Consider the following 112,536-nt stretch of genomic DNA (forward strand, 5'->3'; position numbering starts at 1 on the left):
ATGGTGGAGTGGATGAAGGCCTACCGCGCGCCGGAAGTGATCGGCATCGGCATCGACTACCGCGAAAACGACCGTCCGCCCGAACTGTTCATCGAAGCCTATCGCGCCGCGCGCGCCGCCGGCTTCAAGTGCACGGCGCATGCGGGCGAATTCGGCATGCCGTGGATGAATGTGGCGACGGCGATAGACGAATTGCAGGTGGACCGGGTCGACCATGGCTACACGATCGTCGACAACCCGGAGCTGGCGCAGCGCTGCGTGGAACGGGGCCTGGTGTTTACGGTGGTGCCCACCAATTCGTATTATCTGCGCACACTGGCGCCCGAGCGCTGGGCGCTCGATCACCCGATCCGCGCCATGGCCAAGCTGGGCCTGAAACTGCATCCGAACACGGACGATCCGACCCTGCACCACGTGACGCCGACGGGCGCCTGGATGATGATGCGCGAATTCGGCTTCGGTCTCGACGACATGCGGGGCTTCATGTTGAATGGCCTGGACGCGGCCTGGATAGACGAGTCCACGCGGCGCGACTGGCGCGCGGAATTTGCGCGCGAATTCGACGCGTTGCGGGCAAGAGTCGTCGGGTAAATCAGGCCGATGCCGGTGGCGGGGCCAGCAGCGACGGAAACGCCCGCTGCGGGCAGCTTTGGCGCTCGCACACCTTGCAGCCCGTGCCGATCGGCGTGGCGCTGGAAGGGTCGTGCAAATCGAGTCCCTTCGAATAGATCAGCCGGTGCGCCTGCGAGATGTCGCAGCCCAGCGCCACGGCAAACGTCTTGCCGGGCGCCCGGAATCCCGGCGAGGCCGTGCTGACCTGGCGCGCGATCCATAAGTAGGTGCAGCCGTCGGGCATGCTGGCCACTTGCGTGAGCACCTGGCCCGGATGGCTGAAGGCGTCGTACACGATCCACAACGGACACGTGCCGCCCACCCGTGAAAAGTGAAAGTCCGTGGCCGACTGGCGCTTCGAGACATTGCCCGCGCGGTCGACGCGCACGAAGAAAAACGGCAGCCCCGCCGCCTCGGGGCGCTGCATGGTGCTCAAACGGTGGCACACGGCCTCGAAGCCCACGCCGAACTGGTGCGCCAGGCGCTCGATGTCGTAGGCGCGCGTTTCCGCCGCCTGTAAAAAACGCTGGTACGGCATCAAGAGGGCGCCGGCGAAATAATTGGAAAACGCCAGGCGCGCGCCCGTCTGCGCGGCCGCGCCCGAGAGTCCCGCCGCCAGCACGAGCGCGTCGATCAGGTCGCTGTGTTCGAGCAGGCTGATTTGCGCCGCCATCTGGAAGGCGCGCTGGCCACCTGTCAGGGTGTCGGGCAGAAACAGGATATGTTGTTGCGCATCGTAGCGGTGCTTGCGCACCATGCCCGCGTCGCCATCGGACAGCCGCACCTGGATGCCGTGGCGCTCCAGCAGCCGGCCTTGCAGCGCGTCGAGCGTGCGCAGGGAGGGATCGAGTTCGCCCGCCACCCGTTCGGCCGCCCGGTCCAGCTCATCGATGTAGTTTTGCCGCCGGTTCAGGTATTCGCGCACTTCCTCGTCCGTGGAGGGGGCCGCCGAGCTGGCGCCGCGGCTGCCGTCGTCGAGGCGCGCGGCCAGCGTATCGGCCCGTTCCGCCATCACGCGGTAGCGCCGCTGCAGGAGCAAAATCGAGCGCGCCAGTTCCGGCATGTTTTCCACCAGCATTTTCAATTCCGCCATCGAGGTGGGCGGCGCGTCGGGCAATTCGCCGAACACGTCGCGCACGTCCGCCACCAGGCTGGCGCTGTCGTGTTCGGAAAAGATTTGCGGGTCAACGCCCAGCACCGTGCCGATGCGTAACAGAATCGGCACCGTCAGCGGGCGCTGGTTGCGCTCCATCTGGTTCAGGTAGCTGGGCGAGATGCCCAGGGCCTTGGCCAATGCCACCTGCGTCATGCGCCGTTCCTCGCGCAGCCGCTGCAGGCGCACGCCCATGAAAACCTTTGCCATCGCGTTTCCTCTTCCCCGTTTGTGGAATCTGCAAATTTACAATCTTTGCAGATTAACAGATTCGTCTTTGCATTATCTCGCATTTTCACGCCTTGTTTGCAGGCTGGATTGTGCGAATAATGCAAACAGACCTATACCAACCAGGAGACTCCGAGTGACCACGCAAAACACAATTCCGACCGTTCCCCTCTTGATCAACGGCGAATGGGTTGAATCCCGCACCACCGTCTGGCGCGACGTCGTCAACCCCGCCACGCAGGAAGTCCTGGCCAAGGTACCGTTCGCTACGCCCGATGAAGTCAACGCGGCCATCGCCTCGGCCCAGCGCGCCTTCAAAACCTGGCGCAAGACGCCGATCGGCGCCCGCGCGCGCATTTTCCTGAAATTGCAGCAGCTGATCCGCGAAAACATGGCCGATCTGGCCGCCACCCTGACGATGGAACAGGGCAAGACTTTGCTGGACGCGGAAGGCGACGTCTTCCGCGGCCTGGAGGTGGTGGAACATGCGGCCAATATCGGCACCCTGCAGATGGGCGAATACGCGCAAAACGTGGCCGGCGGCGTCGATACCTACAGCGTGATGCAGCCGCTGGGCGTGTGCGCCGGCATTACCCCGTTCAATTTCCCCGCCATGATCCCCCTGTGGATGTTCCCGATGGCGATTGCCTGCGGCAATACCTTCGTGTTGAAACCATCGGAGCAAGACCCGCTCGTGACGGAAAAACTCGTGCGCCTGGCCTTGCAGGCGGGCATCCCGGCTGGCGTGTTGAACGTCATCCACGGCGGCGAAGACGTGGTCAACGCCCTGTGCGACCATCCGGACATCAAGGCGATCTCGTTTGTCGGCTCCAGCAAGGTGGGCACGCATGTGTACCAGCGCGCCAGCCTGAACGGCAAGCGCGCGCAATGCATGATGGGCGCCAAGAACCACGCCGTCGTCTTGCCGGACGCCAATAAAGAACAGACCCTGAACCAGTTGCTGGGCGCCGGTTTCGGCGCGGCCGGCCAGCGCTGCATGGCGGCGTCCGTCGCCGTGCTGGTGGGCGAGGCGCGCGAGTGGCTGCCGGAACTGGCCGCCAAGGCGCAAACCCTGACGGTGGGCGCGGGCAAGGATAATCCGGATCTGGGCCCCGTGATCTCGTGCGCGGCGAAAGAGCGCGTGCATAGCCTCGTCGCCAAAGGCATCGAGCAGGGCGCCGTGCTGACGCTCGATGGCCGCGACGTGAAGGTCGATGGCTATCCGAACGGCAACTTCGTCGGCCCGACGATCTTGTCCGGCGTAAAACCCGGCATGGTCGTGTATGACCAGGAAATCTTTGGTCCCGTCCTGATCGTCGTGGAAGTCGATACCCTGGACGAAGCCATTGAACTGGTGAATGCGAATCCGAACGGCAATGGCACGGCCCTGTTCACGCAGAGCGGCGCGGCCGCGCGCTATTTCCAGGAAGAAATCGACGTGGGCCAGGTCGGCATCAACGTGCCGATTCCCGTGCCCGTTCCCCTGTTCAGCTTTACTGGCTCGCGCGGCTCCAAGCTGGGCGACCTGGGTCCGTTCGGCAAGCAGGTCGTGCTGTTCTACACGCAGACGCAGACGATTACCCAGCGCTGGTTCACGGATGCGGCCTCGGTGGGCAAGGTCAACACCACCATCAGCCTCAAGTAAGGAGCTGCCATGGACTTTGAATTGAGCGACGAGCAGCGTGAGTTCCAGCAGGCGGCGCGTGCGTTTGCCGAAGGCGAACTGACGCCGCACGCGGCGCATTGGGATGCGGAATCGATCTTCCCCGTGGACACCATCGCCAAGGCGGGCGAGATGGGCTTTTGCGGCCTGTACACGCCGCAGCGCTGGGGCGGCCTGGGCCTGTCGCGCCAGGATGCGGCCATCGTGTTTGAAGAGCTGGCCGGCGGCTGCACCTCGACCACGGCCTATATCACGATCCATAACATGGCCACCTGGATGCTGTCGCGCTGGGGACAGGAAGCCCTGTGCGACGAGTGGGTGCCAGCGCTGGCGGCCGGCCGGAAGCTGGCCAGCTATTGCCTGACGGAACCGCAATCAGGTTCCGACGCGGCGTCCTTGCGCACCAAGGCAGTAAAAGAGGGCGATTTTTACGTGCTCGACGGTACGAAAGCGTTCATCTCGGGCGCGGGGCAGACGGATATGCTGATCGTCATGGCACGCACGGGCGGTGAGGGTGCGGCCGGTATTTCCGCCTTTGCCGTGCCGGCGAATTTGCCCGGTATCGTGTATGGCAAGAAAGAAGAAAAGATGGGCTGGAACAGCCAGCCCACGCGCATCATCAGCTTCGACCAGGTGAAAGTGCCTGTCGGTAACTTGCTGGGTGCGGAAGGCGAAGGTTTTGCCATTGCCATGAAGGGCATCGATGGCGGGCGCATCAATATCGCCGTGTGCTCGGTGGGCACGGCGCAGGCGGCCCTCACGCGCGCGCAAACGTATATGAAGGAGCGCACGCAGTTCGGCCGCGAACTGGCGCAGTTCCAGGCCCTGCAATTCAAACTGGCCGACATGCTGACGGAGCTGGTGGCGGCGCGCCAGATGGTGCGCCTGGCGGCCTGGAAACTGGACCAGGAAAGCCCGGACGCCACGGCGTATTGCGCCATGGCAAAGCGTTTCGCCACGGACGTGGGTTTCAATGTGGCCAACGATGCGCTGCAATTGCATGGCGGCTACGGCTACATCCGCGAGTACCCGCTCGAGCGCCACGTGCGCGACACGCGGGTGCACCAGATCCTGGAAGGGACGAATGAAATCATGCGCCTGATCGTCGCGCGAGCGATTTTGAAAGACGGCGCCACGGAGACCTTACGATGAGCAAAGTGTATACAAATTTACTGCTGGAACGCCGTGGCCATACGGCCCTGGTGACCCTCGACAACCCGCCCGCCCACACGTGGACCCTGGCCAGCCTGAACGCCCTGAAGGAACTGGTGGCCGACCTGAATGCGGACGCCGACGTGTACGCTCTCGTGATCACGGGCGGCGGCGCCAAGTTCTTCTCGGCCGGCGCCGACCTGAACGTATTTGCCGACGGTAACAAGGACACGGCATTCGCCATGGCCGCCGCGTTTGGCGAGGCGTTCGAGGCATTGTCCGCGTTTCGCGGCGTCAGCATCGCCGCCATCAACGGCTACGCCATGGGCGGCGGGCTCGAATGCGCGCTCGCGTGCGATATCCGCATTGCCGAGGAACACGCGCAGATGGCCTTGCCGGAAGCCTCGGTCGGCCTGTTGCCATGCGCGGGCGGCACGCAGCACTTGCCGTGGCTGGTGGGCGAAGGCTGGGCCAAGCGCATGATTTTGTGCGGCGAGAGAGTCGATGCGGCCAAGGCCCTGGCCATCGGCCTCGTCGAGGAAGTTGTTCCAACCGGCAAGGCTGCCGCCACGGCGTTGACCCTGGCTGCCAAAGTGGCGCGCCAGAGCCCGAGCAGCGTGACGGCATGCAAGACCCTGATCCAGGGCGCGCGCAGCCATCCGCTGGTCAACTCCTTGCCCGACGAGCGCACCCTGTTCCTCGGCTTGTTCGATACGCAAGACCAGAAAGAGGGCGTGCAGGCGTTCCTGGAAAAACGTCCGGCGGAGTGGAAGAATGGTTGAGACTTTGCTTGAAACCGTGAAAATCGAGGAGCGCGACTGTCCCGGCGGCATGAAGCTGGGCGTCATCACCCTCGATGCGCCCAAATCCCTGCACGCGCTGACCCTGGACATGATACGCGCCATTGACGGCGCTCTCGTGCGCTGGGCCGCTGACGACGCCGTCGCCTGCGTGGTGCTGCAGTCGTCGACCGACAAGGCCTTTTGCGCGGGCGGCGACGTGCGCAGCCTGCGTTCGGCCGTGGTGGAACAGCCCGGTGTCGTGCCGAACCCGCAGGCGCTGGCCTTCTTTGCCGAGGAATACCGGCTCGACCACCGCATCCATACGTATGCGAAACCGCTGCTGGTGTGGGGCGGCGGCATCGTCATGGGCGGCGGCCTGGGCCTGATGGCCGGTGCCAGCCACCGCGTCGTGACGGAAAGCACGCGTATCGCCATGCCGGAAATCACGATTGGCCTGTTCCCCGACGTGGGCGGCAGCTGGTTTCTGGGCCGCATGCCGGGGCGCAGCGGTCTGTTCCTGGGTTTGACGGGCGCGCCCTTGAACGGGGCCGACGCCCTGTTCGCGGGCCTGGGCGACTATTTCCTGCGCCAGGAAGAGCGAAACATGGTGCTCGACGCGCTGACGCTGGCGCAATGGCAAGCCAGTCCGCAAGCGAACAGCGAGCAGCTGGACCGCCTGCTGCGCGGCTTCTCGGCGCCATCCTCCATGCTGCCCGTGTCCGAAGTGCGCGCTAACTTCGACGCCATCGCCGCGCTGACGCAAGCGCCCACCTTGCCCGAAGTGGTGGCTGCCATCGCCGCGTATGACGGCGATTCGGTCTGGTTGCAAAAGGCGGCCCACTCGCTGGACAAGGGCGCGCCCACTTCGGCCGCGCTGGTGTGGGCCATGCGCGAGCGCACGCGCCATCTGAGCCTGGCGCAAGTGTTCCAGCTGGAACTCATTGTCGCCGTGCAATGTTGCGCCCATGCAGACTTCAGCGAAGGCGTGCGTGCCTTGCTGATCGACAAGGACAACGCGCCGCAGTGGCAGCCGGCCAGCCTGGCCGAGGTCAGCGAGACGTATCTCAATGAATATTTCACGGCGCCATGGGATAGCCATCCTTTGCGCGACCTGCATTAAAAGAACAACAGGAGACACATATGCAACATATCGCTTTTATCGGCCTGGGCAACATGGGCGCGCCAATGGCCCGCAACCTGGTGGCCGCCGGTTTCCACGTGTCCGTGTTCGACCTGGCGCCGGCGGCTGTGGCGTCGCTGGTCGAGGCGGGCGCCACGGCGGCCGCATCCGCCAGCGCGGCCGTGCAGACGGCGGACGCCGTCATCACCATGCTGCCAGCCAACAAGCACGTGCAGGAACTGTACCTGGCGGCAGGCGGCGTGCTCGATTCGGCCAAGCCCGGTGCCCTGTTCATCGACTGCAGCACCATCGCCGCCGACGTGGCGCGGCAAGTGGCGCAGGCGGCCAGCGAGCGGGGCTTTGCCATGATCGATGCGCCCGTCTCGGGCGGCACGGCGGGCGCGGCGGCCGGCACGCTGACCTTCATCGTCGGCGGCAGCGAGGCTGCCTTGCAGCAGGCGCGTCCCCTGCTGGAAAAGATGGGCAAGAACATCTTCCATGCGGGCGAGGCGGGTGCGGGCCAGGTGGCGAAGATTTGCAACAACATGCTGCTGGGCATACTGATGGCGGGGACGGCCGAGGCGCTGAACCTGGGAGTGGCGCATGGCCTCGATCCGAAAGTCTTGTCCGACATCATGGGCAAGAGTTCGGGGCGCAACTGGACCCTGGAAGTGTACAACCCGTGGCCCGGCGTCATGGACGGCACGCCCGCGTCGCGCAATTACACGGGCGGCTTCGGCACGGCGCTGATGCTGAAGGACCTGGGTCTGGCGCAGCAGTCGGCCCTGTCGGCGAACGCGCCCACGCCCCTGGGCGGGCTGGTGCGCCAGCTGTACCAGATGCATGCGCAAGCCGGCTATGCGCAGCAGGATTTCTCCAGCATCGTGCAGATGCTGCAGCCGGGCTTGGATAAACCCGCCTGAGGAATTTTGGACAAAAAAAAGCCCGCTGGTGAAAGCGGGCTAAATCCAATTCTTGGAAGAGTTGGAGGAGACAGATGCATTATGCTGCATCGCCACATATAACTCCAATTTATCTTTCGAATATCAAATATAGATTTTCGTGATATCTCTTCCTGGCAGCCGCGTCGCGGCTGCCAGCGCCACAGTCTTAGCCTGGATTGCAGGCGATCTGCACGGTGGTCACGTTTGCTTCACCCATCACACCGACGCCCGTGTTGGGTGCCACGGTGCATTTCAAGCCGGTAGGCTGGGTAAAGACGCTGATGCCATACTTGTCGCCATCGGCAACAGGCGATGCCAGAGTGAAGGTCGTGCTGCCTTTGGCCACCGTGGTTTGCGCATTGCCGTTGATCAGGACCAGGCCGTCGGCTGTCAGGCCAGTCACCGTGCCGCCTACCGTGTACGCGTTTCGCGCACAGGAAACCGATGCCTGGATACTGACGTAGTGACCGGCCGAGCCGGTTCCGCCACTGACGGTGCAAGTCATGTGGGCTGGCTGGGTCTGTACGGTGATGTTGTAGTCGGTACCATAGTCGATGCGCTTGCCAAAGGTAAACGAGGTCTGGCCGGCTTTGATCGGGAGCGGATCGCCGCCATTGACCAGGACCAGGCCTTCGGTGTTCAAGTTGCTGACGGTGCCACTGACATCATACGAGGCCTTGCCGCCGCAAGCAGCCAATCCCAGGGTCAACAGCAGCGCGGCGATAGGGCGCAGGCAGGATAACTTCATGTATTTCTCCAATCCAATATAGTGGTGACGAATCGCGTGGCTTACTGCGCCGTGCAGTTCAGTGCGGCGCCGGTCGTGGCGGCTGAGCCCATGGTGCCGACGACATCGCGGCCGTTGGCGCTGGCAGAACCCACGAAACTGCACGTCTGGCCCGTTGGATACGTCGCGATGGAAATATTGTAGGCAATGCCGTCATTGACATTCGGGAACGTATAGCTGGTGCTGCCTTTCAGCGGGCTGGTGGTGATATTGCCGATGGCCAGGGTCAAACCGTCGGCGGTCAGGCCCGTGATCGTGCCGCTCAGCGGGTAGGTATTGGTCACGCAAATCACCTGGGCCGTGGTCACGGTATAGCTCGATGCCTTGCCGGCGCCATTGGTAATCGTGCACACGGCGCCTTTTGGCTGTTGCGCGATGGTGATATCGTAGCGGTCATCGGTGCTGACCAGCTTGGTGAAAACAAAGGAAGTCTGGCCTGAGGTGACAGGCAGGCGTTCGCCGTCATTCAGCAGAATCAGGCCATCTTTTGCCAGATTGACGACTTGGCCGCTCAGATACAGATTGCCGCCGCTGCCGCCGCAGGCCGCCAATGTGACGGCGCAAGCCGCCGCCAGCATCGAGCGCAGGTACAAATTTTTCATACATTCTCCAAAACGAATTAGGTTGGGTAGCGCAACGCGGACGCTGGCGCCGCATTGGAATGGCGCCTATTTTAGTCTATCTGGCAAGCCGGATGATCTTGCCTTGTATCACCCTGTAACAATTTTTCGCCGGGAAGCGCCGGCCCGGCCCCATTTCATGGGGGCGCCGCCATGCCGGCGGCGGCGATCGGTGCGACAATAGCTGCGGGCTGCGCACCGTGACGCGGCATCTATATAGTGAGTTCCATGTATCTTGCCCCTGTAAAACCTGCCGTGCCGCCCAAGGCCATCCTCTTCGACCTCGACGATACCTTGTGGCCCATCGCCCCCGTGATTGCCGCCGCCGAAACCCTGCTGCACGACTGGCTGGCCACGCATGCGCCCAAGGTGGCGCAGCAGTTTTCCATCGAGCTGTTGCGCCAGCACCGTCTGGCCATGCTCAATGAACAACCGCATTTCCATGGCAATTTGATCGAGCTGCGCCGCGCGGGCTTGCTGACCGCCTTCGAGGCCGCCGGCGAAGATCCCGCCCTGGTCGACGGCGCCATCGCGCAGTTCCTGGCGGCGCGCCATCGCGTGCAGCCGTATGACGATGTCTTGCCCGGCCTGGCCTGGATGGGGCAGCGCATGCTGGTCGGCTCGATCTCGAATGGCAATGCGGACCTTGAAATTATCGGCCTGGCGCAGCATTTTAAAGTGTCGATTGCCGCCAGCGATTTCGGCGTCGCCAAGCCCGACGCCAGCATCTTCCTGGCCGCTTGCGCCGCGCTGGGCGTGGCGCCGCATGAGGCCGTGTATGTCGGCGACGATCTGTATTTCGACGTCACGGGGGCGCAAGGGGCGGGCATGCGTGCCGTGTGGATGAACCGCAAGGGCAGCGATGCCCATTTGGCCGCCGGCGTGCAGCCCGACGCCATCTGCGCCAACTTTGATGAATTGCTGCTGTGGCTGCAGGAGCAACTGGAAGATTGATCGCCGTCGGACGGGCGAACGTGCATAATAGGCGCTGTTGATGCACGTTCGGCCGCTTTCGTTGCCGCTTGCTTAACAATATGCTTGTTTAAAGAATATTTGCTTACCTAAGACACCATGCAACTCGATACACGTGCCCAAACACTGCTGAAAGCCCTGGTCGAGCGATATATCGCCGACGGCCTGCCGGTCGGTTCGCGCGCCTTGTCGAAAATTTCCGGCCTCGACCTGTCGCCGGCCACGATCCGCAACATCATGGCCGACCTGGAAGAGCTCGGTTATGTGTCCAGTCCGCATACCTCGGCCGGACGCATCCCCACGCCGCGCGGCTACCGCATCTTTGTCGACACCTTGCTGACCGTCCGGCACCTGGACGAGCACATGGTGGAGTCGCGCATGCGCCTGCAGACGCCGCAGCCGCAAAAAACCATCGCCAACGCGGCGCAGATGCTGTCGTCGCTGTCGCAGTTCGCCGGCGTCGTGCTCAGCCCGCGCCGCGAATCCGTATTCCAGCAAATCGAATTCCTGCGCCTGTCCGAAAAACGCATCCTGCTCGTTATCGTGGCTCCCGGCGGCGATGTGCAGAACCGTTTATTGCTGACGGAGGCCGACTATACGCCGGCGCAACTGGTGCAATCGGCCAATTACATCAACCAGAATTACGGCGGCCTGTCGTTCGACGCCGTGCGCGTGCGTCTGCAGGGTGAATTGCGCCAGTTGCGCGACGACATGGGCAGCCTGATGCAGGCGGCCGTGGAAGCGGGCAGCGAAGCGATGGCCGACCATAGCGACGACATGGTCATTTCCGGCGAGCGCAACTTGCTCAGCGTGAGCGATCTGTCATCGAATATGCATTCGCTGCGCCAGATGTTCGACATGTTCGAGCAAAAGACGGGCTTGATGCAGCTGCTCGACGTGTCGAGCAAGGCGACGGGCGTGCAGATTTTCATCGGCGGCGAATCGAACCTGGTGCCGATGGATGAGATGAGCGTGGTGACGGCGCCGTATGAAGTCAACGGCAAGATCGTGGGAACGTTGGGAGTGATTGGACCGACGCGCATGGCTTACGAGCGCGTTATCCCGATCGTCGACATCACGGCCAAGCTGCTGTCGAGCGCGCTCAGCCATCATTGATGCGGTTCAATGCTGCGCCGGCCGGCCCCTTGCGGGAACGGCCGGCGTGGGTCAGGCTGTTTTGTGCGGGCAAGCTGTCTTGGTGCAGTTGCCGTAGATGGCCAGGGCGTGTTCGGCGATCTTGAAGCCGCGCTCTTCGGCCACTTTTTGCTGGCGGATTTCGATTTCTTCGTCGAAGAATTCTTCGACCCGGCCACAGTCGAGGCACACCAGGTGGTCATGGTGGGAGCCTTCGTTGAGTTCGAAAATCGCCTTGCCGGTTTCAAAATGGTTGCGGTTAAGCAAGCCGGCTTGTTCGAATTGCGTGAGGACACGGTAGACAGTTGCCAAGCCGACATCCATATTGTCGGCCAGCAGAATCTTGTAGACGTCTTCCGCGGTCAGGTGGCGTACCGGGCTACTCTGGAAGATATCGAGTATCTTCAGCCGTGGCAGGGTGGCTTTCAGGCCGCTTGCCTTGAGATCACTAGGATTGTTACTCATGTTTGTTGCTCGTATGTGGGTCAGGTGCTTTATCATATAGCGTTTTGTCGGGGAGTGCCAAAATATGCTTTTTTTTGGCGGGCCGGTCACTCCTGGCGTTTTGTTCATCCAATTGAGGTCATTTATGCGCGTAACCCCGGCTGTATTGCCATCTCTCTGGCACCGTATTTCATTTCGAGCACCAGTCGTGGCAGGCATGGTCTGTGTCGCGCTGGCCGTGTCCGGCTGCGCCAACCGTGGCATTCTTGGCGAAAAGCCGGCAGCTGCTCAAAAAGAAGGCAAGGAACTGGTTCCCGAACAGGGCGCACAAACGACCACCATTACGCCGCTGCAAAAATTCATGTGGTTTTTCTCGCCCTACCGTCCTGACATTCAACAAGGCAACTTTGTCTCCGAAGAGATGCTGGCCCAGTTGAAAGTAGGCATGACGCGCGACCAGGTGCGTTTCGTCCTCGGCACTTCGCTGCTGACCGATATCTTCCATGCCGACCGCTGGGATTATCCATTCCGTCTGGCGCGGGGCAGTGGCGAAACCACCAGCAGCCGCGTGGTCGTGTACTTCGGCAAGGATGGCAAGGTTGAACGTTTCGAAGGCGGCAACTTGCCGACGGAGAAAGAATATATCGACCGCATCGCCGGCCCGTCGCCATTCGCCAAGGTCGCCAAGGCCGACGTGCCTGCCGCCGTCGTGCCATCGCCCGTGGCGCCGAGCGCCGTGCCCGTGCCGGCCGATGCCGCTCCTGCCATTCCTGTGAGCAAGCCTGACGTTGCACCAGCACCAGCAACGGCGCCTGCCGCCGAGCCAGCACCGACGCCTGCCGCCGAACCCACCAAATAAGTTGTTGTAAGAGAATAAAATGACTGAACTGAAAATTGCCATCGCTGGCGCCAGCGGCCGCATGGGCCATATCCTGATCGAAGCGGTCAGCAACGCGCCCGACGCCGTGCTGACCGGCGCCCTCGACCGCGCCGGCTCGCCGACCGTCGGCCAGGATGCCGCCGCCTTTCTCGGCAAGCCTGCCGGCGTGCTGATCGAGTCGGACCTTGCCACCGGCCTGGCCAATGCCGATTACCTGATCGACTTCACGCGCCCCGAAGGCACTTTGCAGCACCTGGCGTATTGCGCCGAGCATGGCATCAAGATGATCATCGGCACCACCGGTTTTGATGACGCGGGCAAGGCCGCCATTGCCGCCGCCGCCGAAAAGACGGCGATCATGTTCGCGCCGAACATGAGCGTGGGCGTGAATGTCACCATGAAGCTGCTGGAACTGGCCGCGAAAAGCCTGTCCGAAGGCTACGACATCGAAATCATCGAAGCGCATCACCGCTTCAAGGTCGATGCGCCGTCGGGCACGGCCCTGCAAATGGGTGAAGTGGTGGCCGGCGCCCTGGGCCGCGACCTGAAGGAATGCGCCGTGTACGGCCGCGAAGGTGTGACGGGCGAACGCGATCCGTCGACCATCGGCTTTGCCACCATCCGCGGCGGCGATATCGTCGGCGACCATACGGTGCTGTTTGCCGGCATCGGCGAGCGCATCGAGATCAGCCACAAATCGAGCAGCCGCGTCACCTACGCCCACGGCGCCCTGCGCGCCGCGCGTTTCCTGGCCGACAAGCCGACGGGCCTGTTCGACATGCAGGATGTGCTGTCGCTGAAGAACTGAGGAAGACTATGGCCACAGCCATCCTGAATGGAAAAGACATCACCGATGAAGCGAGCTTTCACGCGCAATGCGTGCAAGCCTTCGGTTTCCCCGCGTTCTACGGCAACAGCATGGATGCCTGGGTCGATTGCCTCAGCTACCTGCGCGACGATGAAAACATGACGCAGTTCCGTTTGAAACCGAACGAAGTGCTGGACATCGTGGTACAGGACGCTGACGCGATGAAGGCGCAAGTGCCTGATTTGCTGGAAGAAATCACGTTTTGCATCGCCGGCATCAATGAGCGCTATGACGATTACGGTGAAAAACCGGCATTGAAACTGGTACTCAAGTGAATGGAATGGAATGGTAGGTCGGATTAGGCCCTGCGGGCCGTAATCCGACAACATTGTTGGCTGTGCAGGTCGGACTGCGCGCAAGCGCCAATCCGACCTACGTCCAGACGACCAACATTTACACCACCTTGCGCTCACGCAAGCCGTCAATCTCCGCACCGTCCAACCCCAGCCACTGCTGCAATACCTCGTCCGTATGCTGCCCCAGCAAGGGCGGCGGCAAGCGGTATTGCACCGGCGAGCCGGACAGGCGCACGGGATTGGCCACCAGCGCCACCGTGCCCGCCGTCGGATGCGGCATCTCCACTTTCAAGCCACGCGCCACCACTTGCGGGTCGGCAAAGACCTGGTCGATGCGGTTGACGGGGCCGCACGGCACGGCTTGCGCCTCGAACGCGCTGATCCACTCTGCCGTCGTGCGCATGACCGTGGTCTGGCGCATCAACGGTATCAACACCGCCCGGTGCGCCACGCGCTGCGGGTTGGTGGCGAAGCGTTCGTCCTGCGCCCATTCCGGGTGGCCGGCGACGGCGCAAAAACGCGAAAACTGTCCATCGTTGCCGATCGCCAGAATCATGTCGCCATCGGCCGTGGGAAAGTCTTGATACGGAACAATGTTCGGATGCGCGTTGCCCATGCGCTGCGGCACCTTGCCCCCGCACAAGTAGTTGGCGGCCTGGTTGCCCAGCGCGGCCACTTGCACGTCGAGCAGGGCCAGGTCGATATGCTGGCCCAGGCCCGAGCGCTCGCGTTCGGCCAATGCGGCCTGCACGGCGATGGTGGCGTACAGGCCCGTCAGGATGTCCGTCTGCGCCACACCCACTTTTTGCGGTCCGGCGCCCGGCTGGCCATCGGGCACGCCCGTGATGCTCATCAAGCCGCCCATGCCCTGGATTAAGAAGTCATAGCCGGCGCGCGCCGCATACGGCCCATCCTGGCCGAAACCCGTGATGGAGCAGTAGACGAGGCGCGGGTTGAGCGCCAGCAAGCTCGCCGCATCGAGGCCGTATTGCTTCAAACCATCGAGCTTGAAATTTTCCAGCAGCACGTCCGATTCGGCGGCCAGCTTGCGCACCAGGGCTTGCCCTTCAGGGGCAGCCAGGTCGATGCACAAGGAGCGCTTGTTGCGGTTGGCGCACTGGAAGTAGGCAGCCTCGGCCGTATCGCGGCCGTCCGCGTCTTTCAGATACGGCGGACCCCAGGAGCGCGTGTCGTCGCCGCGTCCCGGCTGCTCGACCTTGACGACGTCGGCGCCGAGGTCGGCCAGCATTTGTCCGGCCCACGGGCCGGCCAGCACGCGCGACAGGTCGAGCACGCGCAAGCCGCTCAACGGCGCGGGCCGCAGGGTGGAAGCCAGGGCGTCCATCAGTTGCTGAAGGCGGCGATGCCGGTGATGGCGCGGCCGATGATCAGCGCGTGCACATCGTGCGTGCCTTCATAGGTGTTCACCACTTCCAGGTTGACCAGGTGGCGGATGACGCCGAATTCGTCGGAAATGCCGTTGCCGCCCATCATGTCGCGCGCCATGCGGGCGATGTCCAGTGCCTTGCCGCAGCTGTTGCGTTTCATGATGGACGTGATTTCTACGGCGGGCGAGCCCTCATCCTTCATGCGGCCCAGGCGCAAGCACCCTTGCAAGCCCATGGTGATTTCCGTCAGCATGTCGGCCAGTTTCTTTTGCACCAGCTGGTTCGCAGCCAATGGGCGGCCGAATTGCTGGCGGTCCATCGTGTACTGGCGCGCCTTCAGGTAGCAGTCTTCGGCCGCGCCCAGCGCGCCCCAGGCGATGCCGTAGCGGGCGCTGTTCAGGCAAGTAAATGGACCTTTCAGGCCGCGCACGTCGGGGAAGGCGTTTTCTTCCGGGCAAAATACTTCATCCATGACGATTTCGCCGGTGATGCTGGTACGCAAGCCCACCTTGCCGTGGATTTCCGGCGCCGACAGACCTTTCCAGCCTTTTTCCAGCACGAAGCCGCGGATCGCGCCTTCATCGTCCTTGGCCCAGACAACGAACACGTCGGCAATCGGGCTGTTGGTGATCCACATCTTGGCGCCGGAGATACTGTAGCCGCCCGGCACCTTGCGCGCGCGCGTGACCATGCTGCCCGGGTCGGAGCCGTGGTTCGGTTCCGTCAGGCCGAAGCAGCCGATGAATTCGCCCGTTGCCAGTTTCGGCAGGTATTTCTGCTTGGTTTCTTCGTTGCCGAAGGCATTGATCGGCACCATCACCAGCGATGATTGCACGCTCATCATCGAGCGGTAGCCCGAATCGACGCGCTCGACTTCGCGCGCGGCCAGGCCGTAGCAGACGTAGTTCAGGCCGGCGCCGCCGTATTCTTCGGGTATCGTCGTGCCCAGCAAGCCCAGCTCGCCCATTTCGCGGAAGATGGCGGCGTCCGTGCGGCCATGGCGGAACGATTCAAGCACGCGCGGCACCAGGCTGCCCTGGCAATAGTCGCGGGCCGCTTCCAGCACGGCGCGTTCGTCGCCCGTCAGTTGTTCTTCCAGCAGCAGGGGGGAATTCCAGTCGAATACGGTTTTGCTCATCACAGGCCTCGCAGGTGAGCGCCGGTGATCGGCGCAAGATTGAATATGGCTCATGGTAGGTTTTTGCCTAGCCTTGCGCAAACGATTTTTTTGCACCCAGACATGCGTGATGCGCATATCTTGCGGCATACTGGAGCCTTTCACCGGCCCGATACCCCCATGTCACGCAAAATTCCCATGCTGCAAGCGCTAAATTGTTTCGAAGCGGCCGCGCGCCACCAGAGCTACACGCATGCGGCGCGCGAACTGTCGCTGACGCAAAGCGCCGTGTCGCGGCAGATATCCTCCCTGGAAATCTTTCTCGGCGTGCAACTGTTCCAGCGCACGCGCCATGGCGTGCTGCTGACCAGCGCCGGTGCCGCATATGCGCGGCAGATTGCGGCCCGCCTCGATGGCCTGGAGCGCGACACGCTTGACACCATGGCGCGCCAGGGCGGCGGCGGGGCGCTGCAGCTCGCGTCCGTGCCCACGTTTGCCACGCGCTGGCTGATGCCGCGGCTGTCGTCGCTGGCCGGTTTGCACCCCGATATCGTCGTGCATATCGATGCCTATACAAAACCGTTCATGTTTGCCGATACGGAATACGATGGCGCCTTGTACGCGGGCACGCCCGAGCAGCTGGCGCGCTGGCCCGGCACGCGCGCCACCTTGCTCATGCACGAAGAAATCGTGCCCGTCGCCAGCCCGCGCCTGTTGGCGGCGCGCAGCGCCTGGCAGCCGCAGGATTTATTGGAACTGACCTTGTTGCAGCAAAGTACGCGCCCGGGCGCCTGGCGCCAGTGGTTTGACGCCATGCAGGTCGATGGGGAACTGGCGCGCTACGGCGCCCGCTATGAGTTGTTTTCCATGCTGGCCATGGCGGCCGTGCAGGGGCAGGGCGTGGTCTTGCTGCCCCGTATGCTGGTCGAAGCGGAACTGGCGCGCGGCGAGCTGCGCATCGCATGCGAGCGCCCACTGCGCGGCCAGCGCGCGTATTACCTGATCACGCCCGAGGCGGCACATGAAAAACTGGCCTTGCAGCAGTTCCGCGTATGGCTGCAAGACGAGGCGGCCTAGACGACCTTGGCCGTATCGAAGTGGGGATTGTCGATCAGGCCGATCTGGTTGCCGAAGGGGTCGAGCAATTCCACCGTGCGGATGCCGTCGCCCACGTCCGTGATCGGATGGTGCAGGCTGCCACCCAGCGCCACGATGCGTTCGACTTCCTGCTCGATGCCATCCACGCCCCAGTAAGTCACGCTGCCCTGCGTGCCAGGCTGGCCGTCCGGCAGCAGGCCCAGCTCGAAGCCGCCGATGGCAAAGCCGACATAGAACGGCTGGTCGAAATACGGTGCCGTGCCGAATACCTGGCTGTACCAGGCTTTGGCCTTGTCCAGGTCGGGGACGGGATAGGTGACGGTGCGTAAGCCCTTGATCATGTTCTGCTCCTGGTGAATGAAGAATAACGCCATCATGCCACCGGCGTGCGCGTGGCGATTGGAAAAATGGAAGGTGCTCACGCGCGCCGGCCCGTCAGCCACGCGTCGGGCGAGCTGCGGGCGAATTCCTGGAAGTCGTGGATCAGGTGCGACTGGTCGAAATAACCATATTGCAAGGCCACCTGCGCCCAGTCCTGCTGTCCCGCCACGCTTTGCATGGCCTGGCTGGCGGCGCGGAAACGGCAGATGCGGGCAAACAGCTTCGGGCTGATGCCCACTTGCTGGCGAAATTGCAGCGCCAGGTGCTGGCGCGACACGCCCAGCTGCTGCGCCAGGCCATCCACGCGCACCTGCCCCGATGCCGCCTCAATGGCCGCGATGGCATGTTCGGCCGCGCCGGCCTGGCGCCGTGGCGGCGCGGTGCGCAGGCGCAGCAGCAGATATTCTTGCAAAATAGAAACCCTTTGTGCATTGCTCAAGGGCTCGCACCATAGCGCGTCGCCCAGGCGCGCCGCCAGCTCGCGGCCCCACAGCTGCTGCAATCCCGTGCGGCCATCGCTCAGTTCGCACAAGGGCAGCTGGAAGAAGCTGGCCGCCGCGCCCGGCTTGAAGCGGGCCGCCACCGTCTGCACCAGGCCCTGGCTGACGACGGCAATCGGCGCCCTCATCATGCCGACGGCAAAGCTGGCGTCCTGCTGGTCCTGGCACAGAATATCGATGCAATTGTCGGGCAAGACCTGGTGCGTGAAGGGCGTGGCGCCCGTCTGCACGCGGCAGGTCCAGACGCAGTCCAGCCAGGGGCGCAGGGCGGGGAGGGGCGGATATTCCTGGTAGACGATCATGGCCAGCTTTGATGCAAAGAACAAGATTGCCCATATATTACACAGCATAATTGTGCGCTTGCCAAAATTTGCCGGCCCGGGCCGCCAGCGCGCCGCGCTATCGGGCGGCGACAACCAGTATAATGCTCGGTTCATATCCACTATTGGCCGCACATCATGCAAGATAAATATAGTCCCGCCGACGTCGAACAAGCCGCCCAATCGCACTGGAAGGCGATCGACGCCTATAAAGCCGTCGAACACGACCCGCGTTTCCCAAAAGGCAAGTATTTTGCCTGCTCGATGCTGCCTTACCCTTCGGGCAAGCTGCACATGGGTCACGTGCGCAACTATACGATCAATGACGTGATGTACCGCTACCTGCGCATGAACGGCTACAACGTGCTCATGCCGATGGGCTGGGATGCGTTCGGCATGCCGGCGGAAAACGCGGCCATGGCCAACAACGTGCCGCCTGCGCAATGGACGTATTCGAACATCGCCCACATGAAGCAGCAGATGGAATCGATGGGCCTGGCCATCGACTGGTCGCGCGAAATGACCGCCTGCAAGCCCGAATACTACAAATGGAACCAGTGGATGTTCCTCAAGATGCTGGAAAAAGGCATCATCTACAAGAAGACGGGTACCGTGAACTGGGACCCGATCGACCAGACCGTGCTGGCCAACGAACAAGTGGTCGACGGCAAGGGCTGGCGTTCCGGCGCGCTGATCGAAAAGCGCGAAATCCCCATGTACTACGCGCGTATCACCGATTACGCGGAAGAGCTGCTGGCCTATGTCGATGACAAGCTGCCGGGCTGGCCCGAGCGCGTGCGCATCATGCAGACCAACTGGATCGGCAAGTCGACGGGCGTGCGCTTCGCCTTCCCGCATGCGATCAAGGACGCGAACGGCGCCCTGATCGACGACGGCAAGCTGTACGTCTTTACTACCCGTCCGGACACCGTCATGGGCGTGACCTTCTGCGCCGTGGCCGCCGAACACCCGCTGGCCATCCACGCCGCGCAAACGAATCCTGCTCTGGCCGCGTTCAACGCCGAATGCAAGCTCGGTTCCGTGATCGAGGCAGACATGGCAACGATGGAAAAGAAGGGCATGCCGACCGGCCTGTTCGTCACCCATCCGCTGACGGGCGCGCAAGTGGAAGTCTGGGTCGGCAACTACGTGCTGATCACCTATGGCGACGGCGCCGTGATGGGCGTGCCGGCGCACGACGAACGCGATTTCGGATTTGCCAAGAAATACAATCTGCCGATCAAGCAAGTGATCGAAGTCAAGGGCCAGGAATTTTCGACGGACGCCTGGCAGGAATCGTATGGCAGCAAGGACGGCGTCTGCATCGCTTCCGGCAAATACGACGGCCTGCATTTTGCGTCCGCCGTCGATGCGGTGGCCGCCGACCTGGCGGAGCTGGGCCTGGGCGAAAAGAAAACCACGTTCCGCCTGCGCGACTGGGGCATTTCGCGCCAGCGCTACTGGGGCACGCCGATTCCGATGATCCATTGCGCCGACTGCGGCGTGGTGCCGGTGCCGGAAAAAGACCTGCCGGTGGTGCTGCCGGAAGACTGCGTGCCGGACGGCACGGGCAACCCGCTGAACAAATATGAAGCCTTCCTGCAGTGCGACTGCCCGCAGTGCGGCAAGCCGGCGCGCCGCGAGACGGACACCATGGATACCTTCGTCGATTCGTCGTGGTACTACATGCGCTATACCTCGCCAGGCTCGAACGACGCCATGGTCGACGCGCGCAACGATTACTGGATGCCGATGGACCAGTACATCGGCGGCATCGAACACGCCGTCATGCACTTGCTGTACGCGCGCTTCTGGACCAAGATCATGCGCGACTTCGGCCTGGTCAAGTTCGACGAGCCGTTCGTCAACCTGCTGACGCAAGGCATGGTGCTCAACGAAACGTACTTCCGCAAGGACGCCGCCGGCAAGACCACCTGGTTCAACCCGGACGACGTGCGCTTGTCGCTCGACGACAAGGGCCGTCCGCAGTCCGCCGTCCTGGTGGCCGACGGCCAGCCGGTGGAAATCGGCGGCACGGAAAAAATGTCGAAGTCGAAGAACAACGGCATCGACCCGCAAGCGCAGATCGAGCAGTACGGCGCCGACACGGCCCGACTGTTCACCATGTTCGCTTCGCCGCCGGAACAGACGCTGGAGTGGTCGGGCAGCGGTGTCGAAGGCGCGAACCGCTTCCTGCGCCGCGTGTGGAACTTCGGCTATGCCCAGTCGGCAACGATCCAGGCCGCACTGGCTGGCGGCGCCGCACCGGCCACGGGCGACGCGCAGAAAAACCTGCGCCGCGAATTGCACAAGCTGCTGCAGCAAGCCGATTACGACTTGAAGCGCATCCAGTACAACACCGTGGTGTCGGCCTGCATGAAGATGCTCAACACGCTGGAATCGGCCAAGCTGGACGATAGCGCGCAGTCGAAGGCGCTGATCGCCGAAGGCTTCTCGATCTTCCTGCGCCTGCTCAATCCCGTCGCGCCGCACATCACCCACGTCTTGTGGGAAGAGCTGGGCTATGCGGGCGTGCACGGCGATCTGCTGAACGTGGCCTGGCCGCAGGTCGACCCGCAAGCGCTGGAGCAGTCCGAGATCGAGATGATGATCCAGGTGAACGGCAAGCTGCGCGGCTCGATCACGGTGGCCAAGGATGCGGACAAGGCCAGCATCGAAGCGGCCGCGCTGGCGTGCGAAAGTGTGCAGAAGTACGTCGAGACCACGCCGAAGAAGATCATCGTCGTGCCAGGCAAGTTAATCAGCATCGTGGTGTAATCATGACGACTTCCTCTCAAGTATCGCTGTTGGGCCGCCGCGCCGTGCTGGCGTTGGGCCTGACCGTCCTGCTGTCGGCCTGCGGCTTTCACTTGCGCGGTTCGAACGGCAGTTTCATGCTGCCGTTCGCGACGATGTATATCGGCTTGCCCGAGTCGTCGCCGCTGGCGATCGGCCTGAAGCGCTATATCCGCGCCATTGGCAGCACGGAGGTGGTCAATACCAGGGATGGCGCCGACGCCGTCCTTGAAGTGATCTCCGATCCGGAGATGAATCGTACCAAGACCATTTTGTCCCTGAACACCAGCGGCCGCGTACAAGAGTATCAACTCGGCTATTCGATCAATTTCCGCGTGGTGGACAAGGCCGGCAACCAGTTGCTGGCGCCGACGACCATCAGCCTGGTGCGCCCCATCACCTTCGACGACAGGCAGGTACTGGCCAAGGAAACCGAGGAAGCGGCGCTGTACCGCGACATGCGCAACGACCTGGTGCAGCAGATCATGCGCCGCCTGGCCGCCATCAAGCCGGTGCTGCCGGCCATGTCGGTGGCGCCGGTGACGCCGGCCGCGCCGGCCGCCCCGCAGCAGTAACGGGGACGCCATGCAATTGCGGATAGATGCGCTCGATGGGCATGTGGCCAAGCCGCTGGCGCAGCTGTATGTGATCACCAGCGACGAACACTTGCTGGCGCTGGAAGCGGCCGACAAGATCCGCCGCGCGGCGCGCGCGCAGGGCTACTCCGAGCGCGACGTGCTGACGGTGGAGCGCAGCTTCAAGTGGAGTGAACTGCTGGCGGCGAACCAAGAGCTGTCGCTGTTCGGCGATAAAAAACTGATCGAACTGCGCATCCCCACGGGCAAGCCGGGCAAGGATGGCGGCGCGGCGCTGCAAAGCTACGCGAAAAACCTCAGTCCCGACAACCTGACCCTGATCACCTTGCCCAAGCTGGATTGGGCCACGCAAAAGGCGGCCTGGGTCGCCAGCCTGCAGCAGGCGGCCGTGTATATCGACATTCCGAATGTGGAACGGGCACAGTTGCCGGCGTGGATATCGCAGCGCCTGGGCGCGCAGGGGCAAAGCGCCGAGCGTGCCAGCATCGACTTCATCGCCGAACGGGTGGAAGGCAATTTGCTGGCGGCGCACCAGGAAATCCAGAAACTGGGCTTGCTGCACGCAGCGGGCAAGCTGACGTACGAACAAGTGCAGGACGCGGTGCTGAACGTGGCCCGCTACGATGTCTTCAAGCTGTCCGAAGCCATGCTGGCCGGCGACCCGGCGCGCCTGGTGCGCATGCTCGAAGGCTTGAAAGGCGAGGGCGAGGCGCTGCCGCTGGTCTTGTGGGCCGTCTCCGAGGAAATCCGCACGCTGTTAAAATTGAAGGCCGGCATGGCGCAAGGGCGTCCATTGGGCGCGCTGCTGAAGGAATACCGCATCTGGGGTCCGCGCGAGCGGATGATGGAACCGGCCCTGCGGCGCATTTCGCTGCCCGTGCTGGAAGCGGCGCTGCAGCAGGCGGCGCAGGTGGACAAGATGATCAAGGGTTTGCGCGCCAAGGGCTATGCAGGCGATGCCTGGGACGCCATGCTGCAACTGGGACTGAAGATCGCCCGAGGCTAGTTTTTTACTATATGGATACGAGCATGGACATCACAGAATATATGCAGGACGTGGGCACGCGCGCACGCGCCGCTTCGCGCGCCATGGCGCGTGCCGACAGCGCCACGCGCAACCGCGCCTTGACCCTGATCGCCGCCGCCATCGTGCGCGATGCCGATCTGCTGCGCGCGGCCAACCAGCGCGACCTCGATGCGGCGGCCGCCGCCGGCCTGGCGCCGGCCATGCTCGACCGCCTGACCCTGTCCGACGCCGCCATCGCCACCATGGTCGAAGGCTTGACGCAAATCGTGTCGCTGGCCGACCCGATCGGCGAAATCTCGAACATGAAATTCCGTCCGACGGGCATCCAGGTGGGCCAGATGCGCGTGCCGCTGGGCGTCATCGGCATCATCTATGAAGCGCGTCCGAACGTGACGGTGGACGCGGCCGGCCTGTGCATCAAGAGCGGCAACGCGACGATCTTGCGCGGCGGCTCGGAAGCGATTCACTGCAACCGCGCGCTGGCCAAGCTGGTGGCCGAGGGCTTGCTGGGTGCCGGCCTGCCTGCCGATGCCGTGCAAGTGATCGACACCACCGACCGCGCCGCCGTCGGCGCTTTGATCACCATGCCGCAGTACGTGGACGTCATCGTGCCGCGCGGCGGCAAGGGCCTGATCGCGCGCCTGATGGAAGAGGCCACCGTGCCGATGATCAAGCACCTCGACGGCATCTGCCACGTCTTCATCGACGCCAAGGCCGATATCCGGAAGGCGATCGATATCGGCTTCAACGCGAAGTGCCACCGCTACGGCACCTGCAACACCATGGAAACCCTGCTGGTGGCGCGCGCCATCGCACCGGCCGTGCTGCCGCAGCTGGCCGAACTGTACCTGACCAAACAGGTGGAACTGCGCGCCGATCCGGAAAGCCATGCGATCCTGGCCGCCGCCGCTTATCCGCACCTGGTAGCGGCCACCGAGGAAGACTGGTCCACCGAATACCTGGCCGCCATCCTGTCGGTGAAGGTGGTCGACGGCATCGACGAAGCGATGGACCACATCAACCGGTATTCGTCGAAGCACACGGAGTCCATCATCACGGAAGACTACAGCGATGCGCTGCGCTTCCTGCGCGAAGTCGATTCCGCCTCGGTGATGGTGAACGCCTCGACGCGTTTCGCCGACGGTTTCGAATATGGCCTTGGCGCCGAGATCGGCATCTCGAACGACAAGCTGCACGCGCGCGGTCCGGTGGGCCTGGAAGGCCTGACCTCGCTCAAGTACGTGGTTTTCGGCCACGGCGAAGTACGCAAATAGTCTCATTCGCGGGCGGCCCACAAGGCGGCCCGTGCTCTTGTTTCTCTCCACCTCCGACACTGGGAACCCCATGCTCTTTCTCTGGACCAAAGCCTTCCACATCATCTTCGTCATTTCCTGGTTCGCCGGCCTGTTTTATTTGCCGCGCATCTTCGTGAACCTGGCGATGGAGACGGAAACGGTGGCCACCGAGCGCCTGCTGCTGATGGCGCGCAAGTTGTACCGCTTCATGTCGCTGCTGGCGCTGCCGGCGATGGTGCTGGGGCTGGCGTTGATGTGGATGCTGTATGGCGGGAGCCAGGGCGGCATGAAGATGCCGGGCTGGATGCACGCCAAACTGACCTTCGTGGTGCTGCTGCTCGGCTATCACCACGCTTGCGGTTCCATCCTGCGCAAGTTCGAAAAAGGCCTCAACAAGCGCAGCCATACCTGGTTCCGCTGGTTTAATGAAGTGCCGGTGGTGATGCTGCTGGCCGTCGTCGTGCTGGTCGTGGTCAAGCCTTTCTAAGGGAGTCAAGATGAGTGCAAGCCAGAACAAGGTTGTTCAGTATTTCTTTGCTCCCCATTCGCCATGGACCTACCTGGGCCACGCGCGCCTGATGGCCATCGCCGCGAAGACGGGCGCACAGATCGACGTGCGTCCCTTTGACCTGGGCAAGGTCTTCAGCGTCTCGGGCGGCCTGCCGCTGGCCCAGCGCGCACCGCAGCGCCAGGCGTACCGCCTGGCCGAACTGGCGCGCTGGTCGGCCTTTTTGCAGGTGCCATTGACCCTGCAGCCGAAGTTCTTCCCCGTGTCGCCGGAAGCGTCGGCCAAGCTGATCATCGCCACGCGCCTGGCGCACGGCGTGGAAGCGTCGCTGAAACTGGCGCACGCCATCATGCGCGGCCTGTGGGCGGAGGAGCGCAACATCGGCGACGAGGAAACCCTGGTGCAGATCGCGTTTGACGCCGGTTTCGACGGCCGCCAGTTGCTGAAAACGTCGGAGACGGCCAGCGTGCAGGCGGAATATGACGCCAATACGGAAGCGGCCACGGCCGCCAGCGTGTTCGGCTCGCCGTGGTACATCGTCGATGGCGAAGGGTTCTGGGGCCAGGACCGCCTCGATTTTGTCGAGCGCGCGCTGGCGAAATAATTATGGAAAGATGTCAATGTAGGTCGGATTAGCGCTTTGCGCGTAATCCGACAAGCTCAGTCGGCAGCGGTGTTTGTCGGCTTACGCCCTGGCGGGCTAAGCCGACCTACGCCAACCTGCGCCGACCTGCGCAAGATATTGGATGTAGGTCGGATTGGCGCTGCGCGCGTAATCCGACAAGTTTTGAAATTTTTAGTTAATTGTTTTTCAACGGATAAAAGGTACACCATGGCTTCATATTTTTGCCCATGCCCGCGCGGCATGGAAGCGGCGCTGGCCGAAGAGCTGGGCGAGATCGCCCAGGATAGTGCGACCATGAAGGTGCACAACCAGGTGCCGGGCGGCGTCCACTGCTCCGGCGACCTGCTCGATTCCTACCGCATCAACCTGCATTCGCGCATCGCTTCGCGCGTGCTGATGCGCATGGCCCATTCCGGCTACAAGACGGAAAACGATATTTACGACCTGACCCTGGCGCAATCCTGGGAAGACTGGTTCGGCGTGCACCACACGATCCGCGTTGACGTCACGGCCGTGAAATCGCCGCTGCGCAGCCTGGAATTCACGACATTGAAAATCAAGGATGCGATCTGCGACCGCTTCCGCGACCAGTTCAACGAGCGTCCATCGGTCAACACCAAGACGCCGGACATGCGCATCGTCGGCTTCCTCGACGCGCATACCTTCACCGTCTATCTCGACACCTCGGGCGAAGCCTTGTTCAAGCGCGGCTGGCGCGAAGAGACGGGCGACGCGCCGCTGCGCGAAAACCTGGCCGCCGGCCTGCTGCGCGTGTCGGGCTGGAAGCCTGGCATGGTGCTGTTCGACCCGATGTGCGGTTCCGGCACCATCCTGGCCGAAGCGGCGCAGATGCTGCAAGGGATTCCGCCGGGCGCATCGCGCCAGTTCGCGTTTGAAAACTTCCACGACTTCGATCCGGCGCCGTGGAATGCCATGAAAAACGCCATCAAGGTCAATCCGCTGCCGGCCGAACCGACCATTTTCGGCAGCGATATCTCGGGCGACATGGTCGCCATGACGCGCCATAACCTGCGTTGCGCCGGCGTGCGCTTCGACGTGCCCCTGAAACAGATCGAGGCGCAGGAAGTCAAGCCGCCGAGCGACGTGCCGGGCATCATGCTGACCAACCCGCCGTACGGCGAGCGTATCGGCGTGCGCGGCGACAGCACCATCCCGGAAGATGAACTGTCGACGTCGTTCTATTCGGCCATGGGCACGACCCTGAAGCAGCGCTTCGCCGGCTGGACCGTGTTCCTGTTCACGGCCGACCTGGGCCTGCCCAAGCTGCTGCGTCTGAAGGAAGCGCGCAAGACGCCATTCTTCAACGGTGCGCTGGAATGTCGTTTGTTCCGCTTTGATATGGTCGCCGGTTACAACCGCCGCGAAGAAGCCAAGCCAAAAAATAACTGATCAAACCTGCTGCGCGTCGGGATAGGCGGCCTGTGATGCTTGCCGTACTCGTGTACGGCTGCGCTTCTCGGCCAGCTCTCCCTTCCGCTCGCGACGGTTTTATCAGCTATTTTGGCGTCTGTAGACGTCTGTAGACGTCTGTAGACGTCTGTAGTAACGCAGTACCTCGCGCGGACCGCAACCGGTCCGCGCGCCACTTTGGATCCGCCATGTTTCCCACCCCTCCGGCCGATGTGCCGCCCGACCCGGTCACGCCCGTTCCGCCTCCCACACCGAGCCACATGGCGCCGCTGAGCCGCGGTGCGCTGGCGATGATGCTGGCCGGGCTGTCGATGCTGGGTCCCCTGTCGATCGATACCTATCTGCCCGCGTTTGGCGCGATCCAGGGTTCGCTGCAGGCGTCGCCGCTGGAAGTGCAGCAGTCGCTGACGTTCTACATGCTGGCCTTTGCCGGCATGGTGCTGTGGCATGGCGCGATCTCGGATACCTTCGGCAGGCGCAACGTCATTCTCGTGTCGCTGCTGATGTTTGCCATCGGTTCGCTCGGCTGCGCTTCGGCGCACACGGTGCATTACCTGTGGTTCTTCCGCATCATGCAGGGCGTCTCGGCCGGCGCCGGCGTGGTGATCAGCCGTGCCATCATCCGCGACCTGTATGCCGATGCGGCGGCGGCGCGGCTGCTGTCGCTGGTGACGATGATCTTTTCCATCGCGCCGGCCGTGGCGCCGATTCTCGGCGGCTGGATCGTCATCTGGTTCGACTGGCGCTCGATCTTCCTGTTCCTCGCCTTCTACACGGTGGTGCTGCTGGCGTTCTGCTACTGGCGCCTGCCCGAAACCCTGCCGATGGAAAAGCGCCAGCCCTTCAATCCCCGCTTCCTGGCGTCGAGCTATGGCCAGATCCTGCGCTCGCCGCTGTTCCACATCAAGGCCGGCATCGTCGCCCTCAATTTCGCGGGCCTGTTCCTGTTCATCACGGCCGCGCCGGAAGTGCTGCCCAAGCAGCTGGGCCTGGGGCCATCGCAATTCGCCTGGCTGTTCATTCCCTGCGTGAGCGGCATCTTCATGGGCGCCGCGGCGGCCAACCGCATCGCCGGCAAGGTCACGTTTGCGCGCCAGATCGGCATCGGCTTTGCCTTCCTGCTGTGCGCCGCCAGCGTCAATGTCGTCTATCACCTGTTCCTGCCGCCCTCCTTGCCCTGGTCGGTGCTGCCCCTGTTCTTCTATACCTTCGGCATGTCGCTGGTGGGCCCGGGCGCGACCCTGCTGGCGCTCGACCTGTTCCCGCACATCCGCGGCACGGTGGCCTCGTGCCAGTCGTTTGCCAGCACCTTGCTGGGCGCCGTGGTGGCCGGCGTGATCTCGCCGCTGCTGTCCGGTTCCGTGCTGTGGCTGGCGTCGGGCCAGCTGGCGTTTACGGGCCTGGCGCTGGCGCTGTGGCTGATATCGCGGCGCTTCCGCCACCGTTTGCTGGGTTCCTTCAAGGCATAAGTTTCCATCGCAGAACGCTGGATTTATTTCAACTTAATTTTCTATATTGCAAGTAATATCCGGCGCTTATGATAAGATGACTGCTTTTCCCGGCATCCTCTCAGGCGACATTTTTTGGGTTACAGGAGTGGAGGATTCCTCTGAACGTGGCCGCGCTTCGCTGCTGAGCGCTCTTCCTTTTCAAACCGGCAATGCCTGATACGATGCATCAATCTGATCAAGATATTCGCAATCGCCTGCTGATTGCCCGCCTGCCGGCCATGCCGCAGATCCTCCTCAAACTGATCGCCCACCTGCAGGCCGACGATGCCGGCATGCCGGAGCTGGCCGCGCTGATCGCCAAGGATGCGGGCATGACCAGCAAGATCCTCGGCGTGGCCAGCAGCTCGGCCTACCATCGGCAGAGCAAGGTCGTCAGCCTGGAACAGTCGCTCGTGTCGCTGGGCACGGACATGATCAAGACCCTGGTCATCAGCGAATCCGTCTTCCAGACCTTCAACAGCTTTCCCCATTCCGGCAGCACGGATTTGCGCGCCTTCTGGAAAAGTTCGCTGTCGGCCGCCGTCATGGCGCGCGCGCTGGCCAAGGCCATGGCCTATCCGCACGTCGAGGAAGCATATCTGGCCGGCTTGCTGCACAACGTGGGCCGCCTGGCCCTGCTGGCCACGGCGCCGAAGGAATACGCGTTCAATTTCACGGCGCGCGACGATGCCGCCCTGTGCGCGGTGGAGCAGCGTACCTTGCAGATCACGCATGCCGAAGCGGGCGCCTGGCTGATCGAGCGCTGGCATCTCGATTCCTTTCTGGCCGACAGCGTGCTGTATCACCATGAACCGCTGGCGCGCCTGGAAGCGAGCCATCCCCTGATCCGCATCGTGCGCCTGGCGCACCTGCTGTGCTGCCATGCCGACGATGCGGAGTCGATCACGCAGGCGGCAAGCCTGTGCGCGCTGGACGTCGAGACACTGGACGAGCTGGCCGGCAGCGTCGCGCGCCAGGTGGAGCAGGCCGCGCAGCACCTGGGCATCGACCTGGCCGGCGCGGACGATATCGCCACGCCGCCCGCCTATGCGCCGCCCGCCGTCGATCCGGTGCAGCGGCGCCTGTCCGACGAAGTGCGCAATATGGTGCTGGTGTCCGAAGTGGGCCAGACCTTCGCCCGGCAGCAGGGCGAGAGCAGCCTGCTCGAAGCCATCACGCGCTCGGCGCGCATTCTGTTCGATTTCGACACCGCCGTCATCCTGCTGCAAAACCCCACCGGCCATGCGCTCGTCGGCGTGGCGGCGGGCGAACATCAGCAGCGCCTGGCCGGCTTCTCGATCCCGCTGGCCAAGGGCGGCCTCCTGGCCGCCTCGGCGCTGGAGTGCCAGCTGGCGTTCCTGAAACGCGACATGCCGGCGCTGGGCATCGTCGAGGAGCAGCTGTTCCGCATTCTCGGTACCGACAGCCTGGTCTGCGTGCCCTTGGCGTCGGGCCAGCGCAGCCTGGGCGTGCTCATTGGCGGCGTGGCGGCGTGGCAGATTCCCGCTTGCCAGAAGCGCGAGGGTTTTCTGCGCGCGTATGCCAACCAGGCCGCCACGGCGCTGGAAACGGCCATCAGCGCGCGCGGGCTGGCGCGGCGCCAGCTCGATCACGTGACCGAGGAATACCGCGCCGCGTCGCGCCGCGTCGTGCACGAAGTGAATAACCCGCTGTCCATCATCAAGAACTATCTGAGCGTGCTCGATCACAAGCTCGAGAAGCAGGAGCCGGTGTCGGGCGAAATGGCGATCCTGAACGAGGAAATCGATCGGGTCGGCCAGCTGATCGGCGGCCTGGCCGATCTGCAGCCGGCGGCTGCCAGCGGCGTGACCGATTGCGCGCGCGTGGTCGACGATGTGCTGCGCCTGTTCCGCGCCACCGACTTCCTGCCGCCGAAGATCGAGGTGGTCACGCGCATGCAGGACGCGCCATGCGAGGTGGAGGCCGATGCCGACATGCTCAAGCAAATTCTGCTCAATCTGCTGAAAAACGCCGTCGAAGCCCTGCCCGATGGCGGGCGCATCGAAGTGGCGAACCGTGGCCACGTGAACCGCGACCGCCGCCTGTATCTGGAACTGTGCGTCAGCGACAATGGCGCCGGCCTGGCGCCGGAAGTGCTGGCCAATCTGTTTTCCCCCGTGCGCAGCAGCAAGGCAGGCGCGCATCACGGCCTGGGCTTGTCCATCGTGCATGACCTGGTCACGCGCCTGCATGGCGTGATCGGCTGCCGCAGCAGCAAGTCCGGCACCTCGTTTGAAATTTTACTGCCCATTCCCTTGCCGGCAAGCGCTGCAGCCGCGCTGCCCTCGCCCGGCAATACCGCCATGTCTTCGTAACGTCCATGAACTCCTCCGCCATTCCGTTTGACCTGGAAAACAGCCCGCGCATTTTGCTGGTCGACGACGAGCCCCGCCTGCTCGCCTCTCTCCACGAATTGCTGAAGGACCGCGGCTACCAGCTGCACACGGCCACCTGCGGCAGCGAGGCGCTGGCGCAGTTGTCGAAACTGCGCTTCGACCTGATCCTGCTCGACTTGCGCCTGCCCGATATGAGCGGCCATGAAATCATGGACCACATCAACCGGCGCGGCATCGAGGGCGACGTGATCGTCATGAGCGGCGACGTCGGCATCGAGGCGGCCATCGGCGCCCTGAAGCGCGGCGCCTACGATTATCTGCGCAAGCCCTACAGCCGCGAGGAGCTGCTCAAGACGGTGGAGAACGCGCTGCAAAAGCGCAAACTGGCGCTGGAAAACGAGCGCATCGCGCTGCAGCTGGAAAACTCGGAAAAGATGTACCGCTATCTGGTCGACAGCTCGCCCGACATCATCTATACCTTGAACCACGAAGGCCGCATCACCTTCATCAACGACAGGGTGCACCAGTTGCTGGGCTTTAGCCGCGAAGAGCTGATCGGCAGCCATTACTCGATCCTCGTGCACGATGAAGACCAGGAGCGGGCGCGCTATGCTTTCAATGAGCGCCGCCTCGACGAGCGCGCCTCGCGCAATGTGGAACTGCGCCTGAAGTGCCATAGCGGCACTGGCAGCGACCGCACCTTCAACAACACCTTGATGACGATTCCGCTCAATTCGATCGGCATGCACGGCCACGATCAGGAAGCGAAAAAGCAGGAATACTTCGGCACCTACGGCGTGGCGCGCGACATCACCGACCGCAAGCGCGCCGAGGAAGTCATCTCCTACCAGGCCTATCACGACATCCTGACGGACCTGCCGAACCGCATGCTGTTCAAGGACCGCCTGGGGCTGGCCGTGATCCAGGCGCGGCGCAAGCTGACGGAGCTGGCCGTGATGTTCATCGACCTCGACCGCTTCAAGCTGGTCAACGATACCCTGGGCCACGTGAAGGGCGACGAATTGCTGCAGCAGGTGGCGCTGCGCCTGAAGGATTGTCTGCGCCGCGGCGATACGCTGGCGCGCCAGGGCGGCGATGAATTTACCATCGTGCTGCCGGAACTGCGCGACCGCCAGGATGCGCGCCTGATCGCCGACAAATTCCTCGAATGCCTGCACCAGCCGTTCGACCTCGATGGCAACCAGGTGCATATCTCGGCCTCGATCGGCATCGCCATCTACCCGGGCGACGGCGAGACCATCGACGAGCTGCTGCGCCATGCCGACATCGCCATGTACCAGGTCAAGGCGCTGGGCAAGAACGGCCACAGTTTTTATCATGAGTCCATGCTCGATGTGTCGCATCAGAAGATCGCGCTCGAGCAAAGCTTGCGCAAGGCGCTGGAGCTGAACCAGCTGGAGATGTATTACCAGCCGCAGGTGGACGTGATGACGGGCCGCATCGTCGGCGCCGAAGGCCTGATGCGCTGGAACCACCCGCAGCGGGGCTTGCTGACGGCCGGCGAATTCCTGCCATTCGCGGAGGAAAACGGCTTGATGCTGCCGATCTCGGACTGGATGCTGGGCGCGCTGTGCCGCGACCTGCTGCAATGGGATGCGGCTGGCGGCGAAGCTGTGCGCCTGTCGCTCAATTTGTCGCCGCAATATCTGGACCGGGGCGACTTTTTCGAGAAGATGCGCGGCGCGCTGACGCGCTACGGCATCGCGCCGGAGAAGATCGAAGTGGAGATCACGGAAAACATCTGCATCCGCAATCCGCAGTATGCGATCGAGCAGTTGAACACGCTGTGCCAGCTGGGCGTCTCGGTGGCCATCGACGATTTCGGCACCGGCTATTCCTCGTTGTCGTACCTGCACCGCTTCCCCATCCACACGATCAAGATCGACCAGTCGTTTGTGAAGGAAATCCACGACGAGCACGGACACTATCCCGTCATCCTGGCCATCATCTCGATCGCGCGCGGCCTGGGCCTGCACCTGATCGCCGAAGGCGTGGAGACGGAAGGGCAGGCGCGCTACCTGCAGGACAAGGGTTGCACCACGATGCAGGGCTATCTGTACCACCGGCCCATTTCGCTGGGCAGCTTCATCGGCGTGCTGCAGGAGCAGGACCGCCTGATCGCCGAAGCCGCGCCCGCGCCGTCCCGGACGCTGACCATCGAGGCTTGACCGTGTCGCTTGCCGATCCCCGCAACACGGCCGCTCATTGCACGGCTGCTCATTACACGGCTGATTACCTGCGCCTGAAAGGTTTGGCCGAGAAGGGCAATGCGAACGCCCAGCACAGCCTGGGCTTCATGTATTTCAATGGCCAGGGCATCGAACAAAGCTATGCGCAGGCGCTGCACTGGTATGGCCTGGCTGCCGCGCAGGGACTCGAGCACGCGCAATACAACCTGGGCGTGATGTGCCAGAAGGGGCAGGGCGTGCCGCAGGATTTTGCCCAGGCGGCGCACTGGTACCAGCAGGCGGCCGAGCAGGGCTACGCGGCGGCGCAGTACAACCTGGGCTGGCTGTACGCCAAGGGCCAGGGACTTGCGCAAGATAGCGGGCAAGCCATGCTGTGGTTCAGCCGCGCGGCCGAGCAGGGCGACGCGGGTGCGCAAAACAATCTGGGCATGATGTATGACAATGGCAAGGGCGTGCCGCAGGACTTCGTGCAAGCGATCGCCTGGTACCGCAAGGCGGCCGAACAGGGCTATGCGCGCGCGCAGTTCAACCTGGGCCTGCGCTACGACAATGGCCAGGGCGTGCGCCAGGATCGCCAGCAGGCGACGGCCTGGATGCGCAAGGCGGCCGAGCAAGGCTATGCGCCGGCCCAGTTCAACCTGGCGCTGCGCTATGAAAATGGCGACGTGCTGCCGCAGGACAGCCGGCAGGCGATCGCCTGGTACCGGCGCGCGGCCGAGCAGGGCCACGCCAGTTCGCAGTTCAATCTGGGCCTGATCTACGACAATGGCCAGGGCGTGCCCTGCGATAAACAGGCTGCGCTGGAGTGGTATGTCAAGGCGGCGGGACTGGGCCATGCGGCGGCCCAGCACAACCTGGGCCTGCACCATGAACATGGCGCCCACGATTACGCGCAGGCGCAAGCGTTCTACCGCCAGGCCGCCGAGCAGGGCTTCCCCGCCGCCCAGTATCAGCTGGGACTGTTGTACGAGCATGGACAGGGCATGCCCGCCGATGCGCAGGAAGCTATCTTCTGGTACCGCAAGGCGGCCGACCAGGGGCATGTGCGGGCGCAGTTCGACCTGGGCCTGCGTTACGAACATGGCCAGGGCGTGCCGCAGGATCTGTCGCTGGCGCTGGAGTGGTACCGCCGCGCGGCCGAGCAGGATTACGCGCCCGCGCAATACATGCAGGGCGTCTTGCACGACCGCGACGATGGCCCGGCCCCCGACAGCCAGCAGGCCTGCGCCTGTTACTGCCGCGCCGCCGCCCAAGGCCACAGCCTGGCCCAGTTCGCGCTGGGCCTGCGCCATGACAATGGCCAGGACGTGCCGCAGGATTATGCCGCCGCCTGGGACTGGTATGCGCTGGCTGCGCGCCAGGGCCATGCGCGGGCGCAGATGAATCTGGGCTTGATGGCGGCCACCGGCCAGGGCGGCCCGCTCGATTTGCAGCAGGCGTATATCTGGCTGTCGATGGCCGTGGCGGCTGGCGTGGCGGGCGCGGAAAAATCCTTGCGCCAGACGGCGGCGCGCATGCGCGAGACGGATCTGAACCAGGTGCGCCAGCGTCTGGCGGCGCTGGCCGACTGATTGAGGGGCACCTTCAACTGCATCGCGGCGACAGTGTCTGCCGTGCCGCGCTGCCCGCGCCGGTGTTCCTGTTGCGCATAAAAAATGCGGGCATCGCTGCGATTTTGCTATGCTGAGGCTTCAAGAACCATTGGCTTTCAAACAAAGGATGAATATGCGCCTGACCTCTTTCCCCGTTCGCCCCGCCGCCATGTTGTGCGCGCTGGCGCTGTGCTCGTCCACGGCAGGCGCCGCCAGCCCGCTGGCCGCTCTCAGCAATCAGGACGCCAGCAATGGCTTGAAAGCGGCGCTGGAAGCCGGCTCCGCTGCCGCCGTATCGAAACTGGGTGTCGAGAATGGCTTCCTGAACAACGACAAGGTCAAAATCAAGCTGCCCGGCATCCTCGAGCAAGCCAAGCCCCTGTTGAAAATGACGGGACGTGGACAGCAGCTGGACGACCTGGTGGTGTCGATGAACCGGGCCGCCGAGTCGGCCGTGCCGATGGCCAAGCCCTTGCTGCTCGATGCGGTCAAGTCAATGAGCGTGACGGATGCGAAAAACATCCTGTCCGGCGGCGACACGTCGGTGACGGATTTCTTCCGCCAGAAAACATCGGCGCCCCTGGCCGTCAAATTTCTGCCCATCGTGAAATCCGTCACCGACCGTTCCGGCCTGGCCAGCAAATACAACAGCACCATGAGCCAGATCGGCAAGACGGGCCTCGTGCCGCAGCAGCAATCGACGGTGGAGGGCTACGTCACGGACCGCGCCCTCGACGGCCTGTACCTGATGATCGCCGAAGAAGAAAAAGCCATCCGCAGCAACCCGCTCGAATATGGCAGCAAAATCATCGGCAAGGTCTTCGGCAGCCTGAAGTAAGCCCCGCCACCGCGAAGATTTGCTTGCCGCATTCCATTCGGCGTAAAATGCAGGCTTCGCGGGTGTAGCTCAATGGTAGAGCAGAAGCTTCCCAAGCTTACGACGAGGGTTCGATTCCCTTCACCCGCTCCATTTTTCGCTGGCGCCTGGCTTGATGCGGCGCGGCTACTTATTTCTCCATTCCCATGTCTTCTGATACCCCAGCAAACGGCCCGGCGCGGCCGATGATGTACGATCCGACCGAACACCGCATCCGCAGTTTTGTCACCCGCGCGGGACGGCTGTCTGTCGCGCAGGCGCGCGCGCTTGAGACCTTGGGGCCGCAGTTCCTGTTGCCATTCGCCAAGGAGTCCATGGACTTCGAGCAGGTGTTCGGCCGCAAGGCGCCCGTCATCCTGGAAATCGGTTTCGGCATGGGCGCGACGACGGCGCATATCGCCAAAGCCATGCCGGAGAAGGATTTCATCGGCGTCGAAGTGCATACGCCCGGTGTGGGCAGCCTGTTGAAGCTGATCGGCGAAGAGTCGCTGACGAATCTGCGCTTGCTGCAGCACGATGCCGTGGAAGTGCTCACGCACATGATTCCCGCCAATTCGCTGGCCGGCATCCATGTGTTTTTCCCTGATCCATGGCACAAGGCGCGCCACAACAAGCGTCGTTTGATCCAGTCGCCATTCGTCAAGCAATTGACCGACCGCCTGGCGCCGGGCGGCTATCTGCATTGCGCCACCGATTGGGAAGATTACGCGGTGCAAATGCTGGACGTGCTGGGCGCCGAACCGCAACTGCGCAATAGCGCCGATGCTTATGCGCCGCAACCGGCATATCGTCCGCTGACCAAGTTTGAAAACCGCGGTTTGAAGCTGGGCCATGGGGTGTGGGATCTGGTGTTCATCAAGAAATAAACGCATTATGGCGGCTTGCCCACCCCTGCCATTTGCATAAAAATGAAGCCTGCCGCAGCAATGCGGCGGGCTTTTTTATTACTTGCGCAGCCTTGTGCGGGCTTGGCAAAGCGGGGAAATTCCGCTAGTCTTATCTTTTTTGCATTGATTGATATTATGTCCAAGAAAATACTCGTGACCGGCGCATCCGGTTTCATCGGTTCGCATACCTGTATCGAATTGCTGGCTGCCGGTTTTGAGGTGGTCGCGGTGGATAATCTGTGCAATAGCGCGCGCGAGGCGATGGTACGCGTGGAGCGCATCTCCGGCAAAAGCGTGCCCTTCTACGAAGCGGATGTGCGCGACCGCACGGCCATGGCCGCCGTCTTGCGCGAGCACGCCATCGATGCGGTGATCCATTTCGCGGGCTTGAAAGCCGTGGGGGAATCCGTGGCCCAGCCGCTGATGTACATGGATAACAATGTGTCGGGCACCGTGGCGCTGCTGGAAGTGCTGGCGGCGGCGAACGTGAAGCGTTTTGTGTTCAGCTCGTCGGCCACCGTGTATGGCGATCCGGAAGCCTTGCCGATCGTGGAATCGTCGCGCCTGTCCGTGACCAATCCGTACGGCCGCTCGAAGCTGATGGTCGAGGAGATCCTGGCCGATCTCGTGCATGCCGATGCGCAGTGGCAAGTCGGTGTGTTGCGCTACTTTAATCCCGTCGGCGCGCATGCCAGCGGCTTGATCGGCGAAGATCCGGCCGGCATCCCGAACAATCTGATGCCCTTCATCGCCCAGGTGGCCGTGGGCCGCCGCGAGCGGCTGGCCGTCTTCGGCAACGACTACGACACGCCGGACGGCACGGGCGTGCGCGACTACATCCACGTGGTCGACCTGGCGCTGGGCCATGTGGCGGCGTTGAACCGCCTGTTCTCCACCGAGGGCGGCTTTACCGTCAACCTGGGCACGGGCCACGGCTACAGCGTGCTCGATACCGTGCGCGCCTTCGAGGCCGCCAGCGGCCGCAAGGTGCCATACGACATCGTGCCCCGGCGCCCCGGCGACATCGCCAGCTGCTACGCCTCGGCCGACAAGGCGAAGCAATTGCTGGGCTGGCAAGCGCAGAAAAACATCGACGACATGTGCCGCGACCACTGGCGCTGGCAGCACCAGAATCCGCAAGGCTACGCGGCGTAAAAAAGTCTGCCAGATACAAAAAATCCCGCTCACACGCAAGTGTGGCGGGATTTTTTTTAACAGCGCCAGTAACTCAATGGCACCTGAAAAATGTCTGGGGCTAGGCGCAAAGCCGAAGACAGTACGCTAGTACGGCGAGGCGAAGCAACAACGCCCCAGGCATTTTCGCAGGCAGCCATTTGGCGCCTGAAAAATGTCTGGGGCCAGGCGCAAAGCCGAAGACAGTACGCCAGTACGGCGAGGGGCAGGCAACAACGCCCCGGGCATTTTCTCAGGCAGCCATTATGGATACAGGCCGCGTACTTCGCGAGCCTGCAGCACGCGCGTGCACGCCAGGATGAAGGTGGCGGTACGCATCGACACTTTCTTCTCTTGCGACACTTGCCATACGGCGTCGAACGCTTCGCGCATGATGCGGGTCAGGCGGCTGTTGATTTCTTCTTCCGTCCAGAAGAAGCTCGAGAAGTTCTGCGCCCACTCGAAGTAGCTGACGGTCACGCCGCCGGCGTTGGCCAGCACGTCCGGCACGATCAGCACGCCGCGGTCGGTCAGGATGTCGTCCGCTGCAGGCAGGGTCGGGCCGTTGGCGCCTTCCAGGATGATCTTGGCGCGGATGACTTGTGCGCGTTCGGCCGTGATCTGCTGTTCCAGCGCGGCCGGAATCAGGATGTCGCAATCGATGCCCCAGAAATCTTCGCGCGGCACGAATGCCTCGGCGCCCGGGAAGCCTTCGACGCTGCCCACTTCGGCCACGTGTGCCAGCAATTGCGGGATGTTCAAGCCGCCGGAATGCACGACGGTGGTCTTGTGATCCTGTACCGCGACCACTTTCGAGCCGGCTTCAGCGAACATGCGTGCAGCGACGCCGCCCACGTTGCCGAAACCTTGCACGATGACTTTCGCGCCTTCGAGCGACATGCCGACCTTGGCGGCCGCATCGCAACCGACGACGAATACGCCGCGGCCCGTCGCATCGCGGCGGCCCAGGCTGCCGCCCAGCGAGATCGGTTTGCCCGTTACCACGCCGGTCGACATATTGCCGCCGATCATGGCGTAGCTGTCCATCATCCACGCCATGACTTGTTCATTCGTGTTGACGTCCGGCGCCGGGATATCCTTGTTCGGTCCGATGATCATGCTGATCTCGCTCGTGTAGCGGCGCGTCAGGCGTTGCAGTTCGTTGCGCGACAGGGTCTTCGGATCGACACGGATACCGCCCTTGGCGCCGCCGTATGGCACGTTGACCGCCGCGTTCTTGACCGTCATCCAGGCCGACAGCGCCATCACTTCCGACAGGGTCACGTCCTGGTGGAAGCGTACGCCGCCTTTACCCGGGCCGCGCGACAGATTGTGCTGCACGCGGTAGCCTTCGTAGTGGGCAATGGTGCCGTCATCGCGCTCGATAGGCACGTCGACCGTCAGGATGCGCTTTGGACGCTTCAGCGTTTCCACCCAGCGCGACAGGTTGCCCAGGTACGGCGTGACGCGGTCGATCTGCTCGAGGTAGACGCCCCATGGGCCCAGGTCTTCAGGATTGAGGTAGGAAGGAAGTGCGTGCTTGCTGGTCATGCTTGATAAGCTCCTGGACAAAACGGTGGTGTAATGCCGAAAAATCTACTGCGCGTCGTGCTTTGCGGCCGGCGATGCTCGCTGTACCTTCGTACAGCTGCGCTTCTCGGCCACAAATCACTGCCGCTCGCTACGATTTTTCCTGGCATTCAAAAATGCTGTGGTAGGCGCAATCAATTGAGTTGCGCGCAGCGGAACCGCATCGTAGGCGATAGCCTCATGCCCCGGCCAATGCTTTGTGCGCATCCGGTTATGCATTTATTGCATAGTTAGGAGGTCAGGATGGAATGGTGGTGACAGCCGCGCGCCGGCGTTTTTTTCCGCTGCGCGCGGCGCTTTCCTGCACCTGCACCAGGTATTGCCACAGGCTTTCGACGATCTGCTTGCCGGGGCGCAGGCTGGACGGGCGCTCGCGGTACAAGCGGATTTCCAGCTCGATTTCCCAGCCTGGCGCGCCGCCGTCGGCGCGTGCCAGGTGCTTGTATTTGACGTCGCGCATGACGGCCGATTCGGGCAGGAAGGCGATGCCGCGGCCTTCGAGCGCCATCATTTTCAAGCCTTCGGCCATGTCCGTTTCGTAGCAGGTTTCCAGGAACAGGGGCGCCTTGGCGTCGGCCAGCAGCAGTTCCACCATGCGGCCCAGGTAGGCGTTGTTGGTGTAGGAGAGGAAGGGCAGCGGCTCCCTGGCGCTGCCGGGCAGGACGAAGTCCGGCACCTTGTCCTGGCCGCAGCGCGCATATGCGCGCAGGGTTTCGCGGCCCATCACCAGCATGTCGTAGCGGCCCGGATCGAGCTGCACCGGCTGGCGCGGATGGTGATAGCACAGCAGCAGGTCGCAGCCGCCGTCGACCAGCTGCAGTACGGCGTCGTGCACGTTCAGGGCCATCAAACGGCTGTTGATCGGCGCAAAACCTTCTTCCAGCGCCGTCAGCCATTTCGGCATGAAGGTCAGCGACAGGGTGTGCGGAACGGCGAAGTCGACGCTCGTTTGCGTGGCCGCGCGCTTGCCGCGCAACAGGGCGCGCACGCCGTTGATCTGCCCCAGCATTTCCAGCGCCTGCTCGTAGAACACGGCGCCAGCGGGCGTCAGCCGCGTCGGGTACGAGGTGCGGTCGACCAGGTCGATGCCGAGCCAGTTTTCCAGCGACTGGATGCGCCGCGAAAAGGCCGGCTGGGTCACGTGGCGCAGGGCCGCGGAACGGCTGAAATTATGCGTTTCAGCGAGCGAGATGAAGTCTTCCAGCCATTTGGTTTCCATCGCGGCGGCGTTCTCTTGTCAAGGGCAGGGGCTAGGTGGAGTGGTCAGGGCGTCTCGGCCGATGCCGCCGGCCGGTACAGCGATGCCGGCAGGCCGAAGAAGGAGGGCGGACCCAGGGTCGTGCCATGGAGCGAGCCACCCGCGTTCAAGGCCTTGTTGATGGCCGACAGCAAGGAGCTGCGGTCGGCGAGATTTTTTATCAGGGCGCGCGGGCCGTTGTGGAAAGTATGCTGGGCGATATCCGCGGCGACGACAAAGATCGGCTCGCGGCGCAAGGGGAACTCCACCCATTCGCCGTCCTCGTCCTGGGCGCGGAAGGTGGCGGGCAAGGTCATGTTTTCGGCGCCGGGAAGGTGCGACACCAGCACCAGGCCGAAGGCTTCCGGCACCACGTCGGCCAGGCGACGCACCGTCAGGTCGTCGCCGACCAGGGTACGTACTTGCGCTTCCACCGCGTCTTCTGCGTCAGGCTGGGCGCCGAGGATTTTCACGGCCTGGTAAATCAGGTCGGGCGAGAGTGCTTCCATCAAATCATCTCCAGGATCATGGCGACGATTTCGTCGCCGTACGAGGCCAGTTTTTTCTCGCCCACGCCGCTCACGCCGCGCATCTGCTCGAGCGAGGTGGGCTTGGCCTTGGCGATTTCGCGCAGGGTGGCGTCGACGAAAATCACGTAGGCGGGCACGTTGTGGGTGCGCGCCGTTTCCACGCGCCACCAGCGCAGTTTGTCGAAGATCGCCTGCTCGCTGGTAGACAAGTCCGTCTCGACATAACCCTTCGCCACGCTGGTGCTGCGCTTGCTGGTTTTCACCGGTTTCTGGTACTGGCGCAGCTGCACCTTCTGGCCGCCCTTGAGCACGGGGCGCGAGGCGTCCGTCAGTTTCAGCGAGCTGTATTGTTCATGGTCGACCGAGACGAGGCCGAGCGCGATGGCCTGGCGCAAAATCGATTTCCATTCCGCTTCGCCCAGGTCCGAGCCGATGCCGAAGACCGACAGCGAATCGTGGTGCCAGGTCTTGATGCGTTCCGATTCCACGCCGCGCAGCACGTCGATCACGTGGCCGCCGGCGAAGCGCTGGTCGACGCGGTAGATGGCCGACAGCAGTTTTTGCACGGGCACCGTGCCGTCGAACGACACGGGCGGCACCAGGCAGGTGTCGCAATTGCCGCACGGCGAAGCCGGTTCGCCGAAGTATTCGAGCAATCGCATGCGGCGGCAGCTGAGCGTTTCGCACAGGCCCAGCATGGCGTCGAGCTTCACGCCCAGCACGCGCTTGAAGGTGTCGTCCGCTTCCGATTCGTCGATCATGCGCCGCTGCAGCACCACGTCCTGCAAGCCGTACGCCATCCAGGCGTTGGCGGCCATGCCGTCGCGGCCCGCGCGCCCCGTTTCCTGGTAATAGCCCTCGATGCTTTTCGGCAGATCCAGATGCGCGACGAAGCGCACGTCGGGCTTGTCGATGCCCATGCCGAAGGCGATGGTGGCGACCATGACGATGTTTTCCTCGCGCAGGAAGCGCGCCTGGTTGGCGCTGCGCTTGGCGTATTCCATGCCGGCGTGATAGGGCAGGGCGCGGATGCCGCTCTGGTTCAGAAATTCCGCCGTCTCTTCGACTTTTTTGCGCGACAGGCAGTAGACGATGCCGCAGTCGCCCGCGTGTTCCGTGTTGATGAAGTCGAGCAGCTGCTTGCGGCCATTCGCCTTTTCCACGATCTGGTAGCGAATGTTCGGACGGTCGAAGGACGAGACGAACTGGCGCGCGTCCTCGAGCTGCAGGCGCAGCGCGATTTCGGCGCGCGTCTGCGGGTCGGCCGTGGCCGTGAGCGCGATGCGCGGCACGTCCGGGAACTGCTCGTGCAGCACCGACAGCTTGATGTATTCGGGGCGGAAGTCGTGGCCCCACTGGGCCACGCAATGCGCCTCGTCGATGGCGAACAGGGCGATCTTCGAGGACTGGAACAGGTCCAGGCAGCGCTGCGTCATCAGGCGCTCGGGCGCTACGTAGACGACGTCGATGCCGCCCGTGCGCACCAGGCGCTCGATGCGGCTCGCTTCTTCGTAGGTCTGCGTGGAATTGAGGAAGGCGGCGCGCACGCCCACTTCCTCGAGCGCGTCGACCTGGTCCTGCATCAGGGCGATCAGCGGCGAGACGACGACACCGACGCCGTCGCGCAGCAGTGCGGGAATCTGATAGCACAGCGACTTGCCGCCGCCCGTGGGCATCAATACCAGCGCGTCGCCGCCATGGCTGACGTGGTCGACGATGTCGGCTTGCTGGCCGCGGAAGGCCGGGTAGCCGAAAACGGTTTGCAGCAGGTGCAGCGCGCGCTGGTTAAGATCTTGATTCATAGTGCCTTATTCTGCCCAAACAACCCAGCCGTAGTGGGCGCTGGCCAATACCAGCAAGCCGAACACAATGCGGTACCAGGCAAAAAACGTGAAGTCGTGCGAGCTGATATAGCGCAGCAGCCAGCGCACGCACAGGAAGGCGGAAATGAAGGCGGCCACGGTACCCAGGCCGAACAGGGGCACGTGGGCGACCGACAGGATGTCGCGCGCCTTGTACAGCGAGTAGAAGGTGGCCGCCAGCAGGGTGGGGATGGCCAGGAAGAACGAAAATTCGGTGGCGGCCTTGCGCGACAGTCCCAGCAGCATGCCGCCGATGATGGTCGAGCCGGAACGGCTGGTGCCGGGAATCAGCGCGAACGCCTGGGCGCAGCCGACCTTAAGAGCATCAAGCGGACTCATATCTTCGACCGTATGTATGCGTACCGCGACCGGATTGTTGCGCGCGCGGCGTTCCACCAGCAGGATGATGATGCCGCCAATAATGAAGGCGGTCGCGACCGCGACAGGATTGAACAGCAGCGCCTTGATATTTTTGCCGAATTTCAAACCCAGCACGGCCAAGGGAATAAAGGCGATTGCCAGGTTCAGCACGAACATGCGCGAGCTGCACTTGGTGGTCAGGCTGCCCAGTACCGAGGCGATGCGTGCACGGTATTCCCAGCACACGGCCAGAATGGCACCTGCCTGGATGGCGATTTCAAATACCCCCATGACTTCTTTCGAGACATCCTTGGTAAAGTCGAGCAGGCTGCCGGCCAGGATCAGATGTCCCGTGGACGAAATCGGCAAGAATTCGGTAAAACCTTCGACCAGCCCCATGATGATGGCTTTTAGCGCAAGAATGAGATCCATAGATGTATACAAGGGTGTAATTGACAGGATGGGGTGTGTGCGTGGCGCCCGCAATGTGCGCGGGGTCGAAGCTTACCATGCCGCAGGCCCGTCGAGCCGATTTGGGCGCTGTCGGGCGGCGCTTTTTTAGCATCGTCCGACAGGCAGAAGGAGGATCAGGAACGTTGTTTGGCCGGCGCCACCAGGCGCGCGCTGGCTGCCACCAGCAGCAGGGCGGCGCCCAGCATGGCGAAGGCGATATTCAGGCTGGTGGCGTGCGCCACGAAGCCGATCACGGCCGGACCAGCCAGGATGCCCGCATAGCCGATGGTGGTGATGGCCGCCACCGCCAGGCTGGCCGGCATGGCATGTTGCTGGCCCGCCGCCGTGAACAGGATGGGCACGATGTTCGCCGCGCCCAGGCCGATCAGCACGAAGCCTGCCATGGCCAGGCTGGCATGTGGCGCCACCACGGCGAGGAAGAAGCCTGCCGCCGCGCACAGACCGCCGAAAGTGAGCACCCGCTTGCCGCCAAAGCGTGTGACCACCTTGTCGCCCGTGAAGCGGCCCACCGTCATGGCGATGGCGAAGGCGGCGTAGCCGAGACCGCCCTTGGCTTCTTCCACGCCGCGCGTGGTGGTCAGGAACAGGGCGCTCCAGTCGAGAATCGCGCCTTCGGCCAGGAAGACGATAAAGCACAGCAGACCGATGAAAATGACGGCGCCATGCGGCATGACGAACAGCGGTGTCTTTTCGCCGGAGGCGGACGCCGTCGGCAGCAGATGGCCTTGCGCCGCGCCCAGCACGCCGCACAGCAGCAGCATCACCACCACGCAGGACCAGGCCGGCGTCAGTCCCAGCCACAACAGCAGGGCCATGCAGGCCGCGCCGGCAAAGCCGCCCACGCTGAACAGTGCATGAAAACCCGACATCATGGCGCCGCCGTTGGCTTTTTCGATGATCACGGCCTGGATATTGATGGCCACGTCAAATGTGCCCATGGCTGCGCCGAACACCAGCAGCACCAGGCCCAGTTGCAGCGGTGTGGCGGCCAGCGCCAGGCCGGGCAGGATGGCGGTCAGCAGCAGGCCGGCGCCGACGATGACCTTGCGGCAGCCGAAGCGGGCCGTGAGCATGCCCGTAAACGGCATCGCGCACAGCGAGCCGGCGCCCAGGCACAGCAGCAAGACGCCGAGCGTCGCTTCATCGAGGCCCAGGCGCGCCTTGGCATAGGGAACCAGCGGGGCCCAGGCGGCCATGCCGAGGCCGGCGGCGAAGAAGACCAGGCGCGTGGCGCGTTGTTGCAAGGTGCCGGTGAGATGCATGGGGGAGCTTTTCAAGAGTCGGGGTGGATAAGTCAGGCGTGGGCGCGCAACACTTGCACGCCCAGCCGTTCAAAGGCAGCCGCGTGCACGGCATCGGCATCGGCTTCGAGCACCAGGTGCTGCAGCAAGCCCGTGGCCAGTACGCCGAAAGGCGCGGCCGTGCCCAGCTTGTCGCTGGTGACGGCCACCACCACGGCCTTGCTGGCGCCGGCGATGCTGCGCTTGAACTCGGCTTCGTCGTAGTTGAACGCCGTCACGCCCGTGTCGGCATCGGCGCCGCAGGCACCGAGGAAGCACAGGTCGGGATGCATGCGCTCGACCGTGCGCAGCGCTTGCGGACCCAGGCTGGCGCCGGCGCGGCGGTCGACCCGGCCGCCAGCCATGATCAGCTCGATTTCCGGGCGTTCCATCAGCACCATGGCGATGGCGGGCGCATTCGTGATGACAGTGAGCGCCAACTGCGGCAAGGCGCTGGCGATGGCCAGGTTGGTCGAGCCCGCATCGAGAAACAGCACATGGCCCGTGCGCACGAGGGACACGGCGGCCTGCGCCAGGCGCGCCTTGCGCTCGGGCGCTTCCTGCTTGCGCTGCGTCAAGGTGCCGCCATCGGGCGCCAGCGGCAGGGCGCCGCCATACACGCGCTGGCACAGGCCGGCCGCCGCCATCTCGCGCAAGTCGCGCCGTATCGTGTCTTCGGACACGTCGAGCTGGCGCGCCAGGTCCAGCGCCAGCACACGGCCGTCGGCATGCAATTGTTGCTGGATCAGCGCGTGGCGTTGTTTGAGGAGCAGAGTGGCGGACATGGATTTTAATTAAAACGTGCAGGAATGCGCATAAATATACGCAAACGTGCAGACGCGGTCAATGCTTATCTGCGCGTCACGGCGGCCAACGGCTGGCTTACCGTGCAACCGCGGCGGCCTGCTTGCCTGCCTCTTCCAGCAGCCAGCCGCGAAAGGTCGCCAGGCGCGGCAGGCCTGCGGACTCCGGCCGGTAGACCACGTAGTAGGCCAGCGGCGAAAGAAAAGTCATCGCGCCGCACAGGCGTACCAGCCGCCCGGAGGCGATATCGTCATGCGCCATCACGCTGCGCGCCAGCGCCACGCCATGGCCCTCGGCCGCCGCCTGCAGCACCGCCGCCGAATTGTTGATCTTCATGCCGCGCGAGGCGGCGCTATCGCGCACGCCCGCCTTCTGCAGCCACGCTTCCCACGTTGGAAAATCGCCATGGCCATCCATCGACAGGTCGTGAATCAGCGTTTGCCGCGCCAGGTCGGCCGGCTGCCGCAATGGCGCATGCTGTTGCAGAAACGCGGGCGAACACACGGGATAGACTTCTTCATCCATCAATTTGTCGGCGCTCAGTCCCGGCCAGTTGCCGGTGCCGTAGCGCACGCCGATATCGATGCGTTGCGAGACGAAATCGACGGGCTTCAGACTGGTATCGAGCCGCACGTCGGTTTCCGGGCAGACCGATTGAAAGCGTTCAATCCGTGGCAACAGCCACTTGGCGGCGAAGGCGGGACTGACGGTCACCGTCAGCACCCCGTTGAGCGAACCTTCCTTGAGCCTTTCCAGACCCAGCAGCAAGCGGTCAAAGCCGGCGCGCAAATCCGGCAGCGCGCGCTCCGCGGCCTGCGTCGCCACCAGCCGCGTCTTGCCCGCCGTGTGCCGATGGAACAGCGGCGCGCCCAGCCAGTCTTCCAGGTTGCGCACCAACTGGCCCACGGCAGCGGGGCTGACGTTGAGTTCAGCGGCGGCGGCTGAAAAGCTCTGGTGGCGGGCGCTGGCTTCGAATGCCCGCAAGGCGTTCAGATGGATCGGTGTCTTCATGATTTTCTTCCATGGTGTCGCGTGATTATGCGTCTCTGCGTGGCTATTTTAGTCACTCCGCAGCCGTGCCACTAAAGATTTTCTTTCAATGACTGATATTTAATCTGGTTTGTTCCCGTTCCCCGCCAAGCGCAGAATGCATTGCATCGCGGCAGTACACAACTGCCCGGAAGTTTTTCTTCAACAGCGCCTGCCTGGACGGCGGGCATAGGAAAGGAATGAAAATGAGCAAGCAATTCGAAGGCAAGAAACTGCTGGTCGTGGGTGGCACCAGCGGCATGGGTCTGGCGACGGCACGCGTGGTGCTGGAGCAAGGCGGCAGCGCCGTGATCGTCGGCCACCGCGCAGAGAAAACCGAAGAGGCGCGCAAGGCATTGTCGGCGCTCGGCACGGTGTGGGCGGTGACCGCCGACCTGTCGAGCGACGCGGGCCTGGCCGCGCTGCTCAAAACGCTGGACGAACAGCATGCGGACATCGATCTGCTGGTCAACGCGGCCGGCGTGTTCTTCCCCAAACCGTTCCTCGAACACGGCGCCGCCGACTACGACCAGTATATGAATCTCAACAAGGCCTTGTTCTTCATCACGCAAAAGGTGGCCGCGCACCTGGTCGCCGGCGGACGCCCTGGGTCTATCGTCAACATCGGCTCGATGTGGGGCAAGCAGGCGATCGCCGCCACGCCATCGTCGGCGTATTCGATGGCCAAGGCCGGCCTGCACTCGCTGACCCAGCATCTGGCGATGGAACTGGCATCGAAGCAGATTCGCGTCAACGCCGTCTCGCCAGCCGTCGTGCAGACGCCGATCTACGAAGGTTTTATTCCGAAGGCGGAGGTCCATGAGGCGCTGCAGGGCTTCAACGGTTTCCACCCGATCGGCCGCGTGGGCACGCCGCTGGACGTGGCGGAAGTGGTGGCGTTTCTGCTGTCCGACAAGGCCGCCTGGGTGACCGGCGCGGTGTGGGACGTCGATGGCGGCGTGATGGCCGGCCGCAACTAAATACCTGGGGCAAGCCCGCCTTGCCCGCCTTTTCTTCACCTGATCATCAAGGAGCATCGCATGGCTTATCTGCAAATCACCCTCAAGATCGCCAACGCCAACCGCGCCGCGGCGGCTGGCGTCTATCAGCAGTACAAGGCGCCGTTCCTGGCCGGCATCGCGGGCGCGCAGTCGAAGCAATTGCTGATCCGCGAGGAAGACGTGCAAGTGCTGCATGGCTTCGACAGCGTGGGCAACGCCAATGCCTATCTGCAAAGCGCGCTGTTCAACAGCGACGTGGTGGTGGCGCTCACGCCGCTGCTGGACGCGGCGCCCGACGTGCGCATTTATACCGTGGCGTAAGCGGGCACCCGCCCGCTGCTACCTACTATTCCCTTTTTTGGAGCAAAAATCATGATGCAAGACTGGAACACCTACCGCGACTCCCTGCTGGAAAAAGTCGGCGATTACGCCGCGCAGAGCCCCGACGTGATGCGCGGCGTGATGGCCATCGACGGCGCCGCCGCCAAGACCGGCCACCTGGCGCCGAAGATCCACGAACTGATCGCGCTGGCGGTGGCCATCACCACGCGTTGCGACGGCTGCATCTCGGTGCACACGAGGAAAGCGGTGGAAGCCGGTGCGACCCTGGAAGAAATTTCCGAAGCGCTCGGCGTGGCGATCGCGCTCAATACGGGCGCCGCGCTGACGTATTCGGCGCGCGTGATGGAAGCCTACCAACAGCTGCCGAAGCAGTAAGCGCTGGCCGTTTTTTTCAACTTGGAAGTTTGTCATGCTGATCAATGCCGATTTTTCGCGCCCCGTCATCCTGGCGCCGCACCAGTACCGCTGGGTCGCGTCGCCGCAGGGCGGCGTCGAGCGCATCATGCTCGATCGCATCGGCGCCGAGCAAGCGCGCGCGACGAGCATCGTGCGCTATGCGCCCGAATCCTTCTTCCCGCCGCATCGGCATCCGCGCGGCGAGGAAATCCTGGTCCTCGACGGCACGTTTTCCGAAGACGGCGTGGATTATCCCGCCGGCTGGTATTTGCGCAATCCGCCCGGCTCCAGCCACCGGCCGTCGAGCGGCGCGGGGGCGGTGATCTTCGTCAAGTTGCAGCAGATGCAGCCGCGCGAACAGCGCCACGTCCGCATCGACACCCGCGACCCCGCCAACTGGCGCGAGCAGCGGGGGCGGGCCGTCTGTCCGCTGTTCGACGATGCTGTCGAGCAGGTCAGCCTGCAGCGGCTGATGCCGCATGAAGCCTTGCTGGCCGAGGCAGGCGGCAGCCAGGAACTGCTGGTGCTCGAGGGCGAGGTGCGCGCACGCCAGCATGCCTGCGCGCCGCGCAGCTGGATGCGCCTGCCTGCCGGCACCTTGCCCGCCATCGTTGCCGGTGCGCAGGGAGCCACCGTTTACCTGAAAGTCCGGCATGTGGCGGACACGACTTTGAAAGGATCAGCATGCAACACGCACGCATCATCATTATCGGCGCCGGCCTGAGCGGCCTGTACGCGGCCCACTTGCTGGAGCGGCTGGGCGTGGCCAATGTCGTCGTGCTCGAAGCGCGCGATTTCATCGGCGGGCGTATCGCCGGCATGCAGGCAGCTGGCGGCAGCGACCGCTTCGACCTGGGCCCGGCCTGGTTCTGGCCCGAGCAGCAGTGCGCGCTGCACCAGCTGGTCGACGGGCTGGGGCTGCAGCGCTTCGCCCAGTACGACCAGGGCGACATGCTGTACCAGCGCGCCGCAGGGGAGGCGCCGGTGCGCATGCGCACGTACGCGAGCGCGCCGCCATCGATGCGCCTGATTGGCGGCATGAATGCGCTGACCGATGCCTTGCACGGCACCTTGCGCAGCACGCGCGTCGTCACCGGACAACAGGTGCTGCGCCTGCGCCATGCGGCCGAGCACGTCGAAGTGGCGAGCGCGGATGCGGCGGGCGCCGTCACCGCGTGGCGCGCCGGCCACGTGCTGCTGGCATTGCCGCCGCGCCTGGCTGCCGCCGGTATCGCGTACGAGCCGGCCCTGCCTGCGGCGCTGGCGCGCGAGTGGACCGCCACCGCCACCTGGATGGCGCCCCATGCGAAGTACGTCGCCGTCTACGAGCGGCCGTTCTGGCGCGAACAGGGCTTGTCCGGTTCGGCGCGCAGCCAGAGCGGGCCGCTGGGCGAGATCCATGATGCCTCGATGCCGGGCGGCAGCGCTGCCCTGTTTGGTTTCCTGGCCATGCCGGCACGCACGCGCCAGCGCCTGGACGATGGGGTCTTGCTGGCGCATTGCCGGGCCCAGCTGGTACGGCTGTTCGGCCCGCAAGCGGCCGCGCCGCGCACCGATGCCATCAAGGACTGGTCGCAGGATGCGCTGACCGCCACCGCTGCCGACCTCGACGCCGGCGGCGAGCACGGTCACGCCCCGGCAGCGGCGCCTGCGGCCGGTCCCTGGCAGGGCCGCCTGACGGCCATCGCCAGCGAATGGTCGCCGCGCTTTCCCGGCTATCTGGCCGGCGCGGTCGAGGCGGCCGCTCTGGGCGTGCAAGCCTGGCAAGCGGCGCAGCAGCGCCCGGCGATTCCGTGACTTAACTCAACGAAGGAGAAATGAAGATGAAAGCCACTTACCGCGCCATGCAAGTGAGCCGCCCCGGCGTGCTGGAACTGGTCGAGCGCGCCACGCCGCTGCCTGGCGTGGGCGAAGTCTTGATCGCCGTCGAAGCCTGCGGCATCTGTGGCGCCGACAGCGCCGATATCGACGGCGCCGACCCGGCGCTGCAGCCGCCGCGCGTGCCCGGTCACGAGGTGGTCGGGCGCATCGTCGCGCTGGGCGAACACACGCCGGGCATCTGGCAAATCGGCCAGCGCGTCGGCGTCGGCCGTCTGGGCGGCCACTGCAACGCCTGCCCGCCCTGCCGCCAAGGCCGTTTCCAGTTATGTCAGGACCAGCCGTTCGTGGGCGCCAGCCGCGACGGCGGCTATGCCGAGATGATGCTGGCGCGCGTCACCGGCCTGGTATCGATTCCCGGGCAGCTCGATGCGGAAGAGGCGGCGCCCATCCTGTGCGCGGGCCTTGCCACCTTCAATGCGCTCAAGAAGAGCGGGGCGCAGGCGGGCGATACGGTCGCCATCCTGGGCATCGGCGGCCTGGGGCATATGGCCTTGCAGTATGCGCGCCGCATGGGCTTCAAGGTGGTGGCGATCGGGCGCGGCGGCGATATTGCGCAGGATGCGCTGGAGCTGGGCGCGCACGTGTATGTCGACAGCCTGGCCGAGGATGCGGCCGCCGTGCTGCAAGCGCATGGCGGGGCGCAGGCGGTCATCACCACCGTCTCCAGCGCGGCCGCCGTGACGGCGCTGATGGATGGCCTGGCGCCAGCCGGACGGCTGGTCGTGCTGGGCGCGGGCAAGGATCCGCTGCTCGTGTCTTCCGGTAAATTGGTGGTGGGCGAACGCGGCGTGCTCGGCTCGATCACCGGCACGCCGTATGACAATGAAAAGACGCTTGCTTTCAGCGTGCTGGCCGACGTGCGTCCGCGTATCGTAACCATGCCGCTGGAACGTGCGGCCGAAGCCTGTCAGCGCATGCAGTCCGGGGACGTCAAGTTCCGCATGGTGCTGACCATGTTGCCGAAGGCCTAGGCATTCTCTTCAAGTCTGCGGCGCCGTTGCCTGCTCCAGGTCGTCGAGCCAGCGTATCGCCTGTTCGCGGCTGGCGCCGCACATCTCTGCCGACGGCTGCAATCCTGCGCAGAACGCCGGCCGTTCCGGCTGTCCGAAAATGCGGCAGCGGCTATCGTCTCCCAGCTGCACGCAGCGGACGCCAGCGGGTTTCCCGTTCGGCATGCCCGGTATCGGACTGGTGATGGAGGGAGCGATGCAGCACGCTCCGCAGTGGTCGCGGCAGTTCATGGTTATTCTTTAGTGGACGACCAGCTTGCCATCCGGCTGCCAGGGAGCAGGCGCAGGACGGCTGGCGATGGCTGGAAAGGGATCAGGGGCCGACAGTATAGCAAGTCGGCGCGGCCTGCCGCTTCCCGCCGCTTGCCTAGCGCACGATGCTGACGCGCTTGCCCGACAAAGTGCGGCGGGCTGGATCGCCATGCACGGTGATGCGGCCGGAACCGCTGGCGCGGGCGTTGACTTCATTCTGGACGGTCACGTCGATGTCGCCGGAACCGTTGCTCGCCAGATAGGCAACGTCGTTGCGCAGGGCAGCCAGGTTGACGTCGCCCGAGCCGTTGACGTTGGCGTCGAGGCGCTGCACGGCGCCGCTGGCGCTGATGCTGCCCGAGCCGTTGACGGCCACGTTGACGCGTTCGCCGCGCACGCTGCCCAGCTGGATGTTGCCCGAGCCGTTTTGCACCGCATCCGTGTTGCCGCTGGCGAGGGCCGCCGCGTTGATGCTGCCGGAACCATTGTTGGCCACGTCGAAGCGTCCCACCGTGCCCGACAATTCGCTCTTCATCGAACCGCGCTGCTCCAGGCTGAAATCGTCGCCATTGAAACCGCTGGCCACCAGGCGGCCCGAGCCGGAAATGGTGATCTTCTTCAATTGCGGCGTCGTATAGATGACGTGGATACCATTGCTGCTGCGAATGTTCGTATCACTCCAGATGCGCAGGGTATTGCCGCTCACTTCGCTGTGGATGCGCGGCTGCAGATTGCTGTCCGCTTCGATCACCAGCGATGTGGCCGGCCCCACGCGCACGTCGATCTTGATATCGATGCGCTTCATGCTGTCGATGTCGAGCGTGTTGATGTTGCTGACCTGGCGCACGTCGCGGCTCACTTGTTCATTGCCCTGGATGGCATTGCCACCCGAATCGGCATGGCGCACTTCGCCATCGTTGGGGTGGATGACGATGGCGCAACCGCCGAGGGCAAGGGCACAGCACAGGGCCAGCAAGGTACGCATGATGTTTCCTTTATGATTGTTTTAATGTGGGAAAAAGCCGGCTGCCGCGCCGCGGCTGCCGTGCCGTCGATGACAAGGTAGCAAATCCGACACGCTTGCTCAGTGGAAATGCGATGAACTGCGCAAAACGGGGGCTGAAACGCATTCTGGTTCACCCACCGCCACAGGTCAGGCGCCAGAGGAGGTGTCGCCAACGCCGGCACGGAGCGTACAATACCCGTGTTCAGCATACGGGGCGGTGCCCCGCGTCGCCCGTGCTTGACCTTGCCCGTAGACAGGGCTACTATTAATGACTCAAAAGTAAGTTACTTGGAAAGACACATGCAAGCCCCGATTGATACCAAGCCCCGCTGGGAGCGGCGCAAGGATGCCCGCCCGCAGGAATTACTCGCTGCCGCCCTCGACCTGTTTGTCGAACGGGGCTTCGCATCGACGCGCCTGGAGGATGTGGCCAAGCGGGCGGGCGTGTCGAAAGGCACCCTGTACCTGTACTTTGAGAATAAACAAGAGCTGTTCAAGGCCGTCGTGCGCGACAATATCGTGCAGTCGATCGGCGAGGCGGAAGACAGCATGGCCGCTTCGGACAGTACCAGCGCCGAATTGTTGCGCAAGGTAATGATGCAGTGGTGGGAAGAGTTCGGCGCCACCAAACTGGCCGGTTTGACCAAGCTGATGCTGGCCGAAGCGAACAATTTCCCGGAACTGGCGCAGTTTTACAACGAAGAAGTCGTCGCGCGCGGCAATGGACTGATCGTCAGTCTGCTGGAACGGGGCATGCAGCGGGGCGAATTCCGCCAGATCGATCCCGTGCTGGTCAGCACCATCCTCAGCGCACCCGTCACCATGCTCATGATGTGGACGCACTCCTTCGTGCCGTGCGAGGTCAAGGATATCGATCCGCTCGCCTATATGGATGCCTTTATCGACATGAGCTTGCGCAGCCTGCAGGCGGAGGCGCCCGGGAAAAGCTGATGCACCGGGCCTGGCTACTACCGTTCAGTTACCCCTTTTCCAAGGTTCGCCCCCCCAAATCTGCAGATCGTCGCAAATTTCCTCCATTCCCCGCCTTTATGGTTAACATGTGCTTTCAGCCAGTTCAACGATAAAATGGCGGATTATTACTTCACTTACCGAGTCCAAAGATGAATATCGAACAAGCCCGCTTCAATATGATCGAACAGCAGATCCGTCCATGGGACGTACTGGATATCGACGTGCTGGAGCTGTTGAACGTGGTCAAGCGTGAAAATTTCGTGCCGGCCGCCTATAAAAACCTGGCCTTCGTCGATACGGAAATTCCACTGGGCGGCGGCGAATGTATGTTCACGCCAAAGCTGGAAGCGCGTATTTTGCAAGACGTAGCCGTCAAGAAGCATGAAAATGTGCTGGAAATCGGCACCGGCAGCGGTTACATGGCCGCGTTGCTGGCGCACAAGGCGCGTCATGTGACGAGCGTGGAAATCGTTCCCCAATTGAAAACCTTGGCCGAGCAGAACCTGGCCGCCAACGGCGTGACCAACGTGACCGTGGAACTGGGCGACGGCGCCCAGGGCTGGAGCAAGGGTGCACCCTACGACGTGATCGTCGTGTCCGGCGCCCTGGCCGTGCTGCCGGAAGCGCTGTTGCAACAAGTCAAAGTCGGCGGCCGCATCCTGGCGATCATCGGCGAAGCGCCGATCATGTCGGCGCACCTGATCACGCGCAGCTCGGACAAAGCCTATGACACGCGCAAGCTGTTTGAAACCAATGTCACGCCGCTGCAAGCCGTGGCTCCGTCGCATTTCCAGTTCTGAGGCGACCGATTCGATGGAGCATTTGAGTGCACCGCAGCTGGCCGCCTGGCTGGCTGACCCTTCCCGCCCGCGTCCGTTCTTGCTGGACGTGCGGGAACAGTGGGAGTTCGACCTGTGCCACCTCGACGGTGCCACCTTGATGCAGATGAACTCGATTCCCGCGCGCATCGATGACCTCGATGAAGACGCCGAAATCGTCTGCATTTGCCATCACGGCATGCGCAGCATGCAAGTGGCGGCCTTCCTGGAGAGCAATGGTTTTGGCAAGATCAGTAATTTGACGGGCGGCGTGCATGCCTGGGCGCTGCAAGTCGACAGCGCCATGCCGAAATACTAAGTGAATTCGCAGTAGATGCACTTCCAGGCATGTTTTCCTGCATGCCTGCGGAGGCCTGTACCCCGCTCCTGCCGGCGCGGCCGCCAGGCAGGCTGTAACCGATTTTTGATTCCATCAACTTTTGACGACTCCAACGGAGAAATGCAATGCGGAAACCCCTTATCGCCGTGCTGATGACCAGCGCCTTTGTCTCGATGACATGCTCGCTGCAAGCGCAGGCGGCCGATCTCATCCAGGTGTACCAGCAGGCGCTGGCCAATGACGCGCAGTACGCCAGCGCGCGCGCGGCCCTGTCTGCCGGGATGGAGCGGGTTCCGCAGGGGCTGGCAGGCTTGCTGCCGCAAATCTCCGCCTCGGGCAGCAATACGCGCGGCAATCAGGAACAGATTATCCAGAACAATGGCGGCAACAAGATCACTTCGCCGTCCGTCAACGTCCGCGCGAACAGCTACAACCTGACCCTGGCGCAGCCGCTGTTCCGCTGGGACCGTTGGGAAACCTACCAGCAAAGCAAGCTGGCGCAGGCGATTGCCGAAGCGCAATTTGCGCAAGTCCAGCAAGACTTGATCACGCGCGTGGCGCAAGCGTATTTCGACGTGCTCAGCGCGCAGGACAACCTGGGCGCCACGCAGGCGCAAAAAGTGGCCACGACGGAACAGCTGGCATCGGCCAAGCGCAACTTCGAAGTCGGCACGCAAACGATTACCGACACGCACGAAGCGCAAGCGGCCTACGACCTGGTCGTGGCGCAGGAATTTGCCGCCATCAATGACCTGGCCAACAAGCGCAGCGCCCTGCAAACCATCATCGGCGAAGCGCCGACGAGCCTGGCGCCGATGCGCGCGGGCGTGGTCATCAGCGCGCCGGAACCGGCCGCCATCGAGCCGTGGGTGAGCTCGGCGGAAGAGCAGAACTACAGCGTCGTCACGGCCCAGTTCAACGTGGAATCGGCCAAGCGTGACATCGGCCGCAACCGCGCCGGCCACTATCCGACCCTGGACCTGATCGCCAACACGGGCCATACCTACACTTCGGGTGGCGGGACCGGCAGCGGCAATAACAACAACGCCATCGGCGTGCAGTGGAGCATCCCCATCTTCAGCGGCTTTGCCGTGACGAGCAAGGTGCGCGAATCGATCGCGCTGGAAAACAAGGCCCGCAACGACCTGGAAACGGCACGCCGCACGGCATCGCAAGGCGCGCGCCAGGCATTCCTGGGCGTCAACAGCGGCCTGGCGCAAGTCAAGGCGCTGGAAGCGGCGGAAGTGTCGAGCAAGTCGGCGCTGGAGTCGAATCAGCTCGGCTATCAAGTGGGCGTGCGCATCAATATCGACGTCTTGAATGCGCAGAAACAATTGTTCTCGACGCAAAAAGACCTGTCGAAAGCCCGCTACGACACCATCATGAACGGCTTGCGCCTGAAGGCTGCCGCCGGCACCCTGAAGGAAACGGACTTGATGCCTGTCAACGCCTTGCTCGTCAAGTAAGCGCGCTCTGCTCTACATGAAAACCAGCCCCGGCAACGGCGCTGGTTTTTTTTCGCCTTGACGTGTGGTCACACGGCGCGGCTGTTGGCGAACTGGGTCAGCACGACACCGGCCACCACCAGGCCCGCGCCGGCCCAGTGCAGTGGAGAAATATGCTTGACGGCAAAACCCAGCAAGCCGTAGCGGTCGATGGCCAGCGCGGCCAGCATCTGCCCGCCGATGACGGCCGCCATGAAGGGGCCGGACCCCATGCGCGGCGCCAGCATCAGCGCGGCCGTAATATAAAACACGCCGGCCGCGCCACCGAGCCAGGACCAGCCCGGCCCGCGCACGGCGAGGTGCAAATCGGGCGCCGGCACGCGCCAGGCCAGCATCACGAGCGACGCGAGCACGGCGCTGACGGCCAGCGAGGCGAGCGTGGCCCACAGCGGGTGGCCCAGATTGCGGCCCAGCGCCGCATTCGCGCCCGCCTGGAAGGGGACGACGGCGCCGGCCAGCATGGCCAGCGGGGCAAACAAGGTGATCCATCCGTTCATGTGCGACTCCCTGCGTGTTGAGTTGATGCAGTCATCGTATTATGCTGTCATCATTAAATCCAATTCGTAGTTTGTCAGCTAACTATGCACCAAATGAATAATCTGCGCGCCGTCGATTTGAACTTGCTGGTGATCCTCGAAGCGCTGCTCAGCGAACGCCATCTGTCGCGCGCGGCGGAACGCTTGCACATGAGTCAGCCAGCCGTCAGCCATGCGCTGGCACGCCTGCGCCACTTGCTCGACGATCCGCTGCTGCTGCGCGGCAAGGGCGGCTTCCAGCCGACGGCGCGCGCCCTGGCGCTGGCGCGGCCGCTGGCCGAAGCTCTGCAGAGCGTGCGCTCGGTGCTCGGTGGCGCCGTCTTCGAAGCGGCCACGGCGCAGCGCGTGTTTCGCCTGGCCATGTCGGATTACGGCGCGGCGCTGATCTTGCCCGCTTTGCTGCGGCGTTTGTGCGTGGAAGCGCCCGGCATCGACGTGGCCGTCAGCTATGCCAGCCGTTCTGCCGTGGTGGCCGGCGTGCAGGATGGCGAGATCGATCTGGCGCTGGGCGTGTTCCCGCAACTGCCCGAACAGTTGCACAGGGAAACCTTATTCGAGGAAACGTTCATGTGCGCGCTCGATCCGGCCAGCCTGGCGTCGGGAGAGAGCTTGAGCTTGCAGACCTATCTGGCGCGCCCCCATGTGCTGGTGGCGTCCGGCGAAGGCGGCATGGCGGCCGAAGTCGATGCAGCGCTGGCGCAACTGGGCCAGGCACGCCGCATCGCCGTGCGCGTGCCGTACTGGACGGTCGCACCGGATGTCGTGATGGGGACGGATCTGATATTGACGGTGGCGCGGCGTGCCTTGCAGGGCATTGAGGCGCAGGGGCTGGCGCTGTACTCCGCGCCGTTTGCCATCGCACCGTTTGCGTTTGAAGCGATACGGCACCGCCGCACGGACGGCGATGCGGGGATCGCCTGGCTGCGTGCGGCCATTGCAACGGCGGCAGAGCCAGGCTGACGTCTTACAGGCCGGCGCCCTGGCCGTCGAACTTGCGCTCGATCAATTCGATCTTGTAGCCATCCGGATCGGTGATGAAGGCGATGACCGTGTTGCCTCCCTTGACGGGGCCCGGTTCGCGCGTGACGTTGCCGCCGTTCGCCCGCGCCGCGTCGCAAGCGGCGACGATATCGTCGGCCGAGATGGCGATGTGGCCGTACGCCGTGCCCAGCTCGTAGCTGGTGGTGCCATAGTTATACGTCAGTTCCAGTTCCGCGTGGTCGGGGTTCGAACCGTAGCCGACGAAGGCCAGCGTGTACTGGTATTCCGGGTTGTCGCTGGTGCGCAGCAATTTCATGCCCAGGACGTTCGTGTAAAAATCGATGGAGCGCTGCAGGTCGCCGACCCGTAACATGGTGTGCAAAATACGCATCGTAAATCCTTGAGGGTGATAGGGGAATGGCAGGATTTTATGCGTTTTACGGCTTTCTTGCCGAGACCGCCCTTGCCGTCCGCTGATTGGACAGCAGCGGGCGGTCTGCCGGAATTACTCCAGACGGGCGTCCAGCGTGATTTCCGTGGCCAGCAACTTCGATACGGGGCAACCGAGCTTGGCGCGCAGGGCCGCGTCCTGGAATGCTTCGTCGGTGGCGCCGGGAATGGTGGCCACCAGGGTCAGGTGCACGGCCGTGATGGCATAGCTGCCATCGATTTTTTCCAGGCTGACGTCGGCCGTGGTTTTCAGGGCCGTGGAGCGCAAGCCCGCCTCGCCCAGTTGGCCGGACAGGGCCATGGTGAAGCAGGCCGCGTGGGCCGCGCCGATCAGTTCTTCCGGATTGCTGCCGGGACCGTCCTCGAAGCGCGTGTTGAAACCATAGGCCACATTGTCGAGTGCGCCGCTTTGGGTGGAAATAAATCCTTTGCCATCCTTAAGGCCGCCACTCCAGACGGCTGATCCTGTTTTTTTCATGATGTACTCCTTGCGTGGTTCGAAGGTCCATCATGCGCGTGGCATCCTTGCCCTTCCGTTCGTTGTGCCACACAGGGGGCGCATGCGCGGCGCCAATGTGTTCACGGCGCCGGCGTGACGCGCCAGATGACATTGCCCACGTCGTCCGCCACCAGCAGCGCGCCTGCCTTGTCGACGGCCACGCCGACGGGGCGTCCTTGCGCCTTGCCGTTGCTGTCGAGGAAACCGGCGACGACGTCCTGCGGCGGCCCGCTGGGTACGCCATCGGCGAAGGGCACATAAATGACTTTATAGCCGCTGAAGGGCTTGCGGTTCCACGAGCCGTGCTGGCCGATGAAGGCGCCGCCCCGGTAGCGTTCCGGCAGCAGGGTGGCATCATAAAACGCCAGTCCCAGCGAGGCCGTATGCGCGCCCAGCGCGTAGTCGGGTGCAACAGCCGTGGCCACCAGTTCGGGACGGGGCGGCTTGACCCGCGCATCGACGTGCTGGCCGAAATAACTGTAGGGCCAGCCATAAAAGGCGCCGTCCTTGACGGACGTCATGTAGTCGGGCACCAGGTCGTTGCCCAGCTCGTCGCGCTCATTGACGGCCGTCCACAGGGCGCCCGTCCTGGGCTGCCAGGCCAGGCCGACGGGGTTGCGCAAGCCCGTCGCATACACGCGGGCCTTGCCCGTCGCGCGCGTGAATTGCCAGATGGCGGCGCGGCCATCTTCGGCCGCCATGCCGTTTTCGCCCACGTTGCTGTTCGAACCGACGGCAACATAGAGAAATTTGCCGTCGGGGCTGGCGATGACGTTCTTGGTCCAGTGGTGATTGATGGGGCCGCCCGGCAAATCCATCACCTTGACGCCGGGCGCCGTGATGGCTGTCTGGCCTTCCTTGTAAGGAAAACGCATCAAGGCGTCGGCATTGGCGATGTACAGCTCGTTACCCACCAGGGCCATGCCGAACGGCGAGTTCAGTCCTTGCAGGAACACGCTGCGCGTCTGCGCCACGCCACTCGCGTCGACGCCGCGCAGCAGGGTGATGCGGTTGGCGCTGGGCGTGGCCGCGCCCGCCTTTTTCATCTGCATCTGCATGATCGCGCCCTTGATGCCCTTGCTGTCGTCCGGTTTCGGCGGGGCGTTCGTTTCCGCCACGAGCACGTCGCCATTCGGCAAGACGTACAGCCAGCGCGGATGGTCGAGGTCGCGCGCATACGCATGGATGGCCAGGCCCGCCGCGACAGCGGGGTGCTGCGCTGCCGTCCAGCGCTGCACGGGGGCGACGTTGACGGTAGGAATCAGTTGTTTGTCCGGTGCGGGCAGGGTGGGCTGCGGGCCGAAGCCCACGGGCATGGCGGGCGCCTGGGCATGGGCGAGATGGGCGCCGCAGGCAGCGGCCAGCAGGAAGGAACGGGCGTAACGGTGCATGGCGTACTCCGGAGCATGAACAGTGCGGGTAGCAGAGCGTGACCGTTGGAGTCAGCGCGCCTTCTTTGGTTCCAGTTGCGCGTCGGGACGGGCTTGCTGCGGCGCGGCGGGCTTGACCTTTTCCACGCCCGGCTGGGCGTGCAGGTCCGTATCGACCAGTCCCTGCTCCAGGTCGCTGGCCGCCTGCTGCATGATCTTGCGTGGGCGCACGTTCTGCGCATCGGGCGATTCGTCGCGCTCGTGCGGCAGACGGTCGATGCCGTCATTCTTGACCTTTTCATCGGTATTGATCTTGCGTTCGCTATGCTGGGTAACCATATGGCCTCCTGACAGAAGAATTGACGTGGGATCAGTGTCCTGCCGCAGCCAGGCTGCCTGCAAGCGGATTTGTCCATCCAGGGAGCGCTGGCGCACGCATGGATGATTCTTTTTCTGCGCTACACTGCGTGCAACACCAAGAACGCCCCTTGCGGGCACACGGCAGCCGCACTATACTGTGGATATATACAGTACCATGCGATGGCGGCGTGCGACGCGACAGCCTGGGGCGGCTTGCCACCGAATTCATTACCGAGATTTTTATGCCCGTCGATAACTACGCCGACCAGCGAGCCGAACAGCCAGCCGCGACCTTGCCAGCCCCGGGCGAGCGCTTCAACCTGGGCGCCAAGACCATTGCCCTGGTCGTGCGCCAGAATACGGATGGCATTGCCGAGCCCGTGAAAAGCATCGTCGATTTCCTGCAAGTGCTGGGCCACACGGTGGTCTTCGAGGCGGAGACGGCCGCGCACCTGAACCTGGCGTTTCCCGGCGTGCGCGCCATGTCGCCGGCCGAGATCGGCGCCGCCGCCGATTGCGCCATCGTCATGGGCGGCGATGGCACCATGCTCGGCATTGCGCGCCAGCTGGCACCATTCGACGTCCCCTTGATCGGTATCAATCAGGGGCGCCTGGGTTTCATGACCGATATTCCGCTTGAGCGCATGCTGCCCGTGCTGGCGCAAATTCTCGGCGGCCGATTCAAGGCCGAGCGCCGCACTTTGCTCGAAGGCAGCGTGCTGCGCGACGGCGAGTCGATTCACGTGGGCATGGCCGTCAACGATGTCGTCGTCTCGCGCGGCGGCGGCGCCGGCATGGCCGAATTGCGCGTCGAGGTCGACGGTCACTTCATGTACAACCAGCGTTCGGATGGCTTGATCATTTCCACGCCCACGGGCTCGACCGCGTATTCGCTGTCGGCCGGCGGCCCGCTGCTGCATCCGACCCTGGGCGGCATCGTGCTCGTGCCGATCGCCCCGCATGCGCTGTCGAACCGCCCCATCGTCTTGCCCGATTCCAGCCAGATCGTCGTGGAAATCGTGCGCGGGCGCGATATCAGCGTCAATTTCGACATGCAGACCTTTGCCAGCCTGGTGCAGCAAGACCGCATCCTCATCCGCCGTTCGCCCCATACGATTACCTTCCTGCATCCGGAAGGGTGGAGCTACTACAACACCCTGCGTGAAAAACTGCACTGGAATGAGTACCCGTCGGGCGAGGGCAAGCTCAGCTAATAGTTTCTTCACCTCAACCCGCGGTGCGCCGCCTAACCACAGAAGCCATGCTCCATACACTGTCCATTCGCGATTTTGTCATTGTCGATACCATTGAACTGGAATTTTCCGCCGGCTTCAGCGTGCTGACGGGCGAGACGGGCGCCGGCAAGTCCATCCTCATCGATGCGCTGACTTTGGCGCTGGGCGGGCGCGGCGACGCCAGCGTGGTGCGCGAAGGCGCGGCCAAGGCCGACATCACGGCCGATTTTTCCGTCAGCGAAGTGGCGCAGGCCTGGCTGGTGGCGCATGAATTCGCCAACGACGATGGCGGCGCCCTGCTGCGCCGCGTGATCGACAATGCGGGCCGCTCGAAGGCGTATATCAACGGCATTCCCGCCACGGCCGCCCAGCTGCGCGAACTGGGCGACATGCTGGTCGATATCCACGGCCAGCACGCGCACCAGTCCTTGCTGAAAAGCGAAGCGCAGCGCGCCTTGCTCGACGGCCAGGCGACGGCGCGCGAAGCGGGCGCGGAGCAGGATGCGCGGCAAGTGGCGGCGCTGCACAAGCGCTGGCGCGCCCTCGTGCGCCAGCGCGAGGAATTCGAAACGAATGCCGCCAACGTGCTGTACGAGCGCGAACGCCTGGAATGGCAAGTGGGCGAACTGGAAAAGCTGGCCGCCAAGCCCGGCGAATGGACGGAGATCACGAACGAGCACAGCCGCCTGTCGCACGCGGCCAGCCTGCTGGAAGGGGCGCAGGAAGCCCTGGCGATCATTTCCGAGTCGGAAGACCATCCGATCGTGTCGCAACTGTCGGCCCTGAACCAGAAGCTGGGCAAGCTCGTGTCCGTCGATGCGGAATTGCAGCCGATCGTCGACCTGATCGAGTCGTCGCGCATCCAGCTGCAGGAATCCGTGTACGCGCTGAACAATTACCTGGACCGGGTGGAACTGGATCCGGAGCGTCTGCACCAGCTCGACGCGCGCATGGAAGCCATGCACAGCACGGCCCGCAAATTCCGCGTCACGCCAGAAGAATTGCCGGAGGAACACGCCAAGCTGTCGGAAAAGCTGCAGCACCTGGCCGACGCTTCCGATATCGAGGGCTTGCTGCGCCAGGAAGCGAAGATCGAGGCCGAGTACCGCGCCGTGGCCGAGCGATTGTCCGCCACGCGCCGCGCCGCCGCCCTGGAGCTGGGGCAAGCCGTCACGCGCGCCATGCAGGAACTGAGCATGACGGGCGGCAGCTTCGAAATCGCGCTGCACCCGTGCGATCCGGCCGCCCACGGCCTCGAGCAAGTCGAGTTTCTCGTTGCAGGCCATGCGGGCACGGCGCCCCGTTCGCTGGCCAAGGTAGCGTCCGGCGGCGAACTGGCGCGTATCGCGCTGGCCATTTCCGTCATCACTTCGCACGCCACCACCACGCCGACCCTGATCTTCGACGAGGTCGACAGCGGCATCGGCGGCGCCGTCGCTGAAGTGGTCGGACGCTTATTAAAACGCCTGGGGCAGGGACGCCAAGTGCTGTGCGTGACCCACTTGCCGCAAGTGGCCAGCCAGGCCAATCAGCATTTCCAAGTGGCAAAAAGCACCCTGGACAACGGCAAGACGGCGTCGCGCATCGACATGCTCGACGCCAAGGCCAGGGTGGAAGAAGTGGCGCGCATGCTGGGCGGCCTGGAAATCACGGCCACCACGCGCAAGCATGCGCGTGAGTTGCTGGCGATTTGATTCATGGCTGGGGGCAGACCGGGGTCAGACCCGTCGGGTCTGACCCCAGCTTTTGCTATGGGTGAATTGCATCGACATCCATCTTTCCCGATGTTGACGCAATGTAACTATAATAACTGCCTAATCCATCCAACGCCTTCGAAGAGCCTTCATGTCATTTCAAACAGAACCGCCGTACACGCATGGCAGCATCGACCGCAGCGCCGTGGTGCTGGTCAACCTGGGCACGCCCGATGCGCCGACCTCGTCGGCCGTGCGGCGCTACCTGAAGCAATTTTTGTCGGACCCGCGCGTGGTGGAGATTCCCCGCCTCGTCTGGTGGTTCATCCTGAACCTGATCATCCTGCCCTTCCGCTCGGGCCAGTCGGCCAAGAAATACGCATCGATCTGGACGCGCGAGGGCTCGCCCCTGAAAGTGCACACGCAAAAGCAGGCGAAACTGCTGGCCGGCGCCCTGGCCGAACGTGGCCACGATGGTGTGACCGTGGCCATGGCCATGCGCTACGGTTCGCCTTCCTTGCCCGAGGTGCTGGCCCAGCTGAAAAGCGAAGGCTGCGAACGCATCGCCATCCTGCCGGCGTATCCGCAATATTCGGGCACGACGACGGGTTCCATCTACGACGCCGTATTCGCCCATTACGCTACCGTGCGCAATGTGCCGGAATTGCGTTTCATCAAGCAATATCACGAGCACGACACGTATATCGACGCCTTGCGCGATTCCGTGCTGAACCACTGGGAAGCGCATGGCCGTCCGGAAAAACTGGTGATGAGCTTTCATGGCGTGCCCAAGCGCACCTTGCTGCTGGGCGACCCCTACCACTGCCAATGCCTGAAAACGGCGCGATTGCTGGCAGAAAAACTGAAATTAACTAAAGAGCAATACGTGGTGACCTTCCAGTCGCGCTTCGGCAAGGCCGAATGGCTGCAGCCGTACACGGCGCCCACCCTGGTGGCGCTGGCGCAGCAGGGCGTCAAGCGCGTCGATCTGCTGTGTCCTGGCTTTACCAGCGATTGCCTGGAGACGCTGGAAGAGATCGCCATGGAAGCCAAGCATGATTTCGAGACGGCCGGCGGCCAGCACTTCCATTACATCGCCTGCCTGAACGAAACGCCGGCCTGGATCGCGGGCATGGCGGAAATTGCGGAGCAGCATATGATCGGCTGGCCGACGATGAAGACGGCGCCGCAGCGCGACGCGGACAAGAAGGCGGGCGAGCAGGCGCGCGCGGCGGCGCTGGCACTGGGCGCGGCGAATTAAAGATAATTAATTTTTTCACAATCAAAAGCCGCGCTTGCGCGGCTTTGTCATGTGTGGCGCGACAAAAGTACTATCCAGATAGCAACGCCGCCAGTGGCGATGGCCGTGGCGGGGCTGGTAGAATGCCCGCTTTGCCGGGGGAAGCCTGGAAAATCAAGGGGGCGCGCACGGCTCACTGGCCGAAATGGGTCGCCTTTTGTAATAAGCTGTAACATGAATCGCTGTAATTCTGGTTTTGCCGTGTATACCCCTTGAAACAATAGGATATAGCCCCATCTGCCCGTTAGTGTTGTAAAGATAGTTAGACTAACTCATTTAAGTCATTGATTGTAGGAGCTTTCTAGATGCAAGATCAGGAAAACCAAGCTGTACCTAATCCGCAAGCGGACGCCGCGGCGACTGCCCCATCGACTCCCGCAGAGCCTACTTTGGAAGAGCAGCTGGCGAGTACCGAAGCGCGTCTTGCAGAGATGCACGATGCCTTCATGCGCGCCAAGGCCGATGGCGAAAATATTCGCCGCCGTGCGCAGGAAGATGTTGCTAAAGCGCATAAATTCGCAGTGGAAAGCTTTGCCGAAGCCATGGTGCCGGTGAAAGACAGCCTGGAAACGGCGCTGACGGTGGAAGCACCGACCATCGAATCGCTGAAAGAAGGCGTCGAGATGACCCTGAAGCAACTGAACGCCGCGTTCGAGCGTAACCGCCTGGTGGAAGTCTTGCCAGTGCAGGGCGAAAAGCTCGATCCGATGAAACACCAGGCCGTTGCCGTGGTGCCAGCGGAGCAGGAAGCGAACACCATCGTGTCAGTCTTGCAAAAGGGCTATATGATTGCGGACCGCCTGCTGCGTCCAGCCATTGTCACGACCGCGCAAGCAAAATAATCAGAGTGCGGCATCAAGCAAGCCTTGAAACCATGCCGCTTTGCCACATATAAGAACCATCTGAAATCTAGCAAATAAAAGGAAAAAAATCATGGGTAGAATTATCGGTATCGATCTGGGAACCACGAATTCCTGCGTTTCCATCATGGAAAACGGTCAACCAAAGGTAATCGAAAACGCTGAAGGCGCACGCACGACGCCGTCGATTATTGCTTATCAAGAAGATGGCGAAATTCTCGTCGGCGCGCCAGCGAAACGCCAGGCCGTGACCAATCCGAAAAACACGCTGTACGCAGTCAAGCGTCTGATCGGTCGCAAGTTCGACGAAAAAGAAGTGCAAAAAGACATCGCGCTGATGCCGTATCAAATCATGAAAGCCGACAACGGCGATGCATGGATCGGCGTACGCGACAAAAAACTGGCGCCGCCGCAAATTTCGGCTGAAGTCCTGCGCAAGATGAAAAAAACGGCAGAAGACTACCTCGGTGAAGAAGTCACCGAAGCCGTCATCACCGTGCCTGCCTACTTCAACGACTCGCAGCGTCAAGCCACCAAGGATGCCGGCCGTATCGCTGGCCTGGACGTCAAGCGCATCATCAACGAGCCAACCGCGGCAGCGCTGGCGTTCGGCCTGGACAAGACCGAAAAAGGCGATCGTAAAATCGCCGTGTATGACCTGGGTGGCGGTACGTTCGACGTGTCGATCATCGAAATCGCAGATGTTGATGGCGAGAAACAATTTGAAGTGCTGTCGACCAACGGCGACACCTTCCTGGGCGGCGAAGACTTCGACCAGCGCGTCATCGATTACATCATCGACGAGTTCAAGAAGATCAACGGCATCGACCTGAAAAAAGATCCGATCGCCCTGCAGCGCATCAAGGCTTCGGCCGAGCGCGCGAAGATCGAATTGTCGTCGTCGCAGCAAACCGAGATCAACGAGCCGTACATCGCCATGGCGAACGGCGCACCGGTCCACTTGAACCTGAAGATGACCCGCGCCAAGCTGGAATCGCTGGTGGAAGAGCTGATCACGGCCACGATGGAACCATGCCGCACCGCCATCAAAGATGCTGGCGTGAAAGTGTCGGACATCGATGACATCATCCTGGTCGGCGGTATGACCCGTATGCCGAAGGTGCAGGAAAAAGTGAAGGAATTCTTCGGCAAGGATCCACGCAAGGACGTGAACCCGGACGAAGCCGTTGCCGTAGGTGCAGCGATTCAAGGTTCGGTCCTGTCGGGCGAACGCAAGGACTTGCTGTTGCTGGACGTCACCCCTCTGTCCCTGGGTATCGAAACCCTGGGCGGCGTGATGACCAAGATGATCCACAAAAACACGACGATTCCGACCAAGTTCAGCCAAGTGTTCTCGACGGCCGACGACAACCAGCCTGCGGTGACCATCAAGGTCTTCCAGGGTGAGCGCGAAATCGCCGCCGGCAACAAAGGTCTGGGCGAATTCAATCTGGAAGGCATCCCGCCAGCATCGCGCGGCACGCCACAGATCGAAGTGACCTTCGACATCGACGCCAACGGCATCTTGCATGTCGGCGCGAAAGACAAGGCCACCGGCAAGGAAAACAAGATCACGATCAAGGCCAATTCCGGCTTGACCGAGGCTGAAATCCAGAAGATGGTGAAAGACGCCGAGCTGAACGCGGAAGAAGACAAGAAGGTCAAAGAATTGGCCGAGTCGCGCAACCAGGCCGATGCTCTGGTACACTCGACCCGGAAATCCTTGACCGAATACGGCGACAAGCTGGACGCGGGCGAGAAAGAGAAGATCGAAGCGGCGATCACCGACCTGGAAGCAAGCATCAAGGCCGGCGACAAGGCTGAGATCGACGCCAAGGTGGAAGCACTGTCGAGCGCATCGCAGAAACTGGGCGAAAAAATGTATGCCGACATGCAAGCGCAGCAAGCTGCCGGCGGCGCGGAAGGTGCACAGCAAGCTGCTGGCGCATCGGACGCAGGCGCCAAGCAGGACGACGTTGTTGACGCTGACTTCAAGGAAGTCAAAGACAGCAAGTAATTGTCTTGCGCTCCCATGAACCGGGGGCAGCCGGGCTGAACGCTACATCGCGGGATTAGCCGCGAAGACCGGCCGAGCCGAGTCGCTGCCCAGTGCAGCACTCGACTCGGCTTTTTCGTGTAATTTTTACATCAGTAGATAGACTGCAAGGTGCCGACAACATGGCAAAGCGTGATTTTTACGAGACACTCGGTGTCGCAAAAAATGCTTCGGAAGAAGAGATCAAAAAGTCTTACCGTAAACTGGCGATGAAATACCATCCGGACCGCAATCCGGATAGCAAGGAATCGGAAGAAAAGTTTAAGGAAGTCAAAGAAGCCTACGAGATGCTGACCAATCCGGAAAAGCGCGATGCGTATGACCGTTACGGTCACGCCGGCGTGGACCCGAACATGGGCGGCGGTGGCGGCTTCGGCGGCGGTGCTGGCGGCTTTGCCGACAGCTTCGGCGATATCTTCGGCGACATCTTTGGCGGTGGCGGTGGACGCAGCCGCAATGCGGGGCCACAGGTGTACCGTGGCGCCGACTTGCGCTACAACCTGGAAATTACGCTGGAGCAAGCTGCGCACGGCTTCGACACGACGATTCGCGTGCCGAGCTGGGACAAGTGCGACACTTGTCATGGCAGCGGCGCCAAGCCGGGCACCTCGCCCACCACCTGCGGTACTTGCGGTGGTCACGGTCAGGTGCGCATGCAGCAAGGTTTCTTCAGCATCCAGCAAACCTGCCCGAAATGCCATGGCAGCGGCAAGGTCATCACCGACCCCTGCACGCCATGCGGCGGCGCCGGTCGCATCAAGCGCAACAAGACGCTGGAAGTCAAAATTCCAGTCGGTATCGACAACGGCATGCGTATCCGTTCGTCCGGCAACGGCGAACCGGGCACTAATGGCGGCCCGTCGGGCGACCTGTATGTGGAAATCCACATCAAGCCGCACGCCGTGTTCCAGCGTGAAGGCGACGACCTGCATTGCGAAATGCCGATCTCGTTCACCAAGGCAGCTTTGGGCGGCGAAATCGAAGTGCCTACCCTGAACGGCAAAGTGTCGTTCACGATCCCGGAAGGCACCCAGTCGGGCAAGACCTTCCGCCTGAAAGGCAAGGGCATCAAGGGCGTGCGCTCCGGTTACGCGGGCGACCTGTTCTGCCACGTGGCCATCGAAACACCGGTGAAACTGACGGAAAAACAGAAAGACCTGCTGCGCGACTTTGAAAAGTCGACAACCGAGGGCGGTGCCAAGCACAGTCCGCAAAGCAAGACCTGGAAAGACAAGGTCAAGGATTTTTTTGAATAAGCACACGTAACACCATGCGCCGGGATGCTGAAACATCCCGGCGTTTTTTTCATCACGACTGAACAATGTGCGCGCATCGCCGGCCTATGGGCGCGATCTGCGGCCAATTCAGTCGTACGCACACAATGGGAGCGATATGACCGAACAGAAAAATGGCCCGGCCCTGGCGGAACTGCTGCAGCGTAACCGCCGCTGGGCCGACTCGATGGTGGCGAAGGACCCGAACTTCTTCAAGAACCTGGAAGCGCAGACATCGCCCGAATACCTGTGGATCGGCTGCTCCGACAGCCGCGTGCCGGCCAACGAACTGCTGGGCATGGCGCCTGGCGACGTGTTTGTACACCGTAATATTGCCAACGTGGTCGTGCATTCCGACCTCAATTGCCTGTCCGTCCTGCAATTTGCCGTGGACGTGCTGAAAGTCAAACATATCATCATCGTCGGCCATTATGGCTGCAAGGGCGTGCATGCTGCCATGACGGGCACGCGCATCGGCCTGGTCGACAACTGGCTGCGCCACGTGCAGGACGTGGGCCAGAAGCACGAGCGCTACCTGGGCGACGTGCTGACGAGCCGCCAGCGCGGCGACCGCCTGTGCGAACTGAACGTGGTCGAGCAAGTCTTGAACGTATGCCAGACCACCGTCGTGCAAGATGCGTGGGAACGGGGCCAGGAACTCAGCGTCCATGGATGGGTCTACGGCTTGAAGGATGGCTTGCTGAACGACCTCGAAGTGACGGTCACAGCCGGCCACGAGCTGGCGCCGCGCATGGCGACCCGCCTGGCCCGCTACGAAGCAATCGCGTAAGCGGCGCTGGCGCCGCGTCTATGGCGCGGCGCCTTCCAGGCGGTCCAGATAATCGGCCGCCTCCCGCACGCCCTCCTGCGCCGCCTGGCGCAGCCAGGTTCTGGCCTGGGGAAGGTCCTGCGGCGTGCCCCGGCCTTCGGCCAGCGCCACGCCATAGTGATAGCGCGCCAGCCGCGCATAGGCGGCGTCATCGTTGGTATGGGCGCCGCGCCGCATCAGCGCCGTCGCCTGCGCCAGGTCCCTGGGCACGCCGATGCCCGTTTCATACAGCTGGGCCAGCCAAATCATCGAATACACATCGTTCCAGCGCCGGATGCAGTCTTCAAAGATGGCGACGGCCGCCGCATGGTCGCCCGTCTTGTCGGCCGCATAGCCGTATAAACACTTGATGCGCTTGTCGCTGTGCACATAGGCTTTGTAGCTGAGATCGCCTTCATCCTGGCTGTCCTGGGCGTGGACGGGAACAGCGAACAGAACGGCGAGCAGCAGGGCGTAGGTGCGCATGGTTTTCCTGGTCGATGGTTGAAGATTGGCAGACAAGCAAGTTGCGTGCTAGCTCCCTTTCCGGGCAAAGCCGGTGCCGCTGTGCCCTTGCGTGACAGCGCCTGTTGCAGCATGGCGCAACGCGCCGCGCATATCCATATAGTAAATGCTTCGTTTGCAGGGAACGCAGGCCGGCATACAGTGGACTTCCCCAGACTCTAGTCGAGTTCCCATGTCGGCCGTCCTGAAACCCGCGTTTTCTTCCAGCCAGTTCCGCATTGAAACGTTCGATGCGCCGCTCGGCGCGCAAGTGCTGGGGCTGGACCTGGCGCAGCCGCTGTCGCTGGGCGACTTCCAGCGCCTGCACCACGCCCACCTCGACCATCACGTGCTGGTGTTCCGCGACCAGCGCATCACGCCGCAGCAGCAAGTCGATTTCAGCCGCCGCTTCGGCCCCCTGCAAATCCACGTGCTGCGCCAGTTCCAGCTGCCCACGCAGCCGGAGGTGCTGATCATCTCGAACATCGTCGAAGATGGCCAGCCCATCGGCCTGGGTGACGCGGGCCATTTCTGGCATTCGGACCTGTCGTACAAGGAAGTGCCCAGCCTCGGCTCCATGCTGCACGCGCAAGAGTTGCCGGACGAGGGCGGCGATACCGTGTTTGCCAACATGCACCTGGCCTGGGAAAGCTTGCCGGCCGCGCTGCGCCACGCCGTGCGCGGCGCCCGTGCCGAACACAGCTACCTGAGCCAGTATGAGGAGTTGCGTCGCCGCAACCCGTGGCGCCCGGCGCTGACGCAGGCGCAGATCGATGAAGTCAAACCCGTGACCCACCCCGTCGTGCGCGTGCATCCGGAAACGGGACGCCGTGCCCTGTTCGTCAGCGAGCATTTCACCACGCGCATCGTCGGCTTGCCCGCCGATGAAAGCCGCGCCCTGCTCGACGAACTGTTCGCCCACAGCGTGCGCCCCGAGCACCTGTATGTGCACCGCTGGCAGCCGCACGACCTGGTGTTCTGGGACAACCGCTCGCTGATGCACCTGGCGACGGGCTGCCCGCCCGACCAGCGCCGCAAACTCTACCGCACCACCATCGAAGGCGATGCGCCGTACTGATTTTGACTGTTGATCTGACCCAAGGAGTGTCCATGTTGCCGATCTTGACCTCTTCCCGCCGCCTTCTCGCCGCCATCGCCATGCTGTGCATGGCCATGCCCATGGCCCGGGCCGAAGGCCAGATCCGCATCGCGGGCCAGCACGGCATCACCTTCTTGCTGCTCAATATTGCGCAGGAACAAAAACTGATCGAAAAGCATGGCAAGCAGCAGGGCGTCGACGTGAAAGTCGAGTGGATTACCCTGTCCGGCGGCCCGGCCATCAATGACGCTTTGTTGTCGGGCAATATCGATATCGCGGGTGCGGGCCTGGGGCCGCTGCTGACGATCTGGGACCGAACGAAAGGCCGGCAGAACGTGCGCGGCGTGGCTTCGCTCGGTAATTTCCCCTACTATTTGATCAGCAACAACCCGAAGGTAAAAACCCTGGCCGACTTGACGGACAAGGACCGCATCGCCTTGCCCGCCGTCTCCGTGTCCGTCCAGGCGAGGATATTGCAAATGGCCGTGGCGAAGCAGTGGGGCGACAAGGAATTTGCCCGCCTGGATAAAATCACGCAAACCCTGCCGCATCCGGATGCGGCCGCGGCCATCATCGCCGGCGGCACGGAATTGAGCGGCCATTTCGGCAATTCGCCGTTCCAGGAGCAGGAACTGGCGCAGAATCCGAACGCCCACATCATCCTGAATTCGTATGACGTGCAGGGCGGACCCAGCTCGTCGACCCTGCTGTATGCGACGGAAAAGTACCGCAAGGACAATCCGAAGACGTACCGCGCCTTCATCGCCGCCCTGGCTGAAGCGGCTCAGTACGCGAGCAGCAATCCGCAAGGCGCGGCCGACATCTATATCAAGGTCAATAAAAGCAAGGTGGACCGTAATCTGCTGCTGAAAATCTTTGCCAATCCGCAAGTGCAATTCAAGATCGCGCCGCAAAACACCTATGGCCTGGCGCAATTCCTGCACCGCGTGAGTGCCATCCGCAACCTGCCCGACAGCTGGCGCGATTACTTCTTTGACGACCCTGCCATCACGCAAGGAGGCTGAAATGAACGCGCCTGCTTTTCACCTCGTACGTCCTCCGCTTGCGCTGGAGCCCTTGCTCAGTGTCAAACATGTCAGCCTGGAATACCGCACGGAACAGCGCACCGTGCGCGCCACGCACGACGTCAGTTTCGACGTGTTCCGCGGCGACCGTTTCGTGCTGCTGGGGCCATCGGGATGCGGCAAGTCATCCTTGCTGAAAGCCGTGGCCGGCTTCATCGCGCCGCGCGCGGGCAGCATCGCCATGCAGGGCGTTCCTATCAGCAAGCCGGGGCCGGAGCGCGTCGTCGTGTTCCAGGAATTCGACCAGTTGCCGCCATGGAAGACCGTGCTGGAAAATGTCATGTTCCCCTTGCTGGCCAGCAAGCGGCTGGACAAGCAGGCGGCCCGCGAGCGTGCCCATCACTGGATCGCCAAGGTGGGCCTGGCCGGCTTTGAAGATGCTCATCCGCATACCTTGTCGGGCGGCATGAAGCAGCGGGTGGCCATCGCGCGCGCCCTGGCCATGCAGCCGGAAGTGCTGCTGATGGACGAGCCGTTTGCCGCGCTCGATGCCTTGACGCGGCGCAAGATGCAGGAAGAGCTGAGCCGCCTGTGGGAAGAGCTGCGCTTTACCCTCGTCTTCGTCACGCATTCGATCGAAGAAGCGCTGGTGGTGGGCAACCGCATCCTGCTGCTGTCGCCCCATCCGGGCCGGGTGCGCGCCGAACTCAACAGCCATCAGTTCGGCCTGCACAGCGCGGGCAGTACGGAATTCCAGGCTGCCAGCCGCCGCATCCACGGCTTGCTGTTCGATGAGGAAGTTGTTCCTGTTCCGCAAGCAGCTGGCGCGCAGCGGGAGGCCGTATGAGCGCGCTGCTGGAGCCGCCCATCCGCCAGGAATTCGTCTATGCGGCACCGCCGCCCGCCGGCCTCACCGTCGAGCGGCCGCTGTCGCGCTGGCAGCGCTGGAGCCAGCACGCGCTGTGGCGCAAGGCTTTCATTTTGCTCAGCCTGGCCCTGCTGTGGGAAGGGGCGGCGCGCTGGACGCACAACGATTTATTGTTGCCCGGTTTTATCCAGACGGCGCAGGCGTTTATCGGCGGCATCGCCAGCGGTGAATTGCTCACGCGCACGGCCGCGTCCCTCGTCGTGTTGCTGCAGGGCTATGCGGTGGGCGTGCTGGCCGCCTTCGTGCTGACCTTGCTGGCCGTGTCGAGCCGCATCGGGCGTGACGTGCTGGAAACCCTGACGGCCATGCTCAATCCCTTGCCGGCGATCGCCCTGCTGCCGCTGGCCCTGCTGTGGTTCGGCCTGGGACGCGCCAGTTTGATCTTCGTCATCGTCCATTCCGTGATGTGGCCGCTGGCCCTGAACACGTATGCGGGCTTCCAGGGCGTGCCCGAGACCCTGCGCATGGCGGGCCGCAACTACGGCTTGAACGGCTTGCGGCTGGTGCTGCACATCCTCGTGCCGGGCGCCTTGCCGTCCATCGTCTCGGGTTTGAAGATAGGCTGGGCGTTCGCCTGGCGCACCCTGATCGCGGCCGAGCTGGTATTCGGCACCACGTCGGGGCAGGGCGGCTTGGGCTGGTACATCTTCCAGAACCGCAACGAGCTGTACACGGACAAGGTGTTTGCGGGCCTGGCGGCCGTCATCGTCATCGGTTTAATCGTGGAAAACATCGGTTTTCGCACCTTGGAGCGCGTCACCTTGAAACGCTGGGGCATGCAGCGGTAGTGATCTCACCATACTTATTTCAGGATCTTGCGCGCCGCCGCGATGATGTGCCGCGACAGCTGCTCCATGCGCGGCGACTGCACCTTCCACGTGTGCCAGTACAGGGTCACGTCGGCCGGGGTCTTGGGCGTGAGCATTTCCACGAGCTCCCCATCCGTGTTCGCTTTCAACAGCAATTCCGGCACCATGCCGTAGCCGAGGCCGTAGCGGATGGCGTTGAAGTGCGAGGTGGCGCCCGGCACGTAATGGCAGGGGTAGGCGCCTTCGGGCAAGCCCAGCGCCTCTAGCAGGAACGACGACTGCAGGGTGTCCTTGCGCGTGTAGGCGACGACGGGCGCCGTGCGCGCCGCCTTGCGCGTCAGCCCGTGCGCAAACCACTGCTGGCGGAACGCTTGTGTGGCCACCAGCCAGTAGCGCATCACGCCCAGCGGTTCGGCCGTGCAGCCGCGCATGGGTTTGGCTTCCGTGCTGATGCAGCCGATGGCCATGCCCGTCTCCAGCAAGGTATACGTGTGGTCCTGGTCTTCCACGGTCAGGTCCAGCAACACGCGTTCGCGTATCAACACCTCGGACAGGGCGGGAAAGAACCACGTGCCCATCGAATCCGCGTTCAGCGCCAGCACCAGGGTCAGCGGGGCATCCTGCTGCACCGCCAGTTCCGCCTGCAAGTCCGCTTCCAGCAGCTTGGCCCGCTTCAGATACTGCATCAGCCGCTGGCCCATGCGCGTGGCGCGCGCGGGACGGCTGCGCACGATCAGCGCATTGCCGAGCTGGCTTTCCAGCGCCCGCACCCGCTGCGAAATGGCTGGCGACGTCAGGTGCAGCCGCAGCGCCGCCTGTTCGAAACTGCCCGTTTCGACGACGGCGCGGAACGCTTCCGTGTGCTTGGGATTGAGATCCATGGCCACTGCCTAACATAAGAAAAATTTATCAATACTAAATAATACTTACTTTTCATAAGGATGGGTGTGTTGCAGTGCACAATACCTCTTTGATGGAGTGCCGCGTACGCGTATGCAGCGCGGCCTCCTGGCAGCAAGGGAATCACCTCATGGAAGCACAAGCGCAAGATACAAAGCCCCGCAAGCCGTCATCGAAACTGGCGCGCAATCTGAAATTCGGCCTGGGATTGACCCTGGGCCTGGGCTTGTCCGCAGCGCTGGCGGGCGGCTGGTGGCTGCGCCAGGCATGGCAGGACTTGCCGCCCGTCGAGCACCTGGCCCAGTACAAGCCCGCGCTGCCGCTGCGTATTTTTTCCAGCGAAGGCGAGCTGCTGGCCGAGTACGGTGAAGAGCGCCGCGAGTTCCTGCCCCTGAAGGAGATCCCGCTGCGCATGCGCCAGGCCTTGCTGGCCATCGAGGATGCGCGCTTCTACGAGCATGGCGCCGTCGACTTTTACGGCTTGACGCGCGCCACCCTTGCCAACGTCGTCACGGGCCATCATGCGCAGGGCGCCAGCACCATCACCATGCAGGTGGCGCGCGACTTTTTCCTGTCGCGCGAAAAGACCGTGCAGCGCAAGCTGACGGAGATGCTGCTCGCCTACAAGCTGGAACAGCACTACGGCAAGGACAAGCTGCTGGAACTGTACATGAACCAGATCTACTTGGGCGAGCGCTCCTACGGCTTTTCCGCCGCCTCGAACATCTATTTCGACAAGCCGCTGGCCGACGTCAGCATCGCGGAAGCGGCCATGCTGGCCGGCCTGCCGAAAGCGCCGTCGGCGTATAACCCCGTCGCCAATCCGCAGCGCGCCACCGTGCGCCAGCATTACATCCTGCAGCGCATGCGCGAACTCGGCTACATCACGCCAGCCGAATACGACGCGGCCGTGGCGGAAAAACTGGCCCTGAACAAGGACCGCAACAGCTCCGTGCACGCGGCCGCGTATGCGGTCGAGGAAGCGCGTCAGCTGATCGTGCAAAGCTACCCCGAAGGCGCCTACAGCATGGGCCTGGACGTGACCACCACCATCCGCATGGCGCCGCAGCGGGCGGCCGACAAGTCGCTGCGCGATGGGCTATTGAACGCGCAGGCGCGGCGCGGCTATCGCGGCCCGGAAGCGCGCCTGGCCGCCTCCGCAGACAGCGTGGCGCGCCAGCTGGCCGCCTACCCGGACAGCGGAGAAGTGCGCGCCGCCCTCGTGCGCAAGGTCGAGACGAGCGGCAAGCGCCAGCTGACGGCGCAGCTGCGCAATGGCGACGAGATCGTGCTGACGGCATCGGACGCGCGCCTGGGCGGCAAGCTGCCGCTCGACGGCAAGCGCGCCATCGTGGAAAACAGCGTCATCCGCGTGTTGCACGACGCGGCGAAAAAGCGCTGGCTCGTGAGCCAGCTGCCCGAGATGGAAGGCGCGCTCATTTCCGTCGAGGCGCACAGCGGCGAAATCGTCGCCATGGCGGGCGGCTTCGATTTCTACCGCAACCACTACAACCACGCCATGCAGGCCTACCGCCAGCCCGGTTCCAGCTTCAAGCCCTTCGTGTATTCGGCGGCGCTGGAAAAGGGCTATTTTCCCGGCACGGCCGTGGACGATACGCAGCGCCTGCTGCTGCCGCGGGAAACGGGTGCGCAGCCGTGGCGTCCGCGCAATTACGGCAACAACTATGAAGGCTTCATCAGCGTGCGGCGCGGTCTCGTGCGCTCGAAAAACCTCGTCGCCGTCAGTCTGATGCAGGCGGCCGGCCCCGGCTACGTGCAGCACTACGCCACGCGCTTCGGTTTCGAGGGCGCGCGCAATCCCGTCTCGCTGCCGCTGGCGCTGGGCGCGGGCGCCGTCACGCCGCTGCAGCTGGCGCAGTCGTATGCCGTGTTCGCCAACGGCGGCGTGCAGATGCCGCCAAAGCTGATCAAGGAAGTGCGCAGCCGCAGCGGCGCGGTGCTGTTTTCCGACGCGGCGCCGCGCGCCAAGGGCGAGCCGGCACCGGGCACGCAGGTGATCTCCACGCGCAATGCCTACGTCATGGACAGCATGCTGCGCGACGTCGTCAAGAGCGGCACGGGACGCGGCGCGCTGGCGCTGGGACGCGGCGACGCGGCCGGCAAGACGGGCACTTCGAACAATGCGTATGACGCCTGGTTCGCCGGCTATTCCTCGGGCCTGGTGTCCGTCGTCTGGCTAGGCTACGACCAGCCCAAGAGCCTGGGCAATGCCACGGGCGGCACGCTGGCGCTGCCCGTCTGGCGCGATTACATGCAGGTAGCCGTGCAGGGCCGCCGCGAGCAGGTGCTGGCCGAACCGCCTGGCCTGGCCCTGCTCGACGGCGACTATGTGTATGCCGAATACCTGGCCGGCGACTGCCTGAAGGATAACTTCGCCTTTATCCACAGCAGCGTCGGCTGCGGCAGCGGCGCTGCCGATACGCGCATGGCGCACGGTGACGCTGGCGCCGGCGGCGCTGGCGGCTCCGGCACGGGCACGAGCGAGGCGCGCACCCTGAGCGAAGCGCGCGAACGCGAACAAATTCTCAAATCATTTTCGGAAGAGTAAGACCATGCTGCTATATACGATCTACCTGGTGGCGATTGTCGCCGAAGCGATGTCCGGCGCCATCATGGGCATGCGGCGCGGCATGGATTTGTTCGGCATCTGCATGATCGGCACCGTCACGGCGCTCGGTGGCGGCACCGTGCGCGACGTGCTGCTGGGGCACTATCCGCTGGGCTGGATCGCGCATCCCGAATACCTGTTGTTTACCATCGGCGCGGCCATTGTGACGGCCTTTGTCGCGCGCTATCTGCATCATCTGCGCGCCATCTTTTTGCTGGTCGACGGCCTGGGCCTGGTGGCGTTTTGCGTGATCGGCTGCGACATCGCCATGTCGGCCAAGATGCATCCGGCCATCGTCGTGCTGGCGGGGATGATCACGGGCGTCTTCGGCGGCTTGCTGCGCGATATCCTGTGCAACCAGATTCCCCTCGTGCTGCAGCGCGAAGTGTATGCCACCGTGGCCCTGTTTACGGGCGCCCTGTATGTCGGCCTGCTGCACTTCAAGGTCGACAGCTCCGTGGCGCAGCTGTCGTCCATCGGCGCGGGCTTTTTGTTCCGCTTCCTGGCCTTGCACTTCGAGTGGCGCCTGCCGAATTTCAACGGTGACCGGATCCGGGGATTCGAATAGCGGCGGCGCCGTCGGGCATATCGTTAAATACCGCCCATGCAGATGTATTTGATGACCAGGTAATCGTCGATCCCGTACGACGATCCCTCCCGGCCCAGGCCCGACTGCTTGACGCCGCCGAACGGCGCCACTTCCGTCGAGATCAGCCCCGTGTTCACGCCCACCATGCCGGATTCCAGGCCTTCGGCGACCTTCCAGATGCGGCCGATGTCGCGCGAATAGAAATAGGACGCCAGGCCGAATTCCGTGTTGTTGGCCAAGGCGATGACTTCCTCGTCCGTCTTGAAGCGGAACAGGGGCGCCAGTGGCCCGAACGTCTCTTCGCTGGCCACCAGCATGTCGTTCGTCACGTCGGCGATCACGGTGGGCTGGAAGAAGTTGTGGCCCAGCGTATGGCGCTTGCCGCCCAGTAGCAGGCGCCCGCCCTTGGCCAGTGCGTCGGCCACGTGCTGCTCCACTTTTTTTACGGCCTTTTCCTCGATCAGCGGACCCTGCGTGACGCCTTCGTCGGCGCCGTTACCCACCTTGAGTTTTTGCACGGCCGCCACCAGCTTTTGCGCGAAGGCCTCGTACACGCCATCTTGCACGTACAGGCGGTTGGCGCACACGCAGGTCTGGCCCGCGTTGCGGTATTTCGAGGCGATGGCGCCTTCCACTGCCGCATCCAGGTCGGCGTCGTCGAAGACGATGAACGGCGCATTGCCGCCCAGTTCCAGCGACAGCTTTTTGATCGTCGGCGCGCACTGGCGCATCAGCATGCGGCCCACTTCCGTCGATCCCGTGAAACTGAGCTTGCGCACGAGGGGATTGGACGTCATCTCATCGCCGATCTCCTGCGACGAGCCCGTGATGACATTGAACACGCCCGCAGGCACACCCGCGCGTTCGGCCAGCACGGCCAGCGCCAGCGCGGAAAACGGCGTCATGCCGGCCGGCTTGACGAGCATCGGGCAGCCGGCCGCCAGCGCCGGTCCTGCCTTGCGCGTGATCATCGCGGCGGGGAAGTTCCAGGGGGTGATGGCGGCGCACACGCCGATCGGCTCCTTCGTCACGACGATGCGCCGGTCCGGCCACGGCGACTGCAGGGTATCGCCCGCGACGCGCTTGCCTTCTTCGGCGAACCATTCGATGAAGGAGGCGGCGTATTGCACTTCGCCTTTGGCTTCGAGCAAGGGCTTGCCCTGTTCCGCCGTCATGATCAGCGCCAGGTCGTCCGCGTTTTCCAGTATCAGGTCATTCCAGCGGCGCAGCACGGCTGCGCGTTCCTTGGCCGTCTTCTTGCGCCAGGCGGGCCAGGCGGCGTTGGCCGCGCTGATGGCGTTCCTTGTCTCCTGCGTGCCCATCACGGGCACATGGCCGATCACTTCACCCGTGGCGGGATTGCGGACGTCGGCGTGCTGGCCGCCGTCGGCATCGAGCCATAGTCCGTTCAGGTAGCATTGCTGGCGTAGCAGCGCGGGATCTTTCAGTGTGAGCATGGCAGACTTTCAGCAGTGGTTGCGTGATCGTCCATGGTAGTCCTTTTTGCCGGGCGCACGATTGCGTCCCATGTGCGGCGTCTGGCCTTCAAAAATAGTTGACCATTTTTAACCCCGTTTCGCCGCGCATGCCGTTTCATGGTCATTACCCCAATCAACCGGAGCAGAAGCGATGTCCAGCGCCCACAAGATCATATTGATGCTGTCCCTGCTGCTGTCGGCAGGCAGCCATGCCGCCGGCACGGCGCCGCGCAAGACCCTGGCGCCGTTCGCCAGCGAGCAGGCCTTGAGCAGCTACCTGCAGCAACTGCAGGCGCGCCAGGCGGCCTTGCTGCGGGAGCAGCAGAAACTGCAGCGCGCCACGGCGCAGTACATGTCGGCGCCGCCCGCACCGCCGCCAGCGCCAGCGCCGATGGTGGCGAAAGCGGCGCCGGCGGCGTCGGCAGAGGCGGCCGAATCCGTCACCAATGTGCAGACGGCGGGCGTGGACGAAGGCGGCATCGTCAAGCTGCACGGCAAGCACCTTGTGATGCTCCGGCGCGGCAAGCTGTTCACCGTGCAGGTGGGCGGCAATGCCCTGCAGCCCGTGGCGGCGCTCGACGCGTTCGCGCCGGGCAGCGACCCGTCGGGCAGCTGGTATGACGAAATGCTGATCGATGGCGACACGGTCGTGGTGATCGGCTACAGCTACAGCCGTGGCGGCACGGAGATCGGCCTGTTCGACATCGGTGCGGATGGCAAGCTGGCCTATCGCGCCACGTATCATTTGCGCTCCAACGATTATTATTCGTCGCGCAATTACGCCAGCCGCCTGATCGGCAGCAAACTGGTATTCTATTCGCCCCTGTCGCTGAACCTGCGCCGGGGCGACCCGTTTGGCGGCTTTCCCGCGCTGCGCCGCTGGCGTCCCGACGCCGTACCGTCCGACTTCAAGCGCATCGCCCCGGCCACGCGCATTTACCGCACCGATGAAGAGCCCGAACCGGGCTTTGGTCTGACCCTGCATACGGTCACCGTGTGCGACCTGGCGCAGCGCGACATGCGCTGCGAAGCGACCGCCGTGATGGGGCCGCAGGGGCGCGTGTTTTATGTGTCGGGCGAATCCGTTTTCGTGTGGACGACGCGCCGGGGCAGCGATTCGGGCGTGTTCCGCATTCCCCTCGACGGCTCGGCGCCCAGCGCCCTGAAGGTGGCTGGCGCGCCCGTCGACCAGTTCTCGTTCCTGGAAAGCAGCGACGGCCACCTGAACGTCCTGCTGCGCGCCGAGGGCCAGGGCGACGCGATGTGGGATGGCACGCGGGGGCGCGGCGACATGGCCCTGCTGCGCGTGCCATTGGCGTCGTTTTCCGATGGCCGCGACAGTGCGCCGGCCGGCAGCTACCAGCCGCTGCCCGGCGGTGGCGGCTACGGCCTGCAGAACCGCTATGTGGGACCCTATCTGTTGTACGGCAATCCGGGCAATGCGGGGCGCCGCAAGGCCGACCAGGCCTGGCCACGCCAGCCCCTGTATGCACTGCGCTGGGCCGATGCGGGCAGCGTGCAAGCCTTGTCGCTGCCGCACGGCGTGGAGCGCATCGAGGCGATGGGCAATGACGCCGTGGTGATCGGCGCGCAGGGCAGGGATCTGCACTTCAGCACCATCGGCCTGGGGGCGCAGGCGGCGGTCGCCACGCGCTACATCCGCGCCGATGCGGCGCAGGGCGAGTCGCGCAGCCACGGCTTTTTCTACAAGCCGCAAGCGGCCGGCGAGGGCATGATCGGCCTGCCCATCCTGGGCGCGGACGAACGGCCTGGCCTCAACAAGTCAGCCGCCTCCGTCCTGTACCTGCGCAACAGCGGCCTGCAATTGAGTGAACTGGGCGCGCTGGCGGCGCGGCCCGGCCCGGCACCGGACGACGGCTGCCGCGCGTCGTGCGTGGACTGGTACGGCAATGCGCGTCCTTTGTTCCTGCAGGGCCGCGTCTTCGCCTTGCTCGGCTATGAACTGGTGGAAGGGGCGCTCAAGGAGGGGCAGATCCGCGAAGTGCGCCGCGTCAGCTATGCGCCCAATGCCTCCTCTTTGCGCTGAAGGCGCGGGGAAATTGTCGCCGCCGCGTAGTTCGGCTACACTGGTCCGCATGCCCGACACTTTATTGACCGCGACGGATGAAGACCTGATGCTGCGCTACAGCGCCGGCGACCTGCCGTCGTTTCGCGAGCTGTACCGGCGCCACAGCCAGGGCCTGTACCGCTTCGTGGCCTGGCGTTCGCCGCGCCGCGCGTGGGTGGACGAGATCGTGCAGGATGCGTGGGCCAGCCTGCATGCGGCGCGCGCCGGCTACCAGCCGCAGGCGGCGTTTCGCACCTATCTGTACCAGATCGCGCGCAACCGCCTGATCGACCTCCTGCGCCAGCGGGAAGGACAGGACCACTGCGACGCGGGCGAACTGGCGGACGAGGGCGCCTCGCCGCCGCAGTCGCTGGAGCAGAAACAGCAGCACGCGCGGCTGCATGCGGCCATCGCCGCGCTGCCGGCGGAACAGAAGGAAGCGCTGGTGCTGCAGCAGTTCAGCGGCATGAGCATCCTCGAGATCGCCGCGGTGACGGGGGCGGAAGCGGAAACCGTCAAGAGCCGGCTGCGCTACGCCATGCAGAAATTGCGCGCGGGCTTGGACAGCGCCGCTGGCGCGGGAGGACAGGCATGAATACGCACAATCACGACGAACCGAATGACGAGGAATTGACCGCGCTGCTGGCCAGCCTGCCGCAGCCGGCGCCTTCCAGCGCGCTCGATGCGGCCATCCTGGCCGACGCGGAAAAAGCCTTGCACCAGCCGGCAGCGGCCAATGACAGCGCCGATGGCGTGCTGCACACTCTGCCGGCCAAGAAATCACCGGACTACCTGCAGCGCTGGCGCGTTCCACTGGGGCTGGCCGCTGCCGTGCTGCTGACGGTAAACCTGATCGGCGTGGACTGGTTCGGCTCGAAGCCGGCGCAGTTTCCCGTGGTCGGGGAACCGGTCACGCAGGAGGTGATGCAGGAAGCCGCACCGGCCGCTGCACCTGCGACGGAGTCCGCGCCGCCGCCGCCGCCGCCGCCGCCGGCACCGCGCGCCATGGCCAAGGCGGCACCGAGGCCGCCGGTGCAGGCCGAGCCGGTAGCAGCCGTGCCGTCAGCACCCCCGCTGGCGGCGACCGTACCCTTGGCGCCTCCTGCGCCGCCGCCACCACCGGCGCCTGCCGCGGCAATCGAGCAGCAAGCCGCCATGCAGGCCGAGGCCGGCCTGCAGCGTCAGGCGCCGGTGCAGCGCGCGCTGGCCATGCCCGCTCCCGTCGCGGCCCGCTCCGCGCCGCTGCCGCCGCCCGCAAAGCTCGACGCTGGCGTCTGGCTGGTGAAGATCGACGCCCTGCTCAAGGCGGGCGAGGGTGCCCTGGCGCACGAGGAGTGGACGGCGTTCCGGCAGGCGTATCCCGACTATCCGGTGGCCGAGGAGCTGCGGCAGCGGCTGGAAAAGAAATAGCGCGTTACACGATCCCTTTCCTGCGTTCCCACACGGCGCTGCCCACGAAAATGGCGGCGCACACCCACATCACGGCCGGCAGGGCGTTTACGCCGGCCGATTGCATCAGGACGCCCGTCAGCAGGGGACCGCCGCCGCTCGTGATGCCCCAGGTGGCGTTGACGATGGCGCTGGCGCTGGTCAGCGACAGCCCCGTGAAACGCTCGCCGCAGGCCACCAGCGCCAGCATGTAGATGCCGCCCGCCGCCGCGCCCAGCAACAGCAGCAGGGTCCACCACAGCCATGGCGTGCCGACGGCAAACGGCAGCAGCGGCAGCAGCAGGCAGACGGCCACGCCGCAGCCCGCGTGCACCCTGGCGCGGCCGAAACGGTCGGCCATCCAGCCCAGCGCGAATTGCAGGCCCGTATCGCCCACCAGCACCACGGTGGCCGACAGCAGGGCCAGGTCCGTGCCGATGCCGTGCTCCATCGCATACAGGGGCAGGAGACTCAATGCCAGCGTGTCGAACAGGGCGAAGAAGGCGGCACCGAGCACGATCATCGGCATGCGCGGCAGGATCAGGGTCCACTTCACGCCGTGTTCTTGCGGTTCCTTTTCCGGGCCGCTGTTCGAGATCAGCATCAGGCCCGGCACGGCCAGCAGAAACAGCAGGCCGCAGGCGGCGAAGCTCCACGCAATCTTGTCGTTGAAGAGGGCCACGAGGGCGGGGCCGATCAGCTGGAAGAAGGTAAAACTGGTGGTGTACATGGCCACTACGCGGCCGCGCGAATTGTCGGGCGCCAGGCGGTTGACCCACGCTTCGCCGATGGTAAACAGCACGCCCATGGCGCCGCCGAACAGGAAGCGCAGCACGCTCCACGCCAGCAGGTGGTCGCTGAACTGCATGGCGATCGTCGCCAGCGAGGCCACCCAGACGGCGCCCAGCATGGTGGCGCGCGCGCCGAAACGCCCCACCCAGCCCGAGACGAACGGCGAGGCGGCCAGGATGCCGAGGGCGCTGACGGCCGTGATCATGCCGATGATGTCCGTGCCCACGCCGCGCTGGTGCAGGGTCAGGGCGGTGAGCGGCATGGTGGCGCCCAGGCCCAGGCCGACCACGCCGATGCTGACCACGAGGGCGAAGAAGTCGCGCCACGGCATGGTCTTCATGGCTGCCCCCGCAAGGGATAAAAGGTGTTCGGAATGGCGGGAAAACGGTGTGGATGCATGGGAAAGTAGGCAACTGTGCCTGCGGCGCTGGTGTTTGGCGCCGGACGGGCATATGATGATTTTAATAAAGGCAATATTGCAAAGCCGTAGTGTAGGCGATGTGCGCCGCCAGTGGCCACGTCCATCGGTGTGGCCGACTCTACCGGCTCTGCTGTACAGTGAAGCGAGCGGCAGCGCTGTCATGGCGCTGTCATTGGATCGTCACGCCAGCGAGGTAGCACCATGCGCCATCCCATCGTTCTCGTTCCCGCCTGCCAGCGCCAGCTGGGCAGCCATGCCTGGCACATGGCGCAGGACAAATACCTGCACGCCGTGCTGCGCGGCGCCGGCTGCATGCCGCTGCTGCTGCCGGCCCTGGGCGCCGATGCGGACCTGGAAGTGGTGCTGCGGATCGCCGACGGCGTCATGCTGACCGGTTCCGCCTCGAACGTCGATGCGCGCCTGTATGGCGAAGAGATTCTGCATCCCGAGCTGCCGCAGGACCCCGCGCGCGACGCCACCACCTTGCCCCTGATCCGCGCCGCGCTGGCGCGCCAGCTGCCGCTGCTGGCCATCTGCCGCGGCTTCCAGGAAGTCAACGTGGCCCTGGGCGGCAGCCTGCACCAGGCCGTGCAGGCGGTGCCGGGCATGATGGATCACCGCGAGAACGTGCTCGATCCGCTGGCGCGCCAGTATGCGCCCGCGCACCGCATCAAGCTGATGCCCGACGGCGTGCTGTCACGGTTGCTGGGCGGCGAGAGCGAAATGATGGTCAATTCCCTGCATGGCCAGGGCATCGCCCGGCTGGCCGATGGCTTGCTGGTGGAAGCGCTGGCCGACGATGGCCTGGTGGAAGCGTACACGGTGGCCAGCGCCGCCGGCTTTGCGCTGGCCGTGCAATGGCATCCCGAATGGCAGGTCGAGGACAATCCGCAGTCCATGCGGCTGTTCGGCGCCTTCGGCCAGGCTTGCCGCGACTACCAGGAGCAGCACAGAAAGACAGAATGACAGGCGCACCGCCCGCAGTACGCGGTGTTTGATCAAGACCAGCGAGAGGGAAACATGGCAATACGCGAAAATTTCACTTATACGGATATGGATTTGTGGCTCAATGAAAAGCGCGTCACGGAAATCGAATGCCTGGTACCCGACTTGACGGGCGTGGCGCGGGGGAAGATCCTGCCGCGCGGGAAATTCACCCAGGAACGCGGCATGCGCATTCCGGAAGCGGTACTGGGCATGACGGTGACGGGCAATTATCCGGTCGACGATGGCGGCTATGACCGCGCCATTTCCAGCACCGACCGCGACATGATTTTAAAGGCCGATCCCACCACCATCACCATGGTGCCCTGGGCTACGGACCCCACCGCGCAAGTCATCCACGACTGCTATTTTGCCGATGGCGCGCTGGTCGATTTTGCTCCCCGCTCCGTGCTGCGGCGCGTGCTGAAACTGTATGCGGACAAGGGCTGGAAACCCGTGGTGGCGCCGGAGCTGGAGTTCTACCTGACGGCGAAAAACACGGACCCCGACTTGCCATTGAAGCCGCCCATCGGGCGCAGCGGCCGGGCCGAGACGAGCCGCCAGGTGTACAGCATCGACGCCGTCAACGAATTCGACCCGCTGTTCGAGGATATCTACGATTACTGCGAACTGATGAACCTTGACGTCGATACGCTGATCCACGAAATCGGCGCGGGTCAGATGGAAATCAACTTCCTGCACGGCGATCCGCTGGGCCTGGCCGACAAGGTCTTCTTCTTCAAGCGCACCTTGCGCGAAGCGGCGTTAAAACACGATATGTACGCCACCTTCATGGCCAAGCCCATGGCGGGCGAGCCGGGTTCCGCCATGCACGTGCACCAGAGCGTCGTCGATGCGAAGACGGGCCTGAACATCTTCAGCAACGAGGACGGTTCGGCCGCGCCCATCTTCAAGCATTACATCGCGGGCCTGCAGCGCTACATGCCGTCGGCCATGGCCATCGTCGCGCCCTACGTGAATTCCTACCGCCGCATCGTGCGCCACACGGCCGCGCCGATCAACATCCAGTGGGGCCTGGACAACCGCACGGTGGGCTTCCGCGTGCCAGAGTCGGGCGTGCAGGACCGCCGCGTGGAAAACCGCATCATCGGCGCCGACGCGAATCCCTACCTGGCCCTGGCCGTCACCCTGGCCTGCGGCTATCTCGGCATGACGGAACAGCTGGAAGCAACGCCGATGATGGTGGGCAGCGCCTACGACATGAAATTCGAGCTGCCGCAAGGCTTGCCCGAGGCCCTGCAGCTGCTGCGCGCGGAAGACAAGCTGCGCACGGTGCTGGGCGAGCGCTTCATCGACGTGTATGCGGCCATCAAGGACCTGGAGCACCAGGAATTCATGACCGTCATCAGTCCGTGGGAGCGCGAGCATCTCTTACTGCACGTATAAAGGATCACCTATGAGCACATCCAACAATCCGCTGGCGCCGAGCGCCGCTTTTGTATCCTCCGTGGCGCAAAAGAATGCGGCGCCGCAGGTGTACGACACGGCCGCCATCCAGCAGATGGACTCGGCCCACTACCTGCATCCGTTCACCGACTTCCAGGACCTGGCAAGCAAGGGCGCCAGGGTGATGGTGCGCGGCGACGGCGTCTACCTATGGGATAGCCAGGGCAAGAAGATCGTCGACGGCATGTCGGGCCTGTGGTGCGTGAACGTGGGCTATGGCCGCACGTCGATTTCGCAAGCCGTGTACAAACAGATGGAGACGCTGCCCTTCTATAACAGCTTCTTTGGCACGACGAACGTGCCGGCCGCGCAGCTGGCGGCCAAGCTGGCGCAGATATCGCCGCCGCAGTTCCAGCACGTGTTCTTCACCAGTTCCGGCTCCGAAGGCAACGACACGAATTTGCGCATGGTGCGCCGCTACTGGGATATCCTCGGCTACAAGGAGCGCCACACCATCATCAGCCGCCATAACGCCTATCACGGCAGCACGGTGGCGGGAGCATCGCTGGGCGGCATGGACGGCATGCATGCGCAGGGCGGCTTGCCGATACCGGGCATCGCGCATATCGGCCAGCCCAATTACCTGGAATCTGGCCACGGCTTGTCTCCGGAAGCCTTCGGCTTGAAGGCGGCCGGCTGGCTGGAAGACAAGATCCTGGAAATCGGCGCCGACAAGGTGGCCGCCTTCATCGGCGAGCCGGTACAGGGCGCGGGCGGCGTCATCATCCCGCCATCGACCTACTGGCCCGAGATCCAGCGCATCTGCGACAAGTACGGCATCTTGCTCATTGCCGATGAAGTCATCTGCGGCTTCGGCCGCCTGGGGCGCTGGTTCGGCTCCGAACTGTTCGGCATCAAGCCCGACCTGATCACGTTTGCCAAGGGCGTCACCTCGGGTTACGTGCCGCTGGGCGGCGTGCTGGTGGGCGACAGGGTCGCCAAGGTGCTGATCGAGCAGGGCGGCGAATTCACGCACGGTTTCACGTATTCGGGCCACCCCGTGGCCTGCGCGGCCGCGCTGGAAAACATCCGCATCATCGAGGAAGAGCAGCTGGTGGCCAAGGTGGCCGACGATACGGGACCGTACCTGAAGCAGTGCTTTGCCAGCCTGGGCGAGCATCCGCTGGTCGGCTATGCTGACAGCTGCGGCCTCGTCGCGGGCCTGAACCTGGTGCGTAAAAAGGGCGCCACCGTGCACGAGAACGAGCTGTTCGACGAGGACCAAGGCGTGGGCATGATCTGCCGCGGCCACATGTTCGACAACGGCGTCATCATGCGCGCCGTGGGCGAGCGCATGATCGTCGCCCCGCCCCTGGTCATGACGCGCGCGCAGATCGATGAGATGGTGGCGCTGATACGGCTGTGCCTGGACAAGACGTATGCGGACGTGAAAGCGAAGGGCTGGGTTTAGCTCTGAGCTGGCTTAAATACCGGGGTCAGACCCGCCGGGTCTGACCCCAGTCTTTGCCGTTGGGTTTTTACCCAAATAAGCAGCATCTATGCATTTTTTGGACCGCAAAGGCGGCAGTTCCGCTAAACTTCCATCCTGGCCGCTCCTGTAGTGGCCAGTTTTCCATTTTGACACCCTCTTACCCAGAAGCTACCCACACATGACGATAGCAACACCTGCCGCGTCGGCCAGCGACGCCCAAGCGCCTTTCTTGCTGATTGATCAGCTGGTCAAGGAATTCGATGGCGTGCGCGCCGTCGATGGCATTTCCGTGACGATCAACAAGGGCGAGATCTTTGCCCTGCTGGGCAGTTCAGGTTGCGGCAAGTCGACCCTGCTGCGCATGCTGGCCGGTTTCGAGACGCCGACCTCGGGGCGCATCGCCCTGGCGGGCAACAGCATCGTCGACGTGCCGCCGCACCAGCGGCCCATCAACATGATGTTCCAGTCGTACGCGCTGTTCCCCCACCTGTCCGTGTGGGACAACATCGCTTTCGGCCTGCGCCGCGACGGCTTGCCGAAAGCGGAAGTGGCGGCGCGGGTCGAGCAGATGCTGGCGCTGGTGCAGCTGGGCCAATACGCGAAGCGCAAGCCGCACCAGCTGTCGGGCGGGCAGCAGCAGCGTGTGGCGCTGGCGCGCAGCCTGGCCAAGCGTCCGCAGTTGCTGCTGCTCGACGAGCCGCTGGGCGCGCTCGACAAGAAACTGCGCGAACGCACGCAGATGGAACTGGTCAACATCATCGAGCAGGTGGGCGTGACGTGCGTGATGGTCACGCACGACCAGGACGAGGCCATGAGCATGGCAACGCGCATCGCCGTCATGAGCGAAGGACGCATCCTGCAGGTGGGCGCGCCGGGTGAAATCTACGAGACGCCGAATTGCCGCTTCGTCGCCGACTTCATCGGCAGCGTCAATCTGTTCGACGGCCGCATCACGGAAGACGAACCCGATCACGTGGTGATCGACACGCCCGACGGCCGGCACTATGTCGCGCATGGCATCACGGGCAACCTGGGCATGGATGTCTCGGTGGCCGTGCGCCCCGAAAAGATCGGCATCCAGACCGAACCACCCTCCTTGGAAGAACGGGCTTCGCCAGCGGAACACGGCTATAACTGCGCCCAGGGCGTGATCGTCGCCATGGCGTATTTTGGTAATGAAACGAGCTACCACGTGCGCCTCGACAGCGGCACGGTGGTGAAAGTCTCGCGCACCAACGCGGCCCGCCACGACGCCGCGCGCCTCGAGCGCGAGCAGCGCGTGTGGGTGTGGTGGGATGGCGCCGACATCGTCGTGCTGACCAGCTGAGGCCACCATGACGTCCATTTTGCAATCGCTGCGCAAGCTCGTCACCCTGCGTTGGGTCACTGGACGCAACGCCGTCATCGCCGTGCCCGCGCTGTTCCTGACGGCCGCCTTTTTGGTACCGTTCCTGATCGTGCTGCGCATCAGCCTGTCCGACATGGACACGGCAGGCAGTCCGTTCGGCGGCTTGCTGTCGTATGTCGACGGCATCGTCGTGCTGAAGGTCAAAATCGCCAACTACCTGTTCATCGCCGCCGACGAACTGTATCTGCTCACCTACCTCAGTTCCATCAAGTACGCGGCCATCACCACGGCCATTTGCCTGTTCATCGGCTACCCGTTCGCCTACTTCATGGCGCGCGCCAGGCCATCGATCCGCCCCGTGCTGATGATGCTGGTGATGCTGCCGTTCTGGACTTCGTTCCTGCTGCGCGTGTATGCGTGGAAGGGCATCCTGGCCAACCACGGCTTGCTCAACGATCTCTTGATCGCGCTGGGCGTGGTGCAGGAACCGCTGCATATGATGAACACCTCGTTTTCGCTGGTCGTCGGCATGGTGTATGCCTATCTGCCGTTCATGATCCTGCCCCTGTACGCGAACCTGGTGAAAATGGACGTGCGCTATCTGGAAGCGGCGGCCGACCTGGGCGCCACGCCTTTGCAGGCGTTCTGGCGCATCACCGTGCCCCTGTCGAAGTCGGGCATCATCGCCGGCGCCATGCTGGTGTTCATTCCGTCCGTGGGCGAATACGTGATTCCCGAGCTGCTGGGCGGCCCGGAAACCCTGATGATCGGCCGCGTGCTGTGGGATGAGTATTTCACGAATAACGACTGGGCCATGGCTTCGTCCGTGACGGTGCTGGTGATCCTGCTGATCCTCGTGCCGATGGCCATTTTTAACAAATACAAGACCGACCAGGACGCGGAGGAGCGCACATGAACGGACGTACCTTCCTGCAGCGCTGGTTCGGACGCGGCTGGCTCTCGCTGGGCTATTTGTTCCTGTACCTGCCCATCATCGTGCTGATCGTCTTCTCGTTCAACAGCTCGCGCCAGGACATGGTGTGGAGCGGCTTCTCGCTGCGCTGGTACAGCGAGTTGATGAGCGATGCGGAAATCATCTCGGGCTTCGGTTTATCCCTGAAGATCGCCTTCATGTCGGCCACCTCGTCCGTCATCCTCGGCACCTTTGCCGCCTTTGCCTTGAGCAGTTACCAGCGCTTCCGCGGCCGCACGGTGTTTTCCGCCATGGTCAGCGCGCCCTTGGTGATGCCGGAAGTGATCATCGGCCTGTCCCTGCTGCTGATGCTGGTGTCCATGCAAAAGGTCTTCGGTTTCCCCGAGCGGGGCGTGCTGACCATCTGGCTCGGCCACACCCTGCTGGGCATGGCGTATGCGGCCGTGGTGGTGCAATCGCGCCTGCAGGAAATGAGCAAGTCGCTGGCCGAAGCGGCCATGGACCTCGGTTGCCGCGCGCACCAGGTGTTCTTCCTCGTGACCCTGCCGAACATCACGCAGGCACTGGCATCAAGCTGGCTGCTGACGTTCACCTTGTCGCTCGACGACGTGGTGCTCTCCGCTTTCCTGTCCGGCCCCGGTTCGACGACGATGCCGCTGGTGATCTTCTCGCGCGCGCGCCTGGGACTCGACCCGCGCGTGAACGCCATCGCCGCGCTGACGATCCTCGTCGTGACGATTGCCGTGATCGCGTATGCCGTGATGCTGGCGCGCGCCGACCGCAGACGCCGCAAGCAGATGTCCGCGGCGTATTCGGCGGACCAGGAGTAAGCTGCTTGTAAACTGACACAGGAGACGACCATGACGGAAAACACCAGTTGGCATGCACGGGCCGCAGAGATCAAGATCGATGGGCGCGCCTTCATCAACGGCGAACGGGTCGCGGCCAGGTCAGGCCGGACTTTCGACAACCTGTCGCCCATCGACGGGCGTCTGCTGGGGCAGGTGGCCCGCTGCGACGGCGCCGACGTGGAGGCGGCCGTGCAGGCCGCGCGCGCCGCCTTTGACGACCGCCGCTGGGCCGGGAAATCGCCGGCGCAGCGCAAGCGGGTATTGATCAAGTTCGCCGACCTGGTGCAGAAATACGGTCCCGAGCTGGCCCTGCTGGAAACCCTGGACATGGGTAAACCGATCAAGTACAGCCAGAGCGTGGACGTGGGCGCCACGGCCAACTGCCTGCGCTGGTATGGCGAGGCGATCGACAAGGTCTACGATGAAATCGCCCCGACACCCGCCAACAGCCTGGCCCTGATCACGCGCGAACCGGTGGGCGTCGTCGCCGCCATCGTGCCGTGGAATTACCCGATGATCATGGCTGCCTGGAAGATCGCGCCCGCCCTCGCGGCCGGCAACAGCGTGATATTGAAACCGTCGGAAAAATCGCCGCTGACGGCCCTGCGCCTGGCCGACATCGCGCTGGAAGCGGGCGTGCCGGCGGGCGTGTTCAACGTGCTGCCCGGCTACGGCAACGAGGCCGGCGCCGCGCTGGCGCTGCACATGGATGTCGATTGCATCGGCTTTACGGGTTCCACGCGCACGGGGAAACTGATCGTGCAGATGGCGGGCCAGTCGAATCTGAAACGGGCGTGGACGGAACTGGGCGGCAAGTCCGCCAACATCGTGTGCGCCGATTGCCCGGACCTGGACAAGGCCGTGGCGGCCGCCGTCGGCTCCATCTTTTTCAACCAGGGCGAAAGCTGCAATGCGCCTTCGCGCCTGTTCGTGGAAGAATCGATCAAGGATGCATTTATTGCCAAGGCGCTGGCCATGCTGCCCCGCTTCCAGCCAGGCGATCCGCTCGATGAAGCCACCGTCATGGGCGCCATCGTCGACGCCACGCAGATGCAAACAGTGATGGGCTATATCGCGTCCGGCAAGAGCGAAGGCGCACAGCTGCTCGGCGGCGGCGAGGCCGTGCGCCTTGATACGGGCGGCTACTACGTGCAGCCGACCATCTTCGGCGTGGACGCCGGCATGACGATCGCGCGCGAAGAGATCTTCGGGCCCGTCCTGTCCGTGCTGGGCTTTACGGATATCGCCGAAGCCATCCAACAGGCCAACGCCACGCCCTACGGCTTGCAGGCGGCCGTGTGGACCTCGGACATCAGCAAGGCCATCCAGACGTCGCGCGCCCTGCGCGCGGGCACCGTGCACGTCAACCAGTACGACGGCGACGACATCACCGTGCCGTTCGGCGGCTACAAGCAGTCGGGCAACGGGCGCGACAAGTCGCTCCATGCGCTGGACAAGTACACGGAGCTGAAGACGACGTGGATACAGGTGGGATAATTTCTATAAGGGTACTTAAAAGGGCTAATTAAGAGTGTTTTCGGCTTAAAATAGTCCTTTTAGGTACTATTAAATTTTTCATGGCGCTGCACTTGCTAAAATTTGGATCGTATAAGTGCTAATTTAAGGATAAACTGAACACAATTAGCTACTATAAGATCCAATTGGAGCGGCCATGCAATGCCATTTTCAAATTTTTCATGATGATGCGTGGCACGATTGCGCATCGCTGACTTTGCTTGAGCCTGCAGGCGGCAATCCACGTACCGCTGCCCTGTTCGAGTATGACCTCGATTATGCCTTCTTCAAGCTTGAGAGTGGGCCTGTCTCGCTGCGTTTTCCCGTCACGGCAGAGATGCAGAAGCTGGCGCAATGGCCAGCCTTTATCTTTGACCTGATTCCCCAGGGAAGCGGACGGACATATCTGCTTGGGCAGCTGCAACTGGCCGATGGTCCGGCTGCCGATTTTCCGCTGATGTGCGCCGGCGCGTTCAATCCCGTCGGGCGCGTGCGCATCGCCGAGGCCGTGCAGTACTACGCACAACATATGCATCGCCATGACCAGGGCAAGCCGCTGACCGGCTTTTCACTGGACGAGATCATAGGTCGCGGCGATGCCTTCAATGAGCGCATGCTGATGCATGGCATGCTGGCCGCCGGCAGTCTGGGGGTGCAAGGAGCGGCGCCGAAATATCTGCTGACCACTGACCATGCCGGTCTCTGGCATGCCGATGGAGCCTTGGCGGACCAGGACGCGGCTGCCCATTTCATCGTCAAGCGTCCGCGCGGAAAGACCGCCAGCGACGCCAAGGTATTGCGGAATGAGGCCGCATACATGACTGTGGCGCGCGCGGTGGGCTTGCGCACCGAAGGCCAGTTGCGCTACCAGGACGATACCTTGTTCATTCCCCGTTTTGACCGCCGCATCCTCGATGGAAAAGTGCTGCGACTGCATCAGGAAAGCGCCGCTTCGCTGGCAGGTATCGTTGGCTTTGAAGCCACGCCCAGCCAGTTCGACCTATTGCAGGCGCTGCGCGCCGTCGTCAGCGACAAGACTGCGGAAACCATCGAATTTCTCAAACGCGATATCTTGAACCTGGCCATGCGCAATACCGATAATCACGCACGCAATACGGCGGTGCAGCAAATTGGTGCCGAGGTGCGCCTCACGCCGCTGTTCGATTTTGCACCGATGTACCTGGACCCGGATGGCATACCACGCGCGGCGCGCTGGTATCACCCGGATACCAAAAACGAGCTGCATGACTGGACGACGATACTGGCCACGATCGGCATGCCGGACGTGGAGCGCCAGCAGATCCGCCTCGCGCTATACGGATTTTCCCAGCACCTGGTTGCGCTGGAACAGCATATGCGGGAGGCTGGCGTGGATGATGACATCATTGCTTTCCTCCGGCCACATATCGCCGGGCAGATCGAACAGCTCAAGGCATTGGGAGAGCACTGACATGGCGCGTACAAAGAAGACCGTTGACAAGGAAGAGTTGCGGCAGCGCAGGGCAGTGCTTTACGAAGCCATTGAAGCAGGAGCCGTCACGCTACAGCATGCCGTCAAGGAAATGCGCGCCATCTCGCGCATGACGCAGGCAGAGTTTGCGACGCATCGGGGCGTGAGCACGAAGGTTATCAAGGAGATCGAGAGCGGCAAGGGCAACCCGACCATCCAGACGCTGAACCGTATCGGGCAATTCTTTGGCCTGGAGGTGGCCTTTGTACGGACAGAAACGCTACGCGAAAAAAAAATCGCCCCGGCGAGTACCGGGGCGATATCGCCTCAATAGACTAGATCAGAAGCAGTGTTCCAGCGCCGGGAAGCTGCCATCCTTGACGGCTTTGACGTAGCCGGTGACGGCGTCGTCGATGCTGGCCGCGCCTTCCATGAAGTTGCGCACGAAGCGCGCCTTGCGGCCTGGGAAGACACCCAGCATGTCGTGCATGACGAGGACCTGGCCCGAGCAGTCTGGGCCGGCGCCGATGCCGATCGTGGGAATCGTCAGCATGTCGGTCACTTCCTTGCCCAGCTGCGACGGCATGGCTTCCATCAGCACGATGGCGGCGCCCGCGTTTTGCAGCACCAGCGCATCGTTTTTCAGCTCGGCGGCGCTTTCCGTGCTCTTGCCCTGCACCTTATAGCCGCCCAGCTGGTGCACGAATTGCGGCGTCAGGCCGATGTGGGCGCAGATGGGGATGCCGCGCTCGGTGAGGAAACGGACGGTCTCGGCCAGCCAGGCGCCGCCTTCGATCTTGATCATGTGCGCGCCCGCCTGCATCAGGATGACGGCGTTGGCGTAAGCCGTTTCAGGCGTGCCGTACGCGCCGAACGGCAGGTCGGACAGGATCATGGCCGACTTGCTGCCGCGCGCCACGGACGCCGTGTGGTAGGCCAGTTCGGCCACGGTGACGGGCAGGGTGGAGTTCAGGCCGTTGCAGACCATGCCGAGCGAATCGCCGATCAGCAGGATCTCCACGCCGCAGCGGTCCATCAGCGACGCGAAGCTGGCGTCATAGCAGGTCAGCATGGAGATCTTTTCGCCGGCGGCGCGCAACGTGGCCAGGGTATGGATGGTCACGGCCTTGTTGGCGACAGGCTTGGATGGCGCCGGCGCCGGTGTGGCGGCCTTGTCTTTTGCGGCCAGATCTGTTCCTTGCAAATAAGCGGACATAGGTATTCTCTAGAGTGAAAGGGGGGTGATGCTATTGCGACGCCGCTAGTGTAGTACTTTATAGGGCGGCGTGCAGGGGCGGCATTGTAGAGCAATGCCGCGTGGCGCTCAGAGCTGGCTGATGGCCTGGTCCGCCACGCCCGCCAGGTAGCCTTGCGCCGGGCCGAGGCCGGGCACGGCGATGGCCGGCGCCAGGGCCAGCAGCGGCACCAGCACGAAGGCGCGCTCGGTGAGGCGCGGATGCGGTACCGTCAGGGTGGCGCTGGCGATCTGTGCATCGCCGTACAGCAGCAAGTCCAGGTCCAGGGTGCGCGGGGCGTTGCGGTAGGGCCGTTCGCGCCCGTGCTCCGCCTCGATGGCGTGCAGGGCCAGCAGCAGTTCCTCCGCCGGCAGGGTGGTCTCGATGCGCGCCACGGCGTTGATGTAGTCGTCGCCGCTGGAATCGATGGGTGCCGTGCGGTAGCTTGCCGAGGCGTCCAGCAAGCTGGCGCCGGGCAGGCGCGCCAGGCGCGCGATCGCCTCCTGCACATTCGCGCGCGCGTCGCCCAGGTTCGCGCCGATGCCGATGTAAGCGATTACTGACATTATTCGCCGCTGCTGCTGCCGGTGGTGGTGCTTCCTCCGCCTGTGCCCGTCTTGCTGCGCGTGCTGCGGCGCGGCGGGCGCTTCTTCTTGACGGCGCCCGGCGCGGCATTGGCGCTGACGAGCAGCGCTTCGCGCGTTTCCTCGTCGCCTTCATAAAAGGCCGTCCACCATTCGCCGATGTCCGCGTCGATCTCGCCCGAGGCGCAGCGCAGCAGCAGGAAGTCGTAGCCGGCGCGGAAGCGCAGGTGCTCGAGCAGTTTGTACGGCGCCTTGCCGACCCGGCGCTCGAAGCGGGGCTGCATCGACCAGATGTCGCGCATGTCGGAACCGATCTTGCGCTGCAAGGCCAGTTTTTCCGTCTGCGAATCGAGCACGTCGTCGGCCGCCAGGTGCAGCGCGGGGATGGTCGACTCGCCGGCGGCGCGGTAGGCCGTCCATTTTTCCAGCACCTGGTGCCACAGCAGCGAGGCAAACAGGAAGCCCGGCGAGACGGTCTTGCCGGCGGCGATGCGCTGGTCCGTGGCGTCCAGCGCTAGGGTGACGAATTTCGCGCCCAGCGGCTGTTCCAGCACCACGTCGAGCAGCGGCAGCAGGCCGTGATGCAAGCCTTCCTTGCGCAGCTGCTGCAGGCAGGCCAGCGCGTGGCCGCTCATCAGCAGTTTCAGCATTTCGTCAAATACGCGCGGCGCCGGCACGTTGTTGATCAGCGGTGCCATGACGGGAATCGGCGCGGCCGTGTGCGGCTCGATGGTGAATTTCAGCTTGGCGGCGAAGCGCACCACGCGCAGCATGCGCACGGGGTCTTCGCGATAGCGCTCTTCCGGCTTGCCGATCATGCGCAAGGTCTTGGCGCGGATGTCTTCCACGCCGCCGTGGTAATCGAGCACTTCCTGCGTGGCCGGGTTGTAGTACATGGCGTTGATGGTGAAGTCGCGGCGCAGCGCGTCTTCGTGCTGCAAACCGAAGGTGTTGTCGCGCAGGACGCGGCCATGTTCATCCTTGGGCGCGGAATCGGCGCCGGCGCCGCGGAAAGTCGTCACTTCCAGCAAATCCTGGCCGAACATCACGTGCACGATCTGGAAGCGCTTGCCGATGATGAAGGCGCGGCGGAACAAGCGCTTGACCTGTTCCGGCGTGGCGTTGGTGGCGATGTCGAAGTCTTTGGGTTTGACGCCCAGCAGCAGGTCGCGCACGGCGCCGCCGACGACAAAGGCCTCGAAGCCCGCTTCCTGCAGGCTGCTGGTGACGCGGATGGCATTCGACGATACCAGTTTCGGATCGATTCCGTGTTGCGCAGGACCGAGCACGATGGGTGCCGTGGTGTCGCGCGCTGCCTCTTTTTTAACGCCGAGGATCTTGCGGATGAATTTTTTAATCATTGAATAAGTGGAGTGATGGCCAGCCGTGGAGGGATGCGTGTGCGCTCAAAGCGGTGTTGGGATTGGTCGCGACCGGGTGGGTCACGACCGACAGCAAGGGAATATCGTTGTGCGAATCGCTGTAAAAATAGCTGCGCTCGAACTGCCCCAGTTCCTTGCCCATCTTTTCCAGCCAGGCGTGGGTGTGGGTCAGCTTGCCCGCGCCCAGGGTCGGCGTGCCCAGCAGCTTGCCCGTGACATTGCCTGCGTCGTCATATTCGGGCATAGCAGCCAGCAGGTGCTCGACGCCGAGCGCATCGGCGATGGGTTTGGTGATGAAATGGTTGGTGGCCGTGACGATGGCCAGCAGGTCGCCCGCGTCCTGGTGCTGTTTCAGCAGGGCAACGACTTCCGGGCGGATGGCCGGCAAGACCACTTCGGCCATGAACTGGCGGTGCAGCGCTTCGAGGCGTTCGCGCGGGAATTGCGCCAGGGTGCCGAGCGAGAATTCCAGGTACTCCACCGGATCGAGCGTGCCGGCCTGGTATTGCGCGAAAAATTCGTCGTTGCGGCGGGTGAATTCGGCGGCGTCCACGGCACCGATGCGTACCAGGAATTCGCCCCACTCGTGATCCGAGTCGATGGGCAGCAGGGTGTGGTCGAGGTCAAACAGGGCCAGATTCATCATTCTTTCGCTTCCGCCTGCAGCAACTCGCGCAACAATGGCAAGGTGATCGGGCGTTGGGTTTCCAGGGAGTAGAGGTCGAGAGAGTCCAGCATCGTCGACAGCGAACGCATGTCGCGCCGGAAATGGGACAGCAGATAGGGTAACACGCCCGGCGACAAGGTCAAGCCGCGGGTGGTGGCCGCCTGGGTCAGGGCGGCGATTTTTTCATCGTCCGTCAAGCCGTGGATCTGGTAGATCAGGCCCCAGCCCATGCGCGTGCGCAAGTCTTCGCGCACGGGCAGCACGGCCGGCGGCACGGCGCCGCTGCACACCATGAACGCCTTGTTGGCGCGGATTTCATTGAACAGGGCAAAAGCGTCGATCTGCGCCAGCGGCGACAGCTTTTCGCAGTCGTCGAGCAGGTACAGGTCCACGTCGGGCGAATACACGAATTCGGACTCGATCGAGAACGGCGAAATGTAGCGCGCGCGCTCGGTGCTGGCCAGTGCCTTGAGCAGGTGGCTCTTGCCGGCGGCCAGTTCGCCCCACAGGTAGGCAAAATGTTCGCGCGACGTGCGCGCGGCGAACTGGCGCATCAGCTGCGCCACTTCGGCATTCTGTCCCACCTCGAAGGTATCGAGGCTGTGCGCCTGGTCTGTGCCTAAATCGAGCACCAGTTGTTTCATGGCGTACGCCTTGTCCTGTTTTTCATTACTGCATGTGCATCGTGGTATTGCTAGGTTGATATGATATCCGCTTTTACTAGGTATTATAGAAGCTGCTGGAGAGGTAGTGGCGTCTTAGATGCTTAAAAGCGACCATCAGGACGGCAGAAGCGGGTAAAGCGAGCAAAACGCCGACGAAACCGAACAATTGTCCGAAAGCCAATAGAGCGAAGATCACGGCCAGCGGGTTCAGGCCGATGCGCTCGCCCACCAGGCGCGGCGTGAGGAAAAAGCCCTCGATGACCTGGCCGCAGCCATAGATGACGGCCACGGCGATGACGCCGCTCCAGTCGGCAAACTGCAGCAGGGCGGCGATCAGCGCCAGCATCAGGCCCAGGCCGAAGCCCAGGTAGGGGATGAATACCAGCAAGCCCGTGATGATGCCCACAGGCAATGCGACTTCAAAACCGGCGATGGCCAGCGCCACCGAGTAATACGTGGCCAGCACCAGCATGACGAGCAACTGGCCGCGCAGGTATTGCGCCAGCAGGGTGTCGACTTCCTGCGCCATGCCCACCGTGCGGCCGACCCAGCGGCGCGGCACGGCGCCGGCGATGCGCGCCAGCATCGGATGCCAGTCCAGCAACAGATAGAACAGCACCACGGGAATGAGCACGACGGTGGCCAGCCAGCCCAGCACGGCCGTGCCGCCGATGCGGGCCGAGGCCAGCACGGTGCTCCAGATTTCATCGCCGCTGGTGGCCATCTGCTGGCTCAGCATGCGCTTGATGCCCGTGCCGTCCAGGCGCACGCGGATGCCCAGGTCGCGCAGTTTCGGCGCCAGGAACTCGTTCGCCTTGCTGAGGAATTGCGGAATCTGCGCCTGCAGCAGCGGGATTTCCTTTTGCAACACGGGCACGACGATCAGCACGAGCGCCGTGATGGCGAGGAAAAACAACACTACGACGACCAGCACGGCCAGCGGACGGGGCACGTAAAAGCGCCGGTAATGCAGGCGCTGCAAGCGGTCCACGCCGGGATTGAGCACGTAGGCGAGGATGGCGGCGGCCAAGAAGGGCGTCAGGATGGGGCCCAGGCTGACGAGCAGCAGCAAGAATGCCAGCCAGACCGCGATCCAAAATGCTGTTTGCTTCTGTTCGGCGGTGATGGCGAATGGCATGTAGTTTGTGCTGTTGCGTTAAAAAAAGGCAGTTAATTACGAAATGGCGGGGCAGTTTGATAAAATAGCGTCTTGATCGACCGAATTCACCCGCTGGCGCCCTGCCGCACGATGTTGAAAAACATGCTTGCGCGCGCGTGCCGGCGGGTATCCGCCTTCTATTTTACCGCCTCCGCTGCCACCACACCATGAACCAGACTTCTAATGTTTCCCTTTCCTACCGTGACGCTGGCGTCGATATCGACGCAGGCGACGCTTTAGTCGAAGCAATCAAGCCGTTTGCCAAGCGCACCCTGCGCGAAGGCGTGATGGGCGGCCTGGGCGGTTTTGGCGCCATGTTTGAAATCAGCAAGAAGTACAAGGAACCGGTGCTGGTTTCGGGCACCGACGGCGTGGGCACGAAATTGCGCCTGGCGTTCGAACTGAACCGCCACGACACGGTCGGCATCGACCTCGTCGCCATGAGCGTCAACGACATCCTCGTGCAAGGCGCCGAACCGCTGTTCTTCCTCGATTATTTTGCTTGCGGCAAGCTGGACGTGGCCATCGCCACCGACGTCATCAAGGGCATCGCCCAGGGTTGCGAACAGGCGGGTTGCGCGCTGATCGGCGGCGAAACGGCGGAAATGCCGAGCATGTACCCGGCCGGCGAATACGACCTGGCAGGTTTTGCCGTCGGCGCCGTGGAAAAATCGAAAATCATCGACGGCACCAAGATCGCCCCGGGCGACGTGGTGCTGGGCCTGGCCTCGTCGGGCGTGCACTCGAACGGTTACTCGCTGGTGCGCAAGATCATCGAAGTGGCGAAGCCGGACCTGGAAGGCGACTTCCACGGCCGTAAACTCGCCGACGTGCTGATGCAGCCGACGCGCATCTACGTCAAGCCGTTGCTGGCGCTGATGGACGCCATGGAAGTGAAGGGCATGGTGCACATCACCGGCGGCGGCCTGGTGGAAAACATCCCGCGCGTGCTGCAGCCTGGCCTGGTGGCCGAACTGGACTCGAAGGCATGGACCATGCCGCCGCTGTTCACGTGGCTGCAACAGCACGGCGGCGTGGCTGACGCCGAGATGCACCGCGTCTTCAACTGCGGCATCGGCATGACCGTCATCGTCGCGCAGGAAAACGCCGACGCCGCCATTGCCCAGCTGCAAGCGGCCGGCGAAACCGTCTCGCGCATCGGCACCATCCGCGCCCGCGTAGGCGATGAGCATCAGACCATCGTGATCTGAGCGTTACTGGCGCTGAGGGCATATGAGGCAAGGCATTCATGCCTTGCCTCACACTGGCAGAAAAAAAGCAGGCACTCGACAGTGTGCCTGCTTTTTTTTATGCAGCTGCTCGCGTTACGCAAACAGGCGGATGTACGATTTTGTCAGCGACCGCGCGCGTGTTTTTTCCCATACGCCATCCCCGCTATTGCTGTCGCGCTCACCTTTGCCGTTGGTATTGCCTTCAATTGTCATGATCGCACCAGCTTGAGAAGGTTGATCCTTGATGACCAAGCCAATATGCGAAAAGTCGTAGACAACGAAGTCGCCGGCCCTGGCGGCTTCTGTTTCTGGTAATAGCTCGATGTTTTTCTGTGCCGCCCACTTTTCCCAGCCAAATGCACTGGCGTCGCGGCAGCGCCACTTTTCGGCAGCGTTGACGGAATCGATGCCCAACGCGTCACGCACGCTTTCTTCGTGCAGCCATTCGCGCATGAGCCAGGCTGTAAAGGCTGCACACCAAGGCCAGGCACCCGGCATCATCCAAGTCGCTGACTGAAACTCTTCGATCCGCTGTCCGGTGTTATTGATGGGGCCTTCGCGCACTCCTTTTTCTTTACGCGCAAGAAAAATGAGTTTTTCTATGCTTGTGTTCATGATCCCGTCCTTTCGTGAAATTGCATACCAGCGCTTGTTCGTTATTGGAATCCGTTATTGATAAGTTTTTCTCCGACTAAATATGCGGACGTAAAGCGTTCCAGGCCATTGCTGCCGTTATTAACCTGCTTTCTGGCTAAAATAAAATTGTGTTGCAATAATGCTTGTTTTATTTCTATTTTTTTATCCGAGAGAAAAAGCGCCAGAATATTGGCCGCACATTCAGGCATATTCGCACGCTCGGGGGCATTCAATAAATCTTGTGATGGTGTCAAACGCGTTCCATAGCGCGCATAATTGTCGCGACCTGTTAGTTGGATGAAGCCACGGCCATGAAAGCGGTCCCCGTCGGGAGGCCCCTGATTACCCAGACTCTTTTTATAGTCATACAAATCGTAGGGCCGTCTGGAAGAGGGAGAGGTGTTGTATCTGGAAATGCCTTCATCGACAGGCAGGAATGCCTCTGTTTCTGCCCGGATTGTGGCTAACGCGGCCAATACCATGATTTTGTCTCCCAGGCCATGATTGCCCAATGCATCGAGTACAGGCGGCAGATAGCGCTTGATGTTATCGATGCGCGTATCGGGAAACATCTGGCTCACCACTTGCACCGAAACTTGTGTCCTGACGTCAGGCAAGTCATCGTTGTCGCACAGGTCAAGCAATGACAAGGTACGGGGGCCAGCTTCGCCATCAATGAGCAAGCCTTCGCTTTCCTGGAAGGCGACCACGGCGGCGGCCGTTGCTTGCCCGAACATGCCATCTTGCGCACCGGGATTGAACCCCCGTTCTGCCAGAGCCAATTGCAGGGCCACAACATCGCTGCCACTGCTATTGATTTTTAATAGACATTTTTTCATTATCTCTCCTTATTAAATTATTTTCTGCGCCAGAAAATTACGTATGATTATTTTTAATTGGCAGGGAGCCTGAAATGTCTATTTTTTGCCGGGGCATGCGTTATTAAATTCGGAAGGTTATGGTAGGTCCTGCTGGTGCTGGTGGTTTGATGAATGTCAAATGGACTTATTTTTATAAAAAATCCTTTCTGTGAAAATAAGAAAGTTTTTTGAGTGAATATATGTTATGGGGAATTGACTTGCAGTAAATGTGGTGGCGTGCATGATTATTTTGAGACGGCAATGCAGAAAAGCAGGCCTCTTCGAGAGCCTGCTTTTTTACGCCTGTTGCCAGCTTACCTTGCGTGCGCCGGCTTCATGCGGCCATCCGGCTGCGAGCCGCCCCTGCCGATCATGGCCACGCTGACGGCCGAGACGAGGGAGGCGAACAGGATGTAGCCGACGATGTGCCACGGCTCGCCATTGCCCGTCTTGAGCAGGTAGGTGGCGATGATGGGCGTCAGGCCGCTGGCGAAGATGCCGGAGAACTGGTACACGAAGGAGATGCCCGTGTAGCGCACCCTGGCGTCGAACAGGTCGCAGAAGAGGGCCGCCTCCGGGCCGTACACGGCCGAATACAGCACGCCCAGCGGGATGATCACGGAACACCACAGCAGCAGCGGATTGCCGGCGTGGTGCAGCATGATCCAGAAGGCGGGGATGGCCGACACGCCCGTGATCAGGGAGCCCCAGAAAAACACCTTGCTGCGGCCGATGCGGTCCGACAGGCGGCCGAAGAAGGGGATGCAGAAGCACATCACGACGGCCGACGCCATCACGCCCATCAGCGCTTCCGTGCGGTCTATCTTGATGGTGTTGGTCAGATAGGTGATGGAAAACACGCCGAAGATATTGAAGAACACGCCGTCGATATAGCGCGCGCCCATGCCTTTTAATACATTCCCCGGATAGCGTTTCAAGAGGTCGAAGAATGGAATCTGCGTCTCCGCGTTCTTTTCCTTGACGGCCTGGAACTCGGGCGTTTCCATCACGTTCAGGCGTATCCACATGCCGATGAAGACGAGGGCCGCCGACAGGATGAAGGCCACGCGCCAGCCCCAGGACAGGAATTGCGCGTCGCTCAAGCTGTACGACAGGATGGCCACCACGCCGGAGGCGAGGCACAGGCCGATGGCCAGGCCGATCTGCGGCAGGCTGGCATAGAAGCCGCGCTCTTTTGGTGGCGCATATTCGTACGCCATCAGCACGGCGCCGCCCCACTCGCCACCGAGGCCGATGCCTTGCAGCACGCGCAGGAACAGCAGCAGGCCCGGCGCCCAGTAGCCGATGTGGTCATAGGTGGGCAGCACGCCGATCAGGAAAGTGGAGATGCCCATGATCATCAGGGTCATCACCAGCATGCTCTTGCGGCCGATCTTGTCGCCGAAGTGGCCGAAGATCACGCCGCCGATGGGGCGCGACAGAAAGCCCACGGCGAAGGTGCCGTAGGCCAGCATGGTCGAGACGAGCGGATCGCCGCCCGGGAAATACAGCTTGCTGAACACGATGCCGGCGACGACGCCGTATAAAAAGAAGTCGTACCACTCGATGGTGGCGCCGATCACGCTGGCCATCACGACTTTCCGCAGCTCTTGGGCTTTTTTGGGATTGCTGGGATTGTTGTCCATATCTAGTCTCCAATCGATATCGATTATGTGTTTGATGCCTGGCTTGTCGCCGGGTCATTGGAGGCGGGGCCGTCTGCCCGCCGCTGACATCCTCCTTGCCGGGAATGGAATGGAATGGGTGGGTCAGGCCGCCTGCGGCAGCCGCACGGCGTCCGCCAGAATCATGTCGGCCGCTTTTTCGGCGATCATGATGGTGGGCGCATTCGTATTGCCCGAGACGATTTCCGGCATGATCGACGCGTCGACCACGCGCAGGTTCTGCATGCCGTGCACGCGCAGGCGGTCGTCGACGACGGCCATGGCGTCGTGGCCCATCTTGCAGGTGCCGCTCGGGTGGTAGATCGACTGGCTGAAACGCCGTGCCGCGTCCAGCAGCTGCGCATCCGTCTCGAACTGCGGGCCGGGCACGAACTCTGAAATGATGTGCGGCGCCAGCGACGGCGCGGCGGCGATTTTTCGGGCCACGCGCAGGGCGGCAATCGCCGTCCGCTGGTCGCGCGGGTCGGACAGGTAGTTCGGGTAGATGCCCGGATAGGCGAGGGGATCGGCGGACTTGATCGACACGTGGCCGCGGCTGTGCGGACGCAGCTGGCACACGGACGACGTAAACGCGGAAAACGGATGCGCGCCTTCGCCCGGCTTGTCGGCGCTCAGCGGCTGCATGTGGAACTGAATGTCGGGCCGCTCCACCTCGGGCGAGGATCGGGTAAACACCGTCACCTGGCTGGCTGCCAGAGTGAGGGGGCCGGAGCGGGAAAACACATATTGCATGCCCACCCACAGCTTGCCCCACAGGCTGTTGACTTCATCGTTCAGGGTTTTCAGGCGCGTCTTGAAGACGAGGCGGATCTGCAGATGGTCTTGCAGGTTCTGTCCCACGCCGGGCAAGTCGTGCACGAGCGGCACGCCCACTTGCTCGAGCAGCGTGCGTGGCCCGACGCCCGAGCATTGCAGGATTTGCGGCGAGCCGATGGCGCCCGCGCATAGAATCACTTCGCCGCTGGCGCGCGCCTGGCGCAGCTGGCCATCCTGCCGGAACTCGATGCCGACGGCGCGCTTGCCCTCGAACAGCACGCGCGTGATTTGCGCGCGCACTTCCACGCGCAGGTTGGCGCGCTTGCGGGCTGGGCGCAGAAAGGCCTTGGCCGTGCTCCAGCGCAGGCCCTTGCTGGCCGTCTGCTGGAAGTAGCCGACGCCTTCCTGCGTGGCGCCGTTGTAGTCGGCATTGAAGGGGATGCCGCTTTCCGTGGCGCCGGCGATGAAGTGCTCGGCGATCGGGCGGCGCAGCCGCAGGTCCGACACCTTTAACGGGCCGCCCACGCCGTGGTAATCGCTGGCGCCGCGTTCCTGGTCTTCCGATTTTTTAAAATAGGGCAGCACCTCGGCATAGCTCCAGCCTGCGTTGCCCAGTTCGGCCCAGCGGTCGTAGTCCTCTTTCTGTCCGCGCACGTACAGCAAGCCGTTGAGCGAGCTGGAGCCGCCCAGGACCTTGCCGCGCGGCCATTGCAACTGGCGCCCGGCGATGCCGGCGTCCGCTTCCGTGCGGTAGCACCAGTCCAGCTTCGGGTCGTGCATGGTCTTGAAATAGCCGACCGGCACGTGTATCCAGGGATTGTTGTCCTTGCCGCCCGCTTCCAGCAGCAATACCCGGTGGTTGCTGTCGTGCGACAGGCGGTTGGCCAGCACGCAGCCGGCGGAACCGGCGCCGACGACGATGTAATCGTAGTGTGTTTGCAACATGGTGCTTGTCTCCTGCGTTGCGGTATCAGCTTGCCTCGGCGGGCGTTTTTTGCGATACACTGGTCTTTATTGATTATTTTTGGAACGTCTGGTTCCATTTATAAAAGACGTGCAGCACCGGGACAAGCGGAAACCGCCGCATACGCGAGAGGTGAAACAGAACATGCATGATGCGTTTCAAAAACGGCAGGCCGAGGCCGAAGAAGACAGCCCGGCGGGTGGAGCGGTTGGGGCCGGCGCGGCGGCCAGCCATGGCGACGAGGCGCGCGGCTTGCGCGTGCTGCGCCTGATCGAGCACCTGGCCAGCGCCAGCCAGCCCCTGACCTTGTCGCAGCTGGCCGCGCGCATGCAGGTGCCCAAGGCCAGCATGATGCGCCTGCTCGATACCCTGGAACAGCATGGCTATGTGCTGCGCACGCCCGTGGGGCGCGGCTATGTACCGGGTGCCGCATCGACCAACCTGGCGCTGGCGACCTTGCGCAACAATGCCCTGATCCGCGTGAGCCGCAGCATCCTGGGCAGCCTGGTGGCGGCCACGGGCGAGACGTGCAATCTGGCCATTCCCGAGGGCAATGCCGTCGTCTACGTGGACCGCGTGGAAACGCAGGAACCGCTGCGCCTGCACCTGGTGCTGGGCACGCGCGCGCCCATGCATTGCACGGCCAGCGGCAAGCTGTTTTTGGCGCACATGAGTTTGCTGGAGCGGCGCGCATTGCTGGCCATGCTAAACCTGCAGGCGCGCACGCCGAAAAGCATCACCGATCCCGTGCTGCTCGAGCGCGAGATCGTGCGCATCGCGCGGCTGGGCATCGGCATCGACGACGAGGAATTCGTGCACGGCATGGTGGCCGTGGCCGTGCCCATCTGCGCGGCGGACGGGCGCATCGTGGCGGCCGTCGCCTGCCACGCGCCTGTGGCGAGAAAGTCCGTGGAGCAGCTGCTGCAACACGTACCGCAGCTCAAGGAGGCGGCCGTGAAACTGCGGCCGTTGCTGCTGGCAGAAACGGTTCACAACACCTAACAAAACCGTAGCGAGCGGATGTGAGTCGTGACCGAGACGCGCAGCTGTGCTGGGCACGGGGCCGCCGAGGCAGTGAGCATCGCAGGCCGCGACGCGCGACGCGCAGTAGGTTTGGTCAGGTGTTTAAGGTTTCAGGACCTTCGCCACCTTGGCCGCCCTGAGGCGGAACGCATCGGGCATGCCCGAGCCCAGCAGCGGACGCAGATACAGGCGGAAGGCATCGGTCACGTCCGTGCCGCTGGCGCTGATGAACTCGTCTTCCATGGTCCGTGTCTTGCCCGCGACCTCGGTCAGCGGCAGCAGCTCGTAATCGACGGAATAAAAGCCCGTGCGCTTGATGGCAACAGAGCCGTCGCGGTCGCCCCACATGGCGAACTGCACTGCCTTTTCTCCCACTTCGCGGGCTTCGCGCTGGTCGACGTCGGAAACGCAGCCGATGAAGGAGCGCTGCAGATAGCCGAAGGTATCGCCGCGCACGCGCTTGATGCCCAGCTTGGCCTTGATTTCGTCGCATAGCAGGTCGGCCAGCGCGCCCGTGCCTGACAATTGCACATTGCCGTGCGCATCGCGCTCTACTTCATTGCCCACCTGCCTGGCCAGCAGGCTGGCAATCGGCTCGCCCGAGGCGTCGTGGATGCCTTCCGACACGGCGATCACGCAGCGGCCATACTTTTCATAGGTGGCCTTCACGTCGGCAAGGAAATTTTCCAGCACGAAGACGCGCTCGGGCAGGTAGATCAGGTGCGGGCCATCGTCGGGAAACTTCTTGCCCAGCGCCGAGGCGGCCGTCAAAAAGCCCGCGTGGCGGCCCATCACCACGCCCACGTAGACGCCGGGCAAGGCCGCGTTGTCGAGGTTGGCGCCGGCGAACGCTTGCGCGACGAAGCGCGCGGCCGAGGGAAAGCCGGGCGTGTGGTCGCTGCCCACCAGGTCGTTGTCGATGGTTTTCGGGATGTGGATGCAGCGCAGCGGATAGCCTGCCTTGTGCGCTTCCTCGCTGACGATGCGCACCGTGTCGGACGAGTCGTTGCCGCCGATGTAAAAGAAGTGCTCGATTTCGTGCGCGCGCAGCACTTCGAAGATTTGCTGGCAGTAGGCAATGTCGGGCTTGTCGCGCGTGGAACCGAGCGCCGAGGACGGCGTGGCGGCCACCAGTTCCAGGTTGTGGCTGGTTTCCTGCGTCAGATCGACGAACTCTTCATTGATGATGCCGCGCACGCCATGCAGGGCGCCATACACGCGCGTGACGTGCTGAAAACGCCGCGATTCGAGCACCACGCCCACCAGCGACTGGTTGATGACGGCGGTGGGGCCGCCTCCCTGGGCAACAAGAATTTTTCCAGACGGCATGGGATCTCCTCGTAAGTAAAGCGGCCCTCCAGCCTACTCCTTTTTTAGCGGGACGCTGTCTTTTCCCTATGCCGCAAGGGGAATTGATCTGGCGGGCCGGCCTGCCTATTCATTCCGGCGCCCGGATATGCTCGACCAGTCCCCTGCTGCGCCGTCCCGGTGCCGGCGTCAGCCAGCTGACCAGGATGGCGGCGGCCAGGCCGGCCGGTACGCCGAAGATGCCGGCGGAAATAGGCGCGATATGAAACCATTGACCGCTGGCATTGCCGCCCAGCATGGTGCTCGTATGCAGCATGTAGTACAGGCAGACGCCAAAGCCCGTCAGCATGCCGGCCAGCGCGCCCTGGTAATTGGCGCGTTGCCAGAAGACACCGAGCACCAGCGGCGGGAACAGGGTCGAGGCGGCCAGGGAGAAGGCCACGCCCACCAGCGACAAAATGTCGGCCGGCTTTTGCGAGGCCGCATAGGCGGCGATGAAGGCCACGGCCAGCAGCAGCAATTTGGAAATCGTCACGCGCTTTTGCGTCGAGGCGCTGGGATCGACCACCTTGTAATAGACGTCGTGCGACAGGGCGTTGGAGATGGCCAGCAGCAAGCCATCGGCCGTCGACAGGGCGGCGGCCAGGCCGCCGGCCGCCACCAGGCCGGAAATCACATAGGGCAGGCCGGCGATCTCGGGCGTGGCCAGCACCAGCACGTCGGCGTCGATGGAAATTTCCGCCAGTTGCACGATGCCGTCGCGGTTGACGTCGACGATGCTGATCAGGGGACTGAGCTTGTCCACGTTGGCCCAGTACGATACCCAGGTGGGCAGGTTCGCGTATTGCGTGCCGACCAGGGCCGAGTAAATATCGTACTTGACCAGCACGGCCAGCGCGGGAATCGTGAGATAGATCAACAGGATGAAAAACAGGGTCCAGAACACGGAGACGCGCGTTTCGTGCACGGACGGCGTGGTGTACGATCGCATGAGGATGTGGGGCAGGGCGGCCGTGCCCAGCATCATGCAAAACACGAGGGCCAGGAAATTGTTGCGCTTGATATCGGATTGCTCCCGGTCGGCGGCGGGAAACGGCTGCGCGTGCGGAATGATCGGCTCGGCGCGTTTCTGGTTTTGCGCCTGCATCGCCTGCCACAGCACGCGTGCCTCGTCGGGGCTCTTCGGATAGGCGATCAGGTAGCGCTCCGCGTTGCGGATGTCGAACAGCGAGGTATTACGCTGGCGCAAACTGTCGAGCTGGCGCTGGGCCGCCAGGCGGCCTTGCTCCCAGGAGCCGGGCAAGCCGTCGATGCGCGCCTGGTAGCTTTGCGCGCGCTGGCGGAAGATGGCGCGCACTTCGTTTTCTTTCGGGTCCGTTTCCAGCACGTGTTCGCGCGCGCTCAGTTGCGGCAGCACCTTGCCGTAGGCGATCTGCGGCACGGGATTGTCCGCATGCTTGACCGACAGCCACATGGCGGGAATCAGAAAGGCGACGAGGATGATGATGTACTGCGCCACCTGCGTCCAGGTGATGGCGCGCATGCCGCCCAGAAAGGAGCAGACGAGGATGCTGGCTAGCCCCAGGAAGATGCCGACGGAAAAATCCACGCCCGTGAAGCGCGAGGCGATCAGGCCGACGGCGTAGATCTGCGCCACGACATAGGTAAACGACACGATGATGGTGGCGGCCACGGCCACCACGCGCACGCTGGCGCCCCGCTTGTCGCTGCCGCTGCCGTAGCGGGCGGCGAGGAAATCGGGAATCGTGTATTGGCTGAACTTGCGCAGGTAGGGGGCGATCAATAGCGCCACCAGGCAATAGCCGCCCGTCCAGCCCATGATGAAGGCCAGGCCGTCGAAGCCGTTCAGGTACAGGCCGCCCGCCAGGCTGATGAAGCTGGCGGCCGAAATCCAGTCGGCGGCCGTGGCCATGCCGTTGAACATGGCCGGCACCCGGCGCCCCGCCACATAGTATTCGGTGACGTTCGAGGTGCGGCTGATGACGCCGATGGTGGCGTACAGCGTGATGGTGACGAGCATGAACAGGTAGCCGATCCACGCGCGCGGCATGCCTTCCTGTTCCAGCACCGACAGGGCCAGCAGGAAGGCGGCGAAACCGGCGGTAAACAGCAGGTAGTAGCGGCACAGGCGCGCAAAGAAGCTGCGCTGGCCGCTCATGCTTGCTCCTCGGCATGGAATTCCCGGTCCAGGCGCCGCATGCGCCAGGCATACAAGGCGATGATGGCCAGGTAGACGAGCGAGGCGCCCTGGGCCGCCATATAGAAGGGCAGGGGCCAGCCGAACAGGTTCAGGTGCAACAGCTCGCGCGCATAGAACACGGTCAGGAAGCCCGTCAGCAGCCAGACCAGCAGCAGGATGGCCGTCAGGCGCCGCGTCTTGCTCCAGTGCACATCGCGGCGCGCCTGCAGCTCGGGGCTGGGCGCGCGCGCGGGCTGCAGCGGCGTTGCGGAAAGGCTGGGTTTATCCATACGTGATGTCATCCTCTTCTGGCGCTTCCGGCAACAGCAGGGCGATGCTCAGGCGCAGCAGGGTGCCTGGCAGCTTCGGTGACGTGGCGCGCGGATTGTTAAAAATATCGACTTCGGCGCCATGCTGCTGCGCAATCTCGCGCACGATGGCCAGGCCCAGGCCGCTACCGTCGACATTGCTGCCAAGAATGCGGTAAAAGCGCTCGAACACGTGGGCCCGTTCTGCCGGCGCAATGCCGGGCCCCGTATCTTCCACTTCCAGGATGGCCAGTTCCAGGGTGCTGCGCACGCGCACCGTGACGCTGCCGCCAGCTGGCGTGTAGCGCAGGGCATTGTCGATCAGATTGCTCAGCAGCTCGCGCAGCATCATGGCATTGCCGGAAATCATGATCGAATACGCGGGCTGTTCGAAGCCCAGGTCGATATGCTGGGCAAACGAGGCTTGCACCCAGTCCTGCACCACGCCGCGCGCCAGTTCGCTCAGTTCGATCGGCTCGAACGCCGTGCCCGCCTGCGGCTGGTTTTCCGCGCGTGCCAGGGCCAGCAGCTGGTTGACCAGGCGCGTGGCCGCTTCCGAACTTTTTGCCAGCTGCAGCAGCGAGCGGTGAATCTCGTCGTGGTCGGTCTGGCGCAGGGCCAGCTCCGATTGCATGCGCATGCCGGCCAGCGGCGTCTTCATCTGGTGCGCCGCATCGGCGATGAAGCGTTTCTGCATGTCGATCGACAGCGACAGGCGCGCCAGCATCTCGTTGAGCGAACCAACCAGCGGCGTGATTTCCTCGGGCACCTGGCCCGATTCGATGGGAGATAAATCGTCGGGCGGCCGGGCGCGTATGCGTTCCTGCAATTGCGCCAGCGGCGACAAGCCGCGCGCCAGGGCAAACCAGACCAGGGCCAGGATCACGGGCAGGATGATGAACTGCGGCAAAATCACGCCCTTGATGATTTCATTGGCCAGCTGGGCGCGCTTTTCCAGCGTCTCGGCCACTTGCACCAGCGCGCGGTGCGGTTCATCGTCGTTGCCGGCGGGAATATCGAGATAGCTGAACGCCACGCGCACGGGCGTGCCGTGGATGGTGTCGTTGCGAAACAGCACCATGCCGCTGCGGTATTTGTCGGGGTCCTGCGGCGGCGGCAAGTCGCGGTCGCCGTCGAGGTATTCGCCGCGCGGACCCACCACCAGGTAATACAGGGTATCGACGTCGTCGCCGCGCAGGAAGTCGCGGCCCTTGTTATTGCTGTTCTTGTCCGGCACGCGGCGCAGCAGCGCGCCGTCGGCCTGCTTGACCTGTTGCGTCAGCACGGTGACGCTGTCTTCCAGCGCATGGTCGAACGGCTGATTGGCGATGCCCTTGGCCACCAGATAGGTGATGGCGATGCTCATCGGCCACAGCAGCAGCAGGGGCGCCAGCATCCAGTCGAGGATTTCGCCGAACAGCGAATGCTCGATGGTGTCGTCCTGCTCCGTCGTGGGCGGCTCGAACCAGTCGTCGTCGCCCGGCTCGTCCGCTGGCGCCTCGCGCGCCTTCACTTGCTGGCGGACCCGCTGGCCGGGGCTGCCGACTCGCCCGCTTCGGCGTTCAGGCGCGCCGCTTCCGAGTATTTTTCCAGGCAATAGCCAAGGCCGCGCACGGTGGCAATGCGCACGCCGCCCACCTCGATCTTCTTGCGCAGGCGGTGCACATACACTTCGATGGCGTTGTTCGACACTTCCTCGCCCCATTCGCACAGGTGGTCGACCAGCTGCTCTTTCGAGACGAGGCGGCCGGTGCGGCCCAGCAGGATTTCCAGCAAGCCCAGTTCG

General features: G+C 63.3%; 105 protein-coding genes, 1 tRNA gene and 1 pseudogene (2 of these 107 cut by a window edge). 65 read left to right on the forward strand and 42 right to left on the reverse strand.

The features are described 5' to 3' along the window. On the forward strand, positions 1–591 hold the 3' portion of the coding sequence (locus tag AC1Q6X_RS13515) for an adenosine deaminase family protein (protein WP_492497544.1). The gene continues 465 nt to the left of window position 1, outside the view; the window shows 591 of its 1,056 coding nt (coding positions 466–1,056); the start codon falls outside the window, past its left edge; its stop codon occupies positions 589–591. A 1-nt stretch (position 592) separates the two neighbouring features. Here AC1Q6X_RS13515 and AC1Q6X_RS13520 read toward each other — a convergent pair whose 3' ends face one another. After that, positions 593–1,975, reverse strand: coding sequence for a short-chain fatty acyl-CoA regulator family protein (locus AC1Q6X_RS13520; RefSeq protein WP_070220554.1), 1,383 nt, complete (start codon positions 1,973–1,975; stop codon positions 593–595). A 154-nt stretch (positions 1,976–2,129) separates the two neighbouring features. Between AC1Q6X_RS13520 and AC1Q6X_RS13525 the strand changes: the two genes are divergently transcribed. The 5 genes and pseudogenes from AC1Q6X_RS13525 to mmsB all read left to right on the forward strand — a co-directional run. Further along, a complete protein-coding gene (locus tag AC1Q6X_RS13525; RefSeq protein WP_230501737.1) occupies positions 2,130–3,638 on the forward strand; it encodes a CoA-acylating methylmalonate-semialdehyde dehydrogenase in 1,509 nt (502 codons plus the stop codon). 9 nt (positions 3,639–3,647) lie between these two features. Further along, the gene (locus AC1Q6X_RS13530; protein WP_492497547.1) at positions 3,648–4,808 is read left to right on the forward strand and encodes an acyl-CoA dehydrogenase family protein; all 1,161 of its coding nucleotides are present in this window, start codon (positions 3,648–3,650) and stop codon (positions 4,806–4,808) included. Then, positions 4,805–5,590, forward strand: a complete 786-nt coding sequence (locus tag AC1Q6X_RS13535; RefSeq protein ID WP_492497549.1) for an enoyl-CoA hydratase — start codon at positions 4,805–4,807, stop codon at positions 5,588–5,590. Before AC1Q6X_RS13530 ends, AC1Q6X_RS13535 begins: the two co-directional genes overlap by 4 nt. Beyond that, positions 5,583–6,710 (forward strand): enoyl-CoA hydratase/isomerase family protein, encoded by a 1,128-nt coding sequence (locus AC1Q6X_RS13540; RefSeq protein WP_492419647.1) that lies wholly within the window; start codon positions 5,583–5,585, stop codon positions 6,708–6,710. Before AC1Q6X_RS13535 ends, AC1Q6X_RS13540 begins: the two co-directional genes overlap by 8 nt. A 14-nt stretch (positions 6,711–6,724) precedes the next feature. After that, positions 6,725–7,633: pseudogene (gene mmsB / locus AC1Q6X_RS13545) on the forward strand (3-hydroxyisobutyrate dehydrogenase); the annotation flags it as partial. Between the two features lie 187 nt (positions 7,634–7,820). Here mmsB and AC1Q6X_RS13550 read toward each other — a convergent pair. Both AC1Q6X_RS13550 and AC1Q6X_RS13555 read right to left on the reverse strand, forming a co-directional pair. Continuing rightward, positions 7,821–8,402, reverse strand: a complete 582-nt coding sequence (locus tag AC1Q6X_RS13550; protein ID WP_070220542.1) for a hypothetical protein — start codon at positions 8,400–8,402, stop codon at positions 7,821–7,823. Positions 8,403–8,443: 41 nt separating this feature from the next. Further along, complete coding sequence (locus tag AC1Q6X_RS13555; RefSeq protein WP_070220540.1) at positions 8,444–9,043, reverse strand: hypothetical protein; 600 nt, start codon at positions 9,041–9,043, stop codon at positions 8,444–8,446. Positions 9,044–9,289: 246 nt separating this feature from the next. Between AC1Q6X_RS13555 and AC1Q6X_RS13560 the strand changes: the two genes are divergently transcribed. Then, the gene (locus tag AC1Q6X_RS13560; RefSeq protein ID WP_492497552.1) at positions 9,290–10,015 is read left to right on the forward strand and encodes an HAD family hydrolase; all 726 of its coding nucleotides are present in this window, start codon (positions 9,290–9,292) and stop codon (positions 10,013–10,015) included. 117 nt (positions 10,016–10,132) lie between these two features. Then, entirely contained in the window at positions 10,133–11,149 is a 1,017-nt protein-coding gene (gene hrcA, locus AC1Q6X_RS13565; protein WP_035822689.1) for a heat-inducible transcriptional repressor HrcA, read from the forward strand. Between the two features lie 51 nt (positions 11,150–11,200). Here the strand turns inward: hrcA and fur are convergent, their stop codons facing one another. After that, the gene (gene fur / locus AC1Q6X_RS13570; protein ID WP_034745717.1) at positions 11,201–11,632 is read right to left on the reverse strand and encodes a ferric iron uptake transcriptional regulator; all 432 of its coding nucleotides are present in this window, start codon (positions 11,630–11,632) and stop codon (positions 11,201–11,203) included. 196 nt (positions 11,633–11,828) lie between these two features. On the opposite strand from fur, the gene AC1Q6X_RS13575 reads away from it, so the two are divergent. The 3 genes from AC1Q6X_RS13575 to AC1Q6X_RS13585 are packed head-to-tail and all read left to right on the forward strand — an operon-like array spanning position 11,829 to position 13,634. Further along, positions 11,829–12,470: an outer membrane protein assembly factor BamE gene (locus tag AC1Q6X_RS13575; RefSeq protein ID WP_070220536.1), complete on the forward strand. Its 642-nt coding sequence runs from the start codon at positions 11,829–11,831 to the stop codon at positions 12,468–12,470. 19 nt (positions 12,471–12,489) lie between these two features. Beyond that, a complete protein-coding gene (gene dapB / locus AC1Q6X_RS13580) occupies positions 12,490–13,299 on the forward strand; it encodes a 4-hydroxy-tetrahydrodipicolinate reductase (protein WP_492497555.1) in 810 nt (269 codons plus the stop codon). 8 nt (positions 13,300–13,307) lie between these two features. Continuing rightward, positions 13,308–13,634, forward strand: a complete 327-nt coding sequence (locus tag AC1Q6X_RS13585; RefSeq protein ID WP_070220532.1) for a barstar family protein — start codon at positions 13,308–13,310, stop codon at positions 13,632–13,634. Between the two features lie 118 nt (positions 13,635–13,752). Here the strand turns inward: AC1Q6X_RS13585 and AC1Q6X_RS13590 are convergent, their stop codons facing one another. Both AC1Q6X_RS13590 and AC1Q6X_RS13595 read right to left on the reverse strand, forming a co-directional pair. Beyond that, positions 13,753–15,000 (reverse strand): CaiB/BaiF CoA transferase family protein, encoded by a 1,248-nt coding sequence (locus tag AC1Q6X_RS13590; protein WP_492419650.1) that lies wholly within the window; start codon positions 14,998–15,000, stop codon positions 13,753–13,755. After that, positions 15,000–16,181 carry an acyl-CoA dehydrogenase gene (locus AC1Q6X_RS13595; RefSeq protein WP_070220528.1) on the reverse strand — a complete coding sequence of 394 codons (1,182 nt, stop codon included), beginning with the start codon at positions 16,179–16,181 and terminating at the stop codon, positions 15,000–15,002. The genes AC1Q6X_RS13590 and AC1Q6X_RS13595 overlap by 1 nt, the downstream gene beginning before the upstream one ends. 159 nt (positions 16,182–16,340) lie before the next feature. Between AC1Q6X_RS13595 and AC1Q6X_RS13600 the strand changes: the two genes are divergently transcribed. Further along, a complete protein-coding gene (locus tag AC1Q6X_RS13600; protein WP_492497558.1) occupies positions 16,341–17,237 on the forward strand; it encodes a LysR substrate-binding domain-containing protein in 897 nt (298 codons plus the stop codon). Here the strand turns inward: AC1Q6X_RS13600 and AC1Q6X_RS13605 are convergent. Then, entirely contained in the window at positions 17,234–17,599 is a 366-nt protein-coding gene (locus AC1Q6X_RS13605; protein WP_070220761.1) for a VOC family protein, read from the reverse strand. The two genes, AC1Q6X_RS13600 and AC1Q6X_RS13605, sit on opposite strands and share 4 nt — an antisense overlap. Before the next feature lie 77 nt (positions 17,600–17,676). Next, positions 17,677–18,465: a DUF6597 domain-containing transcriptional factor gene (locus tag AC1Q6X_RS13610; protein ID WP_492497560.1), complete on the reverse strand. Its 789-nt coding sequence runs from the start codon at positions 18,463–18,465 to the stop codon at positions 17,677–17,679. A gap of 132 nt (positions 18,466–18,597) precedes the next feature. Between AC1Q6X_RS13610 and leuS the strand changes: the two genes are divergently transcribed. The 15 genes from leuS to galE all read left to right on the forward strand — a co-directional run bounded on the left by leuS (position 18,598) and on the right by galE (position 37,305). Then, positions 18,598–21,237 carry a leucine--tRNA ligase gene (leuS, locus tag AC1Q6X_RS13615; protein ID WP_492497562.1) on the forward strand — a complete coding sequence of 880 codons (2,640 nt, stop codon included), beginning with the start codon at positions 18,598–18,600 and terminating at the stop codon, positions 21,235–21,237. A 2-nt stretch (positions 21,238–21,239) separates the two neighbouring features. Further along, a complete protein-coding gene (locus tag AC1Q6X_RS13620) occupies positions 21,240–21,830 on the forward strand; it encodes an LPS-assembly lipoprotein LptE (RefSeq protein ID WP_492419653.1) in 591 nt (196 codons plus the stop codon). Positions 21,831–21,840: 10 nt separating this feature from the next. Continuing rightward, positions 21,841–22,857, forward strand: a complete 1,017-nt coding sequence (gene holA / locus AC1Q6X_RS13625; protein ID WP_492497564.1) for a DNA polymerase III subunit delta — start codon at positions 21,841–21,843, stop codon at positions 22,855–22,857. An 11-nt stretch (positions 22,858–22,868) separates the two neighbouring features. Continuing rightward, positions 22,869–24,152, forward strand: coding sequence for a glutamate-5-semialdehyde dehydrogenase (locus AC1Q6X_RS13630; RefSeq protein WP_492497566.1), 1,284 nt, complete (start codon positions 22,869–22,871; stop codon positions 24,150–24,152). A 70-nt stretch (positions 24,153–24,222) separates the two neighbouring features. Further along, entirely contained in the window at positions 24,223–24,660 is a 438-nt protein-coding gene (locus AC1Q6X_RS13635; RefSeq protein WP_070220518.1) for a CopD family protein, read from the forward strand. Positions 24,661–24,670: 10 nt separating this feature from the next. Continuing rightward, positions 24,671–25,285: a 2-hydroxychromene-2-carboxylate isomerase gene (locus tag AC1Q6X_RS13640; RefSeq protein WP_492497568.1), complete on the forward strand. Its 615-nt coding sequence runs from the start codon at positions 24,671–24,673 to the stop codon at positions 25,283–25,285. Positions 25,286–25,513: 228 nt separating this feature from the next. Next, entirely contained in the window at positions 25,514–26,716 is a 1,203-nt protein-coding gene (locus AC1Q6X_RS13645; protein ID WP_373631582.1) for a THUMP domain-containing class I SAM-dependent RNA methyltransferase, read from the forward strand. Positions 26,717–26,925: 209 nt separating this feature from the next. Continuing rightward, a complete protein-coding gene (locus tag AC1Q6X_RS13650) occupies positions 26,926–28,206 on the forward strand; it encodes a multidrug effflux MFS transporter (protein WP_492497571.1) in 1,281 nt (426 codons plus the stop codon). A 203-nt stretch (positions 28,207–28,409) separates the two neighbouring features. Continuing rightward, entirely contained in the window at positions 28,410–30,563 is a 2,154-nt protein-coding gene (locus AC1Q6X_RS13655) for an HDOD domain-containing protein (protein ID WP_492419656.1), read from the forward strand. A gap of 5 nt (positions 30,564–30,568) precedes the next feature. Next, positions 30,569–32,773, forward strand: coding sequence for an EAL domain-containing response regulator (locus tag AC1Q6X_RS13660; protein WP_230518196.1), 2,205 nt, complete (start codon positions 30,569–30,571; stop codon positions 32,771–32,773). 2 nt (positions 32,774–32,775) lie between these two features. Next, on the forward strand, positions 32,776–34,365 hold the full coding sequence (locus tag AC1Q6X_RS13665; protein WP_230518195.1) for an SEL1-like repeat protein: 1,590 nt from the start codon (positions 32,776–32,778) through the stop codon (positions 34,363–34,365). Between the two features lie 154 nt (positions 34,366–34,519). Then, complete coding sequence (locus tag AC1Q6X_RS13670) at positions 34,520–35,224, forward strand: DUF4197 domain-containing protein (protein ID WP_230518194.1); 705 nt, start codon at positions 34,520–34,522, stop codon at positions 35,222–35,224. A 58-nt stretch (positions 35,225–35,282) separates the two neighbouring features. Further along, a tRNA-Gly gene (locus tag AC1Q6X_RS13675) sits at positions 35,283–35,356 on the forward strand. Positions 35,357–35,448: 92 nt separating this feature from the next. Further along, on the forward strand, positions 35,449–36,129 hold the full coding sequence (trmB, locus tag AC1Q6X_RS13680) for a tRNA (guanosine(46)-N7)-methyltransferase TrmB (protein ID WP_070220500.1): 681 nt from the start codon (positions 35,449–35,451) through the stop codon (positions 36,127–36,129). Positions 36,130–36,285: 156 nt separating this feature from the next. Beyond that, positions 36,286–37,305, forward strand: coding sequence for a UDP-glucose 4-epimerase GalE (gene galE, locus AC1Q6X_RS13685; protein WP_492497575.1), 1,020 nt, complete (start codon positions 36,286–36,288; stop codon positions 37,303–37,305). 282 nt (positions 37,306–37,587) lie between these two features. Here galE and AC1Q6X_RS13690 read toward each other — a convergent pair whose 3' ends face one another. The 8 genes from AC1Q6X_RS13690 to gcvA all read right to left on the reverse strand — a co-directional run bounded on the left by AC1Q6X_RS13690 (position 37,588) and on the right by gcvA (position 46,471). Continuing rightward, positions 37,588–38,874 carry a Glu/Leu/Phe/Val family dehydrogenase gene (locus AC1Q6X_RS13690; RefSeq protein ID WP_070220497.1) on the reverse strand — a complete coding sequence of 429 codons (1,287 nt, stop codon included), beginning with the start codon at positions 38,872–38,874 and terminating at the stop codon, positions 37,588–37,590. Positions 38,875–39,151: 277 nt separating this feature from the next. Next, on the reverse strand, positions 39,152–40,132 hold the full coding sequence (locus AC1Q6X_RS13695) for a LysR family transcriptional regulator (protein ID WP_230501770.1): 981 nt from the start codon (positions 40,130–40,132) through the stop codon (positions 39,152–39,154). 44 nt (positions 40,133–40,176) lie between these two features. Further along, positions 40,177–40,659: a hypothetical protein gene (locus AC1Q6X_RS13700; RefSeq protein ID WP_492497577.1), complete on the reverse strand. Its 483-nt coding sequence runs from the start codon at positions 40,657–40,659 to the stop codon at positions 40,177–40,179. Next, on the reverse strand, positions 40,659–42,482 hold the full coding sequence (gene recQ / locus AC1Q6X_RS13705; RefSeq protein ID WP_492497579.1) for a DNA helicase RecQ: 1,824 nt from the start codon (positions 42,480–42,482) through the stop codon (positions 40,659–40,661). Before recQ ends, AC1Q6X_RS13700 begins: the two co-directional genes overlap by 1 nt. A gap of 6 nt (positions 42,483–42,488) precedes the next feature. Further along, complete coding sequence (locus AC1Q6X_RS13710; RefSeq protein ID WP_099409037.1) at positions 42,489–43,334, reverse strand: undecaprenyl-diphosphate phosphatase; 846 nt, start codon at positions 43,332–43,334, stop codon at positions 42,489–42,491. A 155-nt stretch (positions 43,335–43,489) separates the two neighbouring features. Then, positions 43,490–44,638 (reverse strand): MFS transporter, encoded by a 1,149-nt coding sequence (locus AC1Q6X_RS13715; RefSeq protein ID WP_492497582.1) that lies wholly within the window; start codon positions 44,636–44,638, stop codon positions 43,490–43,492. 32 nt (positions 44,639–44,670) lie between these two features. Further along, positions 44,671–45,441 carry a DeoR/GlpR family DNA-binding transcription regulator gene (locus AC1Q6X_RS13720; protein ID WP_492497584.1) on the reverse strand — a complete coding sequence of 257 codons (771 nt, stop codon included), beginning with the start codon at positions 45,439–45,441 and terminating at the stop codon, positions 44,671–44,673. 97 nt (positions 45,442–45,538) lie between these two features. Then, positions 45,539–46,471 carry a transcriptional regulator GcvA gene (gene gcvA / locus AC1Q6X_RS13725; protein WP_121670571.1) on the reverse strand — a complete coding sequence of 311 codons (933 nt, stop codon included), beginning with the start codon at positions 46,469–46,471 and terminating at the stop codon, positions 45,539–45,541. 224 nt (positions 46,472–46,695) lie between these two features. Between gcvA and AC1Q6X_RS13730 the strand changes: the two genes are divergently transcribed. From AC1Q6X_RS13730 to AC1Q6X_RS13755, 6 genes are read left to right on the forward strand one after another with little or no spacing between them, the layout of a single operon-like run. Beyond that, positions 46,696–47,469 (forward strand): SDR family NAD(P)-dependent oxidoreductase, encoded by a 774-nt coding sequence (locus AC1Q6X_RS13730; protein ID WP_070220755.1) that lies wholly within the window; start codon positions 46,696–46,698, stop codon positions 47,467–47,469. Positions 47,470–47,529: 60 nt separating this feature from the next. Next, on the forward strand, positions 47,530–47,811 hold the full coding sequence (locus AC1Q6X_RS13735) for a hypothetical protein (RefSeq protein ID WP_070220486.1): 282 nt from the start codon (positions 47,530–47,532) through the stop codon (positions 47,809–47,811). Between the two features lie 51 nt (positions 47,812–47,862). Further along, positions 47,863–48,207, forward strand: a complete 345-nt coding sequence (locus AC1Q6X_RS13740) for a carboxymuconolactone decarboxylase family protein (RefSeq protein ID WP_070311714.1) — start codon at positions 47,863–47,865, stop codon at positions 48,205–48,207. A gap of 34 nt (positions 48,208–48,241) precedes the next feature. Continuing rightward, the gene (locus AC1Q6X_RS13745) at positions 48,242–48,952 is read left to right on the forward strand and encodes a cupin domain-containing protein (RefSeq protein ID WP_492497587.1); all 711 of its coding nucleotides are present in this window, start codon (positions 48,242–48,244) and stop codon (positions 48,950–48,952) included. After that, on the forward strand, positions 48,913–50,025 hold the full coding sequence (locus AC1Q6X_RS13750) for a flavin monoamine oxidase family protein (RefSeq protein ID WP_492497589.1): 1,113 nt from the start codon (positions 48,913–48,915) through the stop codon (positions 50,023–50,025). Before AC1Q6X_RS13745 ends, AC1Q6X_RS13750 begins: the two co-directional genes overlap by 40 nt. Before the next feature lie 26 nt (positions 50,026–50,051). After that, the gene (locus tag AC1Q6X_RS13755) at positions 50,052–51,080 is read left to right on the forward strand and encodes an alcohol dehydrogenase (RefSeq protein ID WP_121671223.1); all 1,029 of its coding nucleotides are present in this window, start codon (positions 50,052–50,054) and stop codon (positions 51,078–51,080) included. 9 nt (positions 51,081–51,089) lie between these two features. On the opposite strand, the gene AC1Q6X_RS13760 is transcribed toward AC1Q6X_RS13755, so the two are convergent. Continuing rightward, a complete protein-coding gene (locus AC1Q6X_RS13760) occupies positions 51,090–51,350 on the reverse strand; it encodes a YkgJ family cysteine cluster protein (RefSeq protein ID WP_070220477.1) in 261 nt (86 codons plus the stop codon). 136 nt (positions 51,351–51,486) lie between these two features. Continuing rightward, the gene (locus tag AC1Q6X_RS13765) at positions 51,487–52,356 is read right to left on the reverse strand and encodes a head GIN domain-containing protein (RefSeq protein ID WP_492497592.1); all 870 of its coding nucleotides are present in this window, start codon (positions 52,354–52,356) and stop codon (positions 51,487–51,489) included. Positions 52,357–52,677: 321 nt separating this feature from the next. On the opposite strand from AC1Q6X_RS13765, the gene AC1Q6X_RS13770 reads away from it, so the two are divergent. The 4 genes from AC1Q6X_RS13770 to AC1Q6X_RS13785 all read left to right on the forward strand — a co-directional run bounded on the left by AC1Q6X_RS13770 (position 52,678) and on the right by AC1Q6X_RS13785 (position 55,973). Continuing rightward, positions 52,678–53,328 carry a TetR/AcrR family transcriptional regulator gene (locus AC1Q6X_RS13770; RefSeq protein WP_326459767.1) on the forward strand — a complete coding sequence of 217 codons (651 nt, stop codon included), beginning with the start codon at positions 52,678–52,680 and terminating at the stop codon, positions 53,326–53,328. A 170-nt stretch (positions 53,329–53,498) separates the two neighbouring features. Next, positions 53,499–54,149 carry a protein-L-isoaspartate O-methyltransferase family protein gene (locus tag AC1Q6X_RS13775; RefSeq protein WP_070220472.1) on the forward strand — a complete coding sequence of 217 codons (651 nt, stop codon included), beginning with the start codon at positions 53,499–53,501 and terminating at the stop codon, positions 54,147–54,149. A gap of 13 nt (positions 54,150–54,162) precedes the next feature. Then, positions 54,163–54,486, forward strand: a complete 324-nt coding sequence (locus AC1Q6X_RS13780) for a rhodanese-like domain-containing protein (RefSeq protein WP_492497594.1) — start codon at positions 54,163–54,165, stop codon at positions 54,484–54,486. Positions 54,487–54,632: 146 nt separating this feature from the next. Beyond that, the gene (locus AC1Q6X_RS13785) at positions 54,633–55,973 is read left to right on the forward strand and encodes a TolC family outer membrane protein (RefSeq protein WP_070220470.1); all 1,341 of its coding nucleotides are present in this window, start codon (positions 54,633–54,635) and stop codon (positions 55,971–55,973) included. Positions 55,974–56,041: 68 nt separating this feature from the next. On the opposite strand, the gene AC1Q6X_RS13790 is transcribed toward AC1Q6X_RS13785, so the two are convergent. Beyond that, positions 56,042–56,509, reverse strand: coding sequence for a DMT family transporter (locus tag AC1Q6X_RS13790; protein ID WP_492497596.1), 468 nt, complete (start codon positions 56,507–56,509; stop codon positions 56,042–56,044). A 93-nt stretch (positions 56,510–56,602) separates the two neighbouring features. Here AC1Q6X_RS13790 and AC1Q6X_RS13795 point away from each other — a divergent pair, with 93 nt between their 5' ends. Next, complete coding sequence (locus AC1Q6X_RS13795) at positions 56,603–57,508, forward strand: LysR substrate-binding domain-containing protein (protein ID WP_492497598.1); 906 nt, start codon at positions 56,603–56,605, stop codon at positions 57,506–57,508. Between the two features lie 4 nt (positions 57,509–57,512). Here the strand turns inward: AC1Q6X_RS13795 and gloA are convergent, their stop codons facing one another. The 4 genes from gloA to AC1Q6X_RS13815 form a co-directional block, all read right to left on the reverse strand. Next, positions 57,513–57,920, reverse strand: a complete 408-nt coding sequence (gene gloA, locus AC1Q6X_RS13800; RefSeq protein WP_086137871.1) for a lactoylglutathione lyase — start codon at positions 57,918–57,920, stop codon at positions 57,513–57,515. Positions 57,921–58,034: 114 nt separating this feature from the next. Beyond that, positions 58,035–58,457, reverse strand: a complete 423-nt coding sequence (locus tag AC1Q6X_RS13805; protein WP_492497599.1) for an OsmC family protein — start codon at positions 58,455–58,457, stop codon at positions 58,035–58,037. Positions 58,458–58,558: 101 nt separating this feature from the next. Next, positions 58,559–59,869, reverse strand: a complete 1,311-nt coding sequence (locus AC1Q6X_RS13810; RefSeq protein WP_230501795.1) for a PQQ-dependent sugar dehydrogenase — start codon at positions 59,867–59,869, stop codon at positions 58,559–58,561. Between the two features lie 51 nt (positions 59,870–59,920). Next, the gene (locus AC1Q6X_RS13815) at positions 59,921–60,187 is read right to left on the reverse strand and encodes a hypothetical protein (protein ID WP_070220458.1); all 267 of its coding nucleotides are present in this window, start codon (positions 60,185–60,187) and stop codon (positions 59,921–59,923) included. 263 nt (positions 60,188–60,450) lie between these two features. Between AC1Q6X_RS13815 and AC1Q6X_RS13820 the strand changes: the two genes are divergently transcribed. From AC1Q6X_RS13820 to can, 7 genes are all read left to right on the forward strand, one after another. After that, positions 60,451–61,422 carry an NAD kinase gene (locus tag AC1Q6X_RS13820; RefSeq protein WP_227742053.1) on the forward strand — a complete coding sequence of 324 codons (972 nt, stop codon included), beginning with the start codon at positions 60,451–60,453 and terminating at the stop codon, positions 61,420–61,422. A 47-nt stretch (positions 61,423–61,469) separates the two neighbouring features. Next, a complete protein-coding gene (recN, locus tag AC1Q6X_RS13825) occupies positions 61,470–63,137 on the forward strand; it encodes a DNA repair protein RecN (protein ID WP_070290876.1) in 1,668 nt (555 codons plus the stop codon). 151 nt (positions 63,138–63,288) lie between these two features. Next, positions 63,289–64,398, forward strand: coding sequence for a ferrochelatase (gene hemH, locus AC1Q6X_RS13830; RefSeq protein ID WP_070220454.1), 1,110 nt, complete (start codon positions 63,289–63,291; stop codon positions 64,396–64,398). Positions 64,399–64,742: 344 nt separating this feature from the next. Next, entirely contained in the window at positions 64,743–65,279 is a 537-nt protein-coding gene (gene grpE, locus AC1Q6X_RS13835; RefSeq protein ID WP_034788734.1) for a nucleotide exchange factor GrpE, read from the forward strand. A 91-nt stretch (positions 65,280–65,370) separates the two neighbouring features. Beyond that, on the forward strand, positions 65,371–67,314 hold the full coding sequence (dnaK, locus tag AC1Q6X_RS13840) for a molecular chaperone DnaK (protein WP_070290878.1): 1,944 nt from the start codon (positions 65,371–65,373) through the stop codon (positions 67,312–67,314). 161 nt (positions 67,315–67,475) lie between these two features. Beyond that, on the forward strand, positions 67,476–68,609 hold the full coding sequence (dnaJ, locus tag AC1Q6X_RS13845; protein WP_034745985.1) for a molecular chaperone DnaJ: 1,134 nt from the start codon (positions 67,476–67,478) through the stop codon (positions 68,607–68,609). 136 nt (positions 68,610–68,745) lie between these two features. Further along, positions 68,746–69,417, forward strand: coding sequence for a carbonate dehydratase (can, locus tag AC1Q6X_RS13850; protein ID WP_034788731.1), 672 nt, complete (start codon positions 68,746–68,748; stop codon positions 69,415–69,417). 18 nt (positions 69,418–69,435) lie between these two features. Here the strand turns inward: can and AC1Q6X_RS13855 are convergent, their stop codons facing one another. Then, positions 69,436–69,921 (reverse strand): tetratricopeptide repeat protein, encoded by a 486-nt coding sequence (locus AC1Q6X_RS13855; RefSeq protein ID WP_230501797.1) that lies wholly within the window; start codon positions 69,919–69,921, stop codon positions 69,436–69,438. A 211-nt stretch (positions 69,922–70,132) separates the two neighbouring features. Here AC1Q6X_RS13855 and AC1Q6X_RS13860 point away from each other — a divergent pair, with 211 nt between their 5' ends. The 4 genes from AC1Q6X_RS13860 to AC1Q6X_RS13875 all read left to right on the forward strand — a co-directional run bounded on the left by AC1Q6X_RS13860 (position 70,133) and on the right by AC1Q6X_RS13875 (position 73,779). Beyond that, the gene (locus AC1Q6X_RS13860) at positions 70,133–71,017 is read left to right on the forward strand and encodes a TauD/TfdA dioxygenase family protein (RefSeq protein ID WP_230501799.1); all 885 of its coding nucleotides are present in this window, start codon (positions 70,133–70,135) and stop codon (positions 71,015–71,017) included. Positions 71,018–71,097: 80 nt separating this feature from the next. Beyond that, positions 71,098–72,063, forward strand: coding sequence for an ABC transporter substrate-binding protein (locus AC1Q6X_RS13865; protein ID WP_409028719.1), 966 nt, complete (start codon positions 71,098–71,100; stop codon positions 72,061–72,063). A 1-nt stretch (position 72,064) separates the two neighbouring features. Continuing rightward, positions 72,065–72,910, forward strand: a complete 846-nt coding sequence (locus AC1Q6X_RS13870; protein ID WP_070311703.1) for an ABC transporter ATP-binding protein — start codon at positions 72,065–72,067, stop codon at positions 72,908–72,910. Further along, positions 72,907–73,779 (forward strand): ABC transporter permease, encoded by an 873-nt coding sequence (locus AC1Q6X_RS13875; protein ID WP_230501803.1) that lies wholly within the window; start codon positions 72,907–72,909, stop codon positions 73,777–73,779. Before AC1Q6X_RS13870 ends, AC1Q6X_RS13875 begins: the two co-directional genes overlap by 4 nt. A gap of 14 nt (positions 73,780–73,793) precedes the next feature. Here AC1Q6X_RS13875 and AC1Q6X_RS13880 read toward each other — a convergent pair whose 3' ends face one another. Next, complete coding sequence (locus AC1Q6X_RS13880) at positions 73,794–74,687, reverse strand: HTH-type transcriptional regulator ArgP (RefSeq protein WP_492497600.1); 894 nt, start codon at positions 74,685–74,687, stop codon at positions 73,794–73,796. 143 nt (positions 74,688–74,830) lie between these two features. Between AC1Q6X_RS13880 and AC1Q6X_RS13885 the strand changes: the two genes are divergently transcribed. After that, a complete protein-coding gene (locus AC1Q6X_RS13885) occupies positions 74,831–77,269 on the forward strand; it encodes a penicillin-binding protein 1A (RefSeq protein WP_492497601.1) in 2,439 nt (812 codons plus the stop codon). 4 nt (positions 77,270–77,273) lie between these two features. Next, the gene (locus tag AC1Q6X_RS13890) at positions 77,274–77,897 is read left to right on the forward strand and encodes a trimeric intracellular cation channel family protein (protein WP_070220436.1); all 624 of its coding nucleotides are present in this window, start codon (positions 77,274–77,276) and stop codon (positions 77,895–77,897) included. A gap of 23 nt (positions 77,898–77,920) precedes the next feature. Here the strand turns inward: AC1Q6X_RS13890 and gabD are convergent, their stop codons facing one another. Further along, positions 77,921–79,375, reverse strand: a complete 1,455-nt coding sequence (gabD, locus tag AC1Q6X_RS13895) for an NADP-dependent succinate-semialdehyde dehydrogenase (protein ID WP_230501807.1) — start codon at positions 79,373–79,375, stop codon at positions 77,921–77,923. Positions 79,376–79,547: 172 nt separating this feature from the next. Between gabD and AC1Q6X_RS13900 the strand changes: the two genes are divergently transcribed. Genes AC1Q6X_RS13900 through AC1Q6X_RS13910 form a run of 3 tightly spaced genes read left to right on the forward strand, consistent with a single transcriptional unit; the run spans position 79,548 to position 82,874 of the window. Continuing rightward, on the forward strand, positions 79,548–81,443 hold the full coding sequence (locus AC1Q6X_RS13900) for a beta-propeller domain-containing protein (protein ID WP_492497602.1): 1,896 nt from the start codon (positions 79,548–79,550) through the stop codon (positions 81,441–81,443). Between the two features lie 49 nt (positions 81,444–81,492). After that, positions 81,493–82,059: a sigma-70 family RNA polymerase sigma factor gene (locus tag AC1Q6X_RS13905; protein ID WP_230501811.1), complete on the forward strand. Its 567-nt coding sequence runs from the start codon at positions 81,493–81,495 to the stop codon at positions 82,057–82,059. Then, entirely contained in the window at positions 82,056–82,874 is an 819-nt protein-coding gene (locus tag AC1Q6X_RS13910; protein ID WP_492497603.1) for a hypothetical protein, read from the forward strand. The genes AC1Q6X_RS13905 and AC1Q6X_RS13910 overlap by 4 nt, the downstream gene beginning before the upstream one ends. A gap of 4 nt (positions 82,875–82,878) precedes the next feature. Here the strand turns inward: AC1Q6X_RS13910 and AC1Q6X_RS13915 are convergent, their stop codons facing one another. Beyond that, a complete protein-coding gene (locus AC1Q6X_RS13915; protein WP_070311695.1) occupies positions 82,879–84,024 on the reverse strand; it encodes an MFS transporter in 1,146 nt (381 codons plus the stop codon). A 282-nt stretch (positions 84,025–84,306) separates the two neighbouring features. Between AC1Q6X_RS13915 and AC1Q6X_RS13920 the strand changes: the two genes are divergently transcribed. The 9 genes from AC1Q6X_RS13920 to AC1Q6X_RS13960 all read left to right on the forward strand — a co-directional run bounded on the left by AC1Q6X_RS13920 (position 84,307) and on the right by AC1Q6X_RS13960 (position 94,420). Further along, a complete protein-coding gene (locus AC1Q6X_RS13920) occupies positions 84,307–85,071 on the forward strand; it encodes a gamma-glutamyl-gamma-aminobutyrate hydrolase family protein (protein WP_492497604.1) in 765 nt (254 codons plus the stop codon). A 54-nt stretch (positions 85,072–85,125) separates the two neighbouring features. Then, complete coding sequence (locus AC1Q6X_RS13925; RefSeq protein ID WP_035822563.1) at positions 85,126–86,496, forward strand: glutamine synthetase family protein; 1,371 nt, start codon at positions 85,126–85,128, stop codon at positions 86,494–86,496. 10 nt (positions 86,497–86,506) lie between these two features. Next, positions 86,507–87,967 carry an aspartate aminotransferase family protein gene (locus AC1Q6X_RS13930; protein WP_492497605.1) on the forward strand — a complete coding sequence of 487 codons (1,461 nt, stop codon included), beginning with the start codon at positions 86,507–86,509 and terminating at the stop codon, positions 87,965–87,967. 199 nt (positions 87,968–88,166) lie between these two features. Then, positions 88,167–89,315 (forward strand): ABC transporter ATP-binding protein, encoded by a 1,149-nt coding sequence (locus AC1Q6X_RS13935; RefSeq protein WP_070311692.1) that lies wholly within the window; start codon positions 88,167–88,169, stop codon positions 89,313–89,315. Between the two features lie 7 nt (positions 89,316–89,322). Continuing rightward, positions 89,323–90,252, forward strand: coding sequence for an ABC transporter permease subunit (locus AC1Q6X_RS13940; RefSeq protein WP_070311691.1), 930 nt, complete (start codon positions 89,323–89,325; stop codon positions 90,250–90,252). Then, a complete protein-coding gene (locus AC1Q6X_RS13945) occupies positions 90,249–91,100 on the forward strand; it encodes an ABC transporter permease (protein WP_070311690.1) in 852 nt (283 codons plus the stop codon). The genes AC1Q6X_RS13940 and AC1Q6X_RS13945 overlap by 4 nt, the downstream gene beginning before the upstream one ends. Positions 91,101–91,130: 30 nt before the next feature. Continuing rightward, entirely contained in the window at positions 91,131–92,618 is a 1,488-nt protein-coding gene (locus AC1Q6X_RS13950) for an aldehyde dehydrogenase (RefSeq protein ID WP_492497606.1), read from the forward strand. Between the two features lie 175 nt (positions 92,619–92,793). After that, a complete protein-coding gene (locus tag AC1Q6X_RS13955) occupies positions 92,794–94,086 on the forward strand; it encodes a type II toxin-antitoxin system HipA family toxin (protein ID WP_492497607.1) in 1,293 nt (430 codons plus the stop codon). A 1-nt stretch (position 94,087) separates the two neighbouring features. Continuing rightward, entirely contained in the window at positions 94,088–94,420 is a 333-nt protein-coding gene (locus tag AC1Q6X_RS13960; protein ID WP_034746036.1) for a helix-turn-helix transcriptional regulator, read from the forward strand. 6 nt (positions 94,421–94,426) lie between these two features. Here AC1Q6X_RS13960 and panB read toward each other — a convergent pair whose 3' ends face one another. The 6 genes from panB to AC1Q6X_RS13990 all read right to left on the reverse strand — a co-directional run bounded on the left by panB (position 94,427) and on the right by AC1Q6X_RS13990 (position 99,757). After that, positions 94,427–95,302, reverse strand: a complete 876-nt coding sequence (gene panB, locus AC1Q6X_RS13965; protein WP_175445216.1) for a 3-methyl-2-oxobutanoate hydroxymethyltransferase — start codon at positions 95,300–95,302, stop codon at positions 94,427–94,429. Positions 95,303–95,410: 108 nt separating this feature from the next. Further along, positions 95,411–95,887 carry a 2-amino-4-hydroxy-6-hydroxymethyldihydropteridine diphosphokinase gene (gene folK, locus AC1Q6X_RS13970; protein ID WP_492497608.1) on the reverse strand — a complete coding sequence of 159 codons (477 nt, stop codon included), beginning with the start codon at positions 95,885–95,887 and terminating at the stop codon, positions 95,411–95,413. Next, the gene (gene pcnB, locus AC1Q6X_RS13975) at positions 95,887–97,266 is read right to left on the reverse strand and encodes a polynucleotide adenylyltransferase PcnB (RefSeq protein ID WP_230501830.1); all 1,380 of its coding nucleotides are present in this window, start codon (positions 97,264–97,266) and stop codon (positions 95,887–95,889) included. Before pcnB ends, folK begins: the two co-directional genes overlap by 1 nt. Then, the gene (locus tag AC1Q6X_RS13980) at positions 97,259–97,930 is read right to left on the reverse strand and encodes a histidinol-phosphatase (RefSeq protein WP_070220747.1); all 672 of its coding nucleotides are present in this window, start codon (positions 97,928–97,930) and stop codon (positions 97,259–97,261) included. Before AC1Q6X_RS13980 ends, pcnB begins: the two co-directional genes overlap by 8 nt. Continuing rightward, entirely contained in the window at positions 97,930–98,598 is a 669-nt protein-coding gene (gene hda / locus AC1Q6X_RS13985) for a DnaA regulatory inactivator Hda (protein ID WP_058048421.1), read from the reverse strand. The genes AC1Q6X_RS13980 and hda overlap by 1 nt, the downstream gene beginning before the upstream one ends. 76 nt (positions 98,599–98,674) lie before the next feature. Then, complete coding sequence (locus AC1Q6X_RS13990; RefSeq protein WP_326458754.1) at positions 98,675–99,757, reverse strand: AI-2E family transporter; 1,083 nt, start codon at positions 99,755–99,757, stop codon at positions 98,675–98,677. Between the two features lie 188 nt (positions 99,758–99,945). Here AC1Q6X_RS13990 and purM point away from each other — a divergent pair, with 188 nt between their 5' ends. Continuing rightward, positions 99,946–100,989, forward strand: coding sequence for a phosphoribosylformylglycinamidine cyclo-ligase (gene purM / locus AC1Q6X_RS13995; RefSeq protein WP_070220403.1), 1,044 nt, complete (start codon positions 99,946–99,948; stop codon positions 100,987–100,989). Positions 100,990–101,103: 114 nt separating this feature from the next. Here the strand turns inward: purM and AC1Q6X_RS14000 are convergent, their stop codons facing one another. The 4 genes from AC1Q6X_RS14000 to AC1Q6X_RS14015 form a co-directional block, all read right to left on the reverse strand. Continuing rightward, positions 101,104–101,625, reverse strand: a complete 522-nt coding sequence (locus AC1Q6X_RS14000) for a CHAP domain-containing protein (RefSeq protein ID WP_139143080.1) — start codon at positions 101,623–101,625, stop codon at positions 101,104–101,106. 41 nt (positions 101,626–101,666) lie between these two features. After that, positions 101,667–102,485: a peptidoglycan-binding protein gene (locus AC1Q6X_RS14005; RefSeq protein ID WP_070290901.1), complete on the reverse strand. Its 819-nt coding sequence runs from the start codon at positions 102,483–102,485 to the stop codon at positions 101,667–101,669. 335 nt (positions 102,486–102,820) lie between these two features. Then, on the reverse strand, positions 102,821–104,152 hold the full coding sequence (locus AC1Q6X_RS14010; protein ID WP_492497609.1) for an MFS transporter: 1,332 nt from the start codon (positions 104,150–104,152) through the stop codon (positions 102,821–102,823). A 123-nt stretch (positions 104,153–104,275) separates the two neighbouring features. Further along, positions 104,276–105,892: a GMC family oxidoreductase gene (locus tag AC1Q6X_RS14015; protein ID WP_492497610.1), complete on the reverse strand. Its 1,617-nt coding sequence runs from the start codon at positions 105,890–105,892 to the stop codon at positions 104,276–104,278. A gap of 163 nt (positions 105,893–106,055) precedes the next feature. Between AC1Q6X_RS14015 and AC1Q6X_RS14020 the strand changes: the two genes are divergently transcribed. Beyond that, positions 106,056–106,913, forward strand: a complete 858-nt coding sequence (locus AC1Q6X_RS14020) for an IclR family transcriptional regulator (RefSeq protein WP_492497611.1) — start codon at positions 106,056–106,058, stop codon at positions 106,911–106,913. 123 nt (positions 106,914–107,036) lie between these two features. On the opposite strand, the gene AC1Q6X_RS14025 is transcribed toward AC1Q6X_RS14020, so the two are convergent. The 5 genes from AC1Q6X_RS14025 to AC1Q6X_RS14045 form a co-directional block, all read right to left on the reverse strand. Next, positions 107,037–108,263 carry a 6-phosphofructokinase gene (locus AC1Q6X_RS14025; protein WP_070220397.1) on the reverse strand — a complete coding sequence of 409 codons (1,227 nt, stop codon included), beginning with the start codon at positions 108,261–108,263 and terminating at the stop codon, positions 107,037–107,039. Positions 108,264–108,372: 109 nt separating this feature from the next. Continuing rightward, entirely contained in the window at positions 108,373–110,421 is a 2,049-nt protein-coding gene (locus AC1Q6X_RS14030) for a sodium:solute symporter family protein (protein ID WP_492497612.1), read from the reverse strand. Continuing rightward, positions 110,418–110,732: a DUF4212 domain-containing protein gene (locus AC1Q6X_RS14035; RefSeq protein WP_492497613.1), complete on the reverse strand. Its 315-nt coding sequence runs from the start codon at positions 110,730–110,732 to the stop codon at positions 110,418–110,420. Before AC1Q6X_RS14035 ends, AC1Q6X_RS14030 begins: the two co-directional genes overlap by 4 nt. Beyond that, a complete protein-coding gene (locus tag AC1Q6X_RS14040; RefSeq protein ID WP_070311679.1) occupies positions 110,725–112,263 on the reverse strand; it encodes a sensor histidine kinase in 1,539 nt (512 codons plus the stop codon). The genes AC1Q6X_RS14035 and AC1Q6X_RS14040 overlap by 8 nt, the downstream gene beginning before the upstream one ends. After that, on the reverse strand, positions 112,260–112,536 hold the end of the coding sequence (locus tag AC1Q6X_RS14045; RefSeq protein WP_070220391.1) for a response regulator. Its footprint extends 458 nt past the window's final position; only the last 277 of its 735 coding nucleotides appear in the window; its start codon lies beyond the right edge, outside the window; it ends in the stop codon at positions 112,260–112,262. Before AC1Q6X_RS14045 ends, AC1Q6X_RS14040 begins: the two co-directional genes overlap by 4 nt.

Source organism: Janthinobacterium sp. GW823-FHT06H09, assembly GCF_058794735.1.

Bases quoted from the DNA above. Each gene is read 5' to 3' on its own strand.
- AC1Q6X_RS13715 (WP_492497582.1), bottom strand. From the start codon at position 44,638: ATGCATCTCACCGGCACCTTGCAACAACGCGCCACGCGCCTGGTCTTC.
- AC1Q6X_RS13635 (WP_070220518.1), top strand. From the start codon at position 24,223: ATGCTCTTTCTCTGGACCAAAGCCTTCCACATCATCTTCGTCATTTCC.
- AC1Q6X_RS13930 (WP_492497605.1), top strand. From the start codon at position 86,507: ATGAGCACATCCAACAATCCGCTGGCGCCGAGCGCCGCTTTTGTATCC.
- AC1Q6X_RS13955 (WP_492497607.1), top strand. From the start codon at position 92,794: ATGCAATGCCATTTTCAAATTTTTCATGATGATGCGTGGCACGATTGC.
- gcvA (WP_121670571.1), bottom strand. From the start codon at position 46,471: ATGAAGACACCGATCCATCTGAACGCCTTGCGGGCATTCGAAGCCAGC.
- dapB (WP_492497555.1), top strand. From the start codon at position 12,490: ATGACTGAACTGAAAATTGCCATCGCTGGCGCCAGCGGCCGCATGGGC.
- hda (WP_058048421.1), bottom strand. From the start codon at position 98,598: ATGAAACAACTGGTGCTCGATTTAGGCACAGACCAGGCGCACAGCCTC.
- AC1Q6X_RS14020 (WP_492497611.1), top strand. From the start codon at position 106,056: ATGCATGATGCGTTTCAAAAACGGCAGGCCGAGGCCGAAGAAGACAGC.
- AC1Q6X_RS13530 (WP_492497547.1), top strand. From the start codon at position 3,648: ATGGACTTTGAATTGAGCGACGAGCAGCGTGAGTTCCAGCAGGCGGCG.
- AC1Q6X_RS13945 (WP_070311690.1), top strand. From the start codon at position 90,249: ATGAACGGACGTACCTTCCTGCAGCGCTGGTTCGGACGCGGCTGGCTC.
- trmB (WP_070220500.1), top strand. From the start codon at position 35,449: ATGATGTACGATCCGACCGAACACCGCATCCGCAGTTTTGTCACCCGC.
- AC1Q6X_RS13855 (WP_230501797.1), bottom strand. From the start codon at position 69,921: ATGCGCACCTACGCCCTGCTGCTCGCCGTTCTGTTCGCTGTTCCCGTC.
- AC1Q6X_RS13535 (WP_492497549.1), top strand. From the start codon at position 4,805: ATGAGCAAAGTGTATACAAATTTACTGCTGGAACGCCGTGGCCATACG.
- pcnB (WP_230501830.1), bottom strand. From the start codon at position 97,266: ATGATTAAAAAATTCATCCGCAAGATCCTCGGCGTTAAAAAAGAGGCA.
- AC1Q6X_RS13640 (WP_492497568.1), top strand. From the start codon at position 24,671: ATGAGTGCAAGCCAGAACAAGGTTGTTCAGTATTTCTTTGCTCCCCAT.
- AC1Q6X_RS13700 (WP_492497577.1), bottom strand. From the start codon at position 40,659: ATGGAAGCACTCTCGCCCGACCTGATTTACCAGGCCGTGAAAATCCTC.
- AC1Q6X_RS13735 (WP_070220486.1), top strand. From the start codon at position 47,530: ATGGCTTATCTGCAAATCACCCTCAAGATCGCCAACGCCAACCGCGCC.
- AC1Q6X_RS13775 (WP_070220472.1), top strand. From the start codon at position 53,499: ATGAATATCGAACAAGCCCGCTTCAATATGATCGAACAGCAGATCCGT.
- AC1Q6X_RS13900 (WP_492497602.1), top strand. From the start codon at position 79,548: ATGTCCAGCGCCCACAAGATCATATTGATGCTGTCCCTGCTGCTGTCG.
- AC1Q6X_RS14035 (WP_492497613.1), bottom strand. From the start codon at position 110,732: ATGGATAAACCCAGCCTTTCCGCAACGCCGCTGCAGCCCGCGCGCGCG.
- AC1Q6X_RS13940 (WP_070311691.1), top strand. From the start codon at position 89,323: ATGACGTCCATTTTGCAATCGCTGCGCAAGCTCGTCACCCTGCGTTGG.
- AC1Q6X_RS13645 (WP_373631582.1), top strand. From the start codon at position 25,514: ATGGCTTCATATTTTTGCCCATGCCCGCGCGGCATGGAAGCGGCGCTG.
- AC1Q6X_RS13960 (WP_034746036.1), top strand. From the start codon at position 94,088: ATGGCGCGTACAAAGAAGACCGTTGACAAGGAAGAGTTGCGGCAGCGC.
- AC1Q6X_RS13815 (WP_070220458.1), bottom strand. From the start codon at position 60,187: ATGGTTACCCAGCATAGCGAACGCAAGATCAATACCGATGAAAAGGTC.
- AC1Q6X_RS13655 (WP_492419656.1), top strand. From the start codon at position 28,410: ATGCATCAATCTGATCAAGATATTCGCAATCGCCTGCTGATTGCCCGC.
- AC1Q6X_RS13630 (WP_492497566.1), top strand. From the start codon at position 22,869: ATGGATACGAGCATGGACATCACAGAATATATGCAGGACGTGGGCACG.
- AC1Q6X_RS13920 (WP_492497604.1), top strand. From the start codon at position 84,307: ATGCGCCATCCCATCGTTCTCGTTCCCGCCTGCCAGCGCCAGCTGGGC.
- purM (WP_070220403.1), top strand. From the start codon at position 99,946: ATGAACCAGACTTCTAATGTTTCCCTTTCCTACCGTGACGCTGGCGTC.
- folK (WP_492497608.1), bottom strand. From the start codon at position 95,887: ATGTCAGTAATCGCTTACATCGGCATCGGCGCGAACCTGGGCGACGCG.
- AC1Q6X_RS14010 (WP_492497609.1), bottom strand. From the start codon at position 104,152: ATGGACAACAATCCCAGCAATCCCAAAAAAGCCCAAGAGCTGCGGAAA.
- AC1Q6X_RS13755 (WP_121671223.1), top strand. From the start codon at position 50,052: ATGAAAGCCACTTACCGCGCCATGCAAGTGAGCCGCCCCGGCGTGCTG.
- AC1Q6X_RS13870 (WP_070311703.1), top strand. From the start codon at position 72,065: ATGAACGCGCCTGCTTTTCACCTCGTACGTCCTCCGCTTGCGCTGGAG.
- AC1Q6X_RS13935 (WP_070311692.1), top strand. From the start codon at position 88,167: ATGACGATAGCAACACCTGCCGCGTCGGCCAGCGACGCCCAAGCGCCT.
- AC1Q6X_RS13590 (WP_492419650.1), bottom strand. From the start codon at position 15,000: ATGGACGCCCTGGCTTCCACCCTGCGGCCCGCGCCGTTGAGCGGCTTG.
- AC1Q6X_RS14015 (WP_492497610.1), bottom strand. From the start codon at position 105,892: ATGTTGCAAACACACTACGATTACATCGTCGTCGGCGCCGGTTCCGCC.
- AC1Q6X_RS13620 (WP_492419653.1), top strand. From the start codon at position 21,240: ATGACGACTTCCTCTCAAGTATCGCTGTTGGGCCGCCGCGCCGTGCTG.
- AC1Q6X_RS14005 (WP_070290901.1), bottom strand. From the start codon at position 102,485: ATGAAAAAATGTCTATTAAAAATCAATAGCAGTGGCAGCGATGTTGTG.
- gloA (WP_086137871.1), bottom strand. From the start codon at position 57,920: ATGCGTATTTTGCACACCATGTTACGGGTCGGCGACCTGCAGCGCTCC.
- recN (WP_070290876.1), top strand. From the start codon at position 61,470: ATGCTCCATACACTGTCCATTCGCGATTTTGTCATTGTCGATACCATT.
- AC1Q6X_RS13770 (WP_326459767.1), top strand. From the start codon at position 52,678: ATGCAAGCCCCGATTGATACCAAGCCCCGCTGGGAGCGGCGCAAGGAT.
- AC1Q6X_RS13765 (WP_492497592.1), bottom strand. From the start codon at position 52,356: ATGCGTACCTTGCTGGCCCTGTGCTGTGCCCTTGCCCTCGGCGGTTGC.
- AC1Q6X_RS13595 (WP_070220528.1), bottom strand. From the start codon at position 16,181: ATGAGCAAAACCGTATTCGACTGGAATTCCCCCCTGCTGCTGGAAGAA.
- leuS (WP_492497562.1), top strand. From the start codon at position 18,598: ATGCAAGATAAATATAGTCCCGCCGACGTCGAACAAGCCGCCCAATCG.
- AC1Q6X_RS13550 (WP_070220542.1), bottom strand. From the start codon at position 8,402: ATGAAGTTATCCTGCCTGCGCCCTATCGCCGCGCTGCTGTTGACCCTG.
- AC1Q6X_RS14025 (WP_070220397.1), bottom strand. From the start codon at position 108,263: ATGCCGTCTGGAAAAATTCTTGTTGCCCAGGGAGGCGGCCCCACCGCC.
- AC1Q6X_RS13605 (WP_070220761.1), bottom strand. From the start codon at position 17,599: ATGATCAAGGGCTTACGCACCGTCACCTATCCCGTCCCCGACCTGGAC.
- AC1Q6X_RS13690 (WP_070220497.1), bottom strand. From the start codon at position 38,874: ATGACCAGCAAGCACGCACTTCCTTCCTACCTCAATCCTGAAGACCTG.
- AC1Q6X_RS13710 (WP_099409037.1), bottom strand. From the start codon at position 43,334: ATGGATCTCATTCTTGCGCTAAAAGCCATCATCATGGGGCTGGTCGAA.
- AC1Q6X_RS13520 (WP_070220554.1), bottom strand. From the start codon at position 1,975: ATGGCAAAGGTTTTCATGGGCGTGCGCCTGCAGCGGCTGCGCGAGGAA.
- AC1Q6X_RS13805 (WP_492497599.1), bottom strand. From the start codon at position 58,457: ATGAAAAAAACAGGATCAGCCGTCTGGAGTGGCGGCCTTAAGGATGGC.
- AC1Q6X_RS13670 (WP_230518194.1), top strand. From the start codon at position 34,520: ATGCGCCTGACCTCTTTCCCCGTTCGCCCCGCCGCCATGTTGTGCGCG.
- AC1Q6X_RS13555 (WP_070220540.1), bottom strand. From the start codon at position 9,043: ATGAAAAATTTGTACCTGCGCTCGATGCTGGCGGCGGCTTGCGCCGTC.
- AC1Q6X_RS13925 (WP_035822563.1), top strand. From the start codon at position 85,126: ATGGCAATACGCGAAAATTTCACTTATACGGATATGGATTTGTGGCTC.
- AC1Q6X_RS13795 (WP_492497598.1), top strand. From the start codon at position 56,603: ATGAATAATCTGCGCGCCGTCGATTTGAACTTGCTGGTGATCCTCGAA.
- AC1Q6X_RS13575 (WP_070220536.1), top strand. From the start codon at position 11,829: ATGGTCTGTGTCGCGCTGGCCGTGTCCGGCTGCGCCAACCGTGGCATT.
- AC1Q6X_RS14000 (WP_139143080.1), bottom strand. From the start codon at position 101,625: ATGAACACAAGCATAGAAAAACTCATTTTTCTTGCGCGTAAAGAAAAA.
- AC1Q6X_RS13740 (WP_070311714.1), top strand. From the start codon at position 47,863: ATGATGCAAGACTGGAACACCTACCGCGACTCCCTGCTGGAAAAAGTC.
- gabD (WP_230501807.1), bottom strand. From the start codon at position 79,375: ATGCTCACACTGAAAGATCCCGCGCTGCTACGCCAGCAATGCTACCTG.
- AC1Q6X_RS13650 (WP_492497571.1), top strand. From the start codon at position 26,926: ATGTTTCCCACCCCTCCGGCCGATGTGCCGCCCGACCCGGTCACGCCC.
- fur (WP_034745717.1), bottom strand. From the start codon at position 11,632: ATGAGTAACAATCCTAGTGATCTCAAGGCAAGCGGCCTGAAAGCCACC.
- AC1Q6X_RS13915 (WP_070311695.1), bottom strand. From the start codon at position 84,024: ATGAAGACCATGCCGTGGCGCGACTTCTTCGCCCTCGTGGTCAGCATC.
- AC1Q6X_RS13990 (WP_326458754.1), bottom strand. From the start codon at position 99,757: ATGCCATTCGCCATCACCGCCGAACAGAAGCAAACAGCATTTTGGATC.
- grpE (WP_034788734.1), top strand. From the start codon at position 64,743: ATGCAAGATCAGGAAAACCAAGCTGTACCTAATCCGCAAGCGGACGCC.
- dnaJ (WP_034745985.1), top strand. From the start codon at position 67,476: ATGGCAAAGCGTGATTTTTACGAGACACTCGGTGTCGCAAAAAATGCT.
- AC1Q6X_RS13885 (WP_492497601.1), top strand. From the start codon at position 74,831: ATGGAAGCACAAGCGCAAGATACAAAGCCCCGCAAGCCGTCATCGAAA.
- AC1Q6X_RS14030 (WP_492497612.1), bottom strand. From the start codon at position 110,421: ATGAGCGGCCAGCGCAGCTTCTTTGCGCGCCTGTGCCGCTACTACCTG.
- AC1Q6X_RS13540 (WP_492419647.1), top strand. From the start codon at position 5,583: ATGGTTGAGACTTTGCTTGAAACCGTGAAAATCGAGGAGCGCGACTGT.
- holA (WP_492497564.1), top strand. From the start codon at position 21,841: ATGCAATTGCGGATAGATGCGCTCGATGGGCATGTGGCCAAGCCGCTG.
- AC1Q6X_RS13950 (WP_492497606.1), top strand. From the start codon at position 91,131: ATGACGGAAAACACCAGTTGGCATGCACGGGCCGCAGAGATCAAGATC.
- dnaK (WP_070290878.1), top strand. From the start codon at position 65,371: ATGGGTAGAATTATCGGTATCGATCTGGGAACCACGAATTCCTGCGTT.
- AC1Q6X_RS13790 (WP_492497596.1), bottom strand. From the start codon at position 56,509: ATGAACGGATGGATCACCTTGTTTGCCCCGCTGGCCATGCTGGCCGGC.
- can (WP_034788731.1), top strand. From the start codon at position 68,746: ATGACCGAACAGAAAAATGGCCCGGCCCTGGCGGAACTGCTGCAGCGT.
- AC1Q6X_RS13760 (WP_070220477.1), bottom strand. From the start codon at position 51,350: ATGAACTGCCGCGACCACTGCGGAGCGTGCTGCATCGCTCCCTCCATC.
- AC1Q6X_RS13600 (WP_492497558.1), top strand. From the start codon at position 16,341: ATGTCACGCAAAATTCCCATGCTGCAAGCGCTAAATTGTTTCGAAGCG.
- galE (WP_492497575.1), top strand. From the start codon at position 36,286: ATGTCCAAGAAAATACTCGTGACCGGCGCATCCGGTTTCATCGGTTCG.
- AC1Q6X_RS13905 (WP_230501811.1), top strand. From the start codon at position 81,493: ATGCCCGACACTTTATTGACCGCGACGGATGAAGACCTGATGCTGCGC.
- AC1Q6X_RS13660 (WP_230518196.1), top strand. From the start codon at position 30,569: ATGAACTCCTCCGCCATTCCGTTTGACCTGGAAAACAGCCCGCGCATT.
- AC1Q6X_RS13860 (WP_230501799.1), top strand. From the start codon at position 70,133: ATGTCGGCCGTCCTGAAACCCGCGTTTTCTTCCAGCCAGTTCCGCATT.
- AC1Q6X_RS13820 (WP_227742053.1), top strand. From the start codon at position 60,451: ATGCCCGTCGATAACTACGCCGACCAGCGAGCCGAACAGCCAGCCGCG.
- AC1Q6X_RS13890 (WP_070220436.1), top strand. From the start codon at position 77,274: ATGCTGCTATATACGATCTACCTGGTGGCGATTGTCGCCGAAGCGATG.
- AC1Q6X_RS13910 (WP_492497603.1), top strand. From the start codon at position 82,056: ATGAATACGCACAATCACGACGAACCGAATGACGAGGAATTGACCGCG.
- AC1Q6X_RS13585 (WP_070220532.1), top strand. From the start codon at position 13,308: ATGGCCACAGCCATCCTGAATGGAAAAGACATCACCGATGAAGCGAGC.
- hemH (WP_070220454.1), top strand. From the start codon at position 63,289: ATGTCATTTCAAACAGAACCGCCGTACACGCATGGCAGCATCGACCGC.
- AC1Q6X_RS13785 (WP_070220470.1), top strand. From the start codon at position 54,633: ATGCGGAAACCCCTTATCGCCGTGCTGATGACCAGCGCCTTTGTCTCG.
- AC1Q6X_RS13745 (WP_492497587.1), top strand. From the start codon at position 48,242: ATGCTGATCAATGCCGATTTTTCGCGCCCCGTCATCCTGGCGCCGCAC.
- hrcA (WP_035822689.1), top strand. From the start codon at position 10,133: ATGCAACTCGATACACGTGCCCAAACACTGCTGAAAGCCCTGGTCGAG.
- AC1Q6X_RS13810 (WP_230501795.1), bottom strand. From the start codon at position 59,869: ATGCACCGTTACGCCCGTTCCTTCCTGCTGGCCGCTGCCTGCGGCGCC.
- AC1Q6X_RS13730 (WP_070220755.1), top strand. From the start codon at position 46,696: ATGAGCAAGCAATTCGAAGGCAAGAAACTGCTGGTCGTGGGTGGCACC.
- AC1Q6X_RS13780 (WP_492497594.1), top strand. From the start codon at position 54,163: ATGGAGCATTTGAGTGCACCGCAGCTGGCCGCCTGGCTGGCTGACCCT.
- panB (WP_175445216.1), bottom strand. From the start codon at position 95,302: ATGTCCGCTTATTTGCAAGGAACAGATCTGGCCGCAAAAGACAAGGCC.
- AC1Q6X_RS13980 (WP_070220747.1), bottom strand. From the start codon at position 97,930: ATGAATCTGGCCCTGTTTGACCTCGACCACACCCTGCTGCCCATCGAC.
- AC1Q6X_RS13875 (WP_230501803.1), top strand. From the start codon at position 72,907: ATGAGCGCGCTGCTGGAGCCGCCCATCCGCCAGGAATTCGTCTATGCG.
- AC1Q6X_RS13865 (WP_409028719.1), top strand. From the start codon at position 71,098: ATGCTGTGCATGGCCATGCCCATGGCCCGGGCCGAAGGCCAGATCCGC.
- AC1Q6X_RS13720 (WP_492497584.1), bottom strand. From the start codon at position 45,441: ATGTCCGCCACTCTGCTCCTCAAACAACGCCACGCGCTGATCCAGCAA.
- recQ (WP_492497579.1), bottom strand. From the start codon at position 42,482: ATGAATCAAGATCTTAACCAGCGCGCGCTGCACCTGCTGCAAACCGTT.
- AC1Q6X_RS13750 (WP_492497589.1), top strand. From the start codon at position 48,913: ATGCAACACGCACGCATCATCATTATCGGCGCCGGCCTGAGCGGCCTG.
- AC1Q6X_RS13560 (WP_492497552.1), top strand. From the start codon at position 9,290: ATGTATCTTGCCCCTGTAAAACCTGCCGTGCCGCCCAAGGCCATCCTC.
- AC1Q6X_RS13695 (WP_230501770.1), bottom strand. From the start codon at position 40,132: ATGGAAACCAAATGGCTGGAAGACTTCATCTCGCTCGCTGAAACGCAT.